Raw genomic sequence first — 108,737 nt, forward strand, 5'->3', positions numbered from 1 at the left:
GTACTGCAGGGGGGACCCTGTGGGAGAGTAGGACGCCGCCGAACAATTATTCCGGGAAAGCCCCGTGCCCTTGTGGCACGGGGCTTTTCTGCGTTTGCGGGTTGGTCTCGGCCGGCCGGTGATCCCAGCCGTGCACCGGCGGGGGCCGTGATCGTCGTCCTGTCCCTCCGGGCGGACCGCCGGCATCCCCGTTGCCGGCCCCCGGTATGTCGTGACGTACCGTCAGGAAGGTGATGCGCTCGGTGCGGCGCGGACAGGGGGAGAGCCCTGTGTGTCGATAACTGGCCCACGAAGATTGATCTCTTCACAGGATGGTCACTAAAGTCGAGCTCGAACCTTCGCGCGGTCGGTCGCCCATCAGGGTGACCGGCGAAGGGACTGCCGCGTCCGTGACGTGCACGGCGCCGGGGAGTGCCCTACTCAGCCCGGTAAGCGGCTCGAGGAAGAAGGAGCTCGCCTTCGTGGCGTCCCACCGTCGTCCCAAGCAGCCGAGCCGCACCCGTGTCACGGTGTTGACCGTGACCGCCACCGCGGCGGTGGCCCTGACCTCCCAGGCCGCCCATGCCGACCCCAAGCCGACCAAGAGCGAGGTCAAGGCGAAGGTCGACAAGCTCTACCACGAAGCCGAAGAGGCCACCGAGAAGTACAACGGGGCCAAGGAACAGCAGGACGAGCTCAAGAAGCAGGCCGAGGCCCTCCAGGACAAGGTCGCCCGCGGCCAGGACGAGGTCAACGCCCTTCGCAGTGAGCTCGGTCTGGTGGCGACGGCGCAGTACCGCTCCGGTGGTCTGGACCCGTCGGTGCAGCTGTTGCTCTCTTCGGACCCGGACAGCTTCCTCGACCAGGCCTCCGCGATCGACCAGTTGTCGGCCAAGCAGGCCGAGTCACTGCGGAAGATCCAGGCGAAGCAGCGGACGCTCGCGCAGCAACGCAAGGAGGCGCAGGGGAAGCTCGCCGACCTCGACGACGTCCGTAAGACTCTCGGAGCGAACAAGAAGAAGTTCCAGGGCAAGCTGGCCGAGGCGCAGAGGCTGCTCAACACGCTGACGACGGCCGAGCGGGCCAAGATGGCCGAGGACGATCAGCGTGCCAGCCGTGCGGCAGGTGAGCGGGTCGAACTCGGCAACGAGGTTCCCGGTTCGGCCCTCGGGGCGGCTGCGCTCCAGGCGGCCTCCACACGGGTGGGCAAGCCTTACGTCCGTGCCGCCACCGGGCCTGACTCCTTCGACTGCTCGGGCCTGACCCAGTGGGCCTACGCCCAGGCCGGCGCGGACATCACGCGCACCACGTACACGCAGATCAACCAGGGCACACGCATCGGGCGGAGTCAGCTGAAGCCGGGGGATCTCGTGTTCTTCAACAACACCACGCACGTGGGCCTCTACGCGGGCAACAACACCGTGCTGCACGCGCCGTACCCCGGTACGAACGTGCGCTACGAGTCGATGGACACCATCGGTGCCTTCCAGGCGGGCGTGCGGATCTGACGCCGTCCGCTGATCTGGAGCCGTCCGTGGAGGCACGTCCGTGCGTCGGCAGGCGTCCGACGGGCGCCGCACGTGCAGGGCGGGTTCAGCGCGTCTGTCGGGGGCCGTCAGCGCGGGTTCACCAGACGGGCGTCGTAGGCCAGGATGACGGCCTGGATGCGGTCGCGGGAGCCGGTTTTCGCGAGGATCCGGGTGACGTGGGTCTTCACGGTGGATTCGGCGAGGTGGAGTCGGGCGGCGATCTCGCTGTTGGTCCAGCCCTGTCCGATGACGGTGAGGATCTCGTGCTCCCGTTCGGTCAGTGAGGCGAGACGCGGGTCCTCCGAGCCGGTGGCCGCTCCCGGCGCGGGTGGCAGATGGTGGACGTAGGCGTCGAGGAGCCGGCGGGTGAGGCTGGGGGCGACCACGGCGTCGCCGCCGGCGACGGCTCTGATCCCGGAGAGGAGGTCCTCCGGCAGTGCGTCCTTGACGAGGAAGCCGCTGGCTCCGGCCCGAAGGCCCTCATGCGCGTACTCGTCCAGGTCGAAGGTGGTGACGATGAGGACCCGGGTGCGGGAGCCTGACGCGATCACGCGGCGCGTCGCCTCGATGCCGTCGATCCCCGGCATCCGGATGTCCATCAGGGCGACGTCCGGCTGGTGACGGCCGATCAGGCCGATCGCCTGCGCACCGTCGGCCGCCTCTCCGACGACGGTCATGTCGTCCTGGCTCTCCAGCAGCATGCGGTAGCCGAAGCGCTGCATCGCCTGGTCGTCGGCGATCAGTACGGTCGTCACGGGGCGGGGTCCTCCAGAGGAAGGCGGAGTCGTGTCTGCCACCCGCCCTCGGGGCGGGGGCCGGATTCGAGTGTGCCGTGGTACAGACCGGCGCGTTCACGCATCCCGTTGATTCCCCGTCCGCCGGACGGGTTCGGGTGCTGGGCGGGGAGCGAGCGGCCTCCGGTGTCCGTAGCGTGGACCTCGAGGCCCTCGGGTGTGTAGGTCAGGACGATCTCGGCGGTGGCGTCCGGACCGGCGTGCTTCAGGGTGTTGGTCAGGGACTCCTGGACCACCCGGTAGACGGTGAGCTGGTGCCCGGAGGAGGCGGGGACGGACGGAGGTGTGCCGTCGGTGGTCAGCCGTACGGGCAGCCCCGCTTCGCGTACGCCCGTCAGCAGGGTGTCCAGGTCGTCGAGGGAGGGCTGGGGTGCCCGGTCGGCCGCGGGGGCCGAGTCGCTCAGGACGCCCAGTGCGCGCCGCAGGTCCGTGAGGGCCTGGCGGCTGGTGGTGCCGATGGCTTCGAGGGCCTGGGCGGCCCGTTCCGGGTTCCTGGCGGCGGCGTACGCCCCGCCGTCGGCGAGGGAGGTGATGACGGAGAGGTTGTGGCCGATGATGTCGTGCATCTCCCGCGCGATGCGGGCGCGTTCGGCCGCCGCGGACAACTGTGCCTGCTGGTCGCGCTCCCGTTCGAGGCGGTGGGCGCGTTCGACGAGGGCTTCGGTGTACTCCCGGCGGGTGCGCACCACGAGGGCGAGCAGCGCGACCGACACGAATCCCCACAGGTAGGAGACGAGTTGGCGGCTGTCGGCACCGGGTACGACAGCGGCGCCGAGGGTGACGGGGAGGCAGATGAGCGCCCCCGAGCCGGCGAGCGTTCTGAGCGGCAGCCGCAGGCCGATGGTGAAGGCGGGGATCATCTGGAGGAAGGCGACCTGGACGACGGCGCCCGTCCAGACGTTGGCGGCGGAGACGGGGGCCATGAGGAGGAGCAGGGTGACCGGCCGGGTGCGCCGCCACAGCAGGGGCACGGAGAAGCACAGGCTCATCAGCAGCACCAGCGGTTCCGGCGCCGCTGTGTTGCGGGCGACCGTACGCCACCCGCCGCTGGTGTAGTCGAGCACGGCGACGGTGACCCAGAGGGCGGTGACCGTGAGGTCCCAAGGAAGCGGTCTGCGGCGGTCGAAGGCGCGGAGCCGGTGGGCAAGGGCCTGGACCCACCGGGTCAGTGGTGCGGTGTCTGTGTCGGTGTCTGTGCCGTTGGCTTGGAGCCGGGGGCGGGTGTCCGTGCCGTCGCTCACCTTGTCCGCCCTTCGTTCCCGCTCACCGGCTGTCCCCCGCTCCACGGCCCCGCGCGTGTCATGCGTCCTCCTCGGCACCGTGCGGGTCATGCGTCCCGTCGGCGCAGGAGTACGGCGGCCGCGCCCAGGGAGGCCGTGGCCCAGAGGCACAGGGCCAGGAGGGCCGGGCCGGTGTCGGCAGCGCCCGGGATGGGCGTCGCGGAGCCGAGGGCTCCGGCGGCCTGCGTGGGGAAGTATTTCAGGGCGCTGTCCACGGCATCGTACGGAAGCATGCCGAGCACCTCGGGGAGTACCAGGACGCAGCCGATGAAGGCTCCGATGCTGCCGGGCACGGAACGCAGGGCGGCGCCGAGGCCGAGGGCGATGACGCCGAGCAGGGTGATGCCCGCGGAGTTGCCGGCGATCGCTCCGAGGACGCCGGGGTCGGTGAGTGCTGTCGCCTGGTCCGTGTCGCTGAGGAAGGGCTGGGCGGAGGCGAAGGTGACCAGCGCGGTGACCCACATCCAGGCGAAGGACACGGCCGTGAACACGGCTGCCTTGGCCCAGAGGACGGGGAGGCGGCGGGGTACGGCGGTGAGGGTGGCCCGGATCATTCCGGTGGAGTACTCGCCGGCCGTCACGAGGATGCCGAGGACCGTGACGCAGAGCTGGCCGAGCAGGGTGCCGTACAGGACGAGGACGACTGTGTCGATGTCGGAGTCGCCGCCGCCCGAGGTGTAGGTGGTGCCCATGAGGAGGCCGACGCCGAGGACCAGGGCCGATGCCGTCAGGAGCGTGATCCAGGTGGAGCGCAGGGACCAGAGCTTGTGCCACTCGGAGCGCAGGACGCGGCGCGGGGTGAGGGCGTACGGGGTGGTCGCGTACGGGGCGGGTGTGGTCGCGGTGGTCATGCGGGGGCTCCGGTCAGGGGGCGGGCGGCCTGGTAGGCGACGGCGTCCTGGGTGAGGTCCATGAAGGCCTCCTCCAGGGACACGGTCCGTGGGGTGAGCTCGGTGAGCTGGATGGCGTGGTCGGCCGCGGTGCGGCCGATGAATGCGGAATCGGCACCGTGGACCGTGAGTTCTCCCCCGGGCCCGGTGGTGATGCGTACGCCGGGGCCTTCGAGCAGGGTGCGCAGGGTGTCGGCCTGGGGCGTGACGACCTTGACCGACGCCCCACCGGCGGTGCGGGTCAGTTCGGCGACGGTGGTGTCGGCGAGGAGCCGGCCTCGGCCGATGACGATCAGGTGGTCGGCGGTGAGGGCCATCTCGCTCATGAGGTGGGAGGAGACGAGCACCGTCCGCCCCTCCGAGGCGAGCGAGGTGAGGAGGTTGCGGATCCAGCGGACGCCTTCGGGGTCCAGGCCGTTGACCGGTTCGTCGAGGATGAGGGTGGCCGGGTCGCCCAGGAGCGCGGCGGCGATGCCGAGGCGCTGTCCCATGCCGAGGGAGAAGCCCTTGATCCGCTTGCCGGCGACCGAGGTGAGGCCGGCGAGGTCCAGGACGTGTTCGACGCGGCTGCGGGGGATGCCGTGGGTGTGGGCGAGCGCCATGAGGTGGTGGAAGGCGGTCCGCCCCGGGTGGACGGCGCGGGCTTCCAGGAGAGCGCCGACCTCGGTCAGGGGCGCCGGGTGTGTGGTGTAGGCGCGGCCTCCGATGGTGGCCCGGCCGCTCGTGGGGGCGTCCAGTCCGAGGAGCATGCGCATGGTGGTCGATTTGCCGGCGCCGTTCGGGCCGAGGAAGCCGGTCACGGTGCCGGGCCGGACGGTCAGGTCGAGGCCGTGGACGACGGTGGAGTCCCCGTAGCGTTTGGTGAGTTCGTGGGCTCTGATCACCTCACCGACGCTACGGAGACGGTGTGGCGGTGTCGTCCGACCGCGGGCCCGACGTGTTCGTGTGCGGTAGTACCGGGGTGCGACGTGGGCCTCGGGGCGGGCACGGGGCGGGCGGGGCCCGCCGGGGAGTTTCGCGTGCGGGGAGCGGGTCCGGGGTGCGTCCCGAAGATCCACTGCTTCCGGGACATCCATGGGGCCTCTCCCCGTCCAGGTGGAGGTTCGGGGACATGCACGGGGCCTCTCCCCGTCCAGGTGGAGGACCGGGCAGGCCCCGGCCGTAGCGCGCTATCTCGTTTGCCGCACCGGCAGCGGCAGGAGACGATCAACGCATGGACTATGTCGTACGTGCGGTGCGGGCCGACGAGTGGGAGCGGGCCAAGGAGATCCGGCTGACGGGGCTGCGCGATCCGGCCGCCCCGATCGCCTTCCTGGAGACGTACGACCGTGCCGCGGCCCGGCCCGATGCGTTCTGGCAGGAGCGGACGGCGAACGCGGCGTCGGGGGAGCACGTCCGTCAGTTCGTGGCCGAGGCGCCCGACGGCGGATGGGCGGGGACGGTGTCGGTGCTCGTGGAGCGTCCGGGTGCCGAGCCGGGCTTCGGGGAGGCGGCCGAGATGGACCAGGCCCATCTGGTGGGGGTGTTCGTCCGGTCCGAGCACCGGGGGCGGGGAGTGGTGGACGCGTTGTTCCGCGAGGCGATCGACTGGTCCTGGTCCCTGTCCGGGCCGCCCCTGGCGCGGGTGAGGCTCTTCGTCCACGAGGCCAACGCCCGTGCGGCGGCCGCGTACCGCAGGATCGGCTTCGCGCCGACCGGTGGGACGCTGCCCATGGAGGGGGATCCGACCGCGCTGGAGCTCGAGTTCGAGATCCGTCGCCCGCTGCCCGGCGGGGGCGGCTGAGCGGGGAGCCGAGCGATGTCCGCTGCGGCCCGGGCACCGGGGTCAGCGTGTGCCGGGCGCGGACAGGCGGTTCTGCCAGCGTGCGCGGGCCTGTTCCTCGGACCTGAGCCTGACCAGGGCCGGCATCCCCTGGTGGTGCCCGGTGGACAGCAGCTCGGGGAGCTGGGGGAGCGGCGCCACGGCCGCGACGTCGTCGAGGACGAGCGTCATTGGTGGGTCGAGCCGACCGTCGGTTGACCGTGCGGCCATGCGGCGGCCGTGCTCGACCACGTGTGAGGCGAGTGCGGTGAGCAGAGGCATCGCACCCGGGTGGTGGTGAGGATCCTCGATGGGCTCACCGACCACATAGAGCGTTCCCCCCTCACGTGCAAAAGAATCCAGGGAAAGTGCATCAGCTCGAATCGGTGTGCACGCCTCACGGATGTGTACCGAGGACAGCGAGGTGAAGGCACGCACCGTCAGTTCCTGCGCCATCACCCGGCGTTCGGGGTAGGCGGTGAGCGCGGATTCCAGGAGCCCGGCCAGCCCGGAGGCGGCCTTGGGGTGGCTGCGGAGCAGGCGGACCGGTTCGTGACCGCCGGAGCCCGAGGCCCAGCGGTGGACCTGCCGGAAGGGACGGCCGTCCACCGCGGCGGCGTGCAGCCAGCACTGCAGGAGGGTCTGGGCGGTGTCCGCGACGGCGGCATCGGATCTGGCCGGGGGACGTACCGGGGCGAGGAGCGCCGCCGCCCGCGAGGACGCCGTGGCGGGGTCGTCGCAGCCGGCGGTGGGAGCCCAGTGCAGCCGGGCCGGGGTGTCGCAGAGGTGACCCGGGTCGTAGACGAGGACCGGGCCGAGCTTGCTGCGGGCGTCCTTCGTCTCGCCCCAGACACTGGGGTCGGAGGTCACCACGAGGGCGGGGCCCTCGGCGTCCCGGACGGCCTGTACGACGTCGGGCCGACGGGCGGCGGACGCCCCGTAGAGGACGTGCGGTCCGCGCGGTGTGGGCACCAGCGGCGAGGCGCCGGGCGGGTACGCCGCCTGGGGTTCACCGGTGGCAGGGGCGGGTCCGGGCCCGTACGGGGCTCGTGCGGGATCCGGTGCGGCCCGGGTGGTGTACGACGCGGCTCGTGCGGGATCCGGCGTGGAGCCGGTGGCGTACGGGGCCTGTGTGGCAGGAGCCTGCGGGGCGTACGTGGGTGGTGCCTCCGCGGCGTACGTGGGTGGTGCCTCCGCGGCGTACGGGGGCGGTGCCTGCGGGGCGGCGTACGGGGGTGGCGCCTCCGCGGCGTACGGGGTGGACGCCGGGGTTGCCGCCTCGACGGGGGGCGTGCCCCGCTCGGCCCTCGCTGGAGCGCCTTCGGACGTCGGTCCGGAGTGCGCCGCGGGCTCCGGTGCGGTGGGGGCGGCCGTCCGGGCCGTGCCCTGGGCCGTCACGGTCTCCCGGCGGTGGCGGCGGACGAGGCGCCAGCGCGTCACCACTCCCAGCGTGAACACCGTCAGGACGAGGAGCACCATCACCTCCCCGATGAACAGCCCCCAGAACAGGCCGTATCCGGAGAGTGAGGCGGCGGAGGTGCCGGGCCAGGCGCCGGGCAGGTCCGTCGGGTCCGCGGCCAGTGCGCGCAGGGCCAACGGCGTCCGCATGAAGGTGACGCCGTCCGGCCACCCGCCGTGGGCGAACAGCCCGGCGAGCCCCGTCGCCGTCCAGGCCAGGACCGTCAGCGCGAAGAGGAAGGCCAGGAGGCCGATGAGCAGGCCGTCCGGGATTCCGCCCTGGCCCTCGCCGCCGCGCCCGGAACGACCGGAAGACCCTTGCCGTGACACGTCAGGCCACCGTGGACTCGGACGACTCGCTCAGCCGTTGCTGGTGCTCGATCCGCGCCGCACGCTCCTCCGCCTCCAGCTCCGCGGCCCGTACGTCCTCGGGGAGCAGGTCCGCCGTGGAACCCTCGGTCATCGCCCGGTCGGTGAAGACGAGTGGGCGTTCGGCCTCCGTGATCAGGTGCTTGACCACCTGCACGTTGCCGTTGACGTCCCACACGGCGATACCCGGGGTCAGCGTCGGGATGATCTCCACCGCCCATCGGGGCAGGCCGATGACCTTGCCGGTGGCTCTGGCCTCGTCGGCCTTCTGGGCGTAGATCGTGCGGGTCGAGGCCATCTTCAGGATGGCGGCCGCCTCCTTCGCGGCCGCGCCGTCGACGACGTCGCTGAGGTGGTGGACGACCGCCACGAAGGACAGGCCGAGGCGCCGGCCGAACTTCAGGAGCCGCTGGAAGAGCTGGGCGACGAAAGGTGAGTTGATGATGTGCCAGGCCTCCTCGACCAGGAAGATGCGCTTCTTCCGGTCGGGCCTGATCCAGGTGTGCTCCAGCCACACGCCGACGATCGCCATCAGGATCGGCATGGCGATGGAGTTGCGGTCGATGTGAGAGAGGTCGAAGACGATCAGCGGGGCGTCGAGGTCGATGCCGATCGTGGTCGGGCCGTCGAACATCCCGCGCAGGTCACCGTCGACGAGCCGGTCCAGGACCAGGGCGACGTCCAGGCCCCAGGCGCGTACGTCGTCTATGTCGACGTTCATCGCCTCGGCGGACTCGGGCTTCGGGTGGCGCAGCTGCTCCACGATGTCCATCAGGACCGGCTGGCGCTCCGTGATGGTGTCGTTGACGTACGCGTGGGCGACCTTCAGGGCGAAGCCGGACCGTTCGTCCAGCCCGTGGCCCATGGCGACCTCGATGATCGTCCGGAGCAGGGCGAGCTGGCCCGTCGTGGTGATCGACGGGTCGAGCGGGTTCAGCCGGATCCCGTCGTTCAGCGCGGCCGTCGGGTCCAGACGGATGGGGGTGATGCCCAGCTGCTCCGCGATGAGGTTCCACTCGCCCACGCCGTCCTCGCCCTGGGCGTCCAGGACGACGACCTGCCGGTCGCGGAAGCGGAGCTGGCGCAGCACGTACGTCTTCTCCAGTGCCGACTTGCCGTTGCCGGACTCGCCGAGCACCAGCCAGTGCGGGGCGGGCAGCTGCTGGCCGTACAGCTGGAACGGGTCGTAGATGTACCCCTTGCCGGAGTACACCTCGCGTCCGATGATCACGCCGGAGTCGCCGAGGCCGGGCGCGGCGGTCGGCAGATAGACGGCCTGCGCCTGGCCCGTCGAGGTGCGTACCGGGAGCCGGGTCGTCTCCACCTTCCCGAAGAGGAAGGAGGTGAAGGCATCCGACAACGCGGACAGTGGATCTCGCATGGCGTCACTGCCCTCTCGTCAGCGCCGGATGCCGGTGGCGAACGGCAAGGTGTTCACAAAGGCGCGGTGGTGTTCCCTGTCGCACCACTCCAGCTTGAGATACGACTTGCCGGCCGAGGCGCGGATCGTCCGCTTGTCGCGGGCGAGGGCCTCCGGGGAGCGGGACGACACGGTGATGTACCCCACGAGGTTCACCCCGGCCGCTCCGCTCGCCAGATCTTCACCCCGCTGGTCCAGCCTGCCGTGGGCGGCGATGTCGCGGGGGTCGACCGTGCGGTTCATCTTGGCCTGGCGGCTCGCCTCGGCGTCGTCGTTGGTCTTCTCCGTCAGCATCCGCTCGATCGCGATCTCGGTGGGTTCGAGATCCATGGTGACGGCGACCGTGCGGATGACGTCGGGAGTGTGCACGAGCAGCGGCGCGAGGAAGTTCACGCCGACGGGGGTCATCGGCCATTCCTTCACCCAGGCCGTGGAGTGGCACCACGGGGCGCGGGTCGTCGACTCCCGGGTCTTGGCCTGGAGGAACGTGGGCTCGACCGCGTCGAGTTCGGCAGGCCAGGCGTTCCGCTTGGTCATGGCCTGGATGTGGTCGATGGGGTGGTCGGGGTCGTACATCGAGTGCACCAGGGAGGCCAGGCGGCTCTGGCCGAGCGGCTGCCTGACCCTGATGTCGGCCTCGGCGAGCCGGGCGCAGATGTCGGTCAGCTCGCGTGCCATGACGACGGCGAGCCCGGCGTCGCGGTCGAGCTTCCGTCCTCCCTGCGGGCGGACGGCCCGGGCCATGGCGTTGGCCTCGGCGGCGAGTTCGCGGGTGTAGTGCATGCAGGCGACGAGGTAGGCGCGGTGCTGCTCGCTGGAGGTGGAGACCATGGACTGCAGCTGGTCGTACGAATCCTGGAGCCAGGCCGGGGCGGACCTGTCGCCGCGCTGGGCGACGTCCTTGGCGTGGGCGTCCGGGTCGGCGGGGAGCGTACGGGCCAGCATCTGGAGGCGCGTCACGAATCCGTCGCCGTTGGCCACGTGCTTGAGCAGGGTGCCGAAGCGGTCGACGAGGGCCTCCTGGTCCTCGCTGTCACGCAGGCCCACGCCCGGGCCCTCGATCTCGATCGCGGCGGTGACGGTGCGGCGGTCCGCGTGCAGCAGCACGGCGATCTCGTCCGGCCCGAACGGTGCCGCCAGCCAGCTGATCCGGCCGATGCCGGGCGGAGGCCCGATCTCCACCTCGCGCCCGTCGGCGCCGATCCCGGCCTCCATGGCGGCGGACCGGTAGGCGGTGCCCTTGCGGAGGGTGCGCTTGAAGCTGCGGTTGATCTCGAACCACTTGTAGAAGGTGCGCCCCTTGTAGGGGACGTACACGACGGCGAGGGCGAGCATGGGGAAGCCGACCAGCGCCACGATCCGCAGGGAGAGCGTCGGGATGAGCAGTCCGCTCATCATGCCGAGGAACGCTCCGGTGATGATCAGCGCGATCTCGCCCGTCTCACGGTTCTTGCCGACGATCGCGTTCGGCCGGGCGCGGCCGATGAGATACGTACGGCGGGGTGCGATCGTGTGGGCCTGGGTCGTCACCGCCCTCCACCTCCTGTGCTCGTGTTACCTGTGCTGCCTGGTCCGCCGGCTCGCGGGGAGCGGCTGCCGTGGGGAGTGCCGGAGGTGGGCCCCGAGGCGGTACGGGGCGAGGGGGCGGTGGAGCTGCCGGAACCGCGGGAGCTGTGTGCGGCGACGCCGCCGCTGACCGGGTTGGAGGGGCGTGCGCCGCCACCGCTGCTGCCGCCGTCCCCGCCGCTGCGGCCGCTGTGGGTCTTGATGCCCTGGGAGACGAGTGCGGCGGGGGAGCTGATCAGGGCGGCGGCCTGGGAACCGTCGGTGGCCTGCTTGCGGTTGGTACGGGCCCCCTGGATCTCGTCGCCGAAGCCGGGGACGAAGCGGTAGATCATGGCGGAGGCGAAGATGGCCAGCAGGATGATCGCCAGTCCGGAGACGACGGCGGAGAAGGCGTTGGGCCCGTCGTCGGCGGAGAGCGCCCCGGCGAGGCCGAGGACGATGACGATGACGGGCTTCACCATGATCACCGCGATCATGATGCCCGCCCAGCGGCGGACGTGGCCCCACATGTTCTTGTCGACGAGGCCGGAGTAGACGACCACGCCGAGCAGGGCGCCGACGTAGAGCAGGGCGGCCCGGATTACCAGCTCCAGCCACAGGATGCCGGCGGCGAGGATCGACACGAGCGAGACGACGATCAGCATGACGGGCCCGCCGCCGATGTCGGTGCCCTTCTTGAGTGCCTCGGCGAACGACCCGAAGAAGACGTCGTTCTGTCCGCCGGTGGCGGTCGAGATGACCTCGGTGACGCCGTCGGTGGCCGAGACGACCACGTACAGGATGAGCGGGGTGAAGGCGGAGGCCAGCACCGTGAGCCAGAGGAAGCCGACGGCCTCGGAGATCGCGGTGGTGAAGGGGACGCCCCTGATGGCGCGCTTGGCTACGGCGAAGAGCCACAGGACGAGCGTGAGGATGGTCGAGGCGGCGAAGACCACCGCGTACTGCAGGCGGAAGGTCGAGTTGGTGAAGTCGACGGTCGCGGTGCTGTCGACGGCCTTGCTGAGCTCGCGCACGAGGTACGCGGCGGCGTCGGCGCAGCCGCGGGCCAGGGAGGTCAGGGGGTCAAGGGCGTCGTCCACGGGGGGTGTGGAGCGAGCCGTTCCACCGCCGCCGTCACAGTAGTCGCGCGCTGGCCCAGCGATGAGTTCGCAGGGGTCGCTGCTGGTGGATGGAGAGGGCGTGGGACTTGGATCCGCTACGGCACGTGTGGCAAGTGCGAGGAGTGACACCTGTAGGGCGGCCAGCACCCCGAAGAGTGCACCTGGACGATTGCGGAGGCTACCGAGCATAGGTGAACCCTCCGAACTGAGTGACAGCATCGGCGATCTCGGTAGATCCTGAGACAGGGTTGTCGCCAGTCACCGGCGTTGGGCCTTCCTTCTGGCCGGTGTCAAGGATCTTCCAGTCGTTCCCATCCCAAGTCAGGGTGAAGGAGACCGTAAACCAGCCGTTCGTTACTGGTTTAGTTGAACTGTCACCTGCGAGGCCAAACAGGCCGGAGCACCAGACTTCGATTCGGGCTGTCGCTTCCGAGTAGTTCAGGACCTTCGTACCTGCTGGGAGCGTGCGGTTGACGAAAGTCGAGCCCGCAGGGGCGACTCCGTCCTCACTAAGCCCGATCTGCATCGCGAACTCTTCTGAGTAGTCCGCGTCGAAGCCGGCCTGCAGTTCATCAATCTTGCTGGAGTCTGTGATCGCTTGCACGATGGCGTGGCGTCGGTCTGGATTGAACATGTCCGCCGACCCCAGCGCCACCGCATAGTTCGCCGCCGCGCTCTGCGCCCCCTGCTGGTCGTGTGCGAACCCGGAGGCGATGGAGCCGGTCTTACCCTGGACGGGCTTCGTGCCCGTCGCGGCCGTGGCGTTCGAGCCGGCTTGCGGCTTCTTCTCGCTGCCGCCGCCGGAGCTGTCGCCCCCGCCCTGGTTCGCGAACGCGATCGCGGCGATCAGCAGGACGACCACGCCCACCGCCATGATCAGCGAGCGGGAGGTCCTGGCGGGGCGTCGGCCGTAGGCGTCGCCGTCGTCCCCACCGCCCCCGGGCATGCGGGTGCGGGTCTGGCGGGTTCCGCCGAGGGTGCTGTACGCGTCTGCGGAGCGGTTGCCCGGATCGTCGGAGCCCCAGCCGCGCTCGTCGTCCATGCTCATGCCGCGTACGTCCCCTCAGCCGTGTGCAGTGCCTCGTGGTACGACGGTAGCGCTGCTGGTTTCCGCGTGGATGCGGTGTGGTGACGTGACATCAGGAGACGCAACCTCTGCCGGTGGGCACGACGGACGGGTGGGTGGGCTGGGTGGACGAGCCCGAGGAAGGCTCCCGGGCTGACCGGCTGACCGGATGACCGGATGGCTGGCCGGTCGACTGACCTCCGGTCAGACGGCCATGCCGTACACGATGGTGAACAGCGTGCCCAGTGATCCGATGATGAAGACGCCGGTGAGCCCCGCCACGATGAGCCCCTTGCCCTGCTCGGCGCTGAAGGTGTCGCGGAGTGCCGTCGCGCCGATGCGCTGCTTCGCCGCACCCCAGATCGCGATGCCGAGGCAGAGCAGGATGGCTACCGCCATCACCACTTCGATCATGATGCGTGCCTCGTTGCCCAGGGTTCCGAACGGCCCCCAGTTCGGGGCGATTCCGCCGATGATGGTGGTGATGTCGCCCTTTTCAGCTGCCAGGATCATGTAAGTCACCGCCCCTGTTGGGTAGTTCGCCTTCCGCGTCGTGCGACACGGTTCGGTCCCTATCTTCGCTGATGAAACCGGCATCGCACGACGCCTTCCCGGGTCTCTTTACCCGGATCTCGCACGTTTGACCGGAGGGGCCGCCCTGACCTGCGGCTCCTGCGGGAATCTGCCCGCATATGCATGGTTACTCTGTGTATCACGCGGTGTGACGGCTAGCAACGACGGTGGCCATGGTTCCGGATGCGGTTGGCGCGTTCACCGATGGCGGCGTATTCGCACGCGCTGTTCGAGAGTGGATGTGCGCCGGTGGGCTTCCGCCGGCGCCCCGTCAGGTGGGCCAGTGAGAAAGGGTGTCGGCCCGTCCGCCCGGAGTCGGGGGAGCGGCTGGAGTCCGCGCTGCCCCCGGCCCCGTCAGGCGGAGAGGAGAGTCAGATCCTCGGCGGTGAGTCGCAGGGCGCCGGCCGCGATGTTCTCCGCGAGGTGGTCGGGGTTTCCGGTCCCCGGGATGGCGAGTACGTGTGGTCCCTGACGGAGCGTCCACGCCAGGCGTACCTGGGCGACCGTCGCCCCGTGTGTCCGGGCGACGGATCGCAGCGCCTCGTCGCCGGGGTCGGCTCCTCCGCCGTCCTGGCCGTTCCCGGTGATGGAGTAGAAGGGGACGAAGGCGATGCCTTGCTCCCCGCAGGAGCGCAGGAGCTCGTGCTGCTCGGGAGGGGCGTCGAGGCTGTACCTGTTCTGGACGCAGACCACCGGGGCGATGCCCTGGGCCTCGGCGAGTTGATCCCGGGTGGTGTTGGAGATGCCCAGGTGGCGGATGAGGCCGGCTTCGCGCAGCTCGGCGAGGGCGCCGAAGTGCTCGGCGACGGGCAGTGTCCCGTGGTTGCGGGCGATGCGCAGGTTGACGACGTCCAGGTGGTCGCGGCCGAGCTGGCGCAGGTTCTCCTCGACCTGCCCCCGCAGCTGGTCCGGGGTGGCCCAGACCCAGTGACCGGAGAGATCGCGGCCCGGGCCGACCTTGGTGGTGATGACCAGGTCGTCGGCGTAGGGGGCGAGCGCGCTGTTGATGAGCTCGTTGGCGGACCTCAGCGGGGAGAAGTAGAAGGCTGCGGTGTCCACGTGGTTCACACCGAGTTCGAGGGCCCGCCGAAGGACGGTCATCGCACGGTCCCGGTCACTGCTGGATCCCCGTGAGAAGGCAGCGCCGTCCTGCGTCAGGCGCATCGCACCGAAGCCGATGCGATTGACCGTCAGGTCGCCGAGCCTCCAGGTGCCGGCAGCTGCGGCGTCGATCGTTTCAGAGGGTGAGGTCATCATCGGATTGTCGCACCGGTCGCCCGTGGGTGGGCTGTTCACCGATCCCCCGTTCGATGCCCGGGAGAGGCGACAGCACCCGTGCTCGCCGATGAGCGGAGTGCCGAACCAGGCGCCGAACCACAATCCGCGAGTTACTGGATGCTCCAGCGGTGCGGATGGTCAGGATCGGTTGGGCAGGCGAAGACGTTGAGTTCACCGAATCTGCCCACGGTGACTTCGGTGGGAGTGGCGCACCGGTAGGGCGGCTCCTGGTCTTCCAGCGGCTTCCAGCTGCCGCTGCCTCCGTCCCACTCGGAGCTGTCGACGGTCAGCAGGAGGCGCATCGGCGTCCTGCAGGTCCGGCAGTCCATGGGGTAGGGGTCGGTGGCGTGCCAGGAGGCGAAGCCGCCGACGCGCCAGCCGGGTGGGATGGACAGGTCGTACTGGTAGCCGATCGGCTCGCCGGCGTTCTCGTCCGTCGAGTGCTCGGCCTCCTCCTCGGCCTCCTCCTGGGCTTCGTCCCAGGCGTCGATCCGAGCACACAGGTCTTCGGGCAGTAGGCCGGCGAACGGGTAGGTGACCACCTGCTCCGGGTGCAGGACGCAGGGCTCGGGAACGAACCCGTCCGCCCCGACGACCAGAGGCAGCGGCTGCGGTGCCAGCACCTCGCCGACCTCCGCCGACCGCCTCCAGCGCAGCTGCAGTTCCAGGTCGTGCCGGCCCGGGCCGTGGGCGTCGAAGGGGCACCAGAACACCTGGAGCAGGTCGCAGCCGTCCGGCCCGTCCGGAAGGTCGGGGACATCCCGCCGGTACAACTGCGCCAGGCCGATCATCGGCAGCGGATCCGTCTCCGATGCCCCGGGGATCCGGTGCCTTCGGTTCAGCTCCTTCAGCAGCTCCCGTTCCTCGTCGGTCGGGCCGGGGGCCTGGTCGCGGGCCCACGCTGTGGTCAGCACCCGGCGGTACCGGTGGATGTCGGCAGGGCGCCGACCCCGTCCTCGGCTGTGCGCCTCACCGCACACCGGCCACGGCTCGTCCGCAGGCCACAGCATCGGACCGCCCACCGAACTGGCCGATACCAGCGGGCTGCCCGGCCGCGGGTGGAGCCGCGTCGTCGTGCCCCGGTAGGCGGCCAGTTCCGGGAAGAGCGCCTCGACATCGATCGGGCGTGGGGGCGTGGTCCTCGACATGGAAGACGACGCTAGTCACTCGACGGCCTCGGCCATCGAGCACCCCCGTGAGTAGCTTCGGCCGAACCCCCCGTCGTCGGCCGGAACCCCGTCGTCGGCGGGCGTCACGGCTGAGCTGAACCGTGCGGACGGCATCTGGACCCAACGGCACAGGAGCCCGGCCGAGCAGGTCCGGCAACGGTCCTCGCGGCAGCAGCGCTACCTGCTGATGCGCGGCCCGGTGTCGCGGACGACCCGTGCCAGGGCTCGCACCGGTTCCGACTCGCCTGCCGTCGGCCAGATCAGCACCCAGCTGACCAGAGGTGCGTCCAGGAGGCGGAGATAGCGGAGACCGTGCCACGGGTAGTAGCGGGCAGCCAGGCTGTGAACGAGGCAGACCACGTCGCTGACCGCCACCACGGCAGCGATCTCCTGGAAGGTGGAAACCCTGGGGCCGCGCCGGATGGGTCTGCCCTTCGGGGTGTGGGTGGGCACGAGGGTCTGCTGCCAGTACTCGGGGGTCGGCTCGGGGGAGTGGGGCAGGACCCAGTCGGCGAGGTCCTCCATGCCGACCGCCTCGCGGGCGGTGAGGGGGTGGTCGGCGGCGACCATGAGCCTCAGCGGTTCGGTGACCAGCACCGGGCCGACCGTGAGGTCCGGCTCACGAACGGGGAGCCAGGCGCTGGCCACTTCGACGGACCCGTCCCTGAGGGGGCCGAAGGGATTCGCGAAGTTGATCTCCTGGATGTGGAGGTCGACCTCGGGGTGCCGCGCGCGGAACGAATCGATGACTTCGGCCTGGTCGAGTGCCTGAGGCCCGTGGAGCCCAAGCCTCAGAGTGCTGGTGGTGCCGCGTGCGGCGGCACTGGCCGCTCGGGTGCCGTCGAGGATCCGCTGGTAGCCGGCGCCGACGTCGTCACGCAGCCGGGCGCCGATCGGCGTCAGCTCGACGTGGCGACTGCTGCGGCTGAAGAGCCGGGCGCCGATCTGACGCTCCTGCTTGGCGATCGCCTGACTCACCCGGGCCTGTGAGACGTGGAGTCGAGTGGCGGTCCGGCCGAAGTGAAGCTCCTCGGCCAGCGTCAGGAAGATCTCGATGTCTCGCAGCTCCATGAGCGTGCCACCTGCCTCCCCTCGATAACCGCTGAGTTATCAAACCATATGCAGACGCCGGTTGTTCGGGTGGCGGACGCTGCTCATCCTGGGAGGAGACGGCCACGGTCGCCCGCCCGTACGGTCGCGACCGCGCCGGTGGCCCAGCGGTGCGACCGCGTGCATGTAGGACAGGACGGGGAGACGGATTATGCGGCTGCGCGGCATGCTCGTGGCGAGTGCGGCGATCGTGGTCATGGCGGCGGCCGGAGGCTGTGGCGACGGGGAGAGCGGCGGAAGCGGTGCGTCGAACGACGGCTACGGGCAGTCCGCCGGCAGTGGGGGGCGCCTCATGGACGCCGAACCCCCGGGGCCTCCCAGTGCGCCCACGATGGCCGACATCGAGACCTTCGTCAGCCGGCGAACCACCTGCACGGGTCTGGAGATCAGGACGGAGCCCGATGACGACATCCCCGAGGAGACCGGCGCCACCTGGGGGATCAAGGAGCGCGCGACCTGCTTCAACGTCAAGGGCAACTACGTCAGGCTCATGGCCGTCGACGACATGCGAAGCTTCCAGACACAGGCGAAAAGGGTGGGCGGCGGCTATCTGGTGGGGAAGGACTTCGCCGTCGACAGCCACACGTCCTTGACCCGGGACGACTTCAAGGACTCGGGCCTCCTCCAGCTCGTCTGTGACCCGGAGACGCAGATTCCCAGCGGTTACAAGAAGCAGAAGGCGCTCGTGGAGGGGTGCACGCTCACTGACTTCATCTCCTGACCGTCGTGCGAGCGGTCGTACGAGCGTGGTCCCGGGTGCGCGGGGGGCATCCGGGACCGCCCCTCCCTCCGTGTGCCGGAGGGCGGGGGACGGCCGGTCGGTCGGGTGTGTGTGATGCGTGCGTCAGACCTGGGTCGGGTTCTTGCACATCCACGGGTACAGGGGAATGCCGCCCTTGCCGAGCAGCTGCCAGTACATGGCCTTACGCGTGTTGGGGCCGTAGACACCGTCGACGGCGCTGCCCGTGAAGCCGAGCTGGTTCTTCTGCAGCAGCTTGACGGCCTTGACCGTGCCCGCGCCGTACACGCCGTCGACCCCGCCGCTGTTCCGGATCGCGTCGTAGGCGGCCGTGCCGGAGTAACAGGTCATGATCGCGTCCTGCAGCGCCTTGACCGCGGACTTCGAGCCGGTGCCGAGCTTCAGGTTGCAGCTGAGCCCGCTGCTGGAGTGCGAAGGAACCTTCACGTACTCAAAGTTGCCCGTGTACACCGTCTTCGTGGTGTTGCACGCGCTGTACGTGGCGGCCTGGGCGGATGTGCCGGTGGCGACGGCCAGTGACAGTGACGCGGCGGTCATCGCCCCTGCCGTCAGCATGACCTGCAGCTTGCGAGAGAGGATGCGCATGTTCTGCCCGTTCCGTTGCGGCGCCCCGGGTGTGGGACGTCCTGACGGCCTGGACTCTAGGCGCGACAGGACCGCTCGACGATGGAGGATGCCATTCCGGTGATCAACTCTGATCGATTCGTCAAAATGTAACGGCCGGAGTTGCCTGGCCGGCGACCGGTTCCGACCGACCGCTACCGGCCGGCCTCGGTGTCCACGAAGTGATCGAACTCGCCGGCGGCGACGCCCTGGGCGAACGCCTCCCACTTCTCCGCCGTGGTGGTCACCACCGTCCCGCGATCCCCGGTGTCCCTCAGGTGTACGAGCCCTCCGGGGCCGAACGCGATCTCGATCCAGGGCCCGGGTCCCTCCACGTCATCGGGCGCGGCTCGGGTCCATACGAGGTGCGGCGGGGCGGAGGCGTCAGCCACGGCCGTGGCTCTCCTTCACGGTGCGGATGAGGGCGGCAAAGGCGGCCGGGCTCGTCCGGAGCATCGCGCCGCCGGGGTCGCCGCTCTCGGTGAGGGCGATCGCGTCGTGGTCGGAGGCCACGTGCACGCATGCCTCCCCCTGGGCGCAGTAGGAGGACTTCTGCCAGTCGGGGCTCGTCTTCATCCTGGTTCTCCCTAGAGGTCCTTGGCGATGGTGTCGATGAGGTCGCGTGACTGCTCGGTGTCCAGCGCGACAGCGTCGAGACGGTCGAGAAGTGCTCTGTACTGCGTCAGTTGGGCCTCGCCGTCGATGAACGCCGGGCCGTGGGACTGGTCGAGCTGGACGGTGTCGAGAGTGGGCACCGGGCCCTGTACGTAGTAGAGGGACTGTCCGGATCCGGGGTAGTCCGTCGCGGAGAACGGGATCACCCTGACGTCCACGTTGGGACGCTCGCTCACCTCGAGCAGATGCCGGAGCTGGGCCCGTGCGACGTGCCGGCCGCCGTACCGCATGCGAAGGGCGGCTTCGTGGATGAGTGCGCTGTAGGGCACGGCGTCCTCCCGGTAGAGGACGGTCTGGCGTTTCACGCGGAAGGACACCCGGTGCTCGATCTCGGGCGGCGTCATGCCGGGCACGGCCTGCCGGTGGATCTCCCGTGCGTGGTCGACGGTCTGCAGGAGGCCGGGGACATGGATCGTGTGCGCCGCCCTCAGGCGGGTGCCGTGGTGCTCGATCTCCGCCAGGTCCAGGAGCTTCCGGGGAAGGATCTCCCTGCTCTCCTCCCACCATCCCCGCTTGCGATCGCCCGTCATCCGGACCAGCGCCTCCACCAGGAGCCGGTCCGTGCACGAGTAGGCCTGGGCCGCGACCCGCACACGGTCGGCGCTGACCCCGAACCGGGCGACCTCCATGTTGCTCAGTTGTCCGGCGCTCGTCCCCAGCAGGTCTGCGGCCTGAGTCGTCGTCAGTCCTGCCCGCTCGCGCAGCTTGCGCAGCTCCGCGCCGAGGCGTGCACGGCGTGCCGTGGGCGCTGACCTGCCTGCCATCTGAACTCTCCCTCAGGTCAACCGTGTTACAGGGGCCCACTCGGACGAGTGGTTCGCATCAAGGATTCCGGTCAATCGGATCAAGTAATCCTTGTCAGGCCCTAGTGTCTGATCCAGGCCACCCGCCCGGAAGTACCCCGCTCGACGGAGCGGCCTCGTCACCGGGCCATGCGAGACACACACCCTGACACTCCTCCGTGAACGGAGACTTCCATGACTACGGTCACCGTAACGTCGCCCTGGGCGTACACCCTCCAACTTCCGCAGGATCCCCGCGGTCCCGGGATCGCCCGGGCGACACTGCGGACCGTGCTGACGGTGCACGGCATGCGGGATCTCATCGATGACGCCGAACTGCTGGCGAGCGAGCTGGTGACCAACGCCTACCGGCACTCCTCGGGGCCGTACTCCCTGAGACTGAGGGGCGCTGGGCGGAACCGGGTGCGGGTCGGGGTGTGGGACAGCAATCCGGAGATCCCCGCGCCGTTCGAAGCGGGCGCGACGGACGCGCCCTGCCCCCTGGCGGAGCGTGGGCGTGGGCTGCAACTGGTGCGGGAGTGCGCCGAGAGCTGGGGAGCCTATCCGTCCGGGGGAGCCCTTCCCGGCCAGGGCGGCAAGGTGCTCTGGGCGGAGTGCGCCTGGAGACCTGACCGCGACCGGAGCATGGAGCCGTGACGAGAAGGCACCGTCGGCCACGGCGGCTTGGCCCGCTCCCCGGTCAGATGCGCAGATCCGGCGGGAACCCGGTCCAGCGCAGGTCCTCCGGGAGGTGCCCGGTGTCGTTGACCGCGACCAGGGCGGCCGGCCGTCCCGGGGTGTAGCGGATCACCGTCAGCGCGGCGTTGGCGTGGTTGAGGCCGAGCCAGCGCCATGCGGGCGCGTCCAGGGCGTCCCGTACGAACCACGCGGCCAGGAAGGCGTGGGTGACGACGAGTTCATGGCGGGTCCCGGTGCCGTCCGCCGGCCCGGTGAAGCGCGCCATCGCCTCCGCGGCCAGTTCGGGTCCTCTGCCACGCTCCGTCTCGCTGAACCGGCCGACGAACGCCAGGTAACGGTCCGCCGAGTCCTCCGGGAGCTCATCCCGGGAGGGGCTGTACGGAACGTAGTCCCCGGCCGCTTCCGAGACGTGCAGGGGGACATCCCGCCCCAGTCGCCCATGCGCCAGCCGAGCGGTCTGTGCTGCGCGGGGGAGCGGGCCGTGGTGGACGGCGGAGAGCGGGACGCCCCGTAGCCGCTCGCCCAGCAGGGCCGCCTGGTGGCGGCCGCGCTCGGTCAGTTCGGTCTCGTCCGGCGAGGCCTCGGCATGCCGGGCTATGTAGAGGATCCGGGTGGTGGACGCGGTCATCGGCCGGCCTCCTGCTGTTCTCGGGCGGTGTCGTCCACCGGCTCCGGGGGTGTCGTCCGCTCGTGCGCAAGGCCCGGCTTCGGGGCGCCCTCCGTGACGCGGCCGACCCTGGGGGTGTCCTGGTGGGCGTCCTGGTGGTGTCCTGGGGCTTCCTCCCCATCACGCGGACGGGCTGTCGTCGGTTCCCTGTCCGGCCGGTCCGCTCTCACCGCGCAGGTTCGTCAGGATCTGCTTCAGGGCCTCCATGGCCGGCAGATGCGTCAGGCCCTCGGAGAGAGGCAGATGGGTGGGGCAGAACCACACGCAGTGCTCCGGGTGGCCGGCCCAGTCGTCCGGGTACGTCCGGGCGGGCCGGAATTCCACGAGGGTGAAGTCCTCGTACTCGAACTCCGAACGCCCGGGTGGAACACGGCACATGTCGCAGGACGGCGGCATCATCGGAAGCATCTCCTCTTTCGGTGGCTCGACGGATTCTCGACCCTCGCGGCGACCGAAGACCGAAGACTGGCCGGTAGGGTGCCTCTCCCACCCCGTTCCGGGAGGTGTTGTGGGGGTGTTCACCCTGTTGGAGATCGCCGAGGAACCTTCCCGTCTGACGAGCCGCCTGAGACTCGACGACGGCTCGGATGCCGTCTTCCGGCCTCTGACGCCTGCCGACGCCGGACGCCTGGCCGCACTCCTCGAAGCGCTGAGCCCGGAGTCGAGGCACTTCAGCGCCTTCGACGGCTACGACCTGGCGACCGCGGGCGAACTGTGTGATGCGATCGCGCGCTACGACAAGCTCAGGCTGGTGCTGGAGGAAGCGCAGTCGGGCAGGATCGTCGGCCTTGTCGAATTCAGTCTCGCCCTGACCTCGGGGGACATCGCGCGGTTCCAGGACGCGGGTGTCCGTCTCGTAGCGAGCAGAGACTGCCGCTTCGGTCTCACCCTGGCCGACGACTACCAGGGGCGAGGCGTCGGCACGCACGTGTTCCCGCTCGTCACGGAGGTCGCACGACTGCTCGGCAAGGAGAGGATCATCCTGTGGGGCGGGGTCCGCTCCGACAACCACCGTGCGATCCGTTACTACGAGAAGAACGGATTCCGCGCCGTGGGCTCCTTCGCGGAGGCGGACGGTTCCCTGTCGCTCGACATGATCCTGGACCTGGACCTGGACCTGGACCCTGAGCCCGGACCGGGAGGTGCCGGCGCCCTGCCCGGCGGGTCGTAGCGGCGCTTCCCCGCAGCTCCGGCGTCGCGCGTTCGGGTGATGTCGAGCATCGGCCACCCCTTGTGGCGTACGGGATCCGGCGTGCAGAACCGGTAACTCTCCGGCGTTTCGACCTGACCGCTTCTGACACAGTGCCGCTCCGTGATCAAGGAACGGGGTGAGTGCCGTGGTGTTGACGGGTGGGCCGAGTGACCCGGTGGGACCGCCGAGTGCGGAGGTCCCGGGGCCGAAGCTGAGGCACAGCGACGGACCCTGGCTGAGGGCGGCCGGCGGGGCGGAGGAACTGGTGACTCACCTGGCACCCGTCCGGGCCGAGCTGGCGACCGCCCACGCGGGACTCATGGCGGGGGCGGGACGCCTGACGGCGCTGGCCGAACTGGCGGCCGTACGGGAGTCCTGGGAGCGCCGCATCGGAGCCGCGCAGGGCGAGTGCGGGAGCCTGGCGGGCAGACTTCGTTCCGTCGCCCGGATCCAGGGCGCGACGAACGAGGACGTCAGGTCGTCCATGGCTGCGGTGCCCGTCCCGCGTGTGGACGCCGAGCGGTGACGCCGGCGGTGTCGCTCACCTGGGCACAGTTACGGGACCTGAAGTGCGGCGAGCTGGAGGGCGCGGCCGACGGCTGGGGCAGGTCGAGCAACCGCGCGGACGCCGCCAGGGACCGTATCGAGCAGCAACTGCTCACCGGCCTCCGCGACACCCAGGAGGGCGAGGCGGCCCAGGCCGCGGTGCAGCGACTGCGGCAGCTGGGACGGAACTTCCAGTACGTCTACACGGAGTGCGGGCTGCTCCGTACGACGCTGAACTCCCTGGCCCACGAGATGAAGACCCAGCAGCGCGCGCTGAACGACGCCTTGGACGACGCGGCCGCACTCAAGTACACGGTGCACCCGGACGGATCGGTGACCTACCCGGCCGGAGGGGAGGGCCTGGTCGACGGCGCACCGCTCAAGGGGGGCACCGCCACATCGACCGGACTCCAGGGGCTGCTGCCGCCCTCCGGCCTGACCGCCCCGAACCCTCACGCGGCGAAGGCCCAGGACATCGCCGACCGCGTGACGGGGGCAGTCCGCGCGGCGGCCGAGATCGACTGGCGTTACGCCGGCATCCTGCGTCGGCTCAAGGCGGAGGACGGCCTGAAGGTCCCCGACTCCACCTGGCGGGACGCGGCCGGCGACGCGGCGGAGCTACGGGACGCCGCCTGCGCCTACCTCAAGGACGCCATCCCCCGGGACGCCTCCCCGGCGGACCGGCGCGACTGGTGGGCGGCGCTCACCCAGGAACAGCGCGAGGAGTACCTGGCGGTGTACCCGGACCTGATCGGGAACCTGGACGGCATCCCCGCCCTGGTCCGCGACGCGGCCAACCGGGACAACCTGCAGCTGCTGATCGGCGAGCTGTCGGGCCGGGACGACGACAAGGCGACGACACAACTGGCGGGCCTCCGGGAGATCGACCGGCAGCTGAACGCGGCACCCAAGCCTGGGGAGCCTCCGATGATGCTTCTGGGTATCAGCGACGAGGGCAATGGGCGTGCGATCGTGTCCTACGGAAATCCGGACACGTCCAGGAACGTCGCCGCGTATGTGCCGGGGTTGAATACGGCGTTGGACGAGGAGTTCGCGACGGGCGATCTGAAGCGTGCGCTGGATACGGCAATCGCAACTCGTGAGATCGACCCATCGAGTGCAACAGTTGCTTGGCTTGGGTACGACGCTCCGCAGTTGATTGATGGCCGCGAGAGCCTAGCTGTGGCTGGCAATGAACGGGCGGAGGTGGGTGGACGCGCCTTTCGTGAATTCATGGATGGTCTTGGGGTCGTTAATGAGAATAGTGATCCACATATGGTGGCTATCGGGCATTCTTACGGTTCGCGTACGGTTGGTGCGGCAACACAGTTGCCCGGTGGAATCGCAGGTGTGGACGACATTGTGCTCGTGGGCAGTCCCGGTGTCGGAGTTGATCGTGCTGAGGAATTGGGGGTTGGTCGGGAACACGTTTTCGTCGGTGCGGCTGAGAATGACCAGGTCACCAAGGCACCGTCCAAGCTGCAAGGAAACATGTTCGCCGTTGCTGGACCGGTGGGATACGTCGTCGGTGGCCTAGTTGATCGGGGCAATGACGATCTGTGGTTCGGCAAGGATCCAGCTAGCGAGGCCTTTGGCGCCAAGCGCTTTCATGTTGACGAAGGTCCTGGGATTATCCCTGGGGGGTTGGCGGCCCACTCGTTGTACTTTGATCGTGCGCGTGCGGACTCGGCGTCCGCGGACAGCATTGCTCTAATTGCTGCTGGCAAATCTCATAGAGTCAAAGTTGAGGAACCTCGGTGAAGCGTTTCCGGCGTTGGGTTACTTATATCGCATTCAATGTCCTTGTGGTGTCGGGGTGTGGGGGATCGGAGGTAGGGGCTGTGGACATGCAGGGAGCCGCTGAGCATTCCGATCGCATGCTAGACGGTGTTTTTCAAGGCATTCATCCGAATGTGGCTTGGACGCACGGGCCGACGACATCGGGAGGCTGCGAAGTGACGCGTAGGAGAACCGTAATGACGGTAATCTCACGAGAACGTAGAGGAGGATTTCTGGGCTTGGTGGACCGGCAGTTCCAAAAGTTTGGATACCGAGTCGAAGCCGTCAATAATGACGCTGAGTACCCGGCGATCTACGCGAAGAGCGACGATGGCTACTCGGTAAGTCTGAGGTTCGGTGGTGAGGGGCAGGCGTTCTTCCGGGTGGACACCCCCTGCGTGGAGAAGTCCGAGGTTGCCGAGTCGACCACCCCCGCGACGGCGCCCACCTACGAGGGCATGGAGCACATCCCCCGCCCCAACATCCGCTCCGCCTTCTGGTCCGCCGGCGCCCCCTGACCCCGTACGGACGCCCCTGACGCCCCCTCATGCCTCCATCCACCCGTACACACCAGCGAATCGCATCGTGAACCGAGCCCGAATGGGGGATGGTTGAGGGGTGCGGAAATACTGGGTGTTCGTCGGTGGTGGGATCGGGCTGGGGCTGTGCTTCATCGCCCTGCTCGTCGTCGGCACGTACTCCGCCGCTGCCGGGATCGCCGGGGCGAGCGGGGCTGTCGGGCTGGCCAAGGGGGCGGTGCCGGCGCGGTATCAGCCGCTGGTGGAGAAGTGGGGCAACCTCTGCCCGGCCATCAACCCCGCGCTCCTCGCCGCGCAGTTGTACCAGGAGAGCGGCTGGAACCCGCGCGCCCAGAGCCATGCCGCCGCACAGGGCATCGCCCAGTTCATCCCTGGCACCTGGGCTTCGCACGGCATCGACGGGGACAAGGACGGGGACCGGGACGTCTGGGATCCGGCTGACGCGATCCCGTCCGCCGCCTCGTACGACTGCGAGCTCGCCGGGTACGTCAGGAAGGTGCCGGGCGACCCGACGGACAACATGCTCGCGGCGTACAACGCGGGCGCGTACCGGGTGATCCAGTCGGGCGGGGTTCCGAGGATCAGCGAGACGCAGAACTACGTAAAGATCATCCGTTCGCTGGAGAAGAGCTTCGCCAGGCCGGTCGGCCGGGTGCAGCCCTCGCAGCAGGCGGCGGGGGCGATCTACTTCGCGCAGAAGAAGCTGGGCACCCCCTATCTCTGGGGCGGGAACGGCACCGCCGAGCAGGGGGGCAGGTTCGACTGCTCCGGGCTGACGCAGGCCGCGTACCGGACCGTGGACATCGAACTGCCGCGTGTCGCCAACGACCAGTACAACGCCGGTCCGCACCCCTCACGGGACGAACTGCTCCCGGGGGACCTCGTCTTCTTCTCGGACGATCTGAACAACTCGCGGGCGATCCGGCACGTCGGCCTCTATGTCGGCGGCGGGTACATGATCAACGCTCCGTACACGGGCGCGGTGATCCGGTTCGACAAGATCGACACCCCTGACTACTTCGGTGCGACGAGGGTCACCAAGGACGGTGCGGCGGCGCTGCCCACCGACCTTCCGGAGAGCTGACGCCCGTGCGGCCGTGGCTGGAACTCTCCGTGAAGCCAAGGCCCTGAGCTGCGACGATGAGTCACTCTTCGATAACGTCATGGTGATCGTTCGGTGGAGAGCGGAACGTGCGCGGCCCGCAGGCCGTTCCCTGGTCTGGGACACCATGCGCACGTGACAGTGTGTGACTGCGCAGACGGGTCGGGCCTGACGCCGGCATGGCGTGGGACCGGACCGGACCGCACCGACCACGGGGGTCAGAACGGAGGCGGCGCACAGCGTTGTGCGTCGCGGCAGCAGACAAGGCAAGGGGCCGCGGCAGATGGCTGGACTCGCACTCGATGGGTCGAACCCCGACGTCAGCCTGCTCTACGACATCAACGGGCTGGCGAAGGCGGCTCCGACCTGGTTCGACCGGGTCATGGAGTTCGTCGGTGAGTTCGGGATCATGTTCGCCATGGTCCTGGTGGTCCTGTGGTGCTGGTGGAGCGTGCGCCGGCGCGGGACGGCCGAGGACTCGGTGAGCGCGGTCGCCGGGCTGGTGTGGGCGCCACTCGCAGCCGGGATCGCCCTGCTCATCAACGTTCCCATCCGGGGCTTCGTGGAGAGGCCGCGCCCGTTCGTCGACCACAAGGGGCTCGATGTCCTGGTCGACGGCAAGAACGACTTCTCCTTCGTCAGTGACCACGCGACGATGGCGATGGCCATCGCGGTGGGCGTCTTCGTGGCGAACCGGAAGTTCGGTTTCTTCGCGATCGCGCTGGCCCTGCTGGAAGGGTTCTGCCGCGTCTACATGGGTGTCCACTACCCGACCGATGTGATCGGCGGCTTCGCTCTCGGTACGGCGGTGGCGCTGCTGCTCGCCCCGCTGGCGATGATGCTGCTCACGCCCCTCGTGGGAGCCGTGGCGCGGGCCGGGGCCCTCGGGCGGCTCGTCAGGTCCCGCCGCCCGGTCGGCGTCGTCGACGCCCGGGGCGAGTCGTACGGGATTCCCGAGCCCAGCCGGGGATCGGGCCGTGGTGGCGAGCCGGGTGAGAAGGACCTCGCTGCCTGAAGGCCGTTCGGCGGCACAGGAGCTCGTCCGGTGAGGGGGGTGTCCCGAGGGGCACCCCCTCAGTCGTGTCCGGGCTCGGTACGCGGCGGACCGTGTCCGGGTTCGGGTATGCGGCGGACCGTGTCCGGGCTCGGTAGGCAGTCGACCATGTCCGGGTTCGGGTACGCGGCCGTGTCCGGGTTGTCGCGTCGGGACCGCCGAAAAAGTGGAAATGGCTGAAAGTGATCGTTCCCTGACCCGGCAAGCCCCCGCTGCCGGGGCATCATCATGTCCGGGAATCGGGGGGTGGTCTCTGTGGCAGGTCGGCGACCGTCACGCCAGGAAGTGAACCGGCGTCACGAGCGGACGGGGTTCGTGGGCCGGCGCGGTGAACTGGCGGTCTTCCGGGAGACGTTCGCCCGGGACCCCGAGGAGACCGACTTCCCGTTCCTGTTCCACGTCCGAGGGAACGCGGGCGTCGGCAAGTCGACGCTGGTCCGGCAGTGGGAGACCGCCGCGCTCGAACAGCCCTCCGTCATCACGGCGTTCGTGGGGGACGAGGTGCACGACGCGGTCGAGGCGATGGAAGCGGTGAGCGACCGGCTGGGCCGGCAGGGGCACCCGCTGAAGCGATTCGACAAGCAGCTGGCGATTTACCGTCAGCGCCGTCACCAGGCCGAGAGCGCCGTCCCGGCACCGCCGCCCGTATCCCCGGGGGACCCGGGGGACCAGGGCGCCGAGCCGGCGCCGCCGGCTTCGCCGTCGAGCACGGTGGCGGCCCAGGTGGGGCTGGTCGGGCTGGGCATGGTGCCCGGCATCGGGGCGTTCGTCGGGGCGGTCGATCCCCAGCAGGTGGCTCTGGGCGCCGACAGGGTGCGGGCGGCCCTCAACACCCGTCTCCGCAGCCACGACGACGTACAGCTGGTGATGCGGCCGTTGAGCGTCCTCGCCCCCGTCTTCCTGGAGGACCTCGCCGAGGCGGCGGAACGGTGCCGGCGGGTGGTGCTGTTCTTCGACGTGTACGAGAGGACCGCTCCGGTGCTCGACGCCTGGCTCCGCGACATCGTCTTCGGCGACGAGTACGGGGGCCTCCCCGTCAACGTGCAGGTCGTGCTCTCCGGGCAGCTCCGTCTGGACGCCAGGACCTGGGGTGATCACCTCGGCCGGATCACCGAGGTGCACCTGGACGTGTTCTCCGAGGAGGAGGCACGCACGCTGCTGGCCGGGCACGGAGTCGTCGACGAGGCGGGCGTCGAGCTCGTCCTGCGCCTGTCGGGGCGGCTGCCCCTGCTCGTGGACATGCTGGCCCGGAGCGAGGCCCGGACCGGCGACGGTTTCGCGGATCCCTCGGAGACGGCGGTCGAGCGGTTCCTGAAGTGGGAGTCGCTCCCGGAGCGCCGCGAGGCGGCTCTGGCCTGTGCGCTCCCCCTGCAACTCGACGAGGACATCTATCGGGCGATCGCGCCGGATGGGGCCACCGACGGCTACCCGTGGCTGCGTGGCCTGGCGTTCGTCTCCACACGGTCCGGCCGCTGCCGCTACCACGAGGTCGTGCGTACGGCGATGCTGCGGCTGCAACGCGGGCGCTCGCCGATCGGCTGGCAGCGGGCGCACCTCCGGCTGGCCGAGGTGTTCGAGCGCTGGCGGCTGGCCGCCGGGACGGGCCTCGGCCAGGAGGCCGCCGACGACGCGCCGGAGCGCTGGGAGGACGCCGTCTGGCGCGAGCACCTGCTCAACGAGACGTACCACCGGCTGTGCGCGAACCACCGGACAGCCCTGCCCGACGCCCTGCACCAAGCCGTCCGCGCGGTCGACCACGACCTCGTCACCTTCCGCCGCTGGGCCCAGATCCTCGGCCAGGCAGGACAGGACACAGGTTCGACGGCCCTGGCCTCCCTCGGCAGGCGACTCGAAGCAGCGGGTGAGCACGGAGAGGCGACCGTCGACGCCATCGGCCTGCTGCTGGCCGCACCGGAGCTCGGTCCGGCCGGAAGGGCTCTGGCGTACGTCGTCCGCGGCTGGAAGCACCGCGTCACGGGTGCGCACGCCGATGCTCTCGCCGACTACGAGGCTGCCGTCGCCCTGGATCCGGAGGCTTCGCGCGCTCACACGGGCCTCGGGGAGACCTACCGGTTGATGCGCCGTCACGAGGAGGCGGTAGCCGCGTGCACCCGAGCCGTGGAGCTCGATCCGCTGGACCGGTTCGCCTTCGGCAGCCGAGGGGACGCGTACCGGAATCTGGGCCGTTACGACGAGGCCCTGGCTGACTTCGCGCGTGCCGTCGGACTCGACCCCGGATATGCCTGGGCCTTCGGCAGCCGGGCCCTGGTGCACGAGGCCCTCGGCCACCCGGGGGAGGCCGTGGCGGACTACACGAGGGCGGTGGAGATCGATCCCGAGTACGCATGGGCCTTCGGCAGCCGTGCCTTCGTCCAGGCGAACACAGGCCCGGACGAGGAGGCCCTGGCCGACTACAGCAGGGCCATCGAGATCAACCCGCGGTACTCGTGGGCCCTCGTCGGCCGCGCCAGGCTCCATCACCGCAGGGGGGACCACGGTGAGGCCCTCGCCGACTTCGCCCGGGCACTGGCCGCCGAACCGGACCACGGATGGGCGCTCGTCAACCGGGCGGAGACGTTCAGGGAACTGGGCCGGCACGAAGAGGCCCTGGCCGACCTGACGCGAGCCGTCACGCTCGACCCGGGAAACGAGTTCGCCGTGGCCTGCCGTGGGGCACTGCATCACCACCTGGGCCGGTACGAGGAGGCGCTGAGCGACCATTCGTCCGCGCTCGGCATCGATCCCCGGTACCTCATGTCGCTCCTCGGACGCTCCATGGCGTACCGGCGGCTGGGCCGCTACGACGAAGCGGCTGCCGACCTCACCGTGGCCATCGAGATCGACCCCGGCTCCGTGTGGCGCGTCGCGCACCGCGCCGAGGCGTACCGGCGGGCGGGCCGGTACGAGGAGGCGACGAACGACTACCGGCGTGTCATGGAGGGTGGAGAGCCGGAGGCGTGGTCGTTCGCGGGACGCGCCCAGCTGCATCTGCGCACGGGCAGGTTCCAGGAAGCTCTTGACGACTGCGCCCGGGCCGTCGACCTCGGCCCGGACGACGGCTGGTACCTGAGTCTGAACGCACTCTCCCTCCGCCTCGACGGCGACGAACGGGAGTCACGGTCGTGCTTCGCGCGCGCGATCACACTGCTTCTGGACGCGGGTGCGGACGGCGGCCTCGACCAGGATCTGATGCGGGGCTGCCTTCTCTTCGTCCACTGCGCACTCCAGGAGGACGAGAGCGCCATCGCCCAGTGCGACGCCCTGGTGCGCCCCGGGGTACCGGAGTACGCGATCCGAGAGGCGTACGAGGATCTTTCGCTCCTGCGGGACGTCCTGCCGGACGCGCGGCCGACGGCGGACCCTTTGCTGCGCCGCCTCGGGGCGGTGCTCGGAGGCGGGTCCGCAGCCTCCGGTACGTGGCACTTCCCGGACGGGCGCGCCGGGTGACAGGGGTGTCCCGGGTGGTCGGCCCCTGACCCCGGGGTCAGCCCGGCTGCCCCGCGCTGTGTTCGTCCGCGTCGGTGCGGGCACGGTCGCGGGAGCGGCGGGCCGGGCCCGACCAGCCGCAGGAGCATCTGGCCAGACAGAACGATCCGCGTTCGACCGTGGTGGTGCTGTGCGTGCCTCCCGTGCCCTGGGAGGGGACGTGTACGGGGGTCCGGACCGGGGGATCCGCGGGTTCCTGATGCACGAGTCCACCGTACTGGGCGCCCCGCGGGGCGGCCGGGGAGTGGGCCGATCGGTGCCCGGACGGGCCGCGTCGGCGTGACGGGGCGCCCCGGCCGTCGTTAGGCGAGACGGGCGGGATCCGGTTCAGGTGACGTCGTTGGGGGTTGGCAGGCGATGGTGGTGCGGCAGCAGAGGTGCGGAGGCGGGGCACTGGCTGTGTGTGCCCTGGCCGTCGCCGGAGCGATGACGGTGGGCAGCGGATGCTCCGGCGGTGTCGGTGACGGCGGTGACGGCGCCGGTGAGCGTGCCGTGACGGTGGGCGCGGAGGTCGGCTCACCCGCCGCCGCGGTCGGCCGGGCGGCCGCCGCGCTGGTGGAGGCGGGCAGCGCCGAAGCCCGTACGTCGATGGAGTCGGCTGCCGGGGGTACCCGGGTGACCATCAGGGGGCAGGGGGTGTACGACTTCCGCCGGCAGCTCGGGCGTATCAAGGTCGTCCTGCCCAAGGACGCGGCCGGCGCCGAGGAACACCGTCCGATCACCGAGCTGCTGGCCCCCGGGGCGGTGTACATGATGAACCGGGGGGCCGGGGTTCCCGACGGCAAGTGGGTGCGGATCGACACGACCGGGCTCGATGACGGCAACCTGGTCACCGGCGGCGTGACGGATCCCATGGCGGCCGCCGAGCTGTTGCGGGGTGCGCGCGACGTGACGTACGTCGGGCGCACGGAGCTGGCCGGGGTGAAGGTCCGGCACTACCGCGGGACCGCTGATCTCGGGAGAGCCGCCCGGGAGGCATCGCCCTCCTCACGGGAGGCGATGGCCGCCGCGGCGAAAGGGTTCAGCAAGGACGCGGTGCCCTTCGACGCCTTCCTCGATGACGAGGGACTGTTGCGGAAGGTGCGCCACCGCTTCACCTTCGCGTCCGAGGGACCAGGGGTGACGGTGGTCTCGACGCTGCTGCTCTACGGCTTCGGGACGCCGGTGTCCGTCCAGCTTCCGACCGAGACGGACATCTACACGGGGCGCGTCCAGCAGGGACCGACCGGCCGGGAAGCACCGCAGGAGTCGCCGTAGGGAGGGGGCCGAAATGGTCCGTCCGTGCCATGCGCGGCGGGTGCCGCGCTCCCTACGCTGATGGAGGTCCCGTACTCCCTGGCCGGTGCCGTGCGCTGATCCGCCGGGGACCGGGGCAGCCCTCGGGGGTCGGTGCGCCAGGAGTCGGCGACAGCAGAGAGAGGTGACGCAGGTGGTGACGCTCAGCGCTCCGAACGCTCAGGACTGGGTGGCTCTCGCCGAGATCGAGCTGTGCGGTGAGCTCATGATCGCGGCGGCGGACGCGCTGGAGGACCGGCTCAGCCCGGACCGGATCGACGAGGTGCTGAATGTCCGGACCGGCGGCGGCGCGGATTCCGCCGAGCCGGGGTCCACGATCCCCCGGCAGGCGCGTCACCGGGGATGACCTCCCCCGGTGGTGACTTCCTCCGGTGGTGACCTCCCCGGTAGTGACTCTTCCCGGCAGTGACTTCCCCGGGAATGACCTTTCCCACTTCCGGGAGCACGTGCCGGTGCGCGTCCCGGCGACCGACCGACCTCTCCCCGCGCCCCCGAGCCTGCTGACCGCAGGCCCCGCGACCGTCCGGCCCCATGACCGCCGAACCCGCCGATCGCCGGCCCATGACCGCCGGCCCCGCGACCAGCTGTCCGCCGGAGCCGGGATGGCACTCCGTCGCCGGGCCGTCGTACTCGGGGCGCCGCATTCCGGCCGCCGCCCTTCGGGGCGCGGTCATGTCCGCCGACCCGCGGTCACACCGGAGGACCCGCGGTCCCACCGGAGGATCCGCGGTCACGCCCCAGGATCCGCGGTCACGCCCCAGGACCCGCGGTCATGTCCGCAGGAGGCGGGCGATCGCCTTGGTGGCCTCCTCGACCTTGGCGTCGATCTCCTCGCCGCCCTTGAGGGCCGCGTCCGCGACGCAGTGGCGCAGATGCTCCTCCAGGAGCTGGAGGGCGAACGACTGCAGGGCCTTGGTGGAGGCGGAGACCTGGGTGAGTATGTCGATGCAGTAGACGTCCTCGTCGACCATCCGCTGCAGGCCGCGGATCTGGCCCTCGATGCGGCGCAGCCGCTTCAGGTGCTCCGCCTTCTGGTGGTGGTACCCGTGAATGCCCCGGTCGTGGTCGGTGACGACGGGTTCCGCGGTGGTGACGGCGGGTTCCGTACCGGCTGCGTCAGCGGCCTCGGTGGTGGTCATGGGGTCCTCCATTGTCCTCGTGGCCTGCGGCTTGCGCGCCGTTCCGTGCGGTCTGTATACCCCTGCCGGGTATATGGTAACGAATCCTGCTGAAACGTGACCGGGGGGCCGTGCCGTTCACCGTGTTCGATGCGCGACACTGAAGAACGCCGGTTAGCCGTGGCCGGATGATGCGCCTAGCATCAGCCTGACCGAATCCAAAGCACCCCGAGGACCCCACGTGCGCTTTCGTCTGACCCCCAGGGAGACGAGCTTCTACGACATGTTTTCCGCTTCCGCGGACAACATCGTCACGGGCTCGAAGCTCCTGATGGAACTGCTCGGGGCGGATTCTGCCTCCCGGGCCGAGATCGCGGAGCGTATGCGGGCAGCGGAACACGCTGGGGACGACGCGACGCACGCGATCTTCCACCAGCTGAACTCCTCCTTCATCACGCCGTTCGACCGCGAGGACATCTACAACCTCGCGTCGTCGCTCGACGACATCATGGACTTCATGGAGGAGGCCGTCGACCTGGTCGTGCTCTACCAGATCGAGGAGCTCCCGAAGGGTGTGGAGCAGCAGATCGAGGTCCTGGCCAGGGCGGCCGAGCTGACCGCCGAGGCCATGCCGAGCCTGCGCACCATGGACAACCTCACCGAGTACTGGATCGAGGTCAACCGGCTGGAGAACCAGGCGGACCAGATCCACCGCAAGCTGCTGGCGCACCTCTTCAACGGCAAGTACGACGCCATGGACGTGCTGAAGCTCAAGCAGATCGTGGACGTACTGGAGGAGGCGGCCGACGCGTTCGAGCACGTCGCCAACACCGTGGAGACCATCGCGGTCAAGGAGTCCTGAACCTCGTGGACACCTTTGCTCTGATCGTGACCATCGGTGTCGCGCTCGGCTTCACGTATACGAACGGCTTCCACGACTCGGCGAACGCCATCGCCACCTCGGTCTCCACGCGGGCGCTGACCCCGCGTGCGGCTCTGGCGATGGCCGCGGTGATGAACCTCGCGGGCGCGTTCCTGGGCCAGGGGGTCGCCAAGACCGTCAGTGAGGGCCTGATCGCCACGCCCGAGGGGCAGAAGGGGATGGGAATCCTCTTCGCCGCCCTGGTCGGCGCGATCATCTGGAACCTGATCACCTGGTACTACGGGCTGCCGTCGTCGTCCTCGCACGCGCTCTTCGGCGGCATGGTCGGTGCGGCGCTGGCCGGCGGGACGATGGTGCACTGGGACGGGGTGGTCGAGAAGATCGTCATCCCGATGTTCCTGTCCCCGGTCATCGGCCTGGTCGTCGGCTACCTGGTGATGGTCGCGATCATGTGGATATTCAGGAAGGCCAACCCGCACAAGGCCAAGCGCGGTTTCCGTATCGCGCAGACGGTCTCGGCGGCGGGCATGGCCCTGGGCCACGGCCTTCAGGACGCCCAGAAGACGATGGGCATCGTGGTGATGGCGCTGGTCATCGCCGACGTCGAGGGCCCGAACGACGAGATCCCGGTGTGGGTGAAGATCGCCTGTGCGGCGATGCTCTCCCTCGGTACGTACGCGGGCGGCTGGCGCATCATGCGCACCCTCGGCCGCAAGATCATCGAGCTGGACCCGCCGCAGGGGTTCGCGGCGGAGACGACCGGCGCTTCGATCATGTTCGGCTCGGCGTTCCTCTTCCACGCACCGATCTCCACGACTCATGTCATCACCTCGGCGATCATGGGTGTCGGCGCGACGAAGCGGGTGAACGCGGTCCGCTGGGGCGTGGCCAAGAACATCATCCTGGGCTGGTTCATCACGATGCCGGCGGCGGCGCTGGTGGCCGCGCTGAGTTACGGGATCGTCGTCCTCCTCTTCGGCTGACGCCTCCCCGGTCCTTCCGGCAACGGGCTCGCCCCCGCTCTCCCTGAGGAGAGCGGGGGCGGGCCCTTCGCCTTGCGGTGGCACCGCCATGCAGCACCGCAAGGCCGTATGCGGTTATCCGAAGCGGCCGGAGATGTAGTCCTCGGTCGCCTGCACGGACGGGTTGGAGAAGATCCGCTCGGTCTCGTCGATCTCGATGAGCTTGCCGGGCTTGCCGACGGCCGCGAGGTTGAAGAAGGCCGTGCGGTCGGAGACGCGCGCCGCCTGCTGCATGTTGTGCGTCACGATGACGATCGTGAACCGCTCCTTGAGCTCGCCGATCAGGTCCTCGATCGCGAGGGTCGAGATCGGGTCGAGCGCGGAGCACGGCTCGTCCATCAGGAGCACCTGCGGCTCGACCGCGATGGCGCGGGCGATGCACAGGCGCTGCTGCTGACCGCCGGAGAGACCGGAGCCCGGCTTGTTGAGGCGGTCCTTGACCTCGTTCCAGAGGTTGGCGCCCCGGAGGGACTTCTCGACGATGTCGTTCAGCTGGCTCTTGCGGTACGAGCCGTTCAGCCGGAGGCCCGCCGCGACGTTGTCGAAGATCGACATGGTCGGGAAGGGGTTCGGGCGCTGGAAGACCATGCCGACCGTGCGGCGCACGGCGACCGGGTCGACGTTCGAGCCGTAGAGGTTCTCGTCGTCCAGCAGCACCTTGCCCTCGACGCGGCCGCCGGGGGTGACCTCGTGCATGCGGTTCAGGGTGCGCAGGAAGGTGGACTTGCCGCAGCCGGACGGGCCGATGAAGGCGGTCACGGAGCGGGGTTCGACGGTCATCGAGATGTCCTCGATGGCCTTGTGGGAGCCGTAGTAGGCGGTGAGGCCGCCGACGTCGATGCGCTTGGCCATGTGAATCAACTGCTTTCTGCGTGGCCTCAGCGGCCGGACTTCGGGGCCTTCCAGCGGGCGATGCCGCGGGCCACCAGATTGAGGATCATGACGAAGGCGATCAGGACCAGTGCGGCCGCCCAGGCGCGGTCGTAGGACGCGGCCTCGCCGATCTTGTACTGCTCGTAGATGTAGAACGGCAGCGACGACTGGGCGCCTTCGAAGGGGTTGGCGTTGATCAGCTGGCTGCCGAAGACCAGCAGGATGATCGGTGCCGTCTCACCCGCGATACGGGCGATGGCCAGCATGACGCCGGTGGTGATGCCGCCGATCGCGGTGGGCAGGACCACCTTCAGGATGGTGCGCCACTTGGGGATGCCCAGGGCGAGCGATGCCTCGCGGAGCTCGTTGGGCACGAGCTTGAGCATCTCCTCGGTGGAGCGGACCACCACGGGGATCATCAGGATGGTGAGGGCCAGGGCGCCCATCAGGCCCGAGGGCTCGAGCCCGCCGATCAGCATGATCGACAGGATGAAGAGGCCGGCGACGATGGACGGGATGCCGGTCATCACGTCGACGAAGAAGGTGACGGCCTTGGCGAGCGCCCCCTTGCCGTACTCGACGAGGTAGACGGCGGTCAGCAGGCCGAGCGGGGCCGAGATCACCGTGGCGATGGCGACCTGTTCCAGCGTGCCGATCAGGGCGTGGTAGACACCGCCGCTGTCCTCGGAGCCGAGGACCCCGGCCATCGAGTGGGTGAGGAAGTAGCCGTCGAGGCGCTCGGAACCGCGGACGATCGTGGTCCACAGGAGCGAGGCGAGCGGGACGACGGCCACGAGGAAGCAGACCCAGACGATGCTGGTGGCGAGACGGTCCTTCGCCTGGCGCTGGTTCTCGACCACGGTCGTCGCGACGTACGAGACGGCGAGGAAGAGGATGGCGGAGATCAGGCCCCACTGGACGCGGCTCTGCCAGCCGGCGGCCAGCGAGATGCCGACGCCGAGGGCGATCGAGACCGCGGCGAAGCCGAGCGGCGCCCAGCGGGGCAGGCTGCGGCTGCTGAGGCCGGAGCGGGAGCGGTCCGGGGACGTCCGGGGACGCCTGTCCTGGACGCCGGTGGTGGTCGCGTGGCTCATGCGTTGGCCCCCGAGTACTCCTTGCGGCGGGCGATGATGAGCCGGGCCGCGCCGTTGACCAGCAGGGTGAGGACGAAGAGGACGAGGCCCGAGGCGATCAGGGCGTCCCGTCCGAACTCGTCGGCCTCGCCGAACTTGGCCGCGATGTTCTGGGCGAAGGTCCCGCCGCCCGGGTTGAGCACGTGCAGCGAGATGAGGAAGCTCGGCGACAGGACCGTGGCGACGGCCATCGTCTCGCCGAGCGCGCGGCCGAGGCCGAGCATCGAGGCCGAGATGATCCCGGACCGGCCGAAGGGGAGCACCGAGAGGCGGACGACCTCCCAGCGCGTCGCGCCGAGGGCGAGCGCCGCCTCCTCGTTCATCTTCGGGACCTGGAGGAAGACCTCGCGGCTGACGCTCGTCACGATCGGCAGGATCATGATCGCGAGGAGGACTCCGACGGTGAAGAGCGAGCGGGCGACGCCGACCTCGGTCTTCTCGAAGATGTACGTCCAGCCGAAGAACTGGTCGAGCCAGAGGTTCAGGCCCTCCAGGTACGGGACGAGGACCAGGGCGCCCCAGATGCCGTAGACGATGGAGGGCACCGCCGCGAGCAGGTCGATCACGTAGGCCAGCGGGGCGGCCAGCTTGCGGGGCGCGTAGTGCGAGATGAAGAGGGCGATGCCGACAGCGATCGGAACCGCGATGACCATCGCGATGATCGAGCTGACGACCGTGCCGAAGAGGAGGACGGCGATGCCGAAGACCGGCGGGTCACCCGCCGGGTTCCAGTCGAAGGTGGTGAGGAAGTTGCCCTCGTCCTTCGAGATGGCGATCACGGCGCGGTAGCTGAGGAACACGGCGATCGACGCCATGATCACGAGCAGCAGGATGCCGGAGCCGCGGGAGAGGCCGATGAAGATCTTGTCGCCGGCGCGCCCGGTGGACTTGGGGCGGCCGCGCGTGGCCGGCGGCGCCGGCGGGATGTCGAGCGGTGTCGTGGAAGCCATGGTCTTTCCGGTCTGTGTGGGGGAGCCGGGGGCTCCCCTGGCGGCGGTGCACCGGATGGGGGTCGGTCGGGTGGGGCCGGTCCGGAGGGGTGCGCCGGACCGGCCTCCCGCGTGTACGGGTCGTGCTGGGCCTTACGAGGCGGCGTGACTGCCGGGCGGTGTGCGGCCGGCCGTCACGGCGGGGGGTTACGAGAGGCCGGCGACGGTCTCGCGGACCTTGGCGTTGATCGCCTCGGGGATCGGGGCGTAGCCGGCCTCGGTCAGGACCTTCTGGCCGTCCTCGGAGGCGGTGTAGGTCAGGAAGGACTTGACGGTGCCGAGGGTGTCGGCCTTGTTGCCGGTGTCGCAGACGACCTCGTAGGTCACCAGGACGATCGGGTAGGCGCCCTCGGCCTTGGTGGTGTAGTCGAGGTCGAGGGCCAGGTCCTTGCCGGTGCCCTTGATCTTGGCGGCGGCGATGGCCTTGGAGGCGTCCTCGGAGGTGGCCTTGACGGGGGCGGAGCCACCGGTGTTGATGTCGACGGTGGTGATCTGCTGCGACTTGGCGTAGGAGAGCTCGAAGTAGCCGATGGAGCCGTCGACGGCCTTCACCTGGGTGGCGATGCCGGAGGAGCCGGACGCGGCCTGGCCACCGGGGGCCGGCCACTTCTTCTCGGCCTCGTACTTCCAGTCGCTCGGGGCGGCGGCGTTCAGGTACTTGCCGAGGTTCTGGGTGGTGCCGGAGTCCTCGGAGCGGTGGAAGGGCTGGATCGCCTTGTCCGGCAGCTTGACGCCGTCGTTGAGCTTGGCGATCGCCGGGTCGTTCCACTTCTTGATCTTGGTGTCGAAGATCTTGGCGAGGGTGGGGGCGTCCAGCGTGAGGCTGTCGACGCCTTCCAGGTGGAAGCCGATCGCGATCGGGCCGCCGACCATGGGGAGGTTGATGCCCTGGCCGGTCTTGCAGATCTTCTTCGACTCGGCGACCTCTTCGGGCTTCAGGGCGGAGTCCGAGCCGGCGAAGCCGACGGTGCCCTGGTTGAACGCGACGATGCCCTCACCGGAGGAGGAGGAGCTGTAGTTGATCTCCACGCCGGAGCAGGCGGCCATGTAGTTCTTGACCCAGAGGTCCATCGCGTTCTTCTGGGCGCTGGACCCGGAAGCGCGCAGCTGGCCCTTGGCGCCGTCGCACTTGATGCTCGAGGCGGCTGCCGAGGACTTGGTGGAGCCGCTGCCCGTGTCACTGCCGGTGTTGTCGTCGGAACCGCACGCCGTGAGGACCAGGGCGCCGGAGACGGCGAGGGCACCGAGCGCGGTGGCGCGAAGCCGGTTCTTGCGCTGAAGCTTCACTTTCGGGGTGTTCCTTCCAGGAGCCGCCGCGGCTGGTGGGGTCGAGGCGGCGTGCGATGGGCGTTGGTGCGGTGGCGTGTTGCCGTGCACCTCGTAAGCCCGAAATTAGGCAGAACAGGTGAAGCGGCCCACGGAGGAGAGTGAACGGAAGGTGAACCGTGTCGGGCGGGCTGGTTCCGCCGGGCGCCGTACCCCGACAGATCCGGGCGGATGTGCTCCGGGGCCCCGGGGCGGGGGAGGGATCAGGGGCGGGACGTGCCGCGCACCGCGAAGTGGCCGGATCCCGGTGTTCGGGCGGGCGGGACGGGCCGTGCGAGACCTGGGGTGAGGGGGACGGCGGGCGGCCCGACGTCCTTGGCCGGCCGTTCGGACCATCGGCCCGCGGGGAGGACCGTCAACGTGCGCGGATCCGTCGGCTCCTGTACGGCGGGGTTCGTCGGTGCGCGGGGGCCCGTCCTCGGGTGGAGAGGTCCGTCCGGCACCGGGCGGGAAGGTCCGTCAGCGCGCGGGGAGGTCCACGCGGAGGAAGGCGTCCAGTTGTACGCGGTCGCCGGGCCGGGTCAGCCGTGGCCGTGCCACGTCCGGGGCGAGCCAGGCCAGCCGGTCGACCTCGTCGTTGGGTTCGAAGGCACCCCCGGTTGCCTCCGCCTCCCAGTAACTGACCTCCTTGGGGTGCCCGTTGGCCATGTACAGGGCGGTCGGCAGGGGGGCGCCGGGCCGGCAGTGGTGGCCGGTCTCCTCCAGGACCTCGCGCAGCGCGGCCTCGCGCGGTGTCTCGCCGCGCTTGAGCTTCCCTTTGGGAAAGGACCAGTCGTCGTATCGCGGCCGGTGGACGAGGCAGATCTCGACACCGGCACCGTCCTGGGCGCGGCGCCACAGGACGCAGCCGGCCGCGCGTACCGGTCCGGTGCTCACGGGGCGATCACCGCCGCGTACGGCCAGGTCTCGCGGAACACGCTCCGCGCCGCCTCCACCTCGTGCCGCTGGTCGGCGTGGAGCACGCCGAGGGCGTACGCCGTCGCCGGTGCGATGCGCGGGGTGCGGGCGGCGGCGGAGGCGGCCGCCGCGGCCTCGGCGGCGTCCCGGTGCAGGTCGAGGGCGTGGCCGGGGCCGGACAGTGCCGGGTCCGGGCCGCCTCGCAGCATCTCGTGGGCGTACCGGTGGAGCCGCAGGAGTAGGCGGGCCTGGTGCCAGAGGGCGTCGTGGGCCTCGTTGTAGGGCTCCACGGACTCGTCGGGCGGCAGCGAGGCCACGGCGTCCAGCATGCGCTGCTCGGCGAGTTCCGCGGGGGCGCGCAGCAGCGTTTCCGCGGGTTCGGCGGCTGACGGTGCCAGCGGGACGTCCGAGGCGAGCAGGGCGACCGCGTCGGCGACGGCGTGGAAGCGGGAGGAGCCGAGGGCCTGGAGGGCGGCCGAGTGGGCGCGGGTCCGGGCGAGGGTCAGCCGGCGTTCCAGGAGGGCGCCGGCGCGGGCGGCGCCGACGCCGAGGGCCGCGCGCTCCTTGTCGCTCTCGGAGGGGCTGTCCCCGGGGGCGCGGGCCGCCGGGAGGGAGGCCCCGGACAGCTGGTGCAGGGCTTCCAGCAGCCGGGCGAGCCGGGTGGCGTAGGCGTGCTCGCGGGCCAGGGTGCCCGAGAGCCAGGCGAGTTCGGCGCGTAGCTGGTCGGCCCAGGCCGTCTCCAGCGCGCCGCGGAAGGTGTGCAGCGTGCCGCCGATCCTGCGGGCCGCGTGGCGCAGTGCCCGGGCGGCCTCGTCGGCGCACTGGCCGCCGGTGTCCGCGGGAGCGCTGGTCTCGCGGTGCAGCCGCAGTCCCCGCAGGAAGGCGGCGGCCTGGTCGCGCAGGTAGGGCGCGAGGACCGCCTCCGCGGAGAGGGTCGTCGTCGGGTGGTCAGGGCGTCGCACGCCGGCGCCTCCGGGCGTCAATGAGCATCTCTTGTACGTGCCTCAGCGGCTGCCCCTCCGCATCCGTGGAGTGCCGGGTCCAGTTTCCGTCGGGACCCAGGTGCCAGGACGAGGTGGTGTCGGACATGCCGGTTTCCAGGAGCCTGCTGAGGGCGGCGCGATGCGCGGGGTCGGTGACGCGGACCAGTGCTTCGATCCGGCGGTCGAGGTTGCGGTGCATCATGTCGGCGCTTCCGAACCACACTTCGGGTTCGCCGCCGTTGCCGAAGGCGAAGACCCGGGAGTGTTCGAGGAAGCGGCCCAGTATGGAGCGGACACGCACGTTCTCGGAGAGCCCGCTGACGCCGGGGCGTATGGCGCAGATGCCCCGCACCCAGATGTCGACCGGGACACCGGCCTGCCCGGCCCGGTAGCAGGCGTCGATGACCGCTTCGTCGACCATCGAGTTGACCTTGATGCGTACGTAGGCGGGCCGCCCGGCGCGCTGGTGGGTGATCTCCTTGTTGATCCGGGCGATCAGCCCGTCACGCAGGGACTTCGGGGCCACCAGCAGCCGCCGGTAGGTCTCGCGGCGCGAGTAGCCGGAGAGCCGGTTGAAGAGGTCGGACAGGTCGGCTCCGACCTGCGGGTCCGCCGTCAGCAGACCGAGGTCCTCGTAGAGCCGGGCGGTCTTGGGGTGGTAGTTGCCGGTGCCGACGTGGGAGTAGCGGCGCAGTGTGTCGCCCTCCTGCCGGACGACCAGGGAGAGTTTGCAGTGCGTCTTGAGTCCGACGAGGCCGTAGACGACGTGGCAGCCGGACTCCTCCAGTTTGCGGGCCCACTTGATGTTGGCCTGCTCGTCGAACCGTGCCTTGATCTCGACGAGTACGAGGACCTGCTTGCCGGACTCGGCGGCGTCGATCAGCGCGTCCACTATCGGGGAGTCGCCGGAGGTGCGGTACAGCGTCTGCTTGATCGCGAGGACGTCCGGGTCGGCCGCCGCCTGCTCCAGGAAGGACTGGACGGAGGTGGAGAAGGAGTCGTACGGGTGGTGCAGCAGGACGTCGCGCTCGCGGAGGGCGGCGAAGATGTCGGGTGCGGAGGCGGACTCCACCTCCGCGAGGTCGCGGTGGGTGCCGGCGACGAACTTGGGGTACTTCAGCTCGGGCCGGTCCAGCGAGGCGATGCCGAAGAGGCCGGTGAGGTCGAGGGGGCCCGGCAGCGGGTAGAGCTCGGTCTCGGAGATCTTCAGCTCGCGGACGAGCAGGTCCAGGACGTACGGGTCGATGGACTCCTCGACCTCCAGGCGCACCGGCGGGCCGAAGCGGCGCCGCATGAGCTCCTTCTCCAGGGCCTGGAGGAGGTTCTCGGCGTCGTCCTCCTCCACTTCCAGGTCCTCGTTCCTGGTGACCCGGAACATGTGGTGGGCCAGGACCTCCATGCCGGGGAAGAGCTCTTCGAGGTGCGCCGCGATGATGTCCTCTATGGGGACGTAGCGCTGCGGGGACGCCTCCAGGAAGCGGGTGAGCAGCGGCGGGACCTTGACGCGGGCGAAGTGGCGGTGGCCGCTGACGGGGTTGCGTACGACGACCGCGAGGTTGAGGGACAGCCCGGAGATGTAGGGGAACGGGTGCGCGGGGTCGACGGCCAGCGGGGTCAGCACGGGGAAGACCCGCTGGCGGAAGAAGGTGAACAGGCGGGCCTGTTCCTTCTCGGTCAGTTCCGGCCACCGGACCAGCTGGATTCCCTCGTCGGACAGGGCGGGGGCCACGTCCTGCTGGTAGCAGGCGGCGTGGCGGGCCATGAGCTCGCGGGAGCGGGTCCAGATCAGGTCGAGGACCTCGCGGGGCTGCAGCCCGGACGCGGACCGGGTGGCGACACCGGTGGCGATACGGCGCTTGAGGCCGGCGACCCGGACCATGAAGAACTCGTCCAGGTTCGACGCGAAGATGGCGAGGAAGTTAGCCCGTTCGAGTAGCGGGGTGGTGGGGTCCTCGGCGAGTTCCAGCACCCGTTCGTTGAACGCGAGCCAACTGCGCTCACGGTCGAGGAAACGGCCCTGCGGCAGTTCCTCGCCGTCCTGCTCCGGCTCGTACGCGTCCGCGTCGTTGTCCAGGTCGGGGTCCAGATCGGCGGTGGTGGACAGGCCGGCGGGCATGGCACCGGCGACGGCATGGGGCCGGTGCGCGGCGAGTGAGCCGACCGACGGCTGGGTGGGCTGGACCGGGACCTCGGAGCTGGGCTGCTGGCTCATGGACCTATTCTTCCGCGCGTTCGGCCGGTCAGGCGCGTCGGAGCCGAGAAAGATCGCGGAAGAATCGGGAGTGGTCCCCCGGACGGGGCCGCTCCCGTTGCGCGGGGTGGGCACAGCTGGCTGCATCCCGTGAGGGTTGCAAGGTCTTCTGAATGGCCGGTAACGACGACATGACGTACAGGAAGCGGTGTGACTGCGGTGCGTCCCCACGGACGCCCCTCGGTCACTCGGGGTGAACCCCCTGCCCGGACTCCCCCCGAAGTCCGGACAGGAGGAGCGCGGGTCAGCCGTGGAGGCGCCGCAGGACGCGGAAGGCGAGCGCGAGGGCCAGCGCGGCGAGGGCGAGCAGGATGCCGGTCTCGACGAGCTGGATGGGCCAGAAGTGGGACTGGGGGTGGTAGTCGACGTAGCTGCCGGTGATGCCGTGGTCGGTGAGGCAGCGCTCCCATGAGGTGCCGGAGGAGGCGTAGCACGATTTGGGTGGCGAGACCCGCTCACCGCCGCTGGTGAGGTAGCCGCTATCCACCATCCAGGCGTTCTCCCTGAGGTGCCCCTGGCCGCTCACCGTGGTGCGCGGCCAGAGATAGGGGCGGAGGTAGGCGCCGAAGGCGATGGCCGCCGCACCGCTGGTGACCGCCGACACGGTCAGGGCGATGAAAGCCCGGCGGATCAGCAGGCCGATGAGTGCGCCGGTACCCACGGCGAACAGGATGTACGCGGGCAGGACGACGCCTGTGGTGGGGAAGACGTATACCTCGAACCAGCGGAACGGGTAGGGGCTTGCGGCCTCCCGGGTGCGAGCCCAGTGGAGCAGCGGTGCCAGGACGGCCGAGCCGGCGACCAGCGCGGCGGTGGGTACGGCGAGCCTGGCAGCCAGCCAGTGGCCGGGCGACACCGACTGCGTCCAGGCCATCCGGAAGGTGCCGCTCTCCAGTTCCCTGGCTATCAGCGGGCCCGCGACGAAGGCGCCGAGAAGCGCGGGCAGAACGACGAGGCCCAAGGCGACGCTGTTGAACAGCCCTGCGTACAGGTCCATGCTCTCCGCGTAGTTGCTGCTGGTCTGTATGCAGGCCCGGGTCTCCCCGGCAGCGTAGAACTGGCAGCCGGTTGCCTGGAAGTTGTCCGTGACCTGGGCGGCTCGCATCGCGACGGCGATCAGGCCGAGGCCGACCACGACGGCGAGCCCGCCCACGATCCACATCGCCCACCGGTGCTGCCGCACGACGACGCGGGTGGGCCCGCGCAGCGCGTCGAGGGTCGCGCTCATGCCGCGGCCACCTCCTCGGGGGCCACCGCGCTCGGGGTGAGCAGCGGCGGGGCGTCCGGCGAGCGGAGGTGCGCCAGCAGCAGTTCCTCCAGGGACGGCTCGGTGACCTCCCATGCCGTGCGGTCCACCGGCCCCTCAGGGCGTACGAGCGCGCTCAGCTGACGTCCCGTCGTGCGTGATTCGACGACCGTGTGCGGGGCGAGGTCGCCCGCCTGGCCCGTGAGCAGGGCGTGTGCGGCGACGATGTCGTCGCTCTCACCGCCCAGCCGTATCCGCCCGCCGTCGACGAACAGGAGGTAGTCGCAGGCGCCCTCCAGCTCGGTGAGGATGTGCGAGGACATCACGATGGTGGTCCCGTACTCGGCCGCCTCGGCCATGAGTACGCCCATCAACTGGTGCCGGGCCAGCGGGTCGAGGTCGGACATCGGCTCGTCCAGCAGCATCAGTTCGGGCCGCTTGCCCAGCGCGAACGCCAGGGCGAGGCGGGTGCGCTGACCGCCGGAGAGGGACTTGACCCGGGCGTCCTGGGGGAGCGGAGCGGCGATCCGGTCGGCCGCCGCGCGGTCCCAGGTCCCGGGGTTCAGCTCGGCTCCCGCCCACAGGGTGTCGGCCACGGTCAGCTGCGGGTACAGCGGCTTGTCCTGCGCGACGTACGCGATACGGGTACGGGCCCCGGCCGGTGTGGTGCCGAGCACCCGAACCGAGCCCTCGGTGGGGCGAAGGAGGCCCGCCGCAAGGGAGAGCAGGGTGGACTTCCCCGCGCCGTTGGGTCCGACGAGGGCGCAGATCCGCCCCGTGGGCAGACGGAAGGAGCAGTCGTGCAGAGCGGTCCGTCTCCGCCGTCGTCCGTAGGTCAGCCCGAGGCCGTACGCCTCGATCACGGCTCCTGTCATGAGCGCGTGTCCCCCTTGAGTGTGTCGTCCAGTACGTCGTTGAAGAGCGCGCTCATGTCGTCCCGGTCCAGTCCGGCGGCGCGTGCCCTGCGGGTCCACTCGGCCAGTTCGGCACGCAGCGGCGGGTCGGTCGTGGCCGCCGCGCTGCCGAGGGTGCGGCGCACGAAGGTGCCGAGGCCCCTGCGGGCCTCGACTAGGCCCTCGCGCTCCAGCTCGCGGTAGGCCTTGAGCACGGTGTTGGGATTGATCGCGGTGGCCTCGACCACCTCGCGGGCCGTGGGCAGCCGGTCGCCCGGCTCCAGCACACCGAGGCGGAGTGCCTGCTTGGTCTGCTGCACGATCTGGAGGTAGGTGGCGACGCCGCTGCGCCGGTCGATGCGGAACTCGACCGCTGCGGGCTCTGCCATCGGTTCACCACCCTTTCACTAATTGAGTAGTGAAAGGGTGGTGCAAGAAAAGGGCGGCGTCAAGTGACGCCGCCCCATCCGGAGTTGAGTCGCGGTCAGGACTCCGTGCGGTACATGAGGTCCACCTCGTGCGTGGCGAAGCCCATCCGCTCGTACACGGACAGCGCCGCCGGGTTGTCGGCGTCCACGTAGAGCATCGCGGTGGGCAGCCCCAGGGAGGCCAGGTGCCGCAGGCCGATCGCGGTCAGGGCCTTGCCGAGGCCGCCGCCCTGGGCGCCGGGCAGGACGCCGACGACGTAGACCTCGCCGAGCTGCTCCTCGGCGTGCACCTTCGTCCAGTGGAAGCCGATGATCTCGCCGTCGCGCTCGGCCAGGAAGAAGCCCTTCGGGTCGAACCACGGCTCGGCCTTGCGGTCGTCCAGGTCCCGCTGGGTGAGGGAGCCCTGCTCCGGGTGGTGTGCGAAGGCGGCGCGGTTGACGGCGAGCCAGGCGGCGTCGTCCTGACCGGGTACGAAGGCGCGGACGGTGACGCCGGGAGCGAGCTCCGGCTCGGGGATGTCCAGGGAGTCCAAGGGGCGCCGCAACTGGCGCAGTTCGCGGAAGAGGGAGAGTCCGAGCACCTGCGAGAGATGGCGGGCGGCCGCTTTGCCGCCGTGCGCCCAGACCCGCAGCCGCTTCCCCGTGGCGGCGAGGAGGGCGGCTCCGAGGGCACGGCCGTGGCCCCGGCCCCGGTGCGCGGGTGCCACCACGAGTTCGGCGGCGGGGGCCTCGACCGGGTCGGCGTCCTCCAGCTGCGCGTATCCGGCCAGCTCGCCCTCGACGGTGAGCAGGAAATGCCGGACGCCTTCACGCTGCCCGCCCCTCAGCTGGAGCCGCCCCTGTTCGGACACGGCCTGCCGGCCATCGGTTCCGGCCGCCTCGCGGAGGAGGGCGAGGACGGCGTCGGCCTGGTCGGGGGTGAGCGCGTCGAGGGTCTCGATCTCGCGCCCGGGGGAGGGAAGGGGTGCGTCAGTCGTCATGGGTACGAGCGTACGGCGGCGGGGTGGGGCGTTCGCGGGAACGCCCCACCGGGTGCCTGCCGCCGGGCGGTGGTGCCGGTGCGGGGCGCGGGAAGCCTTATTCGGCTTCCTCGAAGCCGGGGGCGTTGTAGCCGGCCTTGCCGATGGTGATGTTCACCGTCTTGAAGCCGCCGTCACCGTCCTCGCCGCCGTACTTGCTCCAGAACTGGCACGTGTAACCGCTGTCGGAGTCGAAGTCGAACGCCTTGGCGACGGGGATCTCGTCGCAGGAGAGCTTGCTCGCGTCCGACCGGCCGGACTGGGCGCCGTATCTCTCGTCGAACTGGTTGTACGTGGCCTTCGCGACCAGCAGCATCTTCTGGGGCTCGGCGGTGTACGAGGTGATGAAGCTCCCCTCGCGGTACGAGTCGCTGATGGTGACCGTGTACGGGATCTCGGCGCCCTCGTAGGTGACCGTGCACTTGCTGACGGCGGAGGCCTTCTGGGTCACACCGTCGGGGCAGCTGGCCTCGGTCTTGCCCGGCACTCTGGCGTCGCGGATGACGTCCTCGCGCAGCTTGTGCTCTATCTGCTCGGTGAACGGTGCGTCGCGAGCGGGCTCCGGGGTGACTTCGAGTCCCTTGTCCCCGCTCTCCAGTACGTCCTTCTGCGGACCGGTGATCGCGACCGCCAGGTCCTTGCCGGACGCCTGGCCCCCGGAACCGGAGTCGGACTTCCGGGCGGAGCCGGTCGAGCCCTTGCCGGAGCCCGACGCGGTGCCCGCGTCGTCGGAGCCGCAGCCGGCGGTGAGGAGCCCGGCGGCGAGCAGGGGAATCAGGAGCTTCGTGTGTCTCATGGGGCGGAGACTAGAGCGTGGCGCCGACATGGCGTTCCGGCCCGTCGGCCCGCTCTCGGGTCCCGTTCGGCCGGACATCACACCATAAGGAGGGGCAACCGGGTGGGTGCTCCAGGGCCCGCCACCCATGCTTCGCGCGTAGACGCGGATCATCCTGTGGCGTTCCTGTGGTGCGAACGTGACAGTGACACGGTGTCAGTTGTCCTGTTGGGCCGGAATATGGGATTCGTCGCCTGTGTGGGTGTTACGAGCCGGAAGCAACCAGCTCGTAACCACCGGACCCTGTCGCGCTACGCGCGTTGACCCTAGGCTGCCGCACGCAGGATCCAGACACTCACAAGGGGACCGATGTCAGCGAATCCTCAGAAGAACCGCGCGTCCCGGCGGGTGCTCGCCGCCGCGGCCGGGCTCGCCACCATGGGGGCTCTCGTCGCCGCGATGCCGGCGGGCGCCCACGACCGGGGGCACGGGAACGGCCACGGGCACGGTCACGGCCACCCGTCCCGCACGGTCGACGTGCAGCTGCTCTCCTTCAACGACCTCCACGGCAACCTGGAGCCGCCGGCCGGCTCCGCCGGGTCGGTCTCCGAGACGCAGGCCGACGGCACGGTGAAGTCCGTCCCGGCCGGAGGAGTCGAGTACCTCGCCACCTCGCTGCGCACCGCGCGCAAGGGGCACCCGTACTCCGTGACGGCGGCCGGCGGTGACATGGTCGGGGCGAGCCCGCTGCTGTCGGGTCTCTTCCACGACGAGCCCACCATCGAGGCGCTCAACGGCCTGGACCTCGACGTCACCACCGTCGGCAACCACGAGTTCGACGAGGGCGCGACCGAGCTCGCCCGCCTGCAGAACGGCGGCTGCCACCCGGTCGAGGGCTGCTACGAGAAGGGGAAGAAGTTCAAGGGGGCGGACTTCCCCTACCTCGCGGCCAACGTGACGAGCGAGAAGACCGGCAAGCCGATCCTCAAGCCGTACACGGTCTGGAAGAAGAACGGCGTCAAGATCGGCTTCATCGGGGTGACCCTGGAGGGCACGCCGAACATCGTCACGGCCAACGGCGTCAAGGGCCTGAAGTTCCACGACGAGATCGAGACGGTCAACAAGTACGCCAAGGAGCTGGACCGCCAGGGCGTCAAGTCCATCGTCGCGCTGATCCACGAGGGCGGTGCCCCGGCCTCCGCCTCGTACAACTACGACTGCGACAGCCCCGGCGCCGGTGACGGCATCTCCGGGCCGATCGTCGACATCGCCAAGGGCATCACGCCGAAGGTCGACGCGCTGGTCACCGGCCACACCCACCAGGCGTACGTGTGCACCGTCCCGGACCCGTCCGGCAAGCCCCGGATGGTCACCTCGGCCTCGTCGTTCGGCAAGCTCTACACGGACACCACCCTCACCTACGACCGCCGTACCCAGGACATCGTGCGTACGTCGGTGGAGTCGGCCAACCACATCGTCAGCCGGGACCAGGCCAAGGCCACCGACATGTCGGCCCTGATCGCCCGCTGGAACACCCTCGCCGCGCCGATCGCGAACCGGCCGCAGGGCTTCATCTCCGCCGACATCAACGGCCGCGGGTCCACCGCCCCGGAGAAGCCGCTCGGCAACCTGATCGCCGACGCCCAGCTGGAGGGCCTGGCCCCCGCGGACAAGGGCGGCGCGGTCGTCGCGTTCATGAACCCGGGCGGTATCCGCTCCGACCTCGTGTACGCGGCCTCCGGGAGTGAGGGCGACGGGGTGGTGACGTACGGCGAGGCGTTCACCGTGCAGCCGTTCACCAACATGATGACCGTCGTCGACCTGACGGGCGCCCAGCTGGTGACCGCGCTCCAGCAGCAGGTCAGCGGCTCCAACGCGGCGTCCCCGAAGATCCTCCAGGTCTCGAAGGGGCTCACCTACACCCTGGACATGACCAAGGCCGGTGCCGACCGGGTGGTCACCTCGTCGATCCGCCTGAACGGTGAGGCGATCGACCCGGCGAAGAGCTACCGCGTCGCGATGAACGAGTTCCTCTCGGGCGGCGGCGACGGCTTCGCGGCCCTCGGCCAGGGCACGAACAAGCTGGTCGGCGCCTCCGACCTCGACCTGTTCAACGCCTACCTGGCGGCCCACTCCACAGCCGACGCCCCGCTGGCCCCGCCGGCCACGGACCGGATCACGGTCGTGCAGTAGCCCGGACCGGCCGAGCGGGGCACCTCCTCGCTCGGCCTCGGTCCGACACTCCCCGACGGCCCGCCACGTGATGTGGCGGGCCGTCGGCGTCTTGGCAGGGCGGCACGTGCGTATCGGCGCGTGGGTGCTTGGCGGCCCAGGGTGCGGGCCCGTACGTCAAAGGCGAGAAGCATGTCGCCGCCCGCACATCGGCGGCCCACGCCACGACTGCTTGCGACGCACTGTGCCGCCGGGTGCCCGCGGGTCAGCCGGCTTCGGCACGCCGGGCGCGCAGGGCGCGGACGCGGCCACGGCTGGCGCACGCGGGGGAGGGGCACCAGCGGCGGCGGCCGACGGGGTCCACGAAGACGCCGCGGCAGTCGTCCTCCGGGCAGACCTTGAGGGCGAGGCGGTCGGCGGTGGTGAGCTGTTCCACGGCCTGACGGGCGATGCGGGCCAGTGCCTCGGCGGCGGTGACCGGCGGTTCGCGGTGGAGCCGTGTGTCGACGGAGAGCCGTGCGGGTGCGTCGTGCTCGGCGAGAAAGGCCGCCAGGTCTGCTGCGGCCCCGGCGGAGGGAGGCTCCTCGTCGACCGATGCCAGGGCGAGTTCGCGCAGCGTCTCCCGGAGCTCGTGTGCCCGCGACAGGTCGTCATCGGTGATCGTTCGAGCGGGAGCCAGTTCGACACGGGTGAGCCATTCCAAGAGCCGCTCGGGCGTGGCGATCCGCTCCACCGGCTTCGCGCTGAAGGTGCGCCCCCGGGTGGCCAGGAGGTTGAGCCAGACGGCGCCGCAGTCGAAACGGAAGGCCGTCGGGTCCACGGAGGAGGGCGTCCGGGAAGTCGTCACGGAGTAAGCGTAACGGGTGTGGCGTTACGCGTGCTAGCTTCGCTCGTAACGGTTCAGTCGTTACCTACCCTTCAGCCGGGAGCTTCCATGTCGATCGAGGAACCACAGACCGAGGCTTCGGCCGACCAGAACTTCCTGGTGACCGGCCTGCCGAGCAAGGCCGCTCTCGACCGTGAGGCCGGTTACCGGACCCTCGCCGAACTGCAGGACGAGACCGCGCGTGCGGAGCTCTTCTCCTCGTTGGAGGCCGCCGCGCCCGGTTTCGCCGACTGGATCGTGACCGCGCTCTTCGGCGGCACCTACCAGCGCGACGGGCTCTCCCCGCGCGACCGCCAGTTGGTCAACCTGGGCGCCCTGACCGCCCTCGGCGGCGTTGATCCGCAGCTCGCGGGCCACGTCCGGACGGGGCTCCGGGTCGGCATGACCCGGGACGAACTCATCGAGGTCTTCGTCCACCTCGCGCCCTACGTGGGTGTGCCCAAGGCGCTGGCCGGCCTGCGCGTGGCCACCGCCGCCCTGGCCGAGGCCGAAGCCGGAACCGGCGCCACGACCGCGACCGGCGCCACGACCGCGACCGGCGCCGCGACCGGGACCGGGACCGGGACCGGGACCGGGCCCGAGGAGGCCACCGCATGACGACGAAGGGCCCCACCGTCCGCACCGTCCTCGGCGACATCGCCCCCGGGAGGCTCGGCGTCTGCGACTCCCACGACCATCTCTTCATCCGCTCGCCCACGCTCCCCGGCCAGGAACTGGACGACTCCGAGGCGGCCGCCGTCGAGCTGGTGGCGTTCGCCGCGCTCGGCGGCCGGGCCGTCGTGCAGTGGACACCTTGGGGTATGGGGCGTCGGCTCGCCGAACTCCCCGAGCTGTCACGGAAGTCCGGCGTCCACGTCGTCGGCGCCACCGGAATGCATCAGGCCAAGCACTACGACCCCGCTGTCCTCAAGGGTGCCTACGACGACCTCGCCCGGCTCTTCATCAGCGAACTGACCACCGGCCCGGTCCGGGCCGGCATGATCAAGATCGCCGGCGCCTACCACCGGCTCGACCGGCACGCGGAACACGTGCTCGCCGCAGCCGCGGAGGCCCACCACGCCACGGGGGCACCCATCGGCGTCCACCTGGAGGCCGGTTCGGCGGCCACGGACGTGCTCGACGCCCTGTGCGGACGCCACGGCGTACCCCCGGGCAGCGTCATCCTGGGCCACCTGCACCGGTTCCCCGACAGCCGCGTCCACCGCCAGGTCGCGGAAGCCGGCGCCTTCGTCGCCTTCGACGGCCCCTCCCGCGCCCACCACGCCACCGACTGGCGACTCCTGGACGCCATCGCGGCACTCGCCGAGGCCGGGCACGCGGACCGGCTGCTTCTCGGCGGGGACACCGTCACCGCCTCCGCCCGCTCCACGGCCGACGGCCCCGGCATGCCGTTCCTGCTCGGCGGCATCCGGCCCAGGATCGAGCGTGAGCTCGGTCCGGACCTCGCCACCGCCGTCTTCGTGGACAACCCGGCCCGCGCCTTCGCCGTCGACTGGCGGTCCTGACGAGGTCCGGCGGCCATGGCCTTCGGCCGTCACGCCACCGGCACGACGAAGCCCCGTGTCGGCAGGTGGGGCAGCCGTATGCTGGCCGTGTGCCGCCTGCCGAGGTGGGACGGAGACCGCCGGTCGGACGAGGAGGTGAAAGGGAATGAGCGTTGCCATCGACCACACCGGGCCCTGGACCGTCGCCGATGTCCTGGCCCTCCCCGAAGACCGCACGACCCGCTATGAGCTGCTGGGGGAATCCCTCGTGATGTCTCCCGCCCCCGGCGTCCGCCACCAGCGGGCCTCGTTCCGCCTCCATGCGGCTCTGGACGTGGCCGCCCGGGCCGTCGGCGTACCGGTCGAGATCCTGGAAGGTGTCAACGTCGTCCTGCCGTCCGGGCTGGTCGTGCCCGATCTTGTGGTGGCCGACGCAGGCGCGACCGCCGACGATCCCGTCACCGTCGACGTCGAAGCGGTTCAGCTGGTTGTCGAACTCGTCTCCCCCGGCAACAGCACCATGGACCGCAAGGTCAAGCCCATGCTGTACGCCGAGGCCGCCATCCCGCACTTCTGGCGCCTGGAGTTCGACCCCGCCCCCATGCTCGTCATCTTCGAGCTGCGTGACGGCCGCTACGTGGAGCGGACCACCGCCCTCTCGGGAACGACCACCCAGCTGGACGCCCCGTTCCCGATCGCGATCGATCCGGCCGGGCTGGCCCGGCAGTAGACGGCGCGGTCAGGGGGCACCGACGGCCCGCCACGGAAGTGGCGGCCCGTCGGCTTGTTCAGGCCGGTCCGGGGACGAAGATGTCGTGTCCCCCTACGCGGCGCCACAGGATGTGCGTCTCCCCTGGTCGGACCTCGTCTCCGTACTGCCAGGTCGCGCGACCGTCGGGCGCCCACGTCATTTCCATGACGGGGCGTGCGCCCTGCGGCATGGAGATGCCCTGGACCGGCTTGACCCGTAGCCCGGGTCGGAACTGCCCTCGCTCCAGATCCGGGACGAACTTCTTCCGGATGACCTCTTCGAAGCGCTTTTGCTCTTCAGGCTTGAGGGCCTTGAAGTCGCGCTTGAAGTGGGCAGTCGTCTCAAAAGTCGGCAATCGGCCTCCCGGTGTCAGGGGTCAGTCTTCATCGAGGTGCGCGAACATGCTGTCTGCGTCCTCGTGGACAGCGGTGCGCCCGGCAGCGATGTCCTCGCTGGCCCTGCGCTCGCCCTCCTGCCACTCCGGTGTCCAGAACCAGGCCTGGTCGGAGCGGATCTTGGTGAGTCCGTGCACCGTTACTTCGCCGGCGCTGGTGATCTCGAACTCGAGCTCGTCACCCTGGTGCACCCCGAGGGCTTCTCGAATGATCTTGGGCAGCGTGACCTGCCCGTTCGTGCGGAGTGTGGCTGTGGCTGCAGTCATGTGATGACCTCCTACCTCTGTCGCCATCCCGATCACCCTACCGCCGGGGATCGCAAATTGCGAGTTTAAGAATTTCGCAATTTGCGAGTCTCCATGGAAGCCGGATCGGGCGGGCCTGTCGCTGTGACCACCCCGCAGCTGACGGCGACCTCGCCCCTGAGGGCCCGTGGCTGAGGCGTCACTGCGCGCAGCGGGCGGCACGCTTGACGGCGTACGCGCACAGCCGGGTTCCGTAGAGGTCCAGGGCGTCGTCGGGGTCGTCGTCGTAGTGCGCGGCCACCTCGGGCCACCGGTCCCACGAGTAGAGCCGGGCACGGCGGCGGTCTTCGTCCGTACGCCCGGGGGTTTCGGCCGGGCGGTTGTTCAGCCACTGCTGCCACTCCGGATGGGTCGCGGGGTCGGCCGTCAGCTCCTCGCCCACCTCGTCGGCGGCTTCCGCTTGCCGGTCCCGGGTGAGGGCGGCGGTGATGAAGGCTGCTGGCCGTACGGGACGACGGCCGACGGCCATGCCGGTGAGTTCGGCCGCGATGTCGTGGGCGTCGAGGCCTCGGTCGATCAGAGGGCGCAGCGCGAATGCCAGTCGGCGGAGCCCTTCCCCCTGGGTCCAGCCGACGAGTGGCCGGACCTGCCGTGCGATGCCGATGTCATCGGACACCTGCCACGGGCGTCGTTGCGACTGGCCGCCGCTGCCCTTCACCGTCCTCCTGGTTCGGCGGTTCGCCCGCGCGGTGTAGTTCATTCCACCGTCGAGGTCAGAGGTAGGCACGTCGTGGTGGGACCCGAGAGAATGGGGTGCACGACCCCGGTAACGGCGTTGTCCCGAGCGCGGGTTGTCCACAGGCTGTGTACTGGCACGGGCGGTACTGGCAGCGGGAGTTCGGCCGTCTTCCGTGACCCCGAGCAGGCGGGCACCGTAGCCTGTGCCGTCGAGCCGGTGCCCCATCGCCTCGTCGTACGCGGCCGGGATTGTCGCCGCGTAAATGGTCGCGGTCGCGGTGTACGGCCGCCCCGGGAGCCTGAGGTTCCTCTTCGTGCCGTGCCGCTGCCAGGCCAGGGCGCCGAGCTCTCGCAGCACCCGGACATGGCGCTTCACCGTCGCTGTCGAAACCCCGCATCGGGCTGCGGTGCCTTCGAGGTCGTACAGGACGTGTCCCCGCCGGTAGTCCATGCGGGCCGCGAGGTCCCGGGCCACGGCGAGAGTGGTCCCGCACGCACGCGGATGAAGGCCCGCGGCCACCAGCCACTCGACGGCCGGCAGCCACACACGGGGCTGGGCGCGGCGGGCGGGCGTCGTAGAGACCTCCTGGGAGGGACGGGGAAGAGCGGTCCATGCCGGATCAGGGCATGCCGAAGGAGCGCAGCGCGAAGCCGCGCCGGAGGTGCGGCGCATCAGGGTCCGTGGGAGTGGGGCGGGCCGGTGACCGGGCCGCCGGGTGGATCGCGGTGGGCGGATCGAGCCTCAACCGCCGTACGTGCGTGGGCCGGACGCTATGAGGTGGCCCTGGCGGTGGCGGGCAGGGTGAACCACACCGCCTTGTGGCTCGGGGCGCAGCACCCGCAGACGTCCGATCCCCACGCCGAGGCCAGCGCGTCCAGCAGGACCAGCCCCCGCCCGCTCTCCTTCCCAGGACCGCTGCGGATCTCGTCCGCCGGGGGCGGAGTCCAGGGCGCGTCATCGGCGACGGAGACGGTCACCTGCTCCGGGCTGACTGTCACATGCAGACGGATCGACGAAGTGCCGGTGTGGCGATGTGCGTTGGCCACGACCTCGGTCACGCAGAGCCGGAGATCGTCGACGATCCCGCTGTGCGGGGAGGCGGTGAGCAGCGAGGTGACGAAGTGCCGCGCGATCCCCGCCGAACGCGAGGTGTTGGGCAGGGAGAGCCGGTAGTCCTCGCCGTCATGGCGGTGCGGTGACGCGGAGGGTGTGGCGGTGTGGACGCCGGTCATGTCGTTCTCCCCACATGGTGCGCTCCGTACGGGCGCGTTGCTCGTTGACCGTGGTGGTGGCCGTAGGGGCGTGCCTGTCACTGGACGGGCCCGGTCGTGCGGCCGTGGTCGAGGGGCGGTTCGAAGCGCGAGATCTAATGAAGAAACCCGTGCTTCATAACTAGTGATACGCCCCGATGTTCTGAGTAACGAGCGCCCAGGGCTTCGGGTACGGCCAGACTGGGATGCGACGGAGGGAGATCCTGATGCCGTCAAGGAAGCTGATTACGGCGCGGCAGCGTCGACTCGGCGCCGAACTGCGCAGGTTGAGGGAGCGAGCTGGGCTGACGATCGCCCAGGCTGCAGAGCGGCTGGGGGCGGACCGCACCACCGTCAGCAACACGGAGTCCGGGCGGTTCGGCGTGAGTCCTCAGCGTGTGCGCACCTGGGCTGTCCACTACGAATGCGGTGACGACGCCTATGTCGATGCGCTCGCGGCGATGGCAGGCGAGCGTGGGAGTGGCTGGTGGGAGCACTACCGTGGCGAGCTGTCCGATGACGCCCTTGATCTCGCCGAACTGGAGCATCACGCCGTCGCCATCCGGTCCGTGCAGATCATGTACGTACCGGGACTTCTGCAGACCGAGGCGTACGCGCGCAGCGTCTTCGCCGAAAGTGTCCCGCCACCCAGCTCGCCACGACAAAGGCGGCTGCTCTCCCACCGTCTGCAGCGTCGTGATGTCCTCGATCGACCGGACCCGCCGGTCTGCACATTCCTGATTCATGAAGCCGCGTTGCGGATGACATGCGGGGGCACTGAGGTCGCGCGTGGCCAACTTGCCGCTCTCCTGGTGGAGTCCGACCGACGTAATGTAGCCATCAGGGTCATTCCCTTTACGGCCGGAGGGTTCCCTTTCGCGAGCAGCTCGGCACACTACGTGTGTGGGCCTGTCCCGCAGCTCGACACCGTTCAGACGGACACTGCGACCGGGTCGTCCTTCCTGGATGCCGAGTCGAGCCTGGAGAGCTGGCGCGTCGCTCTGGACCGAACCGAGGAGCGGGCGCTCGACCCGGTCAGTTCTCGGGATTTCATACTGAAGATCACCCAGCAGACATGAAGGCATGAGGATGATGGATATCCAGTGGCGCAAGTCCTCGAAGTCTTCGAACGCCGAGGGTTCGGACTGCCTCGAACTCGCCGAGCACGACGGGGAGATACTGCTGCGCGAGAGCGACAACCCGGACGTGGTCGTCCGCACCACCCGCGCCAAGCTCCGGGCGTTCCTCGGCGGGGCCAAGGAGGGCGAGTTCGACGACCTGGCCTGAGCGGGCGGGGGTGGTTCCCGGGAGCGGTTCCGATCTCGGGCGCGCTGCAACCGCGTACCAGGAGGGCCGACTACCCGGTTGCCCCGTCGGTCCGCTCTCGCAGGAAGTCGGCGTGGCCGTTGTGACGGGCGTACTCCTGGATCATCAGTACGTAGACCCAGCGCAGGCTCAGGACGGTGCCGCGGGAGGACACGAAGGTCTCGTCGAGGTCGTGCCCGGCCGCTGCCGCGTCGCACGCCGTGACCTCGGCCTGGAACACCCCGATGTCTCTCTCCGCGTCGGCTGCCCGGACTCCGTCGAGTCCCTCGTTGCCGTCGGAGGGGCCGGTGAACACATCGCCGACGGTCTCACCCCCGAAGCTTCGCCGGAACCACCACCGCTCCACCTCCGCCATGTGCCGGACCAGACCGAGGAGGGTGAGGTCCGACGGCTCCACGGTCGCCCGCGACAGTTGGTCCGGTTCGAGCCCGGCGCACTTGGCCAGCAACGTCTCCCGGTGCCAGTTCAGCCAGCCCTCGAGCATGTGACGCTCAGCCGCGGTGCCCAAGTCGCCCAGCTGTGCGGTGCGCCGGACCGATGGTGCCTTCCATGTCATGGCTCCATTCTGTGCGGCTGCCCGGCCGTCCTCACACCCCCGGCGGCGGCTGGGGTGCCCCCGGCAGTCGGATCGAGGCCACCGTGCCGGCTCCGCCCACCGCCGGGCGCAGCGCGATGTCGCCGCCCGCCTGCTGGACCGTGCGGGCCACGATGGAGAGGCCGAGGCCGGAGCCGGGGAGCTGGCGGGCCGAGGGGGAGCGCCAGAAGCGTTCGAAGACGTGCGGGAGGTCCTCGGCGGGGATGCCGGGGCCGTGGTCGCGTACGGTCAGTTCGCCGCGGTGAAGAGCGACCTCGATCGTGCCGCCCGCCGGGCTGAACTTCACGGCGTTGTCGAGGACGTTGACGATCGCCCGCTCCAGCGCGGCGGGTTCCGCGCGTACGTACCAGGGGGCCAGCTCGTCGGTGATGGTCAGCTCGGGTCCGCGCAGCCTGGCGCGCTGGAGCGCCGTACGGGTGACGTCGTGCAGGGCAAGCACCTGGAGGGGGCCGGGCTGGGCGGCGTCGGGGCGGGAGAGCTCCTGGAGGTCGCCGATGAGCGCGGCCAGTTCGGTCATCTGGGCCTTGACCGAGGACATCAGCGCCTTGCGGTCCTCGGGCGGGATCGCCCGGCCCGTGTCGTCGCTGCGGGCGAGCAGCTCGATGTTCGTACGGAGCGAGGTGAGCGGGGTCCGCAGCTCGTGCCCGGCGTCCGCGATGAGCTGGGACTGGCGGTCGCGGGAGGTGGCCAGGGAGCTGGTCATGGCGTTGAAGGAGCGGGAGAGCCGGGCGATCTCGTCCTCGCCCTCGGCGGGGAGCCGTACACCGAGGTCCTCGGTGCGGGCCACGTGCTCGAAGGCGTGCGCGAGGTCGTCGACGGGCCGCAGCCCGGTGCGGGCGATCCACAGGCCTGCGGCGCCGGCGCCGACGACGCCGATCCCGGCGACCAGGAAGAGGACCCAGGCGAGGGTGGAGAGCGGCTTGGTGATCTCGCTCATCGGGCGGGCGATGGAGAGCGCGAGGTTGCCCGACCCCGCGCCGGGGCCCCGGCCGACCGCCAGCTGTTTGGTGAAGACCCGCATTTCGGAGCCGTCCTCAGCCTTCTCGGTGTGCAGCGCGGTGAGCCGCTGGCGCTGGGCCACCTCAACATCGGCGTCCGTCGCGGGCAACTTGGACGTGCCGGGTGCGACGCACACGGTGCCCTGGGCGTCGATGAGCTGGACGGTCACGCTCGGCATGGGCGGGGTCTCCTGCGAGGTGCCGCCCTTGCAGTACGTGTACAGGTTCGCCAGGTAGATGTCGTCGACCTTGGAGTTGCGCAAGGTCTCGTCCATCTGGTGTTCCAGCTGTTCCCGCGTCACGAACCAGCAGGACGCCGCGACCGCCGCGACGGCCGCCGCCACCGCCGCCGCGACCAGCAGGGCGAGGCGGGAGCGGAGCGGCAGGGCGCGGAGCCGGCGGATGAGGCCGGTCACCCGTCACCGCCGCCGGAGCGCAGGGCGTACCCGACGCCTCGCACGGTGTGCACGAGGCGCGGCTCGCCGCCCGCCTCGGTCTTGCGGCGCAGGTACATCACGTAGACGTCCAGGGAGTTGGAGCTGGGTTCGAAGTCGAACCCCCACACGGCCTTGAGGATCTGTTCCCGGGTCAGCACCTGCCGGGGGTGGGCCAGGAACATCTCCAGGAGGGTGAACTCGGTGCGGGTGAGCTCCACCCTGCGGGCACCCCGGGTGACCTCACGGGTGTTGAGGTCCATGCGGAGGTCGGCGAAGGCCAGCACGTCGTCGTCGGGGACGGGGCCGCCCGCCGCGACCGCGTACGAACTGCGGCGCAGCAGGGCGCGGATACGGGCGAAGAGCTCGTCCAGCTCGAAGGGCTTGACGAGGTAGTCGTCGGCGCCCGCGTCGAGACCGGTGACCCGGTCGCCGACGGTGTCGCGCGCGGTGAGCATAAGGATCGGCGTGGTCGATCCGGTGGAACGGATGCGCCGGGCGGCGGTGAGGCCGTCCATGCGGGGCATCTGGATGTCCAGGACGATCAGGTCGGGGGCGTACGACTCCGCCTTGGCGAGGGCGTCGTAGCCGTCCACGGCCACCTCCGTCCCGTACCCCTCGAACGCGAGGCTGCGCTGCAGGGCCTCGCGGACGGCGGGCTCGTCGTCGACGATCAGGACACGCTGCGGATCGTCTTCGGCGGGGCTCATCGCTGCTTCGTCCTCTTCCTTCGTTCCCGGTGGCGGTTGCTCGTTCCTCAGCCTCGCACGGCTGCCTTCCGGCGGCGTGCGGCACGGCGTCCGCGGCCGGTGGTGGCGCTCCGGATCTCGGCCGGGCGGGCCCCGGTCGTGGTGTCGGCCGTGGTGTCGGACGTGGCCGCGGCGGCCAGTTCGGCGACCAGGGCGAGCGGCAGGGCCAGGTCGGACGGGCCGGTGGCCACGGATGCGGTGGCGGTGTTCATGGGGATCTCCTCCCGGTCAGGAGCCGTTGCCGGAGCGCAGGGAGTCCAGGTCGGCCTTGACGGTGTTGACGGGGATGGCGAAGCCCAGGCCCACGCTGCCGGCCGACGAGCTGTCGCCCGCGGAGGACGCGGAAGCCGGGGAGTACATCGCGGAGTTGATGCCGATGATCTCGCCCTTCATGTTGATGAGCGCGCCGCCGGAGTTCCCCGGGTTGAGCGAGGCGTCGGTCTGCAGGGCCTTGTACGTGGTCTTCGAGGAGCCGGTGTCACCGTTGAACTGCTGCCCGCCGAACTCGAACGGCCAGTTCTGGCCGCCCTGCTGCTGTTGCTGCTGCTGCTCCTCCTTGGCGACGGTGACATCGCGGTCCAGCGCCGAGATGATCCCGCTGGTGACCGTGCCGGTGAGGCCCTCGGGAGAGCCGATCGCGACGACCTCCTCGCCCACCTGCACCGAGGAGGAGTCGCCGAGCGTCGCGGTCTTGAGCCCGCTCGCGCCCTGGAGCTTGATGAGCGCGAGGTCCTTGTCGGCGTCGGTGCCGACGACGTCGGCCGTGTAGCTCTTGCCGGTGCTGAGGGTGACCTTGATCTGTGAGGCGCCGGAGATGACGTGGTTGTTGGTGACGATCTCACCGTCGGAGGTGATCACCACGCCGGAACCGGTGGCGTCGCCGGCCGAGGAGGAGGCGCCGATCTCGACGATGGCGGGGGAGACGGCCGCTGCCACGCCCGAGACGGTGCCGGCGTTGCTCCGCGAGACGGTGGTGCCGCTGACGACACTGCTGGAGCCGGTGCTGCCCGAGCCGCCGTCGACGAGCTGACCGATGAGGGTCGCGGTGCCGCCGCCGATCGCCGCCGCGGCGATGGCCACGGCCGCGAGCAGGGCGACCGGCCGCTTGACCCGGCGTTCCCGCTGCGGGGTCTCCCCTGCGGGGAAGGACGCGGGCGCCGGGGCGGGCCAGGCGTGCGGGGCGTGTGCGGGCGGCGGCGGGTAGGCAGCCCCGCCCTCGCCGTAGGCGGAGCCGTCGTGGGTGTGGCCGCCGTACGGTGCACCCGCCTGCGGAGCGCTGCCGTACGAGCCGTCGCCGTACGAGCCGTGCTCGTGCGGTGCACTGCCGTGCGAACCGTTGTCGTGCGATCCGTTGTCGTACGAGGGGGACATCGGGTACTCGCCGCTCGGGCGGTGGCTGTCGGTCATGCTCCCGAGAGTGGCGAGCGAAGATGAGAGCAGCCTGAGTAGCCCCTGAGAAGCCCGGCAGAACCGCGTATGCCCGATGTAAGGGTGCGGAGCGTCAGTGCCCGGTGACCGTCGGTTCCCCGCAGCCGCACGACCGGCGCACCACGAGCGCCGACGGGAACTGCTTGAGCCGTTCGCGGCGCGAGCCCGAGACCCGCAGCGAGTCGTCGAGGACCAGGTCCACGGCGGCCCGTGCCATCGCCGGACGGTCCGAGGAGACGGTCGTGAGCGGCGGGTCGGTCAGCCCCGCCTCCTTGACGTCGTCGAAGCCCGCGACGGCGAGCTCACCGGGTACGTCGATCCGCAACTCACGCGCGGCCCGCAGCACCCCGATGGCCTGGTCGTCGGTCGAGCAGAAGATGGCCGGCGGCCTGTCGGGCCCGGCCAGCAGTTCAAGCGCGACCTGGTAGGCGTCGTACCGGTTGTACGGGGCGTGGAAGAGCCGGCCCTCGGTCGGCAGCCCGGCCTCGCGCATGGCCCGGCGCCAGCCCTCGATGTGGTCGGCGACGGGGTCACCGACCACCGGGGTCGACTCCGTGCCGCCGAGGCACGCCACGTACGCGTTGCCGTGCTCCAGGAGGTGGCGGGTGGCGAGCTGCGCACCGCCGACGTCGTCGGTGACGACCGCGACGTCGTCGATGGCCTCGGGGCGCTCGTGCAGCAGGACCACACGGGCGTCCCACGCCTCTATCTCGGCCGCCGCGCGCTCGCTGGGGCCCTGGCTGACGAGGATGAGACCGGAGACCCGCATTCCGAGAAAGGCCCGCAGGTAGTGGACCTCGCGCTCGTCGCGGTAGTCGGAGTTGCCGACGAGCACCATCTTCCCGCGCTCGGCGGCGGCCTGTTCGACCGCGTGGGCCATCTCGGCGAAGAACGGCTGCCGGGCGTCCGGCACGATCATCCCTATGAGGTCGGTACGCCGTGAGGCCATGGCCTGGGCCACCCGGTCGGGGCGGTAGCCCAGCTCCGAGATCGCGGCAAGTACCCGCTCGCGCGTGGCCGGGGCGACCGGCCGGGGTCCGTTGTTGATGACATAGCTGACGACCGCTGTCGAGGTCCCCGCCAGTCTCGCCACATCGTCCCGCGTCACCTTGGCCACGCGCGGCAGTCTACGCGGATCGACCTACCGCTTGGCAGGCCGGACCGGGGCTTCTTCCATGATCTCGGACTCGGCGGACTGCTCCGAACGGGTGTGGTCCTCGGCGGCGGGCTTCGCGGCCGCCTTGGCCTTGGCCTCCTCCGCCGCGCGGTCCACCTTCTCCGGGGTGACGAAGCGGTAGCCGACGTTGCGTACGGTGCCGATCAGCGACTCGTGCTCGGGGCCCAGCTTGGCGCGCAGCCGTCGTACGTGGACGTCGACGGTGCGGGTGCCGCCGAAGTAGTCGTAGCCCCAGACCTCCTGCAGCAGCTGCGCCCGGGTGAAGACCCGGCCGGGGTGCTGCGCGAGGTACTTGAGCAGTTCGAACTCCTTGAAGGTCAGGTCGAGGACCCGGCCCTTGAGCTTGGCGCTGTACGTCGCCTCGTCGACCGAGAGGTCGCCGTTGCGGATCTCCATCGGGGAGTCGTCGGAGGTGATCTGCTGACGGCCGGTGGCCAGCCGCAGCCGCGCCTCGACCTCGGCGGGCCCGGCGGTGTCCAGGAGCACGTCGTCGATGCCCCAGTCGGCGGTGACGGCGGCCAGGCCGCCCTCCGTCACCACGAGGATCAGCGGACAGCCGGGTCCGGTGGACCGGAGGAGCTGGCAGAGCGACCGCACCTGGGGGAGGTCCCGGCGGCCGTCCACGAGGATGACGTCGGCACCAGGGGTGTCGACGAGTGCGGGCCCCTCGGCGGGGGCGACCCGCACGCTGTGGAGAAGGAGACCGAGGGCGGGGAGCACCTCCGTCGACGGTTGAAGGGCATTGGTCAGCAGCAGTAGTGAACTCATCGCCGCCCACCTGCCTGGGTCGTCGGTCGATCGTGCACGTTCAGCTCGCCCATTACGTCGGTCCTCCTCGTTCCCTGCCAGAGGGGCACTCCCGGGTCGGACCCGGGGGAGTATGCGGCACTGCTTCGTACTCCCGTACCAGTCGTCACCTGCGACGGCCGTCATACGGTTTTTACTGCGCGGTCCCGCGCCCCGGGGACCGCTGAGCTTGTGGAAACGTCGCCGTAACAACGCTCGGAAAGCACAAAAGGACCCGGGGGCTGCTTTGCCCGGATCCTCTTCGCAGCAGAATAGCCCACATGAGTTCTGTGTCCGAGGGTCGTTTCACGAGTTCTTCTGTTCCCTCGCTCACGGGGGCGCCCCTGCGCACCACGTTGCCGACGGGTGACGGGGTCCGTATCGAGGCGGTGTACACCCCGTGTACGGCGGATTCCGGAGCCGGTGGACCGGGCGCCGCCGGCCGGACGGCCGTGGTCCTCGCGCACGGCTTCACCGGGGCCGCCGACCGTCCGGCGCTGCTGCGGGCGGCCAGGGTGTTCTCCCAGCGTGCGGCCGTGATCACCTTCTCCTTCCGCGGCCACGGAAGGTCCACCGGGCGGTCCACGGTGGGCGACCGCGAGGTCCTCGATCTGGCCGCCGCGGTCGCCTGGGCGCGGTCCCTGGGGCATCGCCGTGTCGTTACGGTCGGGTTCTCCATGGGCGGCTCGGTGGTGCTCCGGCACGCCGCTCTGTATACGGCCCGGGGTGCCGGGGAATTCTTTGCCGAGGACGGACCCGCCGGGGCGGCCGATCGGGTGGAAGGGCGCACCACGGCGCTCGGGGCGCACGAAGGGCGCGCGGAGGCGCACGGGGCGCAGACGGCCGGAGGTCCGGCGCGGACGGGCGAGGAACCGGCGGCACCGGGCGAGCGGGCCGGGGACGAGGTGGCGTCTTCGGGCGAGCGGTCCGGGGACGAGGTGGCGGCGCCCACGGACGCGTGGATGAACGCGTACACGGACGCGGTGGTGGCCGTCAGTGCACCCGCCCGCTGGTTCTACCGGGGTACGGCGCCGATGCGGCGCCTGCACTGGGTCGTCACCCGGCCCATGGGCCGGGTCGTCGGACGCCTCGGATTCCGTACCCGGATCCACCGGGAGGACTGGAACCCGGTCCCGCTCTCCCCGGTGGAGGCGGTACCGCTGATCACCGCGCCCCTGCTCGTCGTGCATGGCGACCGGGACCCGTACTTCCCGCTCGACCACCCCCGGATGCTGGTGGAGGCCTCGCGGGGCCGCGCCGACTTCTGGCTGGAGCGCGGGATGGGCCACGCGGAGAACGCCGCGGACGAGGAGCTGCTGACCCGCATCGCGGACTGGACCGGCCCGGCGTGCTCCATCATGGACAGCTGACGTACGAGGAAAGGGGTGCCGCCATGCCGGCGGGGACGATCCGCTACTGGGCCGCGGCCAAGGCCGCAGCGGGGACCGCGGAGGAGCCGTACACGGCGGAGACGCTCGCCGAGGCCCTCGACGGGGTGCGCGAGCGGCACCCGGGTGAGCTGACGCGCGTACTGCTCCGATGCTCCTTCCTGATCGACGGGAATCCTGTGGGGACCCGTGGACATGAGACCGTACGGCTTGCCGAGGGCGGCACGGTCGAGGTGCTCCCGCCGTTCGCAGGAGGGTGACCCCCAGACCATGAGCAACAGCGATCAGCAGTATCCGTACGACCCGGGCCACGGACAGCAGGACCGGCGCCACCCCGGACACGGACAGCCCCCGCACGCCCCGGCGCCCGCCGCGCCCTCCCCGGACCAGCAGGCGCCCGGGTACGGGCAGCAGCAGGCTCCGTACGGGCAGGGCTCCGCGTACGGGCAGCAGCAGGCTCCGTACGGGCAGGACGCCTACGGGCAGCAGCCTTCGGTGTACGGCGGGCAGGGTGCCGGGTACGGGCAGCCGGTGTACGGCGGGCAAAGCGCCGGGTACGGGCAGCAGCCCGCCTACGGGCAGCCGTCGCCGTCGTACGGCGGCCAGGATGCCTACGGTCAGCAGGCCGCCGGATACCAGGAGGCGGGGGCCCAGCAGCCTGCCGGTTATCCGGAGCCCGGTGCCCAGCAGGCAGCCGGAGACCAGGGCGCGACCCAGACGTGGCAGGGGCAGACCTGGGACACCCAGTACCAGCCGACGATCCAGCCGCAGGCCCCGCAGGCCCCGCAGGCCCCGCAGCCACAGCCGCAGATGCAGCACCCGCAGGCCCAGCCGCACCAGCCGCACCCGCAGGCTCCGCAGCCGCCGTACCAGGCCTCCGGCGCTCCCGTGGCCGGGCAGGGCGGCGTCGCCGCCCACCCGCTGCCGCCCGAGGTGCCGGCCGGTACGGCCGCTGCTGCCGCTCCGGCGGGCCGGTCGGCTGAAGCGGCCGGCGCGGTTCCCGTCACAGACGCCTCCGGGTACGGCGCTCCGACGACGCTCGGCAACAGCCGGATCACCGACGCCCAGCGGGCACGCGCCGAAGGGCGCTCCCCGATCATCGCGCCGGGCATGCAGCCCGCCGCGATCACCGCCGGGCTCGGCCTGCTCATCGCGCTCGGGGCCGCGATCGGTTCGTACGCCCTGCTCGTGCCCGTGGTCCTGCTCCAGGCGGTCACGGCGGCCGGTTGGTTCAGGCTCAACGGCATGTGGCCGGCCAGGCAGGGCATCGCCCTCGCCTTCGCCGGCGGATTCGTGGCCGACGTCGTGCTGCTCGCGGCGGGCCGGGACCACGCACCCGCGGCCATGCTCGGCACACTGGGCGTCTGGGTGCTGCTCACCATCGTCCTCCAGCTGCGGAGCCACGCCGGTGCCGACGAGCGGATGTACGGCCTGACGGCCACCGTGGTGTCAGCCGCGCTCGCCGTGCTGGCGGCCGGGCACCTGGCCGCCGCGCCGGACGCCGTGACCGTCGGCGCGATCGCGGTCGCCGTGGCCGTGCTCGTCAGGGCCCTGCCGTTGCCAGGGCCCGTCTCGGTCGTGGTCTCGCTGCTCGCCGCGGCGGGCGCCGGACTGGTCGCGGCGGCCGTCACCGACTTCGGTGCGGAGGCCGCGCTCCTCGGCCTCGCCGCCGGTGGCTGTGCGCTGATCGGCCTGCGGGTCGCCAGCTACGACTACCCGTCCCGCTTCGTGCACATGACGGCCGGGGTGGCGCTGCCGCTCACTGCCGCGGCCCCCGCCGTCTACCTGATCGGCCGGGCCATCGCCTGACCCGCCGGACGTCCCCCGGCGTCCCGCCCTCCCCGCCAAGTGCGGGGAACCGGCCGGGCCTTCCGCTCGTCGATCATTCCGGGCGCGCCGCACACGAGGCAGTAGGCTCACGCGCTTGTCAGAGGTCCGGCCGGTCCGAGTGGGGGAACAACAGGCATGCGCGCACTGCGAATACTGCTGATCATCGCCGTGGTGCTGGGCGGCGTCTTCGTCGCACTGGACCGGGCCGCCGTGTACTTCGCCGAATCCGAGGCGGAGAGCCGGGTGTCGTTCGCCGGCGTCGAGACGGGCTCGACCGAGGTCTCCATCAAGGGCTTCCCCTTCCTGACCCAGGTGGCCGGTTCCGAACTCGACCGGGTCGACGTCACGGTGAAGAACATCCACGCCAGTGCGGCCGGCCGGGACATCCGGATCAGCGAGATCCGGGCCCGACTCAGCCAGGTGGCCCTGGGAGCCGGCTACACCAGTGCGACCGCGTCACGCGCGTCCGGCACCGCACTCATCTCGTACGCGGCTCTCACCGAGGCCGCCGACGAGGGCGTCACCGTCGCCTACGGCGGCAAGGGGAAGGTCAAGGTCACCGGGTCCGTGCGGATCCCGCTGCTGGACCGGGTGCTCACCCGAAGCGTGACCTCCACCGTGACTCTGGTCGGCGGGAACACCGTCAGGGTGCACGCCGACGAGGTCCCCGGTGAGGGCATCCCCGGTCTCGAAGGCCTGGTCAGGCAGAAGACGGACTTCGAGCGGAAGATCAGCGGACTGCCGGAGGGGCTCGAACTGGAGAAGATCGAGGTGGCTCCCGGCGGCCTGGAGATATCGATGACCGGATCGGACGTCGCCCTCGCGGGTTGACGCGGCCGGGGCCGGGGCGGGACGGATGACCGCGGGGACGCCGGGGTAGGGACACGGGCGGACGGCGGGACGCGCTGCAGGCGGCGGGCACATCGCGGGAGGACGTCTGCCCGGCGGCCAGGCGCCCGCGGGCGGGCCGTCACGGGCTCCACCGCAGCACGGATCAGCACCTCGGCCTTCCGTTGCCCGGATGCTGAGACGAGCGAGTCCGGCCAGTAGATGCCCATGGGGCAAGGGGTGGTGCGCCGCCACCGCCGGGACGTTCGGATCCGGAATCCGTCTCGCATCACGGACGATCGCGTCTCATCATCCGACACGACGGTGACATCTCAGCCCGTACCTCCCTACGATCGGACGCATGAAGCGACAGGCGGACCTCACGAAGCGGCGGGCAGTAGACCTGTGCCGCGTCGCCGCCATGCTCTGTCGCACCTTCTGAGCGGGACCTCTCCCGTTTTCCAGGCCCTTCGACCACGTCAGGGCCGAACGTGCCTTCCGTACGCGTTCCGCTCGAACCACCTGCGCGTACACCTCGCACTCCGCACACCGCACCACCCCGCCGCAGACTGCCCCGGAGGAGAATCACATGAGCCGCGCAGACGTTCTGGTCGACGCCGACTGGGTCGAGGCCCACATCGACGACCCGCAGGTCGCGATCGTCGAGGTCGACGAGGACACCTCGGCGTACGAGAAGAACCACATCAAGAACGCGATCCGGATCGACTGGACCCAGGACCTCCAGGACCCGGTCCGCCGTGACTTCATCGACCAGGCCGGCTTCGAGAAGCTCCTGTCGGAGAAGGGCATCGCCAACGACACCACGGTCGTGCTCTACGGCGGCAACAACAACTGGTTCGCCTCCTACGCGTTCTGGTACTTCAAGCTCTACGGCCACCAGGACGTCCGCCTCCTCGACGGCGGCCGCAAGAAGTGGGAGCTCGACTCCCGCGACCTGACCGACGCCGTCCCGACGCGCCCGGCCACCGAGTACAAGGCCAAGGCCCAGGACGAGTCGATCCGCGCCTACCGCGACGACGTCGTGGCCGCCATCGGCAGCAAGAACCTCGTCGACGTGCGTTCGCCCGACGAGTTCAGCGGCAAGCTGCTCGCCCCGGCGCACCTCCCGCAGGAGCAGTCGCAGCGCCCCGGCCACGTGCCGAGCGCCCGCAACATCCCGTGGTCGAAGAACGCCAACGACGACGGCACCTTCAAGTCGGACGACGAGCTCAAGGCCCTCTACGAGGCCGAGCAGGTCGACCTGTCGAAGGACACCATCGCCTACTGCCGCATCGGTGAGCGTTCGGCCCTGACCTGGTTCGTGCTGCACGAGCTGCTCGGCCAGGAGAACGTCAAGAACTACGACGGTTCGTGGACCGAGTACGGCTCCCTCGTGGGTGTGCCGATCGAGCTCGGTGCCAACAAGTAATTCCGCAGGATCCGATCAGCAGGACCCCGACCAGAAGGACAGAACACCATGTGTGGAGCACAGGCCGGCGGCCCCGACGCTTCGACGATCAAGCCGGGCGAGACGACCATCCAGGGCAGCGTGACCCGCGACGGCGAGCCGGTCACCGGCTACGTCCGTCTGCTGGACTCGACCGGTGAGTTCACCGCCGAGGTCCCCACCTCCGCGACCGGACAGTTCCGCTTCTACGCGGCCGAGGGCACCTGGACGCTCCGCGCCCTGGTCCCGGGCGGCACCGCCGACCGCACGGTTGTCGCGCAGACCGGCGGCCTCGCCGAGGTGGCCATCGCGGTGTAGTTCACGCGCAAGGACGGCCGGAGGGCCGCACCCCAGGGGGTTGGACGCCACCTGAACCGGGGTGCGGCCCTTCGTGCCGTCCGCGCGAACCCCGGCCCGGCGACGCGGAGCTTGGTCCACATGCAGCCGGGCGCAGGGGAGTTCTACGCTGGACTCATGTACGCCCGCCGTAGGCGCGTCTATTTCATGATGATGGGCGGCTGCCTGCTTCTCTTCGTCTCCGCGTGGGCCTTCGTGCGCCTGTGGTCCGTGCCGGCGGCGGTGGCGATGTGCGTGGTCGCCATGGTCATCCCGCCCGTCGCGGCGATCGTGGCCAACCGCCGAGGGCCCGAGGACCGCTGGTGGGACGACCAAGGCGACCACGCGCAGCAGGCGTCGCGGCCCGAGCCCACCACCAGGCGGGATGACCCGGCCGCACGCAATCCGGAGCGGGGTTCCCGGCCCCGCACGGCACGGGAACAGCCCACCGGCGACCCGCAGTCGGACGCCTGGTGGGACGAGCTGGACGGCAGGAACCGCCGCCGCTAGGGCCGCGGTGGCCGGCAGAGGTCAGTAGACGAGGGCCTGGGTGCCGTCCGCCATGGCCTCCTGCACGAACACCTGGGCGCCGGCGATCCGTACGCCCTCCAGGACGTCCTTCTCGGTGATGTCGCGCCGAGCCGCGCACTGGGTGCAGAGCGTGATTCCCCCGCCGGCCAGGATCGATTCGATGAGATCCGGCAGCGGTGCGGAGTGCGGCAGTTCGAACTCGGCGGCGCGTCCGGGCAGGGCGAACCACGCGGATTCGCCGGTCAGCCACAGCGAGACCTCCACGCCGCTGGCGACGGCCACGGCCGCCACCGTGAAGGCCTGCGAGCAGCGCTCGGCGGCGTCGGCTCCGGCGGTCACCTTGATCACGAGCTTCTTCTGCATGTACCGAACTGTAATCCTCGGCCGTGCAACCTCTCTTGTGACCTGTGGGTCAGTTGTGTGCGCGGATAAGGGAATCCGCGCTTCAGGTCTCTTGGGGGGACCCCTTTGGAAGAGAACGACGCCACCTCCGGCGTGCCCGCCGAGCCGCCCGTGGCGCCAGGGCGCATGCGTCCTCGCGGGCGTACGGCGCTGATCATCGCCGCCGCGGCACTGCTCGGCATCTCGGCCGGCACCGCGGTCGGGTATGGGATCCAGGCGGAGCGGCCGCCCACGCCACTGCCCGCGCTGTCGCAGGCGGAGCTGGCCTACCCGGCGAAGCCGCTTCCGGCTGACAAGGTTCCGCCGCCGCTGCCGGCCTCGCAGGACCATCAGGTCAGGACGGACGGTGACCTGCGCAAACTGCTGCTCGACCGCCCGGCGGGCTGGAGCGAGGACAAGGACGCCGACTGGCTGAACGACGGCTGGATGACCGTGGGGGACCTCGCGCGCGACTTCAGGGAGGAGGACTACATGTTCGAGTACTTCCTGGAGTCCGACATACGCCGCATCGCCGGTGCCTCCTGGGTGAAGGGCGCGGACCGCGAGGCCGAGATCCGGCTCGTCCAGTTCTCCTCCGGGACGCACACGTCCGCCGAGGAGTTCGCCGACGGCCAGCGCGCGTATATGGGAAGCCCGGAGAGGGGCGCGGGCAACGAGGGCCACCCGGTCAAGGGGAGCGGTGCGGGTCGCTACTACCTCTACGAGGTGGACCGGAAGCCCGGTTACGAGCCCTTCTACCAGGCCAGGGCAGTCATGAACCGCGGCGACATCATGATCGAGATCAATCTGTACGATAGCCGGCCGATCAGCAAGAAGGACATCCGGACGCTGGCCGAGCGACAGCTGGAGCGCGTGTGAACGACATGAGCCACGCCGAGCCCTCCGGCACGGCACCGCTTCCGGACTCCTCCGAGGCAGCGGAAACAACCGCCGAGACCATGCACACTCCAGTGACCCCGGAAACCGACGAGGCTCCGGACGCCGACGCGGTTCCCGCCGCACCCGTGCGCTCCGGCAGGGCCCGGCGCGCCCTGGTCACCGCGCTCCCCTTCGTACTGGTGCTGGCCGCCGTGGGGGGCGCCGCCGCGTACACGAAGGTCACGGTGGACGGCGCCGACCGCACGGTGGAGACCACCGTGTGGAAGGTGTCCGACCGCGAGCCCGGAAAGGACCCCGCGCCGGACACGAGTCGTGGCCGGACTGACAGCGAGCTGAGCAAGCTGCTGCTCCCCGTGCCCAAGGGATACCGGCTGGGGTCCGACGACGGGGAGTACGGCAACGACGACGAGGTCGACGGTGGGCGTGCCGCCGCCGCGATGAAGGCGTCCAGCGGGCTGGCCGGCAAGGAGCGCCGGGAGTACGAGAAGCGGATCGACAAGCTCCGGCTCCAGGGGCTCGGCGTCCGGTCGTACGTCTCCGACGACAACGACCTGGAGGTGCACGCCACGGTCGTCCGGATGAAGGACAAGAAGGCCGTGCGGGACCTCTACACCCTCCGGACGGGCCTGTTCGATCTCGTCGGGATCTTCCGCGACGGTCCGAAGATCAAGGGCCACACCCGCCAGGCGTCCTGCTATCTGCAGCCCAAGGACGGCGACAGCGACATCGAACAGATGCTGTGCTCGGCGTACGACGGTGAGCTGAGCATCTCCTACCGGGCCACCGGCATCAAACCCGTCGACAAGGCGGCCGTCGCCGAACTGCTGAAGGACCAGTTGGAGCACATCGAGTCCCCGGGGGAGTACATATGACCGAGCAGACGGGCGGAACGTCCGACCCGGCCGTTCCCGCCGCCACGGCCACCCTCCCGCCGGCCCCGCAGGACCCGCCGGTGATCCCGGTGGCGGACGTTGCCCCCGAGGCGACCGCCCCCGAACCCGCCTCGCCCCGCCCGCCGAACCGGGCCCTGCGTGCCGTCCTGCGCTGGACGGCCGCCGTGCTCGTCATGGGCGGGCTCGGGGCGGGCACGGTCGCCGGGATCACCTCGATGAAGCGCACCGATGTGCCAGGGCTCTCCACGCAGGACGACGGCCGCTGGGACTACCCGGCGCTCACGCTGCCCGCCCTGCCCGCCGACGCCCCTCGCCCGTACAGCGACCACAACCAGGCGGAGGTCCACCACGCGGACCTGCGGCGGCTGCTGCTTCCCGCACCCGCCGGTGCCACCGTGGACAAGGAGCTCGACGGCGGCTGGACCGACATCGCCCACTACGCCGCCGAGTACGCCAAGGACGACCGGGCCACCGTCAGCCAGTTCCTGAAGGACTCCGCCCTGCGGCACATCGCCGCGCGCGGTTGGACCATGCCGGACGGCACCTCCTCCAGGGTCTACCTGCTCCAGTTCAACTCGGTGGCGTACTCCACGGCCTTCCACGACAGCCTCTTCGACAACGGTGGCTCCCTGCCCTTCCCGCCCGCCGGGACGGGCGAACTCGCCTTCGACGAGGACTGGACTTCGGAGACCCGGGCGGAGAACACCACCGTGCGCGCGTACGCGGAGGCGGAGCCCTTCGGAGCCGGACAGGTGCGTCACGCGTACGTGGTCGCCGGGGACACCCTCGCGCTGGTCGTCCACAGCCGTGAGGGGAAGGCGGGCACGGAAACCGTCCCCTTCCACCAGACGCTCGTCCTCCAGGACCAGCTGCTGGGCTGAACCGACCGGCCGGGGCGAAACCCCCGACCGCCGTGCCGGGCCCCCACCCATTAGGCTGGGGGCCCGGCCGCCTGCTGCCGTCATACCGTTCGTACCGAGGAGCTCCCGTGCTTGAGGCTTTCTTCTCCGCCCTGCTGGTCCTGGTCTGCGTCGGCGTGCTCGCCTTCGCCGCCGTGACCGTGAAGAAGCTGTACCAGGGCCAGCGCTGACCCTCGCCGAACACCTCCCGTACACCCTCACAGATCGTCTGAGCCGCTCATGATCGAGATTCCGTCCGACCTCCACCCGGACCTCGTGCCGCTGGCCTTCCTCCTGGGCAACTGGGCGGGTGCGGGCGTCTCCGACTTCCCGGGCGCCGAGAAGTGCAACTTCGGCCAGGAAGTGACCTTCAGCCACGACGGCCGCGACTTCCTCGAGTACGTCTCGCACTCCTGGGTGCTCGACTCCGAGGGCAAGCAGGTCAAGCCGCTCGAGTCCGAGTCCGGTTACTGGCGCATCGACAAGGACCGCAAGGTCGAGATCGTCATGGTCCGCGACCAGGGCATCGTCGAGGTCTGGTACGGCGAGCTGGCCAAGCAGAAGCCGCAGATCGACATCGCCACCGACGCGGTGGCCCGTACGGCCGCCTCAGGCCCGTACAGCGGTGGCAAGCGGCTCTACGGCTACGTGAACAGCGACCTGATGTGGGTCGGCGAGAAGGCAACCCCGGACGTGGAGCTGCGGCCCTACATGTCGGCGCACCTCAAGAAGGTCGTCACCCCGGAGGAGGTCGCCGAGATGGCGAAGAGCCTCGGGGACATGCCGGACGACGGCATCGCGTTCTTCAAGTAGGCCCCGCTACACCCTGTTCCGCCGTAGCCCTGGCATCGTCTCCGGTGCCGGGGCTTTCGTGCGCTCCTTGCCGTGCGCGCGTGGCAAGGGGTCGCCTTGGGGTTAACAGATGACTTTGCACTGCAATGCGCTTGCGTCAGGAGGTGTGCCTGGCTAGGGTTGAGCCCGCTGCCGAGCCCATCGTGTGGCGATTGGTCCGGGGAACGCGAAAACCCCAGCCACGCTGCGGGCGACTGGGGTTTTCGTAAGCCGTGCTTCGGGCGGCGTGCATGCAGAGGCGGACCCAAAGCTTTCGTTGACCACTGTACCACGGCGGCCCGCGAACGCGTCCAGAGGTGCGCAGACATCATCACGGCAGGGGCCGGGAACGGGGGACATCATGGCGGAGGCATGGCCTGAGTGGATGGGGCGGGCGTTCTCGGAGTCCAGGATGGAGCCGTATCTTGACGCGTGCGGGGGTGACGCATCACGGGCCGGCCGACTGTACTGGTGGAACGTCGAGGCCTGCGGGGCGCTCTACGGGCCGCTGCACTGCCTGGAGCTGACTGTGCGCAACGCCCTGCACGCGGTGCTGACCGAGCACTACGGGAGGGCCGACTGGTGGGAGTCCGCGCCCCTCAACGCTCAGGGCCTGCGCCTGGTGGCCAAGGCCCGTGCGAAGTGCGCCGGCCGGCGAGGGTCCACACCGCGCCGGGTGCGAGCGGACAGTGTGGTGGCAGAACTGTCCTTCGGTTTCTGGGCCGCCCTGATCAGTGGGGGCTCCGGCTACGACCGGACACTGTGGGTTCCGGTTACCCACAAGGCGTTCCCCCACTACTCGGGTCGGCGTGACAGCTTGTACGACGCACTGTGGTCTCTCGTGCTCCTGCGCAACCGGGTGATGCACCATGAACCTGTGCACACGCGACACCTCGCGGCGGACCATGCCAAGATCTACCGCCTTCTCGGTTACGTGAGCCCCGCGCTCGTCCGGGAGGTGCGGGCGATGGATCGGTTCCCCGCTGTGCTGCACCACCGGGCGGCGACCTGTGACGGCAGCCGTCCGCCTCGGTTCTGAGCATCCGTTCCGACTTCGCCCGACCGATCCTGCGCCGGGAGTTTCTGGAGGACCTAGTGCCGCTCGCCGGCAGACCTGTGGTCACACGCGCGGACATCGCGCGCCGGGCAGCGGTGAGCCGCCCTGCGGTCAGCAACTGGCAGCGCCGGTACCCCGATTTCCCCTGCGCGGTGTCGCGGACCGACGAGGACGTCGAACTGTTCCCGGAAGCCGAGGTGCAGGCATGGCTGGACCGCCGGGCTGTCCCCGCCAACGCCCGGCTCGCGGGTGAGGGGGCTGGGGCGACCTACGGTGACCGCTTCCGGCCGAGGGACGCCGGTGCGGAATTTGTCGCAGCGGTCCGCACGCTGACCGGAGATCCGCAGAGCTTCGGTGACCGCATGCCACACCACGATTACCTGTTGCTCCTGATGGCCCTGGTCCACCTGCGCCGACTGCGTCCGGAGGTCTGGCGCGAAGGCGAGCACGAGCAGGAACACCTGGCGGACACGGTGCGGTGCGTCCTCCAGGAGGAGGGCCTGAGCCACCTGTCGGAACTGCTCGCCCGTGCGCTCGACACGTGCTCACCGCGCACGCTCACGGGGATCGCCGTGGCGCTCGGCGCCGGATCGCCCGAGGCTCCTTGCGCGACGGGGACGGAGGCCGGCGCGGAGGCGTTCGACCTGCTGCTCGCGGCCTACGGAGAGACAGCGAGCGGAACCGCCGGAGAGCTACCGACTCCGCCCGCGGTCGCTCGCGCGGTGGCCGGGATGCTGATGAGCGAGCCGCCCGCACCTGGCAGTCCTTCACTGCGACTGCACGATCCCTACTGTCGGGCCGGCGAGATGCTGGCGGCCTCCGTCGACGTCGCGCAGACCTTCGCCGGCGCGCCGGCTGCCGTGTCCGTCAGCGGCACCGGTGGCGACGCCCTGCACGGTGAACTCGCGCGGATGAACGTGGGGCAACGGGGTCTGCCGGCCGATCTGCGCCACGAGCCCGGCACCGGACCGGGGGGCAACGGCTCAGGCCCGGGAGAGGGGTTCGACCGCGTCGTGACGAACCCGCCGTTCAACGTCCGAACCCCCGGAGCCGCGCGGCGGTTCGCCCCGTACTGGAGATACGGTGATCCGCCTGCCCACAACGCCAACTACGGCTGGCTCCAGTACGTTGTCGGCAGCCTTTCCGCGCAAGGTCGGGCCTGCGTGGTGATGCCCACCAACGCGGCGTCCTCCGCCCACTCCGGTGAACAACGGATCCGGCGGGCCATGATCGAGGACGGTGCGGTCGAGGGCCTGGTCGCTCTGCCCCCGCACCTCTTCGCCGCCACCTCTGTCGCCGTGACCGTATGGCTCCTGAAACATCCGACGGGCTCCTGCCAGGACGTCTTCTTCGTCGACGCTACGCGTCTCGGATCCATGGTCTCCCGCACCCGGCGTGTGCTGTCGGCGGAGGACACGGACCTGCTGGTGGGGGTCACCCGGTCCAGAACGGTGCGTGAGGGGTTCAGCCGTACCGTCGGCATCGACGAGATCCGGACGAACGGACACTCGCTGAGTGCGACCGCGTATCTGACCACCCGGGCGACAGGGGGCGCTCGAACCGCGACCGAGGGCCGGATAAGGGAGTTGACCGGGCGCCTGACGGACCTCGGTGACCTGGCGCGCCGTACGGACCGGCACATCGAGGACCTGTTCAAGGAGTACGGACTGTGATCGCGGACGTTCAGGAGGAGCTGCCCGAGGGCTGGCGGGTCGTCCGGCTCTCGCAGCTGTGCGAGTTGCGGTCCGCGGGCACACCGCCGAGCGTGCTCCAGGAGGCGGAGCCGGGCGCGGTACCTCTGGTGCGGCCCGGCGACCTGAGAGAGCACAGGATCGTCCATTCCTCCGCCGCCTTCGTCAGTGGCCCGCGGGCCGAGGGCCAGGATCGCGGTCGGGTCCGTGCAGGCGACATCCTTGTCACCCGCACCGGCACCGTCGGGCGCGTCGCGCTGGTCACCGAGGCTGAGACGGGCTGGTTCCACAACTCCCACACGCTCTGCGTGCGGCCGTCCGATGAGGTCGTGGCACCGTATCTGGCCGGCTTTCTCGCAGGGCCCGGGGCCATGGCCTGGATGAACAGCCACGCAGCCGGGAGCGCCATCCGGTCGATCACCGTCGGCGCACTGGCCGGTCTGCCGGTCGTGCTCCCGCCGCTCGCCGAGCAGCGGCGGATCGGCGCCGTGCTCGGCGCACTCGACGAGAAGATCCGGGTCCACGAGGAGATCGCTCGTACGACGGCGCTGCTGCGGGACTCCCTGGCCGGGCTGCTGATGAGCGGGAGGCAGCCCGCGGGCCCGGAATGACAGCGGCTGCGCCCTACACTGGGGCTGTGGTGAGCACCGACTGGAAGACCGATCTCCGGCAGCGCGGCTACCGGCTCACGCCTCAGCGGCAGCTCGTCCTGGAGGCTGTGGACGCCCTGGAGCACGCGACGCCCGACGACATCCTGGGCGAGGTGCGCAGGACGGCGTCGGGTGTGAACATCTCCACCGTGTACCGGACCCTGGAGCTCCTGGAGGAGCTGGGGCTGGTCAGCCACGCCCACCTCGGGCACGGCGCGCCGACGTACCACCTCGCCGACCGCCACCACCACATCCACCTCGTCTGCCGGGACTGCTCGGACGTCATCGAGGCGGATGTCGACGTGGTCGCCGAGTTCACGGCGAAGCTGCGGGACACCTTCGGTTTCGAGACCGACATGAAGCACTTCGCGATCTTCGGGCGCTGCGCCGGCTGCTCTGCCGCGGCACTGCGGGGCGGGGCATCCGAACCGCCCACCGGCGGGTAGTCCGGGAACCAACGGCGGGCGGTGGCACGTCCCGTACGAGTCGTACGCTGGTCGCATGAAGAGCCCCCTGCTGTCCCTGCCCGGCGCCGTCCCCGCCGAGGGGCGCGACGAAGGAGTCGCCGCGCACTACGGCGACCTGTTCCGTGAGCAACGCACACTCGCCGACGGCAGCGGCCTCGTCGACCTCTCGCACCGCGCGGTCGTCACCGTCACCGGGGACGACCGGCTGTCCTGGCTCCATCTGCTGCTCACCCAGCACGTCAGCGACCTCGCGCCGCACCAGGCGACGGAGGCCCTGATCCTCTCCGCCAACGGGCACATCGAGCACGCCCTCTACCTGGTCGACGACGGTACGACGGTGTGGATGCACGCCGAGCCGGAGACCCAGGGCGAGCTGATCGCGTACCTCGAGTCGATGAAGTTCTTCTACCGGGTGGAGGTCGCCGACCGCACCGAGGACTTCGCCGTGGTGCACCTGCCGGCCGGTTCCATCGCCGAGGTACCGGACGGCGCCGCCGTGCGGGAGACGGCACACGGCAGGGACGTCTTCCTGCCCCGCGCCGATCTGGAGGCGTACGCCGCCGCGAACGGCCCGGCCGCCGGGATCCTGGCCTACGAGGCGCTCCGGGTCGAGGCGCACCGCCCGCGCCTCGGCTTCGAGACCGACCACCGGACCATCCCGCACGAGCTGGGCTGGATCGGCACCGCCGTGCACCTCCAGAAGGGGTGTTACCGAGGGCAGGAGACGGTCGCCCGCGTCCACAACCTGGGGAAGCCGCCGCGCCGCCTCGTCTTCCTGCACCTCGACGGCAGCGAGGTCCACCTGCCCGGTCACGGCACGCCCGTCCGGCTCGCCGCCGACGGTGAGGAGGGCCGCCAGCTCGGCTTCGTCACCACCTCGGCCCGCCACCACGAACTGGGCCCGATCGCCCTGGCACTGGTGAAGCGGAACGTCGCCGTGGACGCCGAACTGCTCGCGGGTGACACCGCGGCGGCGCAGGAGACGGTCGTCGAGCCGTAGGGACGCCCCGGTCGTCGAGCCGCAGGGGGCGCCCCGGTCGTCGAGCCGCAGGGACGCCCGGTCGTCGAGCAGCTGGGACGCCCAGGGAGGCGCCCTACACCTCGACCAGCACGGTGAACGGGCCGTGATTCGTGAGCGTGACGCGCATGTCCGCCCCGAACCGGCCCGTCTCCACCCGGGCTCCGAGCGCGCGCAGCTGTGCCACCACCTCGTCGACCAGCGGCTCGGCGACATCTCCGGGAGCGGCCGCGTTCCACGTGGGGCGGCGGCCCTTCCTGGCGTCCCCGTAGAGGGTGAACTGCGAAATGACCAGAATTGGTGCATCCACGTCCGAGCAGGACTTCTCGCCCTCGAGGATCCGCAGAGTCCACAGCTTGCGGGCGAGTTGCGCCGCCTTCTCCGCCGTGTCGTCGTGAGTGACCCCGACCAGCACACACAGGCCCTCGCCGACGATCTCGCCGACCGTCCCCGATCCGGAAGGGCCGTCCGAAGCGCCTGCCACGACGACGCTCGCGCCGTCCACTCTCTGTATCACCGCTCGCATACAGACCAACCTATCTTGGGCTGAACGGGTACAGAGCACCTGCGTGAACACCCTCCGTAGTGGCACCATGCACGATGTCGGTGTGCCGACGCACCGGTCGAGGGGACGGAACATCATGACGACACAGGGAACCGGGCCTTCACCCGGCGCCGTACCAGTGACACGTACATCCACCGGCCCGCGGCCGCCCGTGCAGCGGACCGTCGCCGGGCCCGGCCAGCCGCCCATCCCACCGCCCGTGCACCTGCCGGGGGCGGTGTGCGTGCCCGGTCAGACGGGCAGCGCCACGGCCGAGGGACTGGCCTCGTTGCGTCCGCAGCCCGAATTCGGCGGACTGCGACTTCCGGAACTGCGCACCCTGCGCCGTGACGCCCAGCGCGACGAGGCGGACCTGAGTTACGTACGGCGTCTGGTCCAGGGCCGTATCGACATCCTGCGGGCGGAGCTGGCCCACCGGGTGGACCCCGAAGCGCCCGTGGTCGACCGGCTGTCGGAGATCCTTGCCGACACCCCGTCCGCCCACCGCTCCTCGGCGCGGCACGTCACGCTGTCCACGCCGCGCAGCGACGAGTACCGGCAGCTGGCCGCGGACACGCTCGCCGAGGTCGAGCTCTCCGACCTCGACGCCCGGACGGACGAAGAGCTCCTCACCGCGATGGGGCGGCTCGTCCGCTACGAGCAGCAGGTGTCGCGGCGCCGGAGCAGGCTCCAGCGCACGGTGGACGACTGCAGCGCGGAGATCGCCCGCAGGTACCGTGACGGAGAAGCACAAGTAGAGGACCTGCTCGCCTGAAGCGACCCTTCCGGGGGCGGGTCACGCCCGTCACCGGAAGGCCGCCCACCAGCATGACCTCCTCCATACCCACCTCCGCGTCTCCCGTTCTCCCGGTCCTTGCCGAGGTCGTACGGTCCGGTTTCACCGAGGGCCACCACAGGGGGTCGCTGGTCCTCCTGGCGGCCGACGGGAGCGTGGAGCTCGCCCTCGGGGACCCGGCGGCCCCCGTCTTCCCGCGCTCGTCCAACAAGCCGATGCAGGCCGCCGCGATCCTGCGGGCGGGGCTCGACCTGTCCGGGCAGCGGCTGGCGCTGGCCGCCGCGAGCCACTCCGGTGAGGCCTTCCACCTCGACCTGGTGCGCACGATGCTCGCCGAGCACGGGCTGAAGCCGGACGACCTGCAGACGCCGCCGGACCTCCCGCTCGACCCGGTCGAGGCGGAGTCGTACCTGGCGGCGGGCGGCGTGCGGGAACCGCTCACCATGAACTGTTCCGGCAAGCACGCGGCGATGCTCGCGGTCTGCGTACGCAACGGCTGGGACACCGCCACCTACCTCGACCCGGCCCACCCGCTCCAGCGGCTGGTCGGCGAGGTCGTCGCCGAGGCGGCGGGTGAACCGGTGGCTGCGGTCGGTACGGACGGCTGCGGGGCCCCGCTGATGGCGATCGGGCTGGTGGGCCTGGCCCGCGCCTTCCGGTCGTTCGTGCTGGCGGAGCCGGGTACGGCGGAGCGCCGGGTCGCGGACGCGATGCGGGCCCACCCCGAGTACGTGGCCGGCACCAGGCGCCCGGACACCTGGCTGATGCGCGAGGTGCCGGGGGCGCTCTCCAAGATGGGTGCCGAGGCGGTGCAGGCCCTGGCCCTCCCGGACGGCAGGGCGCTCGCCTTCAAGATCGACGACGGTTCCGTCCGCGCCCTGGGCCCGGTGCTGGCCCGTGCGCTCGGGCTCATGGGCGTGGACAGCCCCGTGGTGTCCCGCATCGGGCGTGCCCCGCTGCTGGGCGGGGCGGCGGAGGTCGGCGGTATCCGGGCGGCTTTCTGAGGCATGGGACGTGGTGGCCTCCGGCGGGGGCTCGGGGCGGGGCGCGGGATATCCAGGCGACAGCGTGTCGTCCCGGCGCCTAGCGTGGGCCCATGAGCCTCGATCCGCGCACCGTGACCGCCGCAGAGTTCCCCGACTGGATGCGGGCCGTGGGCACCGGGTTCCTGCGGCCGCCGGTGCCGGTTCCGGCGGAGGAGGTCGAGGCGCGGCTGGCCAGGACCGATCTCGACCGCACCCAGGGCGTGTTCGACGCCGGGCGCTGCGTGGCCACCTTCCGTTCCTTCGCCCAGGAGCTGACCGTCGTCGGCGGGGCGCGGATCCCGTCCGACGCGGTCACGGCCGTGACGGTGACCCCGACGCACCGCCGCCGGGGACTGCTCGGCCGGATGATGGCCGCGGACCTGGCGGCGGCCAAGGAGCGTGGCGAGGTGGTCGCCTCGCTGATCGCCGCGGAGTACCCGATCTACGGGCGGTACGGATTCGGGCCGGCCGCCTGGACCACGAAGTGGGAGATCGACGTCCCGAGGGCAGGCCTGGACCCGCGTGCGAAGGTCCCCTCGGAGGCGGACGGCGGCCGGATCGACCTGGTCGAGGGGGCGGACGTACGCAAGCGCGGACCGGAGCTGCACAGCCGTCTGGCGGCACGGCAGCACGGGGTGGTCTCCCGCGACGAGCAGTGGTGGCGCCGCAGCACCGGGGAGGAGACCCCGGCGTCGGAGACGTGGACCGAGCCGTTCCACGCGGTGTACCGGTCGCCGGAAGGGACGGTGGACGGGATCATGACCTACCGTGCCGACGACCGCTGGGGTGACGCCAAGCAGCCGCTCAACACGGCCGAGGTCCGCGGCTCGATCGCCGCGACCCCGGAGGCGGAACGCGCGCTGTGGCGGTTCGTCTGCTCCGTCGACTGGATCACCACGGTCCGCAGCGGCGACCGGGCCCCGGACGATCTGCTGCCGCTCCTCCTGCCGGACCCCCGTGCGGCGCGCGTGGTGACCCACGCGGACTTCCTGTGGCTGCGCCTGCTGGACATCCCGCGCGCCTTGGAGGCCCGTACGTACGCCACCGAAGGCTCCCTCGTCCTGGAGGTGCGGGACTCCGCCGGGCTCGCCGGCGGCCGTTTCCTGCTGGAGGTGTCACCCTCCGGCGCCTCGTGCGCCCCGACGACACGGGACGCCGATCTCACCCTGGACGTCGCGGACCTCGCCTGCCTCTACCTGGGCGACGAATCCGCGCTGCGCCTCGCCGCGCTGGGACGCCTCGACGAGCACAGGGCGGCCGCGTCCGCGAAGGCGGACGCGGTCTTCCGGGCGCCACGGCGGGCGTGGTGCCCGGATGTTTTCTGAGGGGACGCGAAAGGGGGCCTTCGCGCGACCGGGGGTGGGGCACGGCGCGACGACCAGGCGATGACGCCCCGGCTCAGTCGGACGGTGGTGCGAACAGCAGGGCCAGGATGAGGGCTCCCGCGCAGGCGCAGTTGGTGCTGCCGATCTTGAGCCCCAGGGTCAACAGGCTGACGCCGAGGGTGCCCATGACGCCGTACTTCCACTGGATGATCTGCTCGAGGCCCAGAGTGATGAAGGGCATGGCGGTCACTCCTTCCCAGGTGGAGGGATCGGCGCGTCGCGCGCCGCTGGGTGGGGGAGGCCGGCTCTCGTGCGCGACGCTGCGCAGTGACCAGACAACTACCGTACAAGTCCCCCGTTTGACTTGTCGTACTTATGCCCGCCAGGAGTGGCCGTGCAAACTTGTATGGTTATTTGGTTAGTTGTTGTTCACCCCTGCAACTCACTCTTGGCGTGCATCAAGTGCCCGCATGCAGGCGGGTAGTTGTAAGGTTGCAGCGTGACAAGTGATGGTTCGGCCCCACGTGAAGGCACCTATCAGTACCGATGGGTTGCTGACGAACTCCGCAAGGAGATCAACAGCGGGGTTCACCGGCCAGGAGAACGCCTGCCCACACAGGAGGAGTTGGCCGCACGCTTCCACGTGTCCCGGGCGACGGTCAGCCAAGCACTGTCGTTGCTGCGCAAGGAGGAGCTGATCGTCACCCGGCAGGGGAGTGGATCCTTCGTGGCGTCAGATCCCGGAGACGGGCGTCAGGTGCCGTCTCCTACGGAGAGCCCGGAGAGCGGCGTGTGGGCCGTCGTGTCGGAGCGAGTGACACCGGTGCTGCTCAGGCCCTACCTGGTGGAGGCATTCGAAGCCAACGTGGTCAAGCTCGATGTCTTCTCGATGACGACGGAGTCGCTCGCCGCCAGGGTCGTGGACCAGAAGGACCGCATAGTTGCCCGCGAGATCCCCCCGCCCCGGAGCATCGCCGCCCGGCTGCTGCTTCCCAACACCGAGTCGACAGCGCTGGCGATCCCCCGGCAGGTGGCGGACGAGGACGATCCCCGGGTGCGTGCCCGGCTCGGCGGGATCCTGCACAGCCACGTGACCATGCTGCGGAACGCCCTCTTCGAACTCCGACGCCTCAAGCTCGTGGAAGAGGTCGACGTGCAGGTGCGCCTGGTCCCCTTCTCGCCTCAGATGAAGCTGTACATCCTGAACAACCGCGTGGTTCTCCAGGGCTTCTACATCCCCGAGGAAGGCATCGCGACCCTGCCCGACGGCGAAGAGGTCGCGACCTACGACGCCTTCGGCACGGGAGCGACCCTCTACCCGTTCCGGGCTGCGGCCGACTCCACTCCGGAGCAGGCCGGAGTCGTGCGGGCCGCGCGAAAGTTCTTCGACGCCACCTGGGAAAACCTGGCCACACGAGCGACGTTCTGACCGCACTCGGTGCGGCATCACCCCTTCACCGCTTCCCTTTTCCTTTCGAACGGATCACAGACATGAGTGCCCGGCCCGCTGCCTCCCTTTCCGGTGTCCTGGATCCGGACGCGCTCCTGGAATCGGCGGACTGCGTTCTTCTCGACTTCGACGGGCCCCTGTGCGACCTGTTCGCCGCTCGCCCGGCCACCGGGGTCGCCACTGAGCTGGCCGAACGGCTCCCCGGCTTCGGCTGCGACCCGCAGGTGGCGGTCTCGGTCGCGGGTGACCCGCTGGCGCTCCTCCAGGCTGTCTTCAAGCATCACGGACCCGGCCCCACGACCAGTCGTGCGGAGGAGTTCCTGGCCCGGGAGGAGATCGAGGCGGCCGGTGGCGCCACACCGACCGAGCACGCACGCGAACTCGTCGGGGCGCTGGCGGCTGGTGGATGGAAGCAAGCTGTCACGACCAACAACACCCCCGCCGCGGTGCGACGGTTCCTCGAGCGGCAGCGGTGGTCCGCGCCGGCTGCGGAGCACGTCCATGGGCGTGGTCCGGACCCGGCGCTGCTCAAGCCCGACCCTCACTGCTTGGTACGGGCCCTGGAGTCGACGGGGTCGGATGCGGCGACAGCGGTGATGATCGGGGATTCGTGCGCGGACTTCCTGGCCGCTCAGGCTGTCGGTGTACCGTTCATTGGTTACGCGGTGAGTGAGCGCAGACGCCGGGTCCTCGAGGACGTGGGTGCCCGGTGCACGGTGCGTTCGTTGCGGGGCCTTGCCGAAGTGGCCCTGCGGCGCGCGCGGTCGAGGCAGTCGGGAGCGGGACGGCTGCCGATCGGTGTCCGCGGCTAGGGGCAGGTCTGCCTCGTCCCGGCCCGGTGGGTGGCCGATCGTGTCCCTTCACGGTCGAGGGAGCGGCGTTGACGGTCGACATCACGATGGATGTGCGCGGGCCACTGGACGGTGGCGCCGGCGCTCCCCTCGACGGCACGGCGATCGAAGGTCCCTACAGAGGCCACTACCGTGAGACGTACGTATTCGCGCTGCCTCAGGGGTCGATGCGCTGCAAGGTGCATGAGCCACGCTCGGAGCTGTTCCGGTTCGACCGCAGTTGCTTCCTCTCCGAGGACCGGTTGCTGCTGGATCTGCGCGGCCGGGTGAGCCGCATACCGGAGATCGTCGAGCTCGACGAGCACGTGCTGCTGCAGGGGTTCATCGAAGGGCGCACGCTGGCCCGGCGGCCGGCGGGGGCTCTGTCCGTGAGGCATGCCGCCCAGCTCGGGCGTCTCTTCGCGGAACTGGTCGTGGTGGCGCCTGGATCGATCACCGCGCAACGGAGCTGTGACGGTGCGCACCACGCATCCGAGGGCGGATGCGGAGCCTTCCTGGACGGCCTTGTCTCGTTCACCGAGGAGCAGGTCTACCGACGCCACAGCGACCGGTTCGGCTCGCTCTTCCACGACCTGGGAGTGCGCGACGGTGCGATGGGCGGCATCAGGCGCCGGGCCCGGACGATGGCGGACCGGCCCTTCACACTCCTCCACGGTGATCTGCACCGGCTGAATCTCATCGTGGACAAGGCGGACGACCTCTGGGCCATCGACTGGGAACTCGCCATGATCGGCGATCCGCTCTACGACCTGGCCACGCATCTGCACCTGATGAGGTATTCCTCGCTGGAGGCCGAACGGATATCCCGTCTCTGGTCCGAGGCGGTCCGGGAGGTCAGGCCGGAGTGCGCCAAGGGGTGGCGGGAGGATGTGGACACGCTTCTGGAGTACAAGCGGGTCCACTCCGTGCACACCGATGTGATCCGCGGGGCGATCGGCCTGATACGGCCGGGATCCGGGCCCGCCCTGACCCGGATCCCCGTGACGGCGCACAGGATCCGTGAGGTGCTGTCACGGGCCCGCGCTCCCCTCGGGCTCGACTCGGTGCCGTCACCGCGCGACATCATGCGCGCCTACGACCGGTGGCTCGGTCACGTCACCGCGTCCGCGCCCTGAACAGCACCCCCGACAGGGCCACCGCCGCCAGCAGGATTCCGGCCGCCCAGGTGAGGGCGATCCAGGGGGTGTTGCCCACGGGCTGGTCCAGGAGGAGGCCCCGGAGCGACTCGATGGCCGGGGTGACGGGCTGGTGGTCGGCGAAGCCGTGGAGCCAGCCGGGCATGCTGTCGACCGGGACGAACGCGCTGCTCGGGTAGGGCAGGAAGGACATGAAGAAGGTGAAGCCGCTCGCCGCCTCCGGTGTGCGGGCGAGCAGGCCGATCGCCGCGGCGGTCCAGGACAGGGCGACGATGTAGGCGAGGAGCACCGCGGTGACGGCGAGCCAGCCCGTGAGGGTCGCCGCGGGGCGGAAGCCGATGGCGAGGGCGACGGCGAAGACCAGCGTGGTGGAGACCAGGTTGCGGACCGTGCTCGCCGCGACGTGACCGGCGAGCACCGGGAGTCCGGCGACGTCCAGGGAGCGGAAGCGGTCGATGATGCCGTTCTTCATGTCCTCGCTGACGGCCACCGCGGTCGTGGCCGAGCCGAAGCCGGCGCAGAGGAAGAGGACGCCCGGGACGACGTACATGACGTACGAGTCGTAGTCGGCCCCCGTGTCGATCGCTCCGCCGAAGAAGTAGACGAAGATCAGCATCAGCATGATCGGCAGCGCCATCGCGGTGATGAGCGCGTCGATGTTGCGGCGGCTGACGAGCAGGCTGCGGCCGGTCATGACCGCGGTGTGGGTCAGAACTCCGGGTGCGTCAGACATGGGCCGGTGCCTCCGTCTTCTCGGTGGTGAGGGCGAGGAACACGTCGTCGAGGGTCGCCCGGTGGAGGGTGAACCGGTCGACGTCGGTGCGGCCCGGGTCGATCTCGTCGAGGAGGGCGCGGGCGTGGGCGGCGGAACCGTCCGTGGGGAAGCCGAGTGTGAGGGTCTCGGGGGAGTGGTGGACCGCGCGGGTGGCGAGCCGGAGGTAGGCCTCGCGGCTGCTGAGGACGAGATCCAGGCGGTGCCCGGAGACCCGTGTCTTCAGCGCGTCGGGGGTGTCCTCGGCGACGATGCGGCCCTGGGCGAGCACGGAGATGCGGCCGGCCAACTGGTCCGCCTCCTCCAGGTACTGGGTGGTGAGGAGCACGGTGGCGCCCCGGCCCGCGAGGTCGCGCACCACCTGCCAGAGCTCCCGGCGGCTGCGGGGGTCGAGGCCGGTGGTGGGTTCGTCGAGGAAGAACACGTCCGGCTCGGGTGACCCGACCAGCCCGGCCGCGAGGTCCAGGCGGCGCCGCATCCCGCCGGAGTACGTACGTGCCTGGCGGCGGGCCGCGTCGGTGAGGTCGAAGCGGGTGAGGAGTTCGTCGGCCCGCTGCCGTGCGCGGGCGCGGTTCAGTCCGTGCAGCCTGGCCATCATCCGCAGGTTCTCCTCGCCGGTGAGCGCCTCGTCGACCGCGGCGAACTGGCCCGTGAGGCTGATGGCCCGGCGCACCTGGCGCCGCTCGGAGACCACGTCGTGGCCGGCGACGCGGGCCGTGCCGGAGTCGGCGGTGCTCAGGGTGGCGAGGATCCGCACGGTGGTGGTCTTGCCGGCACCGTTCGGTCCTAGCAGGGCGTGGATCGCGCCGCGGGTGACGGTGAGGCCGACCCCGTCCAGGACGCGGACCCGCGAGCCCGCTCTGCCGTGGGATTTGGTGAGGTTCTGCGCCTCGATCATGACGTCGTGCGTCCCTGTGCTCATGGAGCTCCCCCATCTGCGTATGACATACGCGTTACTGCGTAAGCATTACGCAAACCTAGGATGGTGGCAAGCCGGTACTGGGGAAGGTGGCTTCGGATGACGGAGAACAGCGGTGCGTCCGCGCCGGGCGAGACAGGCCTGCCGGCCAGCATCGAGGCTGCCTGGGGGCTGCGTGACCGTCCGGTCAAGGGACCGAAGCCCGGGCTGAGCCTGGACCGGATCGTCGCCGCCGCCGTGGCGCTGGCGTCCTCGGAGGGCGTCGCCGCCGTCTCGATGGGCCGGGTCGCCAAGGAGCTGGGCGCCTCCACGATGTCGCTGTACCGCTACGTCTCCGCCAAGGACGAGCTGTACGTCCTCATGCAGGAGGCCGCCATGGGCGCCCCCGAACCGCTGCGTGCCCTGGAGGCCGGGGCGGGCTGGCGGGAGGCGCTCGGCGAGTGGGCGTGGGCCCAGCGCCGGATGTTCCGGCGCAACCTGTGGTCCCTGCGTATCCCGATCACCGGGCCGCCCGCCAGCCCCCACTCGGTCGCCTGGTGGGAGCAGGGGCTGCAGGCGCTGGAAGGCACCGGGCTGGCCGAGGGCGAGAAGATCTCCGTGATCCTCCTGGTCTCGGGATTCGTGCGGAACGAGGCCCTCGTCACCAGCGACATCGCCTCCACGGTGGAGGAGAAGGGCATCTCCGTCGACGAGGTGATGGCGCGGTGGGAGCGGACGGTGAACCGGCTGGTCGACCCCGTCCGCCACCCGGCGCTGACCAGACTGCTTGCCTCGGGCGCCCTCAGTGAACCGGACCCGGACGACTACGACTTCGAGTTCGGCCTGGAGCGGGTGCTCGACGGCATCGAGGTGCTCATCGCGAGGGAGGCGCGGTCGTGACCGACGAGAAGATCAGCCTGCGCGAGCGCAAGAAGCAGCTGACCTACCAGGCCGTGTCCGACGCCGCGATCGCGATGTTCCTCGAGCGGGGCTTCGACAGGGTCTCGGTGGCCGAGGTGGCGGCCGCCGCCGACATCTCCAAGCCGACGCTGTTCCGCTACTTCCCGTCCAAGGAGGACCTGGTCCTGCACCGGTTCGCCGACCACGAGGACGAGGCGGCGCGGGTCGTCTCCGGCCGGCCGGACGGCATGTCCCCCCTCGACGCGCTGCGCCACCACTTCATCACCGGCCTGGACAGCCGTGACCCGGTGACCGGACTCTGCGACCACCCGCATGTGCTCGCCTTCCACCGGCTGCTCTACGGGACCCCTTCGCTCGTCGCCAGGCTGTACGCCTACCAGGGCCGCTCCGAGGAGGCGCTCGCCCGCGCGCTGGACCCCCGCACCCCCGTCGCGGCCCGGCTCGCGGCGGGGCAGATCATCGCCGTACTGCGCATCCTGGCCGAGGAGAACTGGCGGCGCGTGGACGCGGGGGAGAGCGCCGACCAGGTGTACGGGGACGCGAGGGCGGCGGCCGGGCTGGCCTTCGGCCAACTGGCGAAGGGGCTGTTCACCCCCCGGCCGGGGTGAGCCCGAACGGGCCGTACGGATTCGGACGGTTCGCGGTAGGGAGTGGCGGCCATGCCGAGCGCGACACCCGGGTGCGGATGACCACCCGCCGTTCAGCCACCGCCCCGTCATCCGTGCAGGTGTTCACGGACCAGAACGCCGGCGTACGGCTCCCCGGTGCGCCCCGCGTGGACCATCCGCTCCTTCACCTCGCGCAGTGTGCGCGGTCGGTATCCGGGCCCGGTGCAGCAGCCCATGTGGAAGCGGACGCCGGCGTTGAGCAGTACGGAGAGCGCACGCCATGCGGCGGTGTCACGCCGTCGCGGTGCCTGGAACGCCGCGCCCACGCCGATCAGCGCCCCCGCGCACCGGGGGCACCGGCGCTCCGGGCTTCCGCCTCCGGGCTGCTTGTAGGAGGCCCGGCAGGGGAGGCAGACGAAGGAGCTGTTGGCGGGCATGGGGCGAGGCTATGGGAGAGGGCCCTTGCCGTTCCACCGGTTTGAGGGCCCGCTCGGCGGACCGGTCCGAGCCGTCCTGCACCGCCCCAAAAGCGTTCGCGCGGTACGGGTCAGTCCTGCTGTGCTCGGGGGCAGCCGTGAAGTCCGACGAACCGGAGAGCCGCATGCCCCCGCAGATGGAACTGGTCGCGATCACGCTGGACTGCCCCGACCCGATGGCGCTGGCGGAGTTCTACCGGCAGGCCACCGGATACGAGCCGCATCCGAGGTCGGACGACGAGTTCGCCGGTCTCAACCGTGAGGACGGGCTCTTCATGGGGTTCCAGCGGGTCGAGGACTACCTGCCTCCGAGCTGGCCCGGGCAGACCTCCCCGCAGCAGCTTCACATCTGCTTCAGGGTCGCCGAGAGTCTGGACGCGGCCGAGGCGCGACTGCGGGAACTGGGGGCGGGGAAGCCGGAGTACCAGCCGCTGGGCGACAAGGCCCGGGTACTCACCGATCCCGCGGGTCACCCCTTCTGCATCGTCCGTCGCTGACCGCCCGGTCCTCGTCGGTCTCCCGGTTCCGCGGCGAGCGCGTCCAGGTCCTGAGGGGCCTGGCAGGCCGCCGGGAAGGTCGCCTCGAAGCCGTGTCCCGGAAGGTCGACGGCGGCTGACCGGTGCCCGAGCAGGGCGAGTTCGGCCTGGAGCGGTGCGAACGAGAACGAGTTGGCGAAGGCACCGTGGACGAGGACGAAGGTCGGTGAATTCTGCATGCCTCACCCTGCGACAGGAGCCTGCGGGCGGCAAGACCGGGAACGCGCCGGGGACCGGACACCTCCGGGCGGATCCCGCCGGCGTGCGGTCGGCACACCCGCGGGGCCGCTCCCGCCGATCCCGCGACCGGTTCCGTGCCGCCCGCGCGCGGCTCACGACCGGTTCCCGGTCAGGGGCTCAGGGTGCCGCCCCTGACTCCGGAGAGCGAGCCGGTTCGCAGATCCACGATCCACACGACGACCTCGGCCACGACGAAGAGGGCCACGACGCCGATGACGAGGACCCTGGCCCAGCGCGGGAAGGCCGAGGGCTCCCACCGGGGGGCGGGCTCGGACCGGCGGGTCCACAGCCACAGGTACAGGCCGACGCGTACGCACTCGCCGACGACGAACGTCGACACCCCGAGGGCGTTCCCGCCGTCGATCTCGGTGGTGGCGGTGTGCCCGGCCATCCCGGCGACGGTGATCACCAGGAGGTTGGGTACGAAGATCCAGGCGACAGCGGTCCACTTCCGAGCCCTTGTCCACCACCGGGACATGCACAGGGCCGCGATGCCGCCGTACATGAGCAGGAACACGGGCAGCCGGAGGATTCCGTGCACCGCCTCGCCCGGTGCGAGCTGAGCGACGATGCCCACGGCGGTGCCCGCGGCGAAGAGCCCGACGACCCTCTCCGGCCGCGTCCAGGAGGACTCCTTCGTGGCCGGACCCGCGGCGCGCACCGCGGCGGAGCCGATCTCGTACGGGTCGCCGCACTCGTCGAGGACCTCGGCGACCTCGCCGGGCCGCTCGGCGAGGGCGACGGCGATACGTTCGGCGAGGTCGCCGGTGAGCCGGGCGCGGGCGGAGGGCGGAAGGGCGGAGGCCGCTCGGTCGACGGCACTCAGGTAGCCACGGATCTCGTTCTCCGCGGCGTGGGGGCTGGTGGTGTGCACTGGACTCGATTCGGGTTCGTCGTCGGTGTACGCGGGACGGTCCTGAGGCGTGATCGCCGGCAGGTCAGCCGCGGTCTCGGCGTGCGGGCGGGCGTCGCCCGGTGGAAAGCACGGGGGGCGGCGTCGGGGAGTGGATCCGCGGGCGGGGGGGTGTGTGCGGCCCCGGGTACGTGCCCGGGGCGCCGCGTCACGCCGTGCGGCGGCGCAGGGTGCGCAGTGCCGCCCACCCGAGGAGCGCTGCCACGGCGAGGGCGAGCGCGCTCGAGGCGATCTGGTAACCCCAGTAGTCGCCCATGTCGAGGGAGTTGATGAGGTAGACGTCCTGGGGCAGCGCGTCGTAGAAGGTCAGACCGAGGATGCCGCCGGGGTGGAACCCGTGCACCTTGGAGAAGATCGGGAAGTCGACCAGCAGGACCAGTCGCGAGCGGACCAGGACCGCCGTCGCCAGCCAGGTCAGCAGCGGTGCGGCGATCAGCGCGGCCCAGGTGCGGCGCAGCAGCGTGCCGGCGTAGGCACCCGCGGCGGCTCCGAGGACGGTGTAGGCGACGGTGACGGGGCCGATGGTGAAGGCCGCCGTCGACCACTGGGCACCGTGCACCAGCAGATCGTGCTGGACGGCGTACCCGGCGCTGCGCTGGAAGAGCACCGTCAGCGGTGCGGTCAGCACGACGAAGACCGCCGCGACCGTGGCCCAGCGGACGCTGAACCACCGGGTGGGGGTGACCGACTGGGTCAGGGCGAGGACGACGCTCCGGCTCTCCCACTCTCGGGCCGTCAGCACCGCCACGGCCGCCGCGGCGAGGAGCGCCGGCAGGAAGGCGAGGCCGCTGCCGTCGTTCAGCAGCCTGGTCGTCAGGGTGTGGGCGTCGGAGACGAAGCTCTCGAAGTGGTAGGCGTGGTTGCCGACCCGTTCGCGCAGCGCGATGGCGTCCGCCCAGCTCCCGTAGTGGTACACGATCGGCACGGCGATGCGAACGGCCAGCAGCAGGACCACTGCGGCCACGAGCCAGTACTGACGCAGGGCGAGGCGCAGCAGGGGCAGCCGGGGGGACTCGTTCGCGGTGGTGACGGTGGTGGCGCTCATGCGGCGTGGTCCTTGATGATCGGTGCGGTGAAACCCCGGCTGCGGCCGGGTGCCTCGGGGCCCGTGAGGTGGGCGAGGACGAGTTCTTCCAGGGAGGGGGGACGGGCCTCCCAGTCCTGGGGCAGGGGGCCTGCCGGGCGGATCAGCGCGCTGGTGCCGCGTCCGGCGGGCCGTGACTCGATCACCGGGTGGTCGCCGAGCCGGTCGGCCCCGCCGGGGACGGTCACCACCGCGTGGGCGGCGGTGAGGTCGTCGATGTCGCCGCTGAGCCGTACCGCGCCCTCGTCGAGGAGCAGCAGGTGGTCGCAGGCGTCCGCCAGCTCGGAGATGATGTGCGAGGACATCACCACGGTGGTCCCGGTCTCGGCGACGTGGGCCATCAGGAGGCCCATCACCTCCCGGCGGGCCACCACGTCCAGGTCGGCCATCGGCTCGTCCAGCAACACCAGGTCGGCCCGCTTGCCCAGGGTGAGCGCCAGCGCGATCCGGGTCCGCTGGCCCCCGGACAGGTCCCCGACCCGGTCCGTCCGGTGGAAGCGCGACGGGTCCGCGATCCGCTCCACCAGCTCCGCGTCCCAGTCGCCCCCGTTGAGGCGCTCGACCGTGCGCAGGGTCTCGGCGACGGTGAACCGGTTGAACAGCGGCCGGCTCTGGGCGAGGAAGGCGACCCGGGGGTGACCGGCGCGCGGGGCTCCGCCCAGGACCTTCACCGTGCCCGACGTCGGCCGCCGCAGGCCCGCGGCCAGTTCCAGGAGTGTGGACTTCCCGGCGCCGTTCGGCCCGACGAGCGCGCAGACCACGCCGGCGGGTATCTCGAAGGTGCAGTCGTCCAGGACGTCCGGTCCCCGGCGCCGGTGTCGCATGCTCACACCGTCGGCGGCGAGCGCCGCGTCAGGGCTGGTGGGGTACGGCATCTGGTACCTGCTCCTTCGAGGGATAGAGGTCGTCGAGTACATCGGTGAAGAGTGCGGCCAGGTCGTCGCGCTCCAGACCCGCCTCACGGGCCCGGGTGGCCACGTCCGCCAGTTCGTCCCGCCAACGCGAGTCCGCCGCGGCGGCGGGAGCGCCGAGGGTTCCGGTCACGAAGGTCCCGTGTCTTCGCCGGGTCTCGACCAGGCCCTGGGACTCCAGCTCGCGGTACGCCTTGAGCACGGTGTTGGGGTTCAGCGCGGTCGCCTCGACCACCGCACGCGCTGTCGGCAGCCGGTCGCCCGGTGTCAGCAGGCCCATGCGCAGGGCCTGTTGGACCTGTTGGACGATCTGGACGTAGGCGGGAATCCCACCGCCCCGATCGATCCGGAAGGCGAACGCCACGGCGGAACCTCATTCCATCAATGGACTAATGGAATGATGCATTGAACTAGTGGAGTAAGTCAATGCGCGGCGATCGCGAGGCTCCGCCGTGAACTCGCCCGAGGGGCCTCGGCCGGGGCGGGGCCGGGCGCCGCGACGCGAGTACGCGGTCGGCGCCCGGGCGGTGCCCCGTCTCGGCCGAGGTGAACCATGGCGAGGCGCTGACCGGCAATGGTTCATCCTGAGTGAGGCGCTGTCCGGTGCGGCGTCCCGCTCGACCTGAGGTCCGGGGGTCCTGCGCCGCTTCGGCGCTCGGCGGCGAACTCGTCGAGGAGCTCGAACAGGACCTTGATCGCCCGCTGTTCGTCGCATCGCCGACGAGGCGACGCGTGGATCGCATCGAGGAGACGAGTTGATCGCGGAGTGCCGGCAGAAGGTGCGCGAGCGCTGTCTCGCCGCAGCCGTCATGCCGGCTCCCGGGCCGTGGCGGCCGGTGATGGACCGCGGGACTCCCGTCGGGGGTCTGCTCGGTGCCGGATTCGCCGTCCATCCCGACGGCGGACACGATCTCGTGATGGTCACGGCCTGCGAAGCCGCCAGGGAGGCGCTCGGTACTGCTGCACGCGCAGGAGACGGCTTGACCTGCCCTACTGGTCAAGTGACCGGCATCGGGCCCAGTCGCAACAGCACGGTCACGCATCGTTCGTCACAACAGCACGGTCACGCATCGTTCGTCACAACAGCACGGTCACACACCGTTCGTCACAACAGCACGGTCACACATCGTTCGGAACACTTTTGCAAGCAGGCGCTTGCAAAAGTTAGCAAGGGTGGGCAGTATCGAGGCATGGCATCACTCAACGTCGGCAATCTCGGCGAGTACCTGCGGGAGCAGCGGCGTACCGCGCAGCTCTCGCTGCGGCAGCTCGCCGACGCCGCCGGGGTGTCCAATCCGTATCTCAGCCAGATCGAGCGCGGTCTGCGCAAACCGAGCGCGGAGGTGCTCCAGCAGGTCGCGAAGGCCCTGCGGATCTCCGCCGAGACGCTCTACGTGCGCGCCGGGATCCTCGACGAACGGGAGCGGGAGGAACTGGAGACGAGGGCGGTCATATTGGCCGATCCGTCGATCAACGAGCGGCAGAAGAACGTACTGCTGCAGATCTACGACTCCTTCCGCCGCGAGAACGGTTTCGATGTCGCGCCCGACACCGGCGCCGAGTCCCACGGCGGGACCGGTGCGGAGAGCAGAATCGACGCCGAGGCGGAAAGCGGTGCCGGTGACGCGAACGGTGCCGGTCCGGATGCCCGCGGCCCCCGTACGGCCGGCGGCAGTGATGCAGACCCACCAGCTAACTGACTTCTGATGATCCGGGAGGACCACAGTCATGGCCATCACCGATGACCTGCGTAAGACCCTCACCGACCCGACCCCCCTCTACTTCGCCGCAGGCACGGCCGACCTCGCCGTGGAGCAGGCGCGCAAGGTGCCCGCGCTGATCGACCAGCTGCGCGCCGAGGCGCCCGAGCGGTTCGAGGCCGTGCGCAACACCGACCCGAAGGCCGTCCAGGAGCGGGTCACCACGGGGGCCAAGGAGGCTCAGGCCACCGTGCAGGCGAAGGTCAGCGAGGTCTTCGGCTCGCTGGACACCGACCTGAGGAAGTGGGGCGAGAGCGCCCAGGACCTGGCACTGCGGGGTGTGGGTGTGGCCGCCGAGTACGCGGTCCGGGCCCGTGAGACGTACGAGAAGGTCGCCGAGCGCGGTGAGCTCACCGTGCGTACCTGGCGCGGCGAGACGGCCGAGGAGATCATCGACATCGCGGCCGTCGTCGAGGCGGAGCCGAAGGCGGTGCCCAAGCAGAAGTCCGACGCGGCGGTGAAGCCGGCGACGCCCGCGAAGCCGGTGGCCCCCGCCGCGAAGAAGCCCACCCCGAAGGCCGCCGAGTCCAAGGCCGCCCCGGCCGCGACGGCGAAGAAGACCGCGCCCGCGCGCAAGCCCGCCGCGAAGAAGGCGACCCCGCCCTCCGCGAAGTAGGACCCGCGCGGGGTCCGGCGCGCGCGTATAGCGCGCGTGCGGGGCCGGATGCGTGTGAAGTCCGGCGCGTGCGAGGTCGGACGAGTGCGCAGCAGGCCGTGGACCGCTCCGCGAGGCCGGGCGGGGCGGTCCCAGGATTGCCGGGCCGGGGACCCGGGCACCTTTCGGGATGCCCGGGTCGTTGTCCCAGTACCTCGTCGTCCCGGTACGTTGGCCACGAGGCGCTCATCCACTGACTAGGCGGTGCTCACCGTGTTGCTCGAAGCATTCGGCTCTTTCCTCCAGCTGCTGTACCTGGCCATGCTCGTCCTGGCCGTGGTCGCGCTGGTCTTCGCCGTGACGGCGCGCGAGGACGCCTACCGGGCCGCGGACAAGCAGAAGAAGTCCTTCTGGCTGATCATCCTCGGCGTGACCGTCTTCGTGAACCTCGTGATCCCGATCCTGTTCCTGCAGATCGCGGGCGTCATCGCCTCCATCGTCTTCATGGTGGACGTGAAGCCCGCGCTGAAGGCGGTGTCGGGCGGAGGCCGGAGCGGCGGTTCCAGCAGCGACGGACCGTACGGCCCCTACAACGGCGGGCGCTGAGCGCCCGCGGCGGACGTGGCACCGGGGCGGGAGCGCAGGGCGCTTCCGCCCCTTCGCCGTATCCGGGACTCGTCGCGTTCGAGGAGGAGCACCGCGACGTCGTCGGTCAGCTCGCCGCCGTTCAGCTCCTGGACCTGGGTGACCGCGGACTCCAGCAGCGCCTCTCCGCCCAGCCCCTGGTCCAGGCGGCCGTTGACCATGGCGACCATTCCGTCCTGGCCCAGCCGCTGGGTGCCCTCCTGCCCGACGCGGCCCTCGATCAGCCCGTCCGTGTACATCATCAGGCTCCAGGAGCCGCCCAGCTCCACCTGGCGCCGCGGCCACCGGGCGTGCGGCAGCAGGCCGAGTGCCGGGCCGCCGTCCTCGTACGGCAGGAGCCGTGCCGCCCGGCCCTTGCGGGCGATCAGCGGTGCCGGGTGGCCGGCGATGCAGAGGCCGGCGCGGCGCCCGTCGGGTGCGATGTCGAGGGTGCAGAGCGTCGCGAAGATCTCCTCGCTCTGCCGTTCGTGCTCCAGGACCTGCTGGAGGGTGGAGAGCAGGGCGTCGCCGCAGAGCCCGGCCAGGGTGAGGGCACGCCAGGCGATACGCAGTTCCACGCCGAGCGCGGCCTCGTCCGGACCGTGGCCGCAGACGTCGCCGATCATCGCGTGAACCGTGCCGTCGGACGTGCGGACCGTGTCGTAGAAGTCCCCGCCGAGCAGTGCGCGGCTGCGCCCGGGACGGTAGTGGGCGGCAAAGGCGAGGTCGGATCCATCGAGGAGCGGGGTGGGGAGCAGACCGCGCTCCAGGCGGGCGTTCTCCTGGGCGCGCAGACGCGACTCCGTCAGCTGGTGCTGGGCGATGTCCGCGCGCTTGCGCTCCACGGCGTACCGGATGGCCCGGCTGAGGAGGCGTCCGTCGAGCTCGTCCCGGAAGAGGTAGTCCTGCGCCCCCACCCGTACGGCCTCGGCCGCGCGCTCGGCGTCGTCCTCGGCGGTGAGCGCGAGCACGGCGTGACGCGGGGCGATGCGCAGTACGTGTTCGAGCGCGGCGAGCCCGCCGGTTGCCCCGGTCCCGGCGTCGCGGGCCTCGGCACGTGCGCCGGCCGGACGGGCCGCCGTGTCGAGGTCGAGGTCGAGCAGGATGCAGTCGACGTCGTCGGTGAGCAGCCGCCCGGCCTCGGTGAGGTTGCGGGCGGTACGGACACGGACCCGCGCACCCGAGGTGGACGACAGATCCGGTACGGCGAAGGTGCCCGCAGGGTCGTCCTCGATCACCAGGAGTGTGAGGTCGGCGCCATGAGTGGTCTCCGCAGCGGGAACGGCACGTTGCTGCGGTACGGGTACGGGCATCGGTTCGGGTTTCCTTCCCTCCCCCCGAGGGCGCGGGCGGGCCGACGAACGACGACCCGCCGACGGGACGATAGCGGTCCGTGGCGGGGGAACGGAATGGTGCCTGGCGATCATCCCGTGTACCGGGCAGGGCCATAAGCCGCTTCCCACCACGGATCCGGCGTGATCGGCGCGCATGAAACGGACATGAGGTCATGACAAACATCACGCGGCCGACACGCACCGCACACATCGCCCGGCACGTCCGCCGGGATGTCCTACGCGTGGCTGGAACCGGCATGTGAGCGCTGGAGGAACCGAGGGCGCCGGGGAGGCCGAGGGCGCGGGACCGGAGTGGGGAGTTGACCGGTCTTGCACGGACCCGGGCGGGTGTGCGGACCCGGGCGGGTGTGCGGACCCGGGCGGGTGTACGGACCCGGGCGGGTGTACGGACCCGGGCCGGTGTGCGGACCCGGGCCGGTGTGCGGACCCGGGCCGGTCGGACAGCGACCGGTCACGCACACGCCGGTCTTCGGGCACGGACCGGTGCACGGGCACGGACCGGGACCGGTTCACGGGCAGGGACCGGCTCACGGGCACGCGCCGGTTCCACGGACGTGGACCGGTCTACGGATACGTACCGGTCGCCGGGCGCGCGCCGGTCGCCGGGCGCGCACCGGTCCCCGGGCGCGCAGCGGTCCGCGGACACGGACACGGACCGGGGCCCGGTGCGCGACGGCCGGCCTCCGGCCACCAGGACTGACGGACCGGGTGGCCGTTCACAACTCCCGGCGGCTACCTGCCGACTACTTGTCCGGCCGGACCACGCCGAGGATCTGCATGGAGCCGGCGCCCGTCAGCGTGACCTGCCGTCCGGGGCGGGGTGCGTGGACGATCGAGCCGTCGCCGACGTACATACCGACGTGGCTGGCGTCGCTGTGGTAGATGATCAGATCGCCGGGGCGCATGTCCTGGATGGGGATGTGGGGCAGTTGCCGCCACTGCTCCTGGGACGTCCGCGGGATCGGGTTCTTCGCCGCGGCCCAGGCCTGCGAGGTCAGTCCCGAGCAGTCGTACGAAGCGGGGCCCTCGGCCCCCCAGACGTACGGCTTGCCTATCTGGGCGGTCGCGAAGGCCAGGGCCTTCCTGCCGGCGGCGCTCGCCTCGCGGTTGATGTCCTTCAGCGCACCCGAGGAGAGCCAGGCGGCCTGTGCCGTCGACGCAGCGTCCTGTTCCATCTTCAGGAGCCGGGCCCGCTCCTCCTCGGCGAGCTCCGATTCCAGCTTCTCCGCGGCCTTGATCTGGGCGTTGATGCTCTTCTTGGCCTTGGCCTGCTTGACCCGGCTCGCCTCGACCTTCTTCCAGTTGAGGCTTGCGTCCTGGGTGTACGTCTCCAAGTCCTCCTGGGCCTGCTCCAGTTCGGTCAGCATGCCCTTGGTCGCCTGCTGGCCCTGCCGGGCCTGGTTGATCCCGTCCATGAAGAGGTCGGGGTCGCCGCTCAGGACGAGCTGGGCACCCGGCGGGAGCCCGCCGTTGCGGTACTGCTCGCGCGCCTGGGCGCCCGCCCTGTCCTTGAGTTCGGCGATCCTCGCCTGACCGTCCGCGATCGCCTTCGTCAGCTTGACGATCTCGGCGGACTGCTTCTTGGACTCCTCCTCGGCGAGGTTGTACGCGTCGGTCGCCGCCCCCGCCTTCCGGTAGAGGGTGTCGATCTCCTCGCGCACCTGCTCGAGCGTCTTCTTCCCCGGGGCGGCGGACGCCGTGGCGGACGGGGCCGGCTCCGGTATCGGAGCCGCCATGGCCTGGACCGGCGCGGTCAGCACGGCCAGTGCGCAGACCAGAGTGATCGCGGCAGAGGCACAGTGGCGTCGGTTCACAAGCTCCCCCTCGGGGCGAGAGGCAATGGCAGCCTTCCCGCCTACAAGTGACTTACCGTCAGTAACTTCTGGGTGGTGACGCGATCGTGCCACGGTGTCCCGAAAAGCAACAGAGGTCCGCGTCACCGGCCCCGTCACACAATGAGACGAACAATGATCCACCGGTGTTCCCGGATCCACCCCTGTTCACGGGCCGTTTCCGCCTCGGACGTCCCTTGTCCGCCGGGAGTGCGGGCCGGCTGGGCGGGTGATGGCGGGCGGGTGGTGACGGGCGGGTGGTGGCAGGCCGCGCCGTCCGAGGAGGGCGCGGCCGGTCGGCGGGCGGTGGCCCGCCCCGTCGGCTCGGCACGCGGGTCCGGCCTCCGGGTGGCGGTCCGCCTCAGCCGCCGGGACGCAGGGCGGTCCAGCGGACGGTGATCTCCCCCTGGCGCCAGCGGCGCTCCCCGTCCGTCAGCGGCCAGTCGGCCGAGACCGCCCGGACCGCCGCGATCCAGCGCTGCCGGGCACCCAGCGACGCGTAGGGCGAGGCCGTGGCCCAGGCGCGGTCCAGATCCCGGAGGAAGGCGTGGACCGGTTCGCCGGGCACGTTGCGGTGGATCAGCGCCTTGGGGAGACGCTCGGCGAGGTCGGAAGGGCGGTCCAGGGAGGCGAGCCGGGTCGCGAAGGTGACGGTTCGGGGGCCTTCGGGGCCCAGCGCGACCCACACGTGCCTGCGGCCGATCTCGTCGCACGTCCCCTCGACCAGCAGGCCGTCCGGCGCGAGACGGGAGCACAGCCGCTGCCAGACGGCGGTGACCTCGCCCTCGTCGTACTGCCGGAGCACGTTCGCCGCTCGGATCAGCGTCGGCCGGCCCTCCAGGGGGACCTCGAAGCCGCCGTGCGCGAAGGTGAGGCCCTCCCGCTCGTACGGCCGCGCCGCCGCGACGCGTACGGGGTCGATCTCGATGCCCACGACGGTGGTGCGCGGCTCGGCGGCGCGCAATCGCTCCAGCAGTTCCACGGCGGTCCAGGGTGCGGCGCCGTAGCCCAGGTCGACCGCGACGGGGGAATCGCTGCGGCGCAGGGCGGCGCCGTGGGTGGCTGCGATCCAGCGGTCCATCCGGCGGAGCCGGTTGGGGTTGGTCGTCCCGCGGGTCGCGGTGCCGATGGGGCGCTGGTGCATGGGAGCGAGCGTATGCGAAGCGCGGCCGGGCAGACGTGGGGGAGCAGGGCGGGGAGGGCCACCGGCATGCCGCTCCGGCACGCCGGGGAGAACGCAATGATTTGGCAAAGTGGAAATGAAAGGCTTGGTTCCACTGTTTTCGCCCTTCGAAGGGGCTCTCTGCCCCCGACGCGTCATGCCCTGAGCGAGGAGGAGCGGACCGTGAGCCAGTACGTCTCCCGGCTCGGCAGCAGCCGTGCGGCACCCCGTATCCGCTTCCCGGGCGGATTCGCCGGGAGCCGCAAGCCCCGCCGGGTCGCGATGCTCTCGGTGCACACCTCCCCGCTGCACCAGCCCGGCACGGGCGACGCCGGCGGCATGAACGTCTACATCGTGGAGCTGGCCAAGCGCCTCGCCGCGATCAACATCGAGGTCGAGATATTCACCCGGGCCACCACCGGCGGGCTGGCCCCGACGGTCGAGCTGGCGCCCGGGGTCCTCGTCCGGCACATCGACGCGGGCCCTTACGAAGGGCTCGCCAAGGAGGAGCTGCCCGCCCAGCTCTGCGCCTTCACCCATGGGGTGATGCAGGCGTGGGCCGGCCAGCGGCCCGGCTACTACGACCTGGTCCACTCCCACTACTGGCTCTCCGGGCAGGTCGGCTGGCTGGCCGCCCAGCGCTGGGGCGTACCGCTCGTCCACGCCATGCACACCATGGCGAAGGTCAAGAACGCCGCGCTCGCCGAGGGCGACACCCCCGAGCCCGCCGCACGTGTCATCGGCGAGACCCAGATCGTGCACGCCTCCGACCGGCTCATCGCCAACACCGCCGGGGAGGGCGACGAGCTCATCCGCTTCTACGAGGCCGACCCGGCCTCGGTCGCCGTCGTGCACCCAGGGGTCAACCTCGAACGGTTCCGCCCCGGCGACGGCCGCGCGGCCGCACGCGCCAGGCTGGGCCTGCCGCAGGACGCGCTGATCCCGCTGTTCGCCGGTCGGATCCAGCCTCTGAAGGCACCGGACGTACTGCTCCGCGCGGTCGCCGTACTCATGGACCGGGACCCCTCCTTGCGCTCCCGCATCGTTGTCCCCGTCGTCGGCGGCCCCAGCGGCAGCGGGCTCGCGAAGCCCGAAGGCCTGCAGAAGCTCGCCGCGCGCCTGGGCATCGCCGACGTCGTACGGTTCCACCCGCCGGTCGGGCAGGACCAGCTCGCCGACTGGTTCCGGGCTGCGTCCGTGCTGGTCATGCCCTCGTACAGCGAGTCCTTCGGGCTCGTCGCCATCGAGGCGCAGGCGGCCGGCACGCCGGTGGTCGCGGCAGAGGTCGGCGGCCTGCCGGTCGCGGTCCGCGACGGGGTCAGCGGATTCCTGATCCAGGGCCATGCCCCCGAGGCGTACGCACGGGCGCTCGGCAGGTTCGCGGACGACGCGGGGCTGGCAGGGCGGATGGGAGAGGCGGCCGCCGCGCACGCCCAGTCCTTCGGCTGGGACACGGCCGCCGCGGCCACGGCCGATGTCTACACGGCGGCGATGCACGACCACCGGCGCCGCGCCCGCTCGCACCACCGCTGAGGACCGTCCGCACCACGGCCGAGGGCCGCCGTCCACTCCTGGGCGCGACCGCCTGTCGTACGCTCGCACCATGGCTGACGTATCCGAGGAAGCAGCAGCGGCGCAGGTCATCGAGGCGACGCTGGACGACGCCGAGCTCGAGTGGGAGAGCCCCGGGCCCGGCAACTACGTCGTGAAGCTGCCCGGTACGCGCAAGCTGTCCACGACCTGCTCACTGATCGTCGGGCAGCACTCCCTCTCCCTCAACGCGTTCGTCATCCGCCACCCCGACGAGAACGACGCCGCGGTGCATCGCTGGCTCCTGGAGCACAACCTCCGTCTCTTCGGGGTTAGTTACGCCATCGATCAGCTCGGCGACATCTACCTCGTAGGCAGGCTCCCGCTCTCGGTGGTCACGCCCGAGGAGCTCGACCGGCTCCTCGGGGCGGTGCTGGAGGCGGCCGACGGCGCGTTCAACCCGCTGCTGGAGCTGGGTTTCGCGAGCGCGATCCGCAAGGAGTACGCCTGGCGCGTGGAGCGCGGCGAGTCCACCCGCAACCTGGACGCCTTCACCCACCTGACGAAGCGACCCTCCTGACCGGGCAACCCTCCTGGCCGGGCGACCCTCCTGACCGGGCGACCCTCCTGACCGGGCGACCCTCCTGCCGAAGCGGCCCTGCCCTCAGGCAGGAAGGCTGCGCGACGGGGTACCGGTGCCGCGGGTTCAGGACAGTCGGTCGAGTGCCGCCTCCAGCCTCGGTGCCACTTCCTTCCAGGTGAGGTCCAGCACCTCGAGGTCCGGGCCCCGCGGCACGGTCTCGGTGAGCATGATCAGGTAGAGGTAGCTCCGGTAGAGGTCGAGACGGCGGCGTACGGACGGGGAGAAGACGAGTGGTTCGGCGGCCGAGGCCGCGTACCCCGCGAGGAAGTCCGCGTCCGTCTCAGGATCCTCGAACAGGGAGGTGGAGACCAGGTCGGCGACCGGGTCGCCCCAGAACATCCGCTCCCCGTCGATGACGCCCCCGACGCGCAGCGCGCCCGGCTCCCCGGTCACCAGGACATTGCCCTGCCACAGGTCGAAGTGGACCAGGGCGGGCCGGGTCACCTCGTCCAGTACGTCCGACGCCCCGGCGAGCACCGAACGGATCGCCTCCACAGGGCGCGGCAGGCGCGCGGCGAATGCCAGGGCGTCGGCGAGCACGGCCTCCGTCATCGAGGTGAACGCCGCCCGCCAGGTGGGGGCGAGCGGCCCCAGGGCCTCGGACGGGTATCCGAACCCCGCCGGTCCGGTCACCCCGTGGAGCAGACCGACGATGCCCCCGAACTCGGTGCGCAGCGCCCGGCTGTCACTGGCCTGCAGCTCTTCGGTCATGGTGCTCCAAGGGCGCCCGGGGCACGTGGTCATGACGAGATGCATGCCGGCCGGCCCGTCGGGGGAGAGCGCGCTCCGCACCACCCGGGGGATCACCCCGCCGCCCACCTCGGCGGCCGCACGGTAGAAGGTGAACTCGTTGACGAGCAGGCGCCGTTCGTAGCTCAGCCCCGTGGGGTGCCCGGGCGGCACCTTCACCACCCAGTCCCTTCCCTTGTCCAGGATCACGCGGGTGACGGTGTTGTAGGTGCCCCCGGTGAGCGGTTCCCGCGAGACGACCTCACTCTCCCGGACCCCGAGGGACGTCAGTACGGCTGCTGTTGCGTCGACGGACATGCGGGCCCCTCATGGCTGGACTGTGTGCACGAGCCGACCCACAGCGCTCTCACAGCGTGATCACAGCGGAGTCACGATCACATCCCGTGACGGCGCGAGCCGGGCATCGGACAGGTGCCCGATCGTAGAGTGTGCGACACCGCGACAGCCCTCCCCGGGTGCCGAAGTGCGCGCTCGGGCGGCGCTGTTGCTCCTTCGAACGGAGAGTTGAACGACCCATGCGCACCGCTGCCGTACGCCGCACCGCCCTCGCCGCCGCCGTGGCGTCCCTGGCCCTGCTCGCCACCGCGTGCAGCGGTTCGGATTCCGATGCCAAGGGTGACGGCGGTGCCGCCGGAGGCAAGGACGAGGCGTCCGCCAAGCCCTCGGCGGTCAAGGCGCTGACGACGGCCGAGCTGGAGAAGGCGTCCCTGGAGCAGGGTGATGTCGCGGGGCACAAGGTCACCAGGACCGGGCCCGAGGACATCGCCCGGCCGGGAGAGGTCACCGTGGACAAGAAGGAGTGCGAGCCCATCGGGTTCGCCTTCTACGGCGTCGAGCGGGGCACCCCGGTGGGGAACGCCGGACGCAAGGTCGTCCAGGAGCCCAAGGTCGACGAGACCGCCGATCCCGAGGACGCGCTGGCAGGCATGCTCGACATGACCTCCTCCCTCGTCACCCTCGCCTCGTACGACGGTGACGGAGCCGCGAAGAACATCGCCGAGCTGCGCGAGTCCGCGGCGAAGTGCGCGACCGGCGGCTTCACGCTCACCATGAAGGGTTCGAAGCAGAAGGTCACCAAGCTGACCGAGGAGAAGGTGACCGGCGGCGAGGAGGCGCTTGCCTGGCGGGTGCAGATGGGTGAGGGCGACGAGGCGGCCCCCTTCAAGCTGGTGAGCCTGCGTCAGGGCGGCACCGTCGCCACGTTCTTCTCCTTCAATCTCGGGAAGACCGGGGCCGACGCGGACTTCCCGCTGCCGACCGCGGTCATCGAGGCGCAGGTCGGGAAGCTCGGCTGAGTGTGCTCGGGTGAGGGGGCGGGGGCTGGGGGACCGGCTTCCGCCCCTTCGGCTTCCGGGGCAGCGCGAAGCACACGGCGGTGAGGACCAGCAGTGCCCCGCCGAGCTGGGCCGGCGATAGGGATTCGCCCAGCACGACGTATCCGAGCGTCATCGCGGCGAGCGGCGAGCCGAAGCCCAGGACGGACACGGTGAACGCGGGCAGCCGCTCCACCCCGCGGAACCACACGGCGTAGGCGAGCAGTGCGCCGACGAGGCCGAGGTAGGCGAACCCGGCGACGTTCCGGCCGTCGACCGATCCCGGCAGTCCCTCCCCGATCAGCATCGCGGGCAGCAGGACGATCCCGCCGGCGCTCAACTGCCATCCGGTGAAGGTCAGCAGGCCGATCTCCGGCGGACGGCCCCATCGCTTGGTCAGCACGATGCCGGCGGCCATGCACACGGCTCCGAGGAGTCCCGCGCCGATACCTGCCGCGTCCACGCCGGCGCCCGGTGTCAGGGCGAGGAGGCCGACGCCGGCCAGCCCCAGGCCGCAGGCGACGGCGCTCGCGGCGGTGATCCGCTCCTTCAGCAACAGCGAGGACAGGGCGAGCACGATCGTCGGCTGGACGGCCATGACCAGGGCGGCCACCCCGCCGGGCAGGTGGTAGGCGGCGACGAAGAGCAGGTAGAGGAACGCTCCGATGTTCAGCGTGCCGAGCGTGGCGGCCCGCCACCACCAATCCCCGCGAGGCAGTTGCCGGCCGATGGCGAGCAGGATCAGCCCTGCGGGCAACGCCCTTACGGTCGCGGCCAGTAGGGGCCGGTCGGGCGGCAGGAACTCCGTGGTGACCAGATAGGTGGAACCCCACACCAGCGGGGCGAGGGCGGTGACGGCCGAATCCGCCGCGATCCGGTTTCCGCTCATCGGGCACCTCCGCTCGAGATCTTCTGCGTCATGACAGGACGGTAGCGTGATTACTTAGCACTAAGCAACCTGATATCTCAACGCTAAGTCAATGCTGAGCGAAAGTTATGCTGAACGCATGAGTGACCATGTGGACCGCGTACTGGCGCAGTGGGCGGAGCAGTGCCCCGGCCTCGACACCTCGTCGATGGGGGTGATCGGGCGGATCAAGCGGCTGGCCAGGATCGTCGAGGCGGAGCAGCGTGCGGTCTTCGGCGCGCACGATCTCGACCCGGCGGCGTTCGACGTCCTGGCCACGCTGCGGCGCAGCCCGGCGCCCCATCGGCTCACCCCGGCGGAGCTGATGCGGTCCGCGATGGTCACCTCGGGAGCGATCACCCAGCGGCTCGACCGGCTGGAGGAGCGTGAACTCGTGACGCGTACGCGAAGGGCGGAGGACGCTCGCAGCGTGCACGTCTCGCTCACCCCGGCGGGCAGGAAGCTGATCGACCGGGTGCTCGGGGACCACGTCGAGAACCAGAACCGCCTGCTGTCGGGCCTGGGCGAGGGGCAGCGCGAGCGCATCGCGGACGACCTGCGAGACCTGCTGGAGTCCCTCGGCGACACCGACCGGCAGGTCGGACTCCGGTGACGAGGGCTGGACGCACGGCCCGGCGGGCTGCTGGGCGGGAGGGTGCCCAGGAGCCGCGGTGCCGTGTCAGGGCAGGGGCACGAGCCTGACCACGGTGACCGTCAGCACGGAACCGGAGACGTAGTACAGCACGATGGCGCCGGCCACCGTCGCCTCCCGCCGGTCACGTTCACGTTTCACGGCGGTCGATGCGTGACCGTACGGGTCCAGGCCCAGGGTGCGCGCCATCTCGTCCCGGAACGAGTCGCCGTCGCGCATCTTGGCCAGGGTGTCATCGGCGGGCGGGGCGAAGGAGATGCGGAAACTCAAGCGACGTTCCGCCTCTCGGCCTCGTCCCGAGCCAGCCGGTCCAGGATCTTCTCGGCCTCCGGGTCGGGCACGGACTCGAGCATCCAGTGGCGCATCACGGCCTGGATCTCGTGCACCCCGGCGTCGTTGATGGCCTCGTCGAACTCCGCGCGTCTCTCCTCGGGGAGTGCGGCGCGGATCGCCGGGATGCTGTTCGGCACATCGACCTCGGTGCCGCCGACGTAGGTCTTCAGAGACTCGCCCATGACCGCTCTCCCGATCTCCTTGCTTCGCGCGCCCCGCCCGCCCCTGCCCTCATGGATGTGTTCTGGGTAACAGGCCGGTGTGGGGGACACGTTAGCGGGTGCCGGACCGGCGGGGCATGACGCGTGCCGCCGGTCCGGCCGGATGCCGGGACGGTGGGGTGTGACGGGTGTCGCCGGTCCGGCCGGATGCCGGGACGGTGGCCGATCGGGCTGCCGGGGCGGCCGGTGCCCGACGGGCAACGGCCGTCGGCGCAAGGGCTGTCGGCGGCGCGGTCTTCAAGGGCCGTCGCCGTCCCACGACATCCGGTGCCCGCACGTCAATCCGCTGTGCCATGCACCGCGTCCGACGCCGGGCGTCGATCCGCCTTGCGGTGCACCGCGTCCGATGCCGGGCGCCGATCCACCTTACGGTGCACCGCGTCCGACGCCGGGCGCCGATCCACCGGGACGTGCGGGACAGCCCGCCCTATACGACCGGCTGGCCGATGCCCAGCATGTTGCCCTCGCTGTCACGGAACCAGGCACCCCGCTCACCCCGGGCGCCCTTGCTCGGATAGTTCCCCTCGATCTCCGCGATCCCGTCCCGCGTACGGAAGCCCGGCAGGTCCACCTCTTCGAACACCACGCCGCGACGGCCGAGTTCCGCCACCACCGCGTCGACGTCGTCGACGGTCCACCCCATCTGGGTGAACGTGCCCGGTGAGGCGCCGGTCGACAGGAACAGTGCGAACTCCGACTGCCCGCACCGGTAGAGCAGCCCACCGGGCCGCTCGTCGACGGGTTCCAGCCCCAGCTTCTCGGAGTAGAACCGCCGCGCCCGCTCGAGGTCCTGAGCCGGCAACCGCGTGGCCGCACCGCGCGCGCCTGCCAGGGTGTTACCGCTGTCTGCGTCCATGAGGCCACTGTGCCGTGCGGGGCGCCCGAAGCGGGGGAGCGGGAGCAGGCGATTCGCTCGGCCGGCGCGGAACGTCAGTCGCTGCGGGCACGAGCGCCGACGTGTGGGCCCGGGTCCGCGCCATGGGGTGCCCGGCCCTGCCCGACGAGCCGGAACCGGTCGCCGTTCAGCCGCGGCGCAGTCAGGAGAAGGGCCCGTGCAGCGCTGCCCATTGCAGGAGCAGGAGGGTCTTGCCGTCGATGATGCGCCCGTCACGGGTCATGTCGAGGGCCTCGGCGAAGGGGAGTTCGAGGACCTCGATGTCCTCGCCCTCCTCCTCCAGGCCTCCTCCCGCGGTCACGCGGTCGGCCTGGGTGTAGGGGGCGGCGAAGTAGTGGAGGCGTTCGGTGACGGAGCCCGGGCTCATGTAGGCGTCGAGTACGTGGGTGAGCGGACCGAGCCGGACGCCGAGTTCCTCGTGGCTCTCACGGCGGATCGCGGTGTGCGGGTCCTGCGCGTCGAGCAGCCCCGCCGCCGCTTCGACGAGCATGCCGTCAGGGTGGCCGTTCACATAGGCCGGGTAGCGGAACTGCCGGGTGAGCAGGACGCAGCCGCGTCCGGTGTCGTAGGGCAGGACGACGGCGCCGTCGCCGCGGTCGTAGGTCTCACGCTGCTGGGTCTCCCATCTCCCGTCCCGCCGCCGGAAGTCGAAGGTGGTGCGACGCAGGACGTGCCAGCCCTGGGAGGTGAGTTCGACGTCGCGTACCCGGACGCCGGGG

At 70.7% G+C, this 108,737-nt stretch carries 117 protein-coding genes and 1 pseudogene (1 of these 118 running past the window's edge); 53 read left to right on the plus strand and 65 right to left on the minus strand.

What is annotated here, in order from left to right:
- The first annotated feature begins 461 nt into the window (after positions 1-461).
- The gene (locus ACFXOA_RS07970; RefSeq protein WP_385023817.1) at positions 462-1,487 is read left to right on the plus strand and encodes an NlpC/P60 family protein; all 1,026 of its coding nucleotides are present in this window, start codon (positions 462-464) and stop codon (positions 1,485-1,487) included.
- A 107-nt stretch (positions 1,488-1,594) separates the two neighbouring features.
- Here ACFXOA_RS07970 and ACFXOA_RS07975 read toward each other — a convergent pair whose 3' ends face one another.
- The 4 genes from ACFXOA_RS07975 to ACFXOA_RS07990 all read right to left on the minus strand — a co-directional run bounded on the left by ACFXOA_RS07975 (position 1,595) and on the right by ACFXOA_RS07990 (position 5,356).
- Complete coding sequence (locus tag ACFXOA_RS07975) at positions 1,595-2,263, minus strand: response regulator (protein ID WP_385023819.1); 669 nt, start codon at positions 2,261-2,263, stop codon at positions 1,595-1,597.
- Positions 2,260-3,543, minus strand: a complete 1,284-nt coding sequence (locus tag ACFXOA_RS07980; RefSeq protein ID WP_385023821.1) for a sensor histidine kinase — start codon at positions 3,541-3,543, stop codon at positions 2,260-2,262. Before ACFXOA_RS07980 ends, ACFXOA_RS07975 begins: the two co-directional genes overlap by 4 nt.
- An 86-nt stretch (positions 3,544-3,629) precedes the next feature.
- Positions 3,630-4,433, minus strand: a complete 804-nt coding sequence (locus ACFXOA_RS07985) for an ABC transporter permease (RefSeq protein ID WP_385023823.1) — start codon at positions 4,431-4,433, stop codon at positions 3,630-3,632.
- Entirely contained in the window at positions 4,430-5,356 is a 927-nt protein-coding gene (locus ACFXOA_RS07990) for an ABC transporter ATP-binding protein (protein ID WP_385023825.1), read from the minus strand. Before ACFXOA_RS07990 ends, ACFXOA_RS07985 begins: the two co-directional genes overlap by 4 nt.
- 329 nt (positions 5,357-5,685) lie before the next feature.
- Between ACFXOA_RS07990 and ACFXOA_RS07995 the strand changes: the two genes are divergently transcribed.
- On the plus strand, positions 5,686-6,255 hold the full coding sequence (locus ACFXOA_RS07995; RefSeq protein ID WP_385023827.1) for a GNAT family N-acetyltransferase: 570 nt from the start codon (positions 5,686-5,688) through the stop codon (positions 6,253-6,255).
- Positions 6,256-6,297: 42 nt separating this feature from the next.
- On the opposite strand, the gene ACFXOA_RS08000 is transcribed toward ACFXOA_RS07995, so the two are convergent.
- The 9 genes from ACFXOA_RS08000 to ACFXOA_RS08040 all read right to left on the minus strand — a co-directional run bounded on the left by ACFXOA_RS08000 (position 6,298) and on the right by ACFXOA_RS08040 (position 17,343).
- Positions 6,298-8,061 (minus strand): type VI secretion protein, encoded by a 1,764-nt coding sequence (locus ACFXOA_RS08000; RefSeq protein ID WP_385023829.1) that lies wholly within the window; start codon positions 8,059-8,061, stop codon positions 6,298-6,300.
- Between the two features lies 1 nt (position 8,062).
- Positions 8,063-9,481, minus strand: a complete 1,419-nt coding sequence (locus tag ACFXOA_RS08005; protein ID WP_385023831.1) for an ATP-binding protein — start codon at positions 9,479-9,481, stop codon at positions 8,063-8,065.
- 18 nt (positions 9,482-9,499) lie between these two features.
- The gene (locus ACFXOA_RS08010) at positions 9,500-11,050 is read right to left on the minus strand and encodes an SCO6880 family protein (protein ID WP_385023833.1); all 1,551 of its coding nucleotides are present in this window, start codon (positions 11,048-11,050) and stop codon (positions 9,500-9,502) included.
- Positions 11,047-12,375, minus strand: a complete 1,329-nt coding sequence (locus ACFXOA_RS08015) for a hypothetical protein (RefSeq protein WP_385023835.1) — start codon at positions 12,373-12,375, stop codon at positions 11,047-11,049. The genes ACFXOA_RS08010 and ACFXOA_RS08015 overlap by 4 nt, the downstream gene beginning before the upstream one ends.
- A complete protein-coding gene (locus ACFXOA_RS08020) occupies positions 12,365-13,234 on the minus strand; it encodes a hypothetical protein (RefSeq protein WP_385023837.1) in 870 nt (289 codons plus the stop codon). The genes ACFXOA_RS08015 and ACFXOA_RS08020 overlap by 11 nt, the downstream gene beginning before the upstream one ends.
- Positions 13,235-13,456: 222 nt before the next feature.
- Positions 13,457-13,765 (minus strand): hypothetical protein, encoded by a 309-nt coding sequence (locus ACFXOA_RS08025; protein ID WP_014047394.1) that lies wholly within the window; start codon positions 13,763-13,765, stop codon positions 13,457-13,459.
- Positions 13,766-14,179: 414 nt separating this feature from the next.
- The gene (locus ACFXOA_RS08030; protein WP_385024180.1) at positions 14,180-15,082 is read right to left on the minus strand and encodes an aldo/keto reductase; all 903 of its coding nucleotides are present in this window, start codon (positions 15,080-15,082) and stop codon (positions 14,180-14,182) included.
- Between the two features lie 131 nt (positions 15,083-15,213).
- Entirely contained in the window at positions 15,214-16,251 is a 1,038-nt protein-coding gene (locus ACFXOA_RS08035; protein ID WP_385023839.1) for a hypothetical protein, read from the minus strand.
- A gap of 198 nt (positions 16,252-16,449) precedes the next feature.
- Positions 16,450-17,343, minus strand: a complete 894-nt coding sequence (locus ACFXOA_RS08040; RefSeq protein WP_385023841.1) for a LysR substrate-binding domain-containing protein — start codon at positions 17,341-17,343, stop codon at positions 16,450-16,452.
- A gap of 190 nt (positions 17,344-17,533) precedes the next feature.
- On the opposite strand from ACFXOA_RS08040, the gene ACFXOA_RS08045 reads away from it, so the two are divergent.
- Positions 17,534-18,103 (plus strand): hypothetical protein, encoded by a 570-nt coding sequence (locus ACFXOA_RS08045; RefSeq protein ID WP_385023843.1) that lies wholly within the window; start codon positions 17,534-17,536, stop codon positions 18,101-18,103.
- A 123-nt stretch (positions 18,104-18,226) separates the two neighbouring features.
- Here the strand turns inward: ACFXOA_RS08045 and ACFXOA_RS08050 are convergent, their stop codons facing one another.
- The 4 genes from ACFXOA_RS08050 to ACFXOA_RS08065 form a co-directional block, all read right to left on the minus strand.
- Positions 18,227-18,727 carry a peptidoglycan-binding protein gene (locus tag ACFXOA_RS08050; RefSeq protein WP_385023845.1) on the minus strand — a complete coding sequence of 167 codons (501 nt, stop codon included), beginning with the start codon at positions 18,725-18,727 and terminating at the stop codon, positions 18,227-18,229.
- Between the two features lie 173 nt (positions 18,728-18,900).
- Positions 18,901-19,137, minus strand: coding sequence for a DUF397 domain-containing protein (locus ACFXOA_RS08055; RefSeq protein ID WP_385023847.1), 237 nt, complete (start codon positions 19,135-19,137; stop codon positions 18,901-18,903).
- On the minus strand, positions 19,130-19,321 hold the full coding sequence (locus tag ACFXOA_RS08060) for a DUF397 domain-containing protein (protein WP_385023849.1): 192 nt from the start codon (positions 19,319-19,321) through the stop codon (positions 19,130-19,132). Before ACFXOA_RS08060 ends, ACFXOA_RS08055 begins: the two co-directional genes overlap by 8 nt.
- Positions 19,322-19,332: 11 nt before the next feature.
- On the minus strand, positions 19,333-20,184 hold the full coding sequence (locus ACFXOA_RS08065; RefSeq protein WP_385023851.1) for a helix-turn-helix domain-containing protein: 852 nt from the start codon (positions 20,182-20,184) through the stop codon (positions 19,333-19,335).
- A 213-nt stretch (positions 20,185-20,397) separates the two neighbouring features.
- Here ACFXOA_RS08065 and ACFXOA_RS08070 point away from each other — a divergent pair, with 213 nt between their 5' ends.
- Positions 20,398-20,859, plus strand: coding sequence for an ATP-binding protein (locus ACFXOA_RS08070; RefSeq protein ID WP_385023853.1), 462 nt, complete (start codon positions 20,398-20,400; stop codon positions 20,857-20,859).
- 43 nt (positions 20,860-20,902) lie between these two features.
- Here ACFXOA_RS08070 and ACFXOA_RS08075 read toward each other — a convergent pair whose 3' ends face one another.
- The gene (locus ACFXOA_RS08075; protein WP_385023855.1) at positions 20,903-21,529 is read right to left on the minus strand and encodes a histidine phosphatase family protein; all 627 of its coding nucleotides are present in this window, start codon (positions 21,527-21,529) and stop codon (positions 20,903-20,905) included.
- 159 nt (positions 21,530-21,688) lie between these two features.
- A complete protein-coding gene (locus ACFXOA_RS08080) occupies positions 21,689-21,967 on the minus strand; it encodes a hypothetical protein (protein ID WP_385023857.1) in 279 nt (92 codons plus the stop codon).
- Between the two features lie 115 nt (positions 21,968-22,082).
- Here ACFXOA_RS08080 and ACFXOA_RS08085 point away from each other — a divergent pair, with 115 nt between their 5' ends.
- From ACFXOA_RS08085 to ACFXOA_RS08110, 6 genes are all read left to right on the plus strand, one after another.
- A complete protein-coding gene (locus tag ACFXOA_RS08085) occupies positions 22,083-22,739 on the plus strand; it encodes a GNAT family N-acetyltransferase (protein WP_385023859.1) in 657 nt (218 codons plus the stop codon).
- A 286-nt stretch (positions 22,740-23,025) separates the two neighbouring features.
- Positions 23,026-23,286 (plus strand): hypothetical protein, encoded by a 261-nt coding sequence (locus ACFXOA_RS08090; RefSeq protein ID WP_385023861.1) that lies wholly within the window; start codon positions 23,026-23,028, stop codon positions 23,284-23,286.
- Positions 23,283-25,067: an alpha/beta hydrolase gene (locus ACFXOA_RS08095; RefSeq protein ID WP_385023863.1), complete on the plus strand. Its 1,785-nt coding sequence runs from the start codon at positions 23,283-23,285 to the stop codon at positions 25,065-25,067. The genes ACFXOA_RS08090 and ACFXOA_RS08095 overlap by 4 nt, the downstream gene beginning before the upstream one ends.
- Positions 25,068-25,718: 651 nt before the next feature.
- Positions 25,719-26,708 (plus strand): NlpC/P60 family protein, encoded by a 990-nt coding sequence (locus tag ACFXOA_RS08100; RefSeq protein ID WP_385024182.1) that lies wholly within the window; start codon positions 25,719-25,721, stop codon positions 26,706-26,708.
- Between the two features lie 301 nt (positions 26,709-27,009).
- Entirely contained in the window at positions 27,010-27,741 is a 732-nt protein-coding gene (locus ACFXOA_RS08105) for a phosphatase PAP2 family protein (RefSeq protein ID WP_385023865.1), read from the plus strand.
- Between the two features lie 324 nt (positions 27,742-28,065).
- On the plus strand, positions 28,066-31,227 hold the full coding sequence (locus tag ACFXOA_RS08110) for a tetratricopeptide repeat protein (protein WP_385023867.1): 3,162 nt from the start codon (positions 28,066-28,068) through the stop codon (positions 31,225-31,227).
- 37 nt (positions 31,228-31,264) lie between these two features.
- On the opposite strand, the gene ACFXOA_RS08115 is transcribed toward ACFXOA_RS08110, so the two are convergent.
- Positions 31,265-31,471 (minus strand): hypothetical protein, encoded by a 207-nt coding sequence (locus ACFXOA_RS08115; protein WP_385023869.1) that lies wholly within the window; start codon positions 31,469-31,471, stop codon positions 31,265-31,267.
- A gap of 152 nt (positions 31,472-31,623) precedes the next feature.
- On the opposite strand from ACFXOA_RS08115, the gene ACFXOA_RS08120 reads away from it, so the two are divergent.
- Both ACFXOA_RS08120 and ACFXOA_RS08125 read left to right on the plus strand, forming a co-directional pair.
- Positions 31,624-32,523 carry a hypothetical protein gene (locus tag ACFXOA_RS08120; RefSeq protein ID WP_385023871.1) on the plus strand — a complete coding sequence of 300 codons (900 nt, stop codon included), beginning with the start codon at positions 31,624-31,626 and terminating at the stop codon, positions 32,521-32,523.
- A 163-nt stretch (positions 32,524-32,686) separates the two neighbouring features.
- Positions 32,687-32,908 carry a hypothetical protein gene (locus ACFXOA_RS08125; RefSeq protein WP_385023873.1) on the plus strand — a complete coding sequence of 74 codons (222 nt, stop codon included), beginning with the start codon at positions 32,687-32,689 and terminating at the stop codon, positions 32,906-32,908.
- Positions 32,909-33,332: 424 nt separating this feature from the next.
- Here ACFXOA_RS08125 and ACFXOA_RS08130 read toward each other — a convergent pair whose 3' ends face one another.
- Positions 33,333-33,701 (minus strand): metal-sensitive transcriptional regulator, encoded by a 369-nt coding sequence (locus ACFXOA_RS08130; protein ID WP_385023875.1) that lies wholly within the window; start codon positions 33,699-33,701, stop codon positions 33,333-33,335.
- Positions 33,702-33,921: 220 nt separating this feature from the next.
- Here ACFXOA_RS08130 and ACFXOA_RS08135 point away from each other — a divergent pair, with 220 nt between their 5' ends.
- Together ACFXOA_RS08135 and ACFXOA_RS08140 are read left to right on the plus strand one after the other, a co-directional pair.
- Positions 33,922-34,542 (plus strand): DUF47 family protein, encoded by a 621-nt coding sequence (locus ACFXOA_RS08135; protein ID WP_362547840.1) that lies wholly within the window; start codon positions 33,922-33,924, stop codon positions 34,540-34,542.
- A 5-nt stretch (positions 34,543-34,547) separates the two neighbouring features.
- Positions 34,548-35,546 carry an anion permease gene (locus ACFXOA_RS08140; RefSeq protein WP_385023878.1) on the plus strand — a complete coding sequence of 333 codons (999 nt, stop codon included), beginning with the start codon at positions 34,548-34,550 and terminating at the stop codon, positions 35,544-35,546.
- 114 nt (positions 35,547-35,660) lie between these two features.
- Here ACFXOA_RS08140 and pstB read toward each other — a convergent pair whose 3' ends face one another.
- From pstB to ACFXOA_RS08200, 12 genes are all read right to left on the minus strand, one after another.
- A complete protein-coding gene (gene pstB / locus ACFXOA_RS08145) occupies positions 35,661-36,437 on the minus strand; it encodes a phosphate ABC transporter ATP-binding protein PstB (RefSeq protein ID WP_385023880.1) in 777 nt (258 codons plus the stop codon).
- A gap of 26 nt (positions 36,438-36,463) precedes the next feature.
- Positions 36,464-37,552, minus strand: coding sequence for a phosphate ABC transporter permease PstA (gene pstA, locus ACFXOA_RS08150; protein WP_385023882.1), 1,089 nt, complete (start codon positions 37,550-37,552; stop codon positions 36,464-36,466).
- The gene (gene pstC / locus ACFXOA_RS08155; RefSeq protein ID WP_385023884.1) at positions 37,549-38,541 is read right to left on the minus strand and encodes a phosphate ABC transporter permease subunit PstC; all 993 of its coding nucleotides are present in this window, start codon (positions 38,539-38,541) and stop codon (positions 37,549-37,551) included. Before pstC ends, pstA begins: the two co-directional genes overlap by 4 nt.
- Positions 38,542-38,727: 186 nt before the next feature.
- Positions 38,728-39,867 (minus strand): phosphate ABC transporter substrate-binding protein PstS, encoded by a 1,140-nt coding sequence (gene pstS, locus ACFXOA_RS08160; RefSeq protein ID WP_385023886.1) that lies wholly within the window; start codon positions 39,865-39,867, stop codon positions 38,728-38,730.
- Positions 39,868-40,365: 498 nt separating this feature from the next.
- Complete coding sequence (locus ACFXOA_RS08165; RefSeq protein WP_385023888.1) at positions 40,366-40,782, minus strand: NUDIX hydrolase; 417 nt, start codon at positions 40,780-40,782, stop codon at positions 40,366-40,368.
- The gene (locus ACFXOA_RS08170; RefSeq protein ID WP_385023890.1) at positions 40,779-41,765 is read right to left on the minus strand and encodes a CHAD domain-containing protein; all 987 of its coding nucleotides are present in this window, start codon (positions 41,763-41,765) and stop codon (positions 40,779-40,781) included. The genes ACFXOA_RS08165 and ACFXOA_RS08170 overlap by 4 nt, the downstream gene beginning before the upstream one ends.
- Complete coding sequence (locus tag ACFXOA_RS08175; protein ID WP_385023892.1) at positions 41,752-43,998, minus strand: RNA degradosome polyphosphate kinase; 2,247 nt, start codon at positions 43,996-43,998, stop codon at positions 41,752-41,754. Before ACFXOA_RS08175 ends, ACFXOA_RS08170 begins: the two co-directional genes overlap by 14 nt.
- Before the next feature lie 283 nt (positions 43,999-44,281).
- Positions 44,282-45,265 (minus strand): hypothetical protein, encoded by a 984-nt coding sequence (locus ACFXOA_RS08180; protein ID WP_385023894.1) that lies wholly within the window; start codon positions 45,263-45,265, stop codon positions 44,282-44,284.
- Positions 45,262-46,158 carry an ABC transporter ATP-binding protein gene (locus ACFXOA_RS08185; RefSeq protein ID WP_385023896.1) on the minus strand — a complete coding sequence of 299 codons (897 nt, stop codon included), beginning with the start codon at positions 46,156-46,158 and terminating at the stop codon, positions 45,262-45,264. The genes ACFXOA_RS08180 and ACFXOA_RS08185 overlap by 4 nt, the downstream gene beginning before the upstream one ends.
- Positions 46,155-46,565, minus strand: coding sequence for a GntR family transcriptional regulator (locus ACFXOA_RS08190; protein WP_385023898.1), 411 nt, complete (start codon positions 46,563-46,565; stop codon positions 46,155-46,157). Before ACFXOA_RS08190 ends, ACFXOA_RS08185 begins: the two co-directional genes overlap by 4 nt.
- Before the next feature lie 95 nt (positions 46,566-46,660).
- Positions 46,661-47,584, minus strand: coding sequence for a mycothiol synthase (mshD, locus tag ACFXOA_RS08195; protein ID WP_385023900.1), 924 nt, complete (start codon positions 47,582-47,584; stop codon positions 46,661-46,663).
- Between the two features lie 97 nt (positions 47,585-47,681).
- Entirely contained in the window at positions 47,682-48,419 is a 738-nt protein-coding gene (locus tag ACFXOA_RS08200) for a hypothetical protein (RefSeq protein WP_385023902.1), read from the minus strand.
- A gap of 348 nt (positions 48,420-48,767) precedes the next feature.
- Here ACFXOA_RS08200 and ACFXOA_RS08205 point away from each other — a divergent pair, with 348 nt between their 5' ends.
- Positions 48,768-50,591 (plus strand): bifunctional metallophosphatase/5'-nucleotidase, encoded by a 1,824-nt coding sequence (locus ACFXOA_RS08205; protein ID WP_385023904.1) that lies wholly within the window; start codon positions 48,768-48,770, stop codon positions 50,589-50,591.
- A gap of 244 nt (positions 50,592-50,835) precedes the next feature.
- Here the strand turns inward: ACFXOA_RS08205 and ACFXOA_RS08210 are convergent, their stop codons facing one another.
- The gene (locus tag ACFXOA_RS08210) at positions 50,836-51,417 is read right to left on the minus strand and encodes a CGNR zinc finger domain-containing protein (protein ID WP_385023906.1); all 582 of its coding nucleotides are present in this window, start codon (positions 51,415-51,417) and stop codon (positions 50,836-50,838) included.
- Between the two features lie 87 nt (positions 51,418-51,504).
- Here ACFXOA_RS08210 and ACFXOA_RS08215 point away from each other — a divergent pair, with 87 nt between their 5' ends.
- The 3 genes from ACFXOA_RS08215 to ACFXOA_RS08225 all read left to right on the plus strand — a co-directional run bounded on the left by ACFXOA_RS08215 (position 51,505) and on the right by ACFXOA_RS08225 (position 53,670).
- Positions 51,505-52,053 (plus strand): carboxymuconolactone decarboxylase family protein, encoded by a 549-nt coding sequence (locus ACFXOA_RS08215; RefSeq protein WP_385023908.1) that lies wholly within the window; start codon positions 51,505-51,507, stop codon positions 52,051-52,053.
- A complete protein-coding gene (locus ACFXOA_RS08220; RefSeq protein WP_385023910.1) occupies positions 52,050-52,961 on the plus strand; it encodes a phosphotriesterase in 912 nt (303 codons plus the stop codon). The genes ACFXOA_RS08215 and ACFXOA_RS08220 overlap by 4 nt, the downstream gene beginning before the upstream one ends.
- Before the next feature lie 145 nt (positions 52,962-53,106).
- Positions 53,107-53,670 (plus strand): Uma2 family endonuclease, encoded by a 564-nt coding sequence (locus ACFXOA_RS08225; protein ID WP_385023912.1) that lies wholly within the window; start codon positions 53,107-53,109, stop codon positions 53,668-53,670.
- Between the two features lie 58 nt (positions 53,671-53,728).
- Here ACFXOA_RS08225 and ACFXOA_RS08230 read toward each other — a convergent pair whose 3' ends face one another.
- The 4 genes from ACFXOA_RS08230 to ACFXOA_RS08245 all read right to left on the minus strand — a co-directional run bounded on the left by ACFXOA_RS08230 (position 53,729) and on the right by ACFXOA_RS08245 (position 56,302).
- Entirely contained in the window at positions 53,729-54,046 is a 318-nt protein-coding gene (locus ACFXOA_RS08230) for a hypothetical protein (RefSeq protein WP_385023914.1), read from the minus strand.
- Positions 54,047-54,067: 21 nt separating this feature from the next.
- Entirely contained in the window at positions 54,068-54,352 is a 285-nt protein-coding gene (locus ACFXOA_RS08235) for an AbrB/MazE/SpoVT family DNA-binding domain-containing protein (RefSeq protein ID WP_385023916.1), read from the minus strand.
- A gap of 178 nt (positions 54,353-54,530) precedes the next feature.
- Positions 54,531-55,118: a hypothetical protein gene (locus tag ACFXOA_RS08240; RefSeq protein ID WP_385023918.1), complete on the minus strand. Its 588-nt coding sequence runs from the start codon at positions 55,116-55,118 to the stop codon at positions 54,531-54,533.
- 722 nt (positions 55,119-55,840) lie between these two features.
- On the minus strand, positions 55,841-56,302 hold the full coding sequence (locus tag ACFXOA_RS08245) for an ATP-binding protein (protein WP_385023920.1): 462 nt from the start codon (positions 56,300-56,302) through the stop codon (positions 55,841-55,843).
- A gap of 245 nt (positions 56,303-56,547) precedes the next feature.
- Between ACFXOA_RS08245 and ACFXOA_RS08250 the strand changes: the two genes are divergently transcribed.
- Both ACFXOA_RS08250 and ACFXOA_RS08255 read left to right on the plus strand, forming a co-directional pair.
- Positions 56,548-57,399: a helix-turn-helix domain-containing protein gene (locus ACFXOA_RS08250; RefSeq protein ID WP_385023922.1), complete on the plus strand. Its 852-nt coding sequence runs from the start codon at positions 56,548-56,550 to the stop codon at positions 57,397-57,399.
- Positions 57,400-57,412: 13 nt separating this feature from the next.
- Positions 57,413-57,607, plus strand: a complete 195-nt coding sequence (locus ACFXOA_RS08255; RefSeq protein WP_385024184.1) for a DUF397 domain-containing protein — start codon at positions 57,413-57,415, stop codon at positions 57,605-57,607.
- 70 nt (positions 57,608-57,677) lie between these two features.
- Here the strand turns inward: ACFXOA_RS08255 and ACFXOA_RS08260 are convergent, their stop codons facing one another.
- The 7 genes from ACFXOA_RS08260 to ACFXOA_RS08290 all read right to left on the minus strand — a co-directional run bounded on the left by ACFXOA_RS08260 (position 57,678) and on the right by ACFXOA_RS08290 (position 63,795).
- Positions 57,678-58,202 (minus strand): DinB family protein, encoded by a 525-nt coding sequence (locus ACFXOA_RS08260; RefSeq protein ID WP_385023924.1) that lies wholly within the window; start codon positions 58,200-58,202, stop codon positions 57,678-57,680.
- A 31-nt stretch (positions 58,203-58,233) separates the two neighbouring features.
- Complete coding sequence (locus tag ACFXOA_RS08265; protein ID WP_385023926.1) at positions 58,234-59,655, minus strand: sensor histidine kinase; 1,422 nt, start codon at positions 59,653-59,655, stop codon at positions 58,234-58,236.
- Complete coding sequence (locus ACFXOA_RS08270; protein ID WP_385023928.1) at positions 59,652-60,383, minus strand: response regulator transcription factor; 732 nt, start codon at positions 60,381-60,383, stop codon at positions 59,652-59,654. Before ACFXOA_RS08270 ends, ACFXOA_RS08265 begins: the two co-directional genes overlap by 4 nt.
- A 47-nt stretch (positions 60,384-60,430) precedes the next feature.
- Complete coding sequence (locus tag ACFXOA_RS08275; protein WP_385023930.1) at positions 60,431-60,634, minus strand: hypothetical protein; 204 nt, start codon at positions 60,632-60,634, stop codon at positions 60,431-60,433.
- 16 nt (positions 60,635-60,650) lie between these two features.
- The gene (locus tag ACFXOA_RS08280) at positions 60,651-61,829 is read right to left on the minus strand and encodes a S1C family serine protease (RefSeq protein WP_385023932.1); all 1,179 of its coding nucleotides are present in this window, start codon (positions 61,827-61,829) and stop codon (positions 60,651-60,653) included.
- Positions 61,830-61,923: 94 nt separating this feature from the next.
- Positions 61,924-62,967 (minus strand): LacI family DNA-binding transcriptional regulator, encoded by a 1,044-nt coding sequence (locus ACFXOA_RS08285; RefSeq protein ID WP_385023934.1) that lies wholly within the window; start codon positions 62,965-62,967, stop codon positions 61,924-61,926.
- A gap of 24 nt (positions 62,968-62,991) precedes the next feature.
- Positions 62,992-63,795, minus strand: a complete 804-nt coding sequence (locus tag ACFXOA_RS08290; protein WP_385023936.1) for a response regulator transcription factor — start codon at positions 63,793-63,795, stop codon at positions 62,992-62,994.
- 299 nt (positions 63,796-64,094) lie between these two features.
- Between ACFXOA_RS08290 and ACFXOA_RS08295 the strand changes: the two genes are divergently transcribed.
- The 8 genes from ACFXOA_RS08295 to ACFXOA_RS08330 all read left to right on the plus strand — a co-directional run bounded on the left by ACFXOA_RS08295 (position 64,095) and on the right by ACFXOA_RS08330 (position 70,152).
- Positions 64,095-65,183 (plus strand): alpha/beta hydrolase, encoded by a 1,089-nt coding sequence (locus ACFXOA_RS08295; protein WP_385023938.1) that lies wholly within the window; start codon positions 64,095-64,097, stop codon positions 65,181-65,183.
- 23 nt (positions 65,184-65,206) lie between these two features.
- Complete coding sequence (locus ACFXOA_RS08300; RefSeq protein ID WP_385023940.1) at positions 65,207-65,461, plus strand: MoaD/ThiS family protein; 255 nt, start codon at positions 65,207-65,209, stop codon at positions 65,459-65,461.
- A 10-nt stretch (positions 65,462-65,471) separates the two neighbouring features.
- Positions 65,472-67,010, plus strand: a complete 1,539-nt coding sequence (locus tag ACFXOA_RS08305; RefSeq protein ID WP_385023942.1) for a hypothetical protein — start codon at positions 65,472-65,474, stop codon at positions 67,008-67,010.
- Between the two features lie 156 nt (positions 67,011-67,166).
- Positions 67,167-67,862, plus strand: coding sequence for a DUF2993 domain-containing protein (locus ACFXOA_RS08310; protein ID WP_385023944.1), 696 nt, complete (start codon positions 67,167-67,169; stop codon positions 67,860-67,862).
- A gap of 358 nt (positions 67,863-68,220) precedes the next feature.
- Entirely contained in the window at positions 68,221-68,301 is an 81-nt protein-coding gene (locus tag ACFXOA_RS08315) for a putative leader peptide (RefSeq protein WP_350310325.1), read from the plus strand.
- Positions 68,302-68,448: 147 nt separating this feature from the next.
- Positions 68,449-69,288 carry a sulfurtransferase gene (locus ACFXOA_RS08320; protein ID WP_385023946.1) on the plus strand — a complete coding sequence of 280 codons (840 nt, stop codon included), beginning with the start codon at positions 68,449-68,451 and terminating at the stop codon, positions 69,286-69,288.
- Between the two features lie 48 nt (positions 69,289-69,336).
- Positions 69,337-69,624, plus strand: coding sequence for a DUF1416 domain-containing protein (locus ACFXOA_RS08325; RefSeq protein ID WP_014154938.1), 288 nt, complete (start codon positions 69,337-69,339; stop codon positions 69,622-69,624).
- A gap of 156 nt (positions 69,625-69,780) precedes the next feature.
- Positions 69,781-70,152: a DUF3099 domain-containing protein gene (locus ACFXOA_RS08330; protein ID WP_385023948.1), complete on the plus strand. Its 372-nt coding sequence runs from the start codon at positions 69,781-69,783 to the stop codon at positions 70,150-70,152.
- Positions 70,153-70,173: 21 nt separating this feature from the next.
- Here ACFXOA_RS08330 and ACFXOA_RS08335 read toward each other — a convergent pair whose 3' ends face one another.
- Positions 70,174-70,536 (minus strand): DsrE family protein, encoded by a 363-nt coding sequence (locus tag ACFXOA_RS08335; RefSeq protein ID WP_385023950.1) that lies wholly within the window; start codon positions 70,534-70,536, stop codon positions 70,174-70,176.
- Positions 70,537-70,641: 105 nt separating this feature from the next.
- Here ACFXOA_RS08335 and ACFXOA_RS08340 point away from each other — a divergent pair, with 105 nt between their 5' ends.
- The 9 genes from ACFXOA_RS08340 (at position 70,642) to ACFXOA_RS08380 (ending at position 78,942) form a co-directional block, all read left to right on the plus strand.
- On the plus strand, positions 70,642-71,433 hold the full coding sequence (locus tag ACFXOA_RS08340) for a hypothetical protein (protein ID WP_385023952.1): 792 nt from the start codon (positions 70,642-70,644) through the stop codon (positions 71,431-71,433).
- Positions 71,430-72,326, plus strand: a complete 897-nt coding sequence (locus ACFXOA_RS08345; protein ID WP_385023954.1) for a hypothetical protein — start codon at positions 71,430-71,432, stop codon at positions 72,324-72,326. The genes ACFXOA_RS08340 and ACFXOA_RS08345 overlap by 4 nt, the downstream gene beginning before the upstream one ends.
- A complete protein-coding gene (locus ACFXOA_RS08350) occupies positions 72,323-73,228 on the plus strand; it encodes a hypothetical protein (protein ID WP_385023956.1) in 906 nt (301 codons plus the stop codon). The genes ACFXOA_RS08345 and ACFXOA_RS08350 overlap by 4 nt, the downstream gene beginning before the upstream one ends.
- A 258-nt stretch (positions 73,229-73,486) precedes the next feature.
- The gene (locus tag ACFXOA_RS08355; protein WP_365520662.1) at positions 73,487-74,059 is read left to right on the plus strand and encodes an FABP family protein; all 573 of its coding nucleotides are present in this window, start codon (positions 73,487-73,489) and stop codon (positions 74,057-74,059) included.
- A gap of 430 nt (positions 74,060-74,489) precedes the next feature.
- The gene (locus tag ACFXOA_RS08360; RefSeq protein WP_385023958.1) at positions 74,490-75,116 is read left to right on the plus strand and encodes a hypothetical protein; all 627 of its coding nucleotides are present in this window, start codon (positions 74,490-74,492) and stop codon (positions 75,114-75,116) included.
- Positions 75,117-75,229: 113 nt separating this feature from the next.
- Positions 75,230-76,807 carry an N-6 DNA methylase gene (locus ACFXOA_RS08365; RefSeq protein ID WP_385023960.1) on the plus strand — a complete coding sequence of 526 codons (1,578 nt, stop codon included), beginning with the start codon at positions 75,230-75,232 and terminating at the stop codon, positions 76,805-76,807.
- The gene (locus ACFXOA_RS08370; protein ID WP_385023962.1) at positions 76,804-77,436 is read left to right on the plus strand and encodes a restriction endonuclease subunit S; all 633 of its coding nucleotides are present in this window, start codon (positions 76,804-76,806) and stop codon (positions 77,434-77,436) included. Before ACFXOA_RS08365 ends, ACFXOA_RS08370 begins: the two co-directional genes overlap by 4 nt.
- A gap of 26 nt (positions 77,437-77,462) precedes the next feature.
- Complete coding sequence (locus ACFXOA_RS08375) at positions 77,463-77,921, plus strand: Fur family transcriptional regulator (protein ID WP_385023964.1); 459 nt, start codon at positions 77,463-77,465, stop codon at positions 77,919-77,921.
- Between the two features lie 55 nt (positions 77,922-77,976).
- Complete coding sequence (locus ACFXOA_RS08380; protein ID WP_385023966.1) at positions 77,977-78,942, plus strand: YgfZ/GcvT domain-containing protein; 966 nt, start codon at positions 77,977-77,979, stop codon at positions 78,940-78,942.
- A 94-nt stretch (positions 78,943-79,036) separates the two neighbouring features.
- Here ACFXOA_RS08380 and dtd read toward each other — a convergent pair whose 3' ends face one another.
- On the minus strand, positions 79,037-79,486 hold the full coding sequence (gene dtd / locus ACFXOA_RS08385; protein ID WP_385023968.1) for a D-aminoacyl-tRNA deacylase: 450 nt from the start codon (positions 79,484-79,486) through the stop codon (positions 79,037-79,039).
- Positions 79,487-79,601: 115 nt separating this feature from the next.
- Here dtd and ACFXOA_RS08390 point away from each other — a divergent pair, with 115 nt between their 5' ends.
- The 3 genes from ACFXOA_RS08390 to ACFXOA_RS08400 all read left to right on the plus strand — a co-directional run bounded on the left by ACFXOA_RS08390 (position 79,602) and on the right by ACFXOA_RS08400 (position 82,650).
- Positions 79,602-80,279, plus strand: a complete 678-nt coding sequence (locus ACFXOA_RS08390) for an ABC transporter substrate-binding protein (protein ID WP_385023970.1) — start codon at positions 79,602-79,604, stop codon at positions 80,277-80,279.
- A 53-nt stretch (positions 80,280-80,332) separates the two neighbouring features.
- Positions 80,333-81,304: an asparaginase gene (locus tag ACFXOA_RS08395; RefSeq protein ID WP_385023972.1), complete on the plus strand. Its 972-nt coding sequence runs from the start codon at positions 80,333-80,335 to the stop codon at positions 81,302-81,304.
- Positions 81,305-81,396: 92 nt separating this feature from the next.
- Complete coding sequence (locus tag ACFXOA_RS08400) at positions 81,397-82,650, plus strand: GNAT family N-acetyltransferase (protein WP_385023974.1); 1,254 nt, start codon at positions 81,397-81,399, stop codon at positions 82,648-82,650.
- 73 nt (positions 82,651-82,723) lie between these two features.
- On the opposite strand, the gene ACFXOA_RS08405 is transcribed toward ACFXOA_RS08400, so the two are convergent.
- Positions 82,724-82,891 carry a hypothetical protein gene (locus tag ACFXOA_RS08405; protein ID WP_385023976.1) on the minus strand — a complete coding sequence of 56 codons (168 nt, stop codon included), beginning with the start codon at positions 82,889-82,891 and terminating at the stop codon, positions 82,724-82,726.
- Positions 82,892-83,149: 258 nt separating this feature from the next.
- Here ACFXOA_RS08405 and ACFXOA_RS08410 point away from each other — a divergent pair, with 258 nt between their 5' ends.
- From ACFXOA_RS08410 to ACFXOA_RS08420, 3 genes are all read left to right on the plus strand, one after another.
- Positions 83,150-84,079 (plus strand): GntR family transcriptional regulator, encoded by a 930-nt coding sequence (locus ACFXOA_RS08410; protein WP_385023978.1) that lies wholly within the window; start codon positions 83,150-83,152, stop codon positions 84,077-84,079.
- Positions 84,080-84,141: 62 nt separating this feature from the next.
- Positions 84,142-84,912: an HAD family hydrolase gene (locus tag ACFXOA_RS08415; protein ID WP_385023980.1), complete on the plus strand. Its 771-nt coding sequence runs from the start codon at positions 84,142-84,144 to the stop codon at positions 84,910-84,912.
- A gap of 68 nt (positions 84,913-84,980) precedes the next feature.
- Positions 84,981-86,066, plus strand: coding sequence for a phosphotransferase (locus ACFXOA_RS08420; protein ID WP_385023982.1), 1,086 nt, complete (start codon positions 84,981-84,983; stop codon positions 86,064-86,066).
- Here the strand turns inward: ACFXOA_RS08420 and ACFXOA_RS08425 are convergent.
- Together ACFXOA_RS08425 and ACFXOA_RS08430 are read right to left on the minus strand one after the other, a co-directional pair.
- Positions 86,047-86,820, minus strand: coding sequence for an ABC transporter permease (locus tag ACFXOA_RS08425; protein WP_385023984.1), 774 nt, complete (start codon positions 86,818-86,820; stop codon positions 86,047-86,049). The genes ACFXOA_RS08420 and ACFXOA_RS08425 overlap by 20 nt on opposite strands.
- The gene (locus ACFXOA_RS08430; protein WP_385023986.1) at positions 86,813-87,781 is read right to left on the minus strand and encodes an ATP-binding cassette domain-containing protein; all 969 of its coding nucleotides are present in this window, start codon (positions 87,779-87,781) and stop codon (positions 86,813-86,815) included. The genes ACFXOA_RS08425 and ACFXOA_RS08430 overlap by 8 nt, the downstream gene beginning before the upstream one ends.
- Before the next feature lie 96 nt (positions 87,782-87,877).
- Here ACFXOA_RS08430 and ACFXOA_RS08435 point away from each other — a divergent pair, with 96 nt between their 5' ends.
- Positions 87,878-88,657 (plus strand): TetR/AcrR family transcriptional regulator C-terminal domain-containing protein, encoded by a 780-nt coding sequence (locus ACFXOA_RS08435; RefSeq protein ID WP_385023988.1) that lies wholly within the window; start codon positions 87,878-87,880, stop codon positions 88,655-88,657.
- On the plus strand, positions 88,654-89,286 hold the full coding sequence (locus ACFXOA_RS08440) for a TetR/AcrR family transcriptional regulator (RefSeq protein WP_385023990.1): 633 nt from the start codon (positions 88,654-88,656) through the stop codon (positions 89,284-89,286). The genes ACFXOA_RS08435 and ACFXOA_RS08440 overlap by 4 nt, the downstream gene beginning before the upstream one ends.
- A 107-nt stretch (positions 89,287-89,393) precedes the next feature.
- Here ACFXOA_RS08440 and ACFXOA_RS08445 read toward each other — a convergent pair whose 3' ends face one another.
- Positions 89,394-89,723 carry a deoxyxylulose-5-phosphate synthase gene (locus ACFXOA_RS08445; RefSeq protein ID WP_385023992.1) on the minus strand — a complete coding sequence of 110 codons (330 nt, stop codon included), beginning with the start codon at positions 89,721-89,723 and terminating at the stop codon, positions 89,394-89,396.
- Between the two features lie 164 nt (positions 89,724-89,887).
- Here ACFXOA_RS08445 and ACFXOA_RS08450 point away from each other — a divergent pair, with 164 nt between their 5' ends.
- The gene (locus tag ACFXOA_RS08450; protein WP_385024186.1) at positions 89,888-90,259 is read left to right on the plus strand and encodes a VOC family protein; all 372 of its coding nucleotides are present in this window, start codon (positions 89,888-89,890) and stop codon (positions 90,257-90,259) included.
- A gap of 8 nt (positions 90,260-90,267) precedes the next feature.
- On the opposite strand, the pseudogene ACFXOA_RS08455 reads toward ACFXOA_RS08450, so the two are convergent.
- The 5 genes and pseudogenes from ACFXOA_RS08455 to ACFXOA_RS08475 all read right to left on the minus strand — a co-directional run.
- Positions 90,268-90,477, minus strand: a pseudogene (locus ACFXOA_RS08455) (alpha/beta fold hydrolase); the annotation flags it as partial.
- Between the two features lie 170 nt (positions 90,478-90,647).
- Positions 90,648-91,412 (minus strand): hypothetical protein, encoded by a 765-nt coding sequence (locus ACFXOA_RS08460; RefSeq protein ID WP_385023994.1) that lies wholly within the window; start codon positions 91,410-91,412, stop codon positions 90,648-90,650.
- Positions 91,413-91,599: 187 nt separating this feature from the next.
- Positions 91,600-92,496 (minus strand): hypothetical protein, encoded by an 897-nt coding sequence (locus ACFXOA_RS08465; RefSeq protein WP_385023996.1) that lies wholly within the window; start codon positions 92,494-92,496, stop codon positions 91,600-91,602.
- Positions 92,493-93,410 (minus strand): ABC transporter ATP-binding protein, encoded by a 918-nt coding sequence (locus tag ACFXOA_RS08470; protein ID WP_385023998.1) that lies wholly within the window; start codon positions 93,408-93,410, stop codon positions 92,493-92,495. Before ACFXOA_RS08470 ends, ACFXOA_RS08465 begins: the two co-directional genes overlap by 4 nt.
- Positions 93,388-93,810 (minus strand): GntR family transcriptional regulator, encoded by a 423-nt coding sequence (locus ACFXOA_RS08475; protein ID WP_385023999.1) that lies wholly within the window; start codon positions 93,808-93,810, stop codon positions 93,388-93,390. The genes ACFXOA_RS08470 and ACFXOA_RS08475 overlap by 23 nt, the downstream gene beginning before the upstream one ends.
- A gap of 826 nt (positions 93,811-94,636) precedes the next feature.
- On the opposite strand from ACFXOA_RS08475, the gene ACFXOA_RS08480 reads away from it, so the two are divergent.
- The 3 genes from ACFXOA_RS08480 (at position 94,637) to ACFXOA_RS08490 (ending at position 96,407) form a co-directional block, all read left to right on the plus strand.
- Entirely contained in the window at positions 94,637-95,146 is a 510-nt protein-coding gene (locus tag ACFXOA_RS08480) for a helix-turn-helix domain-containing protein (protein ID WP_385024001.1), read from the plus strand.
- A 28-nt stretch (positions 95,147-95,174) separates the two neighbouring features.
- The gene (locus tag ACFXOA_RS08485) at positions 95,175-95,822 is read left to right on the plus strand and encodes a hypothetical protein (protein ID WP_385024003.1); all 648 of its coding nucleotides are present in this window, start codon (positions 95,175-95,177) and stop codon (positions 95,820-95,822) included.
- A gap of 252 nt (positions 95,823-96,074) precedes the next feature.
- Positions 96,075-96,407, plus strand: coding sequence for a DUF2516 family protein (locus ACFXOA_RS08490; RefSeq protein WP_385024005.1), 333 nt, complete (start codon positions 96,075-96,077; stop codon positions 96,405-96,407).
- Here ACFXOA_RS08490 and ACFXOA_RS08495 read toward each other — a convergent pair.
- The 3 genes from ACFXOA_RS08495 to ACFXOA_RS08505 form a co-directional block, all read right to left on the minus strand.
- Complete coding sequence (locus ACFXOA_RS08495; RefSeq protein ID WP_385024007.1) at positions 96,389-97,738, minus strand: PP2C family protein-serine/threonine phosphatase; 1,350 nt, start codon at positions 97,736-97,738, stop codon at positions 96,389-96,391. The two genes, ACFXOA_RS08490 and ACFXOA_RS08495, sit on opposite strands and share 19 nt — an antisense overlap.
- A 785-nt stretch (positions 97,739-98,523) precedes the next feature.
- Complete coding sequence (locus tag ACFXOA_RS08500) at positions 98,524-99,594, minus strand: NlpC/P60 family protein (RefSeq protein WP_385024009.1); 1,071 nt, start codon at positions 99,592-99,594, stop codon at positions 98,524-98,526.
- Positions 99,595-99,973: 379 nt separating this feature from the next.
- Entirely contained in the window at positions 99,974-100,756 is a 783-nt protein-coding gene (locus tag ACFXOA_RS08505) for a class I SAM-dependent methyltransferase (RefSeq protein ID WP_385024011.1), read from the minus strand.
- A gap of 201 nt (positions 100,757-100,957) precedes the next feature.
- On the opposite strand from ACFXOA_RS08505, the gene mshA reads away from it, so the two are divergent.
- A complete protein-coding gene (gene mshA, locus ACFXOA_RS08510; protein WP_385024013.1) occupies positions 100,958-102,307 on the plus strand; it encodes a D-inositol-3-phosphate glycosyltransferase in 1,350 nt (449 codons plus the stop codon).
- Between the two features lie 70 nt (positions 102,308-102,377).
- Positions 102,378-102,884, plus strand: a complete 507-nt coding sequence (locus ACFXOA_RS08515) for a YbjN domain-containing protein (protein ID WP_385024015.1) — start codon at positions 102,378-102,380, stop codon at positions 102,882-102,884.
- A gap of 126 nt (positions 102,885-103,010) precedes the next feature.
- On the opposite strand, the gene ACFXOA_RS08520 is transcribed toward ACFXOA_RS08515, so the two are convergent.
- Positions 103,011-103,994 (minus strand): phosphotransferase family protein, encoded by a 984-nt coding sequence (locus ACFXOA_RS08520; RefSeq protein WP_385024017.1) that lies wholly within the window; start codon positions 103,992-103,994, stop codon positions 103,011-103,013.
- Between the two features lie 218 nt (positions 103,995-104,212).
- On the opposite strand from ACFXOA_RS08520, the gene ACFXOA_RS08525 reads away from it, so the two are divergent.
- Entirely contained in the window at positions 104,213-104,992 is a 780-nt protein-coding gene (locus tag ACFXOA_RS08525) for a hypothetical protein (RefSeq protein WP_385024019.1), read from the plus strand.
- On the opposite strand, the gene ACFXOA_RS08530 is transcribed toward ACFXOA_RS08525, so the two are convergent.
- On the minus strand, positions 104,961-105,899 hold the full coding sequence (locus ACFXOA_RS08530) for an EamA family transporter (RefSeq protein WP_385024021.1): 939 nt from the start codon (positions 105,897-105,899) through the stop codon (positions 104,961-104,963). The genes ACFXOA_RS08525 and ACFXOA_RS08530 overlap by 32 nt on opposite strands.
- Before the next feature lie 118 nt (positions 105,900-106,017).
- Here ACFXOA_RS08530 and ACFXOA_RS08535 point away from each other — a divergent pair, with 118 nt between their 5' ends.
- Positions 106,018-106,530, plus strand: a complete 513-nt coding sequence (locus ACFXOA_RS08535) for a MarR family winged helix-turn-helix transcriptional regulator (protein ID WP_385024023.1) — start codon at positions 106,018-106,020, stop codon at positions 106,528-106,530.
- A 66-nt stretch (positions 106,531-106,596) separates the two neighbouring features.
- Here the strand turns inward: ACFXOA_RS08535 and ACFXOA_RS08540 are convergent, their stop codons facing one another.
- The 4 genes from ACFXOA_RS08540 to ACFXOA_RS08555 form a co-directional block, all read right to left on the minus strand.
- The gene (locus ACFXOA_RS08540) at positions 106,597-106,839 is read right to left on the minus strand and encodes a hypothetical protein (protein WP_365520621.1); all 243 of its coding nucleotides are present in this window, start codon (positions 106,837-106,839) and stop codon (positions 106,597-106,599) included.
- Complete coding sequence (locus ACFXOA_RS08545; protein WP_385024025.1) at positions 106,836-107,084, minus strand: hypothetical protein; 249 nt, start codon at positions 107,082-107,084, stop codon at positions 106,836-106,838. Before ACFXOA_RS08545 ends, ACFXOA_RS08540 begins: the two co-directional genes overlap by 4 nt.
- Before the next feature lie 466 nt (positions 107,085-107,550).
- Positions 107,551-107,979, minus strand: coding sequence for a VOC family protein (locus ACFXOA_RS08550; protein ID WP_385024027.1), 429 nt, complete (start codon positions 107,977-107,979; stop codon positions 107,551-107,553).
- A 181-nt stretch (positions 107,980-108,160) separates the two neighbouring features.
- A protein-coding gene (locus ACFXOA_RS08555; protein WP_385024029.1) for an NUDIX domain-containing protein crosses the window boundary here: on the minus strand, positions 108,161-108,737 show its 3' portion. The gene runs 83 nt beyond the window's last position; the window shows 577 of its 660 coding nt (coding positions 84-660); the start codon falls outside the window, past its right edge; the stop codon is at positions 108,161-108,163.

It is taken from the genome of Streptomyces sp. NPDC059166, assembly GCF_042755185.1.
In the GTDB taxonomy this organism is placed as follows: Bacteria; Actinomycetota; Actinomycetes; order Streptomycetales; family Streptomycetaceae; genus Streptomyces.

Bases quoted from the DNA above. Each gene is read 5' to 3' on its own strand.
- ACFXOA_RS07985 (WP_385023823.1), bottom strand. From the start codon at position 4,433: ATGACCACCGCGACCACACCCGCCCCGTACGCGACCACCCCGTACGCC.
- ACFXOA_RS07995 (WP_385023827.1), top strand. From the start codon at position 5,686: ATGGACTATGTCGTACGTGCGGTGCGGGCCGACGAGTGGGAGCGGGCC.
- ACFXOA_RS08005 (WP_385023831.1), bottom strand. From the start codon at position 9,481: ATGCGAGATCCACTGTCCGCGTTGTCGGATGCCTTCACCTCCTTCCTC.
- ACFXOA_RS08015 (WP_385023835.1), bottom strand. From the start codon at position 12,375: ATGCTCGGTAGCCTCCGCAATCGTCCAGGTGCACTCTTCGGGGTGCTG.
- ACFXOA_RS08020 (WP_385023837.1), bottom strand. From the start codon at position 13,234: ATGAGCATGGACGACGAGCGCGGCTGGGGCTCCGACGATCCGGGCAAC.
- ACFXOA_RS08025 (WP_014047394.1), bottom strand. From the start codon at position 13,765: ATGATCCTGGCAGCTGAAAAGGGCGACATCACCACCATCATCGGCGGA.
- ACFXOA_RS08030 (WP_385024180.1), bottom strand. From the start codon at position 15,082: ATGATGACCTCACCCTCTGAAACGATCGACGCCGCAGCTGCCGGCACC.
- ACFXOA_RS08035 (WP_385023839.1), bottom strand. From the start codon at position 16,251: ATGTCGAGGACCACGCCCCCACGCCCGATCGATGTCGAGGCGCTCTTC.
- ACFXOA_RS08040 (WP_385023841.1), bottom strand. From the start codon at position 17,343: ATGGAGCTGCGAGACATCGAGATCTTCCTGACGCTGGCCGAGGAGCTT.
- ACFXOA_RS08045 (WP_385023843.1), top strand. From the start codon at position 17,534: ATGCGGCTGCGCGGCATGCTCGTGGCGAGTGCGGCGATCGTGGTCATG.
- ACFXOA_RS08050 (WP_385023845.1), bottom strand. From the start codon at position 18,727: ATGCGCATCCTCTCTCGCAAGCTGCAGGTCATGCTGACGGCAGGGGCG.
- ACFXOA_RS08060 (WP_385023849.1), bottom strand. From the start codon at position 19,321: ATGAAGACGAGCCCCGACTGGCAGAAGTCCTCCTACTGCGCCCAGGGG.
- ACFXOA_RS08065 (WP_385023851.1), bottom strand. From the start codon at position 20,184: ATGGCAGGCAGGTCAGCGCCCACGGCACGCCGTGCACGCCTCGGCGCG.
- ACFXOA_RS08070 (WP_385023853.1), top strand. From the start codon at position 20,398: ATGACTACGGTCACCGTAACGTCGCCCTGGGCGTACACCCTCCAACTT.
- ACFXOA_RS08075 (WP_385023855.1), bottom strand. From the start codon at position 21,529: ATGACCGCGTCCACCACCCGGATCCTCTACATAGCCCGGCATGCCGAG.
- ACFXOA_RS08080 (WP_385023857.1), bottom strand. From the start codon at position 21,967: ATGATGCCGCCGTCCTGCGACATGTGCCGTGTTCCACCCGGGCGTTCG.
- ACFXOA_RS08105 (WP_385023865.1), top strand. From the start codon at position 27,010: ATGGCTGGACTCGCACTCGATGGGTCGAACCCCGACGTCAGCCTGCTC.
- ACFXOA_RS08120 (WP_385023871.1), top strand. From the start codon at position 31,624: ATGGTGGTGCGGCAGCAGAGGTGCGGAGGCGGGGCACTGGCTGTGTGT.
- ACFXOA_RS08130 (WP_385023875.1), bottom strand. From the start codon at position 33,701: ATGACCACCACCGAGGCCGCTGACGCAGCCGGTACGGAACCCGCCGTC.
- pstB (WP_385023880.1), bottom strand. From the start codon at position 36,437: ATGGCCAAGCGCATCGACGTCGGCGGCCTCACCGCCTACTACGGCTCC.
- pstA (WP_385023882.1), bottom strand. From the start codon at position 37,552: ATGAGCCACGCGACCACCACCGGCGTCCAGGACAGGCGTCCCCGGACG.
- pstC (WP_385023884.1), bottom strand. From the start codon at position 38,541: ATGGCTTCCACGACACCGCTCGACATCCCGCCGGCGCCGCCGGCCACG.
- ACFXOA_RS08175 (WP_385023892.1), bottom strand. From the start codon at position 43,998: ATGAGCCAGCAGCCCAGCTCCGAGGTCCCGGTCCAGCCCACCCAGCCG.
- ACFXOA_RS08180 (WP_385023894.1), bottom strand. From the start codon at position 45,265: ATGAGCGCGACCCTCGACGCGCTGCGCGGGCCCACCCGCGTCGTCGTG.
- ACFXOA_RS08185 (WP_385023896.1), bottom strand. From the start codon at position 46,158: ATGACAGGAGCCGTGATCGAGGCGTACGGCCTCGGGCTGACCTACGGA.
- ACFXOA_RS08190 (WP_385023898.1), bottom strand. From the start codon at position 46,565: ATGGCAGAGCCCGCAGCGGTCGAGTTCCGCATCGACCGGCGCAGCGGC.
- mshD (WP_385023900.1), bottom strand. From the start codon at position 47,584: ATGACGACTGACGCACCCCTTCCCTCCCCCGGGCGCGAGATCGAGACC.
- ACFXOA_RS08200 (WP_385023902.1), bottom strand. From the start codon at position 48,419: ATGAGACACACGAAGCTCCTGATTCCCCTGCTCGCCGCCGGGCTCCTC.
- ACFXOA_RS08205 (WP_385023904.1), top strand. From the start codon at position 48,768: ATGTCAGCGAATCCTCAGAAGAACCGCGCGTCCCGGCGGGTGCTCGCC.
- ACFXOA_RS08215 (WP_385023908.1), top strand. From the start codon at position 51,505: ATGTCGATCGAGGAACCACAGACCGAGGCTTCGGCCGACCAGAACTTC.
- ACFXOA_RS08220 (WP_385023910.1), top strand. From the start codon at position 52,050: ATGACGACGAAGGGCCCCACCGTCCGCACCGTCCTCGGCGACATCGCC.
- ACFXOA_RS08225 (WP_385023912.1), top strand. From the start codon at position 53,107: ATGAGCGTTGCCATCGACCACACCGGGCCCTGGACCGTCGCCGATGTC.
- ACFXOA_RS08235 (WP_385023916.1), bottom strand. From the start codon at position 54,352: ATGACTGCAGCCACAGCCACACTCCGCACGAACGGGCAGGTCACGCTG.
- ACFXOA_RS08245 (WP_385023920.1), bottom strand. From the start codon at position 56,302: ATGACCGGCGTCCACACCGCCACACCCTCCGCGTCACCGCACCGCCAT.
- ACFXOA_RS08250 (WP_385023922.1), top strand. From the start codon at position 56,548: ATGCCGTCAAGGAAGCTGATTACGGCGCGGCAGCGTCGACTCGGCGCC.
- ACFXOA_RS08255 (WP_385024184.1), top strand. From the start codon at position 57,413: ATGGATATCCAGTGGCGCAAGTCCTCGAAGTCTTCGAACGCCGAGGGT.
- ACFXOA_RS08260 (WP_385023924.1), bottom strand. From the start codon at position 58,202: ATGACATGGAAGGCACCATCGGTCCGGCGCACCGCACAGCTGGGCGAC.
- ACFXOA_RS08270 (WP_385023928.1), bottom strand. From the start codon at position 60,383: ATGAGCCCCGCCGAAGACGATCCGCAGCGTGTCCTGATCGTCGACGAC.
- ACFXOA_RS08275 (WP_385023930.1), bottom strand. From the start codon at position 60,634: ATGAACACCGCCACCGCATCCGTGGCCACCGGCCCGTCCGACCTGGCC.
- ACFXOA_RS08280 (WP_385023932.1), bottom strand. From the start codon at position 61,829: ATGACCGACAGCCACCGCCCGAGCGGCGAGTACCCGATGTCCCCCTCG.
- ACFXOA_RS08290 (WP_385023936.1), bottom strand. From the start codon at position 63,795: ATGAGTTCACTACTGCTGCTGACCAATGCCCTTCAACCGTCGACGGAG.
- ACFXOA_RS08295 (WP_385023938.1), top strand. From the start codon at position 64,095: ATGAGTTCTGTGTCCGAGGGTCGTTTCACGAGTTCTTCTGTTCCCTCG.
- ACFXOA_RS08300 (WP_385023940.1), top strand. From the start codon at position 65,207: ATGCCGGCGGGGACGATCCGCTACTGGGCCGCGGCCAAGGCCGCAGCG.
- ACFXOA_RS08305 (WP_385023942.1), top strand. From the start codon at position 65,472: ATGAGCAACAGCGATCAGCAGTATCCGTACGACCCGGGCCACGGACAG.
- ACFXOA_RS08310 (WP_385023944.1), top strand. From the start codon at position 67,167: ATGCGCGCACTGCGAATACTGCTGATCATCGCCGTGGTGCTGGGCGGC.
- ACFXOA_RS08315 (WP_350310325.1), top strand. From the start codon at position 68,221: ATGAAGCGACAGGCGGACCTCACGAAGCGGCGGGCAGTAGACCTGTGC.
- ACFXOA_RS08320 (WP_385023946.1), top strand. From the start codon at position 68,449: ATGAGCCGCGCAGACGTTCTGGTCGACGCCGACTGGGTCGAGGCCCAC.
- ACFXOA_RS08325 (WP_014154938.1), top strand. From the start codon at position 69,337: ATGTGTGGAGCACAGGCCGGCGGCCCCGACGCTTCGACGATCAAGCCG.
- ACFXOA_RS08330 (WP_385023948.1), top strand. From the start codon at position 69,781: ATGTACGCCCGCCGTAGGCGCGTCTATTTCATGATGATGGGCGGCTGC.
- ACFXOA_RS08335 (WP_385023950.1), bottom strand. From the start codon at position 70,536: ATGCAGAAGAAGCTCGTGATCAAGGTGACCGCCGGAGCCGACGCCGCC.
- ACFXOA_RS08350 (WP_385023956.1), top strand. From the start codon at position 72,323: ATGACCGAGCAGACGGGCGGAACGTCCGACCCGGCCGTTCCCGCCGCC.
- ACFXOA_RS08355 (WP_365520662.1), top strand. From the start codon at position 73,487: ATGATCGAGATTCCGTCCGACCTCCACCCGGACCTCGTGCCGCTGGCC.
- ACFXOA_RS08360 (WP_385023958.1), top strand. From the start codon at position 74,490: ATGGAGCCGTATCTTGACGCGTGCGGGGGTGACGCATCACGGGCCGGC.
- ACFXOA_RS08380 (WP_385023966.1), top strand. From the start codon at position 77,977: ATGAAGAGCCCCCTGCTGTCCCTGCCCGGCGCCGTCCCCGCCGAGGGG.
- dtd (WP_385023968.1), bottom strand. From the start codon at position 79,486: ATGCGAGCGGTGATACAGAGAGTGGACGGCGCGAGCGTCGTCGTGGCA.
- ACFXOA_RS08390 (WP_385023970.1), top strand. From the start codon at position 79,602: ATGACGACACAGGGAACCGGGCCTTCACCCGGCGCCGTACCAGTGACA.
- ACFXOA_RS08395 (WP_385023972.1), top strand. From the start codon at position 80,333: ATGACCTCCTCCATACCCACCTCCGCGTCTCCCGTTCTCCCGGTCCTT.
- ACFXOA_RS08400 (WP_385023974.1), top strand. From the start codon at position 81,397: ATGAGCCTCGATCCGCGCACCGTGACCGCCGCAGAGTTCCCCGACTGG.
- ACFXOA_RS08405 (WP_385023976.1), bottom strand. From the start codon at position 82,891: ATGCCCTTCATCACTCTGGGCCTCGAGCAGATCATCCAGTGGAAGTAC.
- ACFXOA_RS08415 (WP_385023980.1), top strand. From the start codon at position 84,142: ATGAGTGCCCGGCCCGCTGCCTCCCTTTCCGGTGTCCTGGATCCGGAC.
- ACFXOA_RS08425 (WP_385023984.1), bottom strand. From the start codon at position 86,820: ATGTCTGACGCACCCGGAGTTCTGACCCACACCGCGGTCATGACCGGC.
- ACFXOA_RS08430 (WP_385023986.1), bottom strand. From the start codon at position 87,781: ATGAGCACAGGGACGCACGACGTCATGATCGAGGCGCAGAACCTCACC.
- ACFXOA_RS08435 (WP_385023988.1), top strand. From the start codon at position 87,878: ATGACGGAGAACAGCGGTGCGTCCGCGCCGGGCGAGACAGGCCTGCCG.
- ACFXOA_RS08445 (WP_385023992.1), bottom strand. From the start codon at position 89,723: ATGCCCGCCAACAGCTCCTTCGTCTGCCTCCCCTGCCGGGCCTCCTAC.
- ACFXOA_RS08450 (WP_385024186.1), top strand. From the start codon at position 89,888: ATGCCCCCGCAGATGGAACTGGTCGCGATCACGCTGGACTGCCCCGAC.
- ACFXOA_RS08465 (WP_385023996.1), bottom strand. From the start codon at position 92,496: ATGAGCGCCACCACCGTCACCACCGCGAACGAGTCCCCCCGGCTGCCC.
- ACFXOA_RS08470 (WP_385023998.1), bottom strand. From the start codon at position 93,410: ATGCCGTACCCCACCAGCCCTGACGCGGCGCTCGCCGCCGACGGTGTG.
- ACFXOA_RS08480 (WP_385024001.1), top strand. From the start codon at position 94,637: ATGGCATCACTCAACGTCGGCAATCTCGGCGAGTACCTGCGGGAGCAG.
- ACFXOA_RS08485 (WP_385024003.1), top strand. From the start codon at position 95,175: ATGGCCATCACCGATGACCTGCGTAAGACCCTCACCGACCCGACCCCC.
- ACFXOA_RS08495 (WP_385024007.1), bottom strand. From the start codon at position 97,738: ATGCCCGTACCCGTACCGCAGCAACGTGCCGTTCCCGCTGCGGAGACC.
- ACFXOA_RS08505 (WP_385024011.1), bottom strand. From the start codon at position 100,756: ATGCACCAGCGCCCCATCGGCACCGCGACCCGCGGGACGACCAACCCC.
- ACFXOA_RS08515 (WP_385024015.1), top strand. From the start codon at position 102,378: ATGGCTGACGTATCCGAGGAAGCAGCAGCGGCGCAGGTCATCGAGGCG.
- ACFXOA_RS08520 (WP_385024017.1), bottom strand. From the start codon at position 103,994: ATGTCCGTCGACGCAACAGCAGCCGTACTGACGTCCCTCGGGGTCCGG.
- ACFXOA_RS08525 (WP_385024019.1), top strand. From the start codon at position 104,213: ATGCGCACCGCTGCCGTACGCCGCACCGCCCTCGCCGCCGCCGTGGCG.
- ACFXOA_RS08530 (WP_385024021.1), bottom strand. From the start codon at position 105,899: ATGAGCGGAAACCGGATCGCGGCGGATTCGGCCGTCACCGCCCTCGCC.
- ACFXOA_RS08535 (WP_385024023.1), top strand. From the start codon at position 106,018: ATGAGTGACCATGTGGACCGCGTACTGGCGCAGTGGGCGGAGCAGTGC.
- ACFXOA_RS08545 (WP_385024025.1), bottom strand. From the start codon at position 107,084: ATGGGCGAGTCTCTGAAGACCTACGTCGGCGGCACCGAGGTCGATGTG.
- ACFXOA_RS08550 (WP_385024027.1), bottom strand. From the start codon at position 107,979: ATGGACGCAGACAGCGGTAACACCCTGGCAGGCGCGCGCGGTGCGGCC.